Source organism: Streptomyces sp. NPDC024555 (assembly GCF_055559335.1).
Genome location: NZ_JBVHKV010000013.1, coordinates 110549 through 225059, shown reverse-complemented (window position 1 = coordinate 225059; position 114511 = coordinate 110549). Strand labels below are relative to the sequence as shown.

Annotated in this window: 94 protein-coding genes and 1 tRNA gene (2 of these 95 cut by a window edge); 42 read left to right on the top strand and 53 right to left on the bottom strand. The window is 73.2% G+C overall.

Features of this window, described 5'->3' with window-relative positions:
* The 5 genes from ACZ4FH_RS23930 to ACZ4FH_RS23910 form a co-directional block, all read left to right on the top strand.
* Positions 1-1253: the 3' portion of a tryptophan halogenase family protein gene (locus ACZ4FH_RS23930; protein ID WP_467307211.1), read on the top strand. 289 nt of this gene lie to the left of the window's left edge; the window shows 1253 of its 1542 coding nt (coding positions 290-1542); its start codon lies beyond the left edge, outside the window; the stop codon is at positions 1251-1253.
* A 244-nt stretch (positions 1254-1497) separates the two neighbouring features.
* Positions 1498-1992: a flavin reductase family protein gene (locus ACZ4FH_RS23925; protein WP_467307210.1), complete on the top strand. Its 495-nt coding sequence runs from the start codon at positions 1498-1500 to the stop codon at positions 1990-1992.
* A complete protein-coding gene (locus tag ACZ4FH_RS23920; protein WP_467307209.1) occupies positions 1989-3479 on the top strand; it encodes a cation:proton antiporter in 1491 nt (496 codons plus the stop codon). The genes ACZ4FH_RS23925 and ACZ4FH_RS23920 overlap by 4 nt, the downstream gene beginning before the upstream one ends.
* 1 nt (position 3480) lies before the next feature.
* On the top strand, positions 3481-3774 hold the full coding sequence (locus ACZ4FH_RS23915) for a chorismate mutase family protein (RefSeq protein ID WP_467307208.1): 294 nt from the start codon (positions 3481-3483) through the stop codon (positions 3772-3774).
* 73 nt (positions 3775-3847) lie between these two features.
* Positions 3848-4459, top strand: a complete 612-nt coding sequence (locus ACZ4FH_RS23910) for a sensor domain-containing protein (protein WP_467307207.1) — start codon at positions 3848-3850, stop codon at positions 4457-4459.
* An 85-nt stretch (positions 4460-4544) separates the two neighbouring features.
* On the opposite strand, the gene ACZ4FH_RS23905 is transcribed toward ACZ4FH_RS23910, so the two are convergent.
* From ACZ4FH_RS23905 to ACZ4FH_RS23840, 14 genes are all read right to left on the bottom strand, one after another.
* Positions 4545-5210, bottom strand: coding sequence for a helix-turn-helix transcriptional regulator (locus ACZ4FH_RS23905; protein WP_467307205.1), 666 nt, complete (start codon positions 5208-5210; stop codon positions 4545-4547).
* A 36-nt stretch (positions 5211-5246) separates the two neighbouring features.
* On the bottom strand, positions 5247-6575 hold the full coding sequence (locus ACZ4FH_RS23900) for a class II 3-deoxy-7-phosphoheptulonate synthase (protein ID WP_467307203.1): 1329 nt from the start codon (positions 6573-6575) through the stop codon (positions 5247-5249).
* Between the two features lie 36 nt (positions 6576-6611).
* A complete protein-coding gene (locus ACZ4FH_RS23895; protein ID WP_383648428.1) occupies positions 6612-7205 on the bottom strand; it encodes an anthranilate synthase component II in 594 nt (197 codons plus the stop codon).
* Positions 7202-8791, bottom strand: coding sequence for an anthranilate synthase component I family protein (locus ACZ4FH_RS23890; RefSeq protein WP_467307202.1), 1590 nt, complete (start codon positions 8789-8791; stop codon positions 7202-7204). Before ACZ4FH_RS23890 ends, ACZ4FH_RS23895 begins: the two co-directional genes overlap by 4 nt.
* 62 nt (positions 8792-8853) lie before the next feature.
* A complete protein-coding gene (locus ACZ4FH_RS23885; protein WP_467307296.1) occupies positions 8854-9789 on the bottom strand; it encodes a TauD/TfdA family dioxygenase in 936 nt (311 codons plus the stop codon).
* Positions 9790-9918: 129 nt separating this feature from the next.
* Complete coding sequence (locus tag ACZ4FH_RS23880) at positions 9919-10461, bottom strand: YbaK/EbsC family protein (RefSeq protein ID WP_467307201.1); 543 nt, start codon at positions 10459-10461, stop codon at positions 9919-9921.
* Positions 10448-10666, bottom strand: a complete 219-nt coding sequence (locus ACZ4FH_RS23875; RefSeq protein WP_467307199.1) for an MbtH family protein — start codon at positions 10664-10666, stop codon at positions 10448-10450. Before ACZ4FH_RS23875 ends, ACZ4FH_RS23880 begins: the two co-directional genes overlap by 14 nt.
* Positions 10667-10737: 71 nt before the next feature.
* Entirely contained in the window at positions 10738-11727 is a 990-nt protein-coding gene (sbnA, locus tag ACZ4FH_RS23870; RefSeq protein WP_467307198.1) for a 2,3-diaminopropionate biosynthesis protein SbnA, read from the bottom strand.
* 41 nt (positions 11728-11768) lie between these two features.
* Positions 11769-12794 carry a 2,3-diaminopropionate biosynthesis protein SbnB gene (gene sbnB / locus ACZ4FH_RS23865; protein ID WP_467307197.1) on the bottom strand — a complete coding sequence of 342 codons (1026 nt, stop codon included), beginning with the start codon at positions 12792-12794 and terminating at the stop codon, positions 11769-11771.
* Between the two features lie 38 nt (positions 12795-12832).
* Positions 12833-13837 carry a TauD/TfdA family dioxygenase gene (locus tag ACZ4FH_RS23860; protein ID WP_467307196.1) on the bottom strand — a complete coding sequence of 335 codons (1005 nt, stop codon included), beginning with the start codon at positions 13835-13837 and terminating at the stop codon, positions 12833-12835.
* A gap of 51 nt (positions 13838-13888) precedes the next feature.
* On the bottom strand, positions 13889-16399 hold the full coding sequence (locus ACZ4FH_RS23855; protein ID WP_467307195.1) for a non-ribosomal peptide synthetase: 2511 nt from the start codon (positions 16397-16399) through the stop codon (positions 13889-13891).
* A 231-nt stretch (positions 16400-16630) separates the two neighbouring features.
* Positions 16631-22282 (bottom strand): amino acid adenylation domain-containing protein, encoded by a 5652-nt coding sequence (locus ACZ4FH_RS23850; protein ID WP_467307193.1) that lies wholly within the window; start codon positions 22280-22282, stop codon positions 16631-16633.
* Positions 22279-30057 (bottom strand): amino acid adenylation domain-containing protein, encoded by a 7779-nt coding sequence (locus tag ACZ4FH_RS23845; protein WP_467307192.1) that lies wholly within the window; start codon positions 30055-30057, stop codon positions 22279-22281. The genes ACZ4FH_RS23850 and ACZ4FH_RS23845 overlap by 4 nt, the downstream gene beginning before the upstream one ends.
* Positions 30054-38117: an amino acid adenylation domain-containing protein gene (locus tag ACZ4FH_RS23840; protein ID WP_467307191.1), complete on the bottom strand. Its 8064-nt coding sequence runs from the start codon at positions 38115-38117 to the stop codon at positions 30054-30056. Before ACZ4FH_RS23840 ends, ACZ4FH_RS23845 begins: the two co-directional genes overlap by 4 nt.
* Before the next feature lie 206 nt (positions 38118-38323).
* On the opposite strand from ACZ4FH_RS23840, the gene ACZ4FH_RS23835 reads away from it, so the two are divergent.
* The 5 genes from ACZ4FH_RS23835 to ACZ4FH_RS23815 are packed head-to-tail and all read left to right on the top strand — an operon-like array spanning position 38324 to position 42672.
* Entirely contained in the window at positions 38324-39325 is a 1002-nt protein-coding gene (locus tag ACZ4FH_RS23835) for an ATP-binding cassette domain-containing protein (RefSeq protein WP_467307190.1), read from the top strand.
* A complete protein-coding gene (locus ACZ4FH_RS23830; RefSeq protein ID WP_467307188.1) occupies positions 39322-40116 on the top strand; it encodes an ABC transporter permease in 795 nt (264 codons plus the stop codon). The genes ACZ4FH_RS23835 and ACZ4FH_RS23830 overlap by 4 nt, the downstream gene beginning before the upstream one ends.
* Positions 40113-40910 (top strand): thioesterase II family protein, encoded by a 798-nt coding sequence (locus tag ACZ4FH_RS23825; RefSeq protein ID WP_467307187.1) that lies wholly within the window; start codon positions 40113-40115, stop codon positions 40908-40910. The genes ACZ4FH_RS23830 and ACZ4FH_RS23825 overlap by 4 nt, the downstream gene beginning before the upstream one ends.
* A gap of 17 nt (positions 40911-40927) precedes the next feature.
* Positions 40928-41848 (top strand): ABC transporter ATP-binding protein, encoded by a 921-nt coding sequence (locus ACZ4FH_RS23820; RefSeq protein WP_467307295.1) that lies wholly within the window; start codon positions 40928-40930, stop codon positions 41846-41848.
* Positions 41845-42672 (top strand): ABC transporter permease, encoded by an 828-nt coding sequence (locus ACZ4FH_RS23815; protein ID WP_467307186.1) that lies wholly within the window; start codon positions 41845-41847, stop codon positions 42670-42672. Before ACZ4FH_RS23820 ends, ACZ4FH_RS23815 begins: the two co-directional genes overlap by 4 nt.
* Positions 42673-42756: 84 nt before the next feature.
* On the opposite strand, the gene ACZ4FH_RS23810 is transcribed toward ACZ4FH_RS23815, so the two are convergent.
* The 8 genes from ACZ4FH_RS23810 to ACZ4FH_RS23775 form a co-directional block, all read right to left on the bottom strand.
* Entirely contained in the window at positions 42757-42978 is a 222-nt protein-coding gene (locus ACZ4FH_RS23810) for a hypothetical protein (RefSeq protein WP_467307184.1), read from the bottom strand.
* Between the two features lie 212 nt (positions 42979-43190).
* A complete protein-coding gene (gene trpD / locus ACZ4FH_RS23805) occupies positions 43191-44207 on the bottom strand; it encodes an anthranilate phosphoribosyltransferase (protein ID WP_467307293.1) in 1017 nt (338 codons plus the stop codon).
* A 109-nt stretch (positions 44208-44316) separates the two neighbouring features.
* The gene (locus ACZ4FH_RS23800; RefSeq protein ID WP_467307182.1) at positions 44317-44496 is read right to left on the bottom strand and encodes a hypothetical protein; all 180 of its coding nucleotides are present in this window, start codon (positions 44494-44496) and stop codon (positions 44317-44319) included.
* 150 nt (positions 44497-44646) lie between these two features.
* On the bottom strand, positions 44647-47595 hold the full coding sequence (locus tag ACZ4FH_RS23795) for an AfsR/SARP family transcriptional regulator (RefSeq protein ID WP_467307181.1): 2949 nt from the start codon (positions 47593-47595) through the stop codon (positions 44647-44649).
* A gap of 140 nt (positions 47596-47735) precedes the next feature.
* Complete coding sequence (locus ACZ4FH_RS23790; RefSeq protein WP_467307180.1) at positions 47736-48512, bottom strand: hypothetical protein; 777 nt, start codon at positions 48510-48512, stop codon at positions 47736-47738.
* Positions 48513-48569: 57 nt separating this feature from the next.
* Positions 48570-49592, bottom strand: a complete 1023-nt coding sequence (locus tag ACZ4FH_RS23785; RefSeq protein ID WP_467307179.1) for a trypsin-like serine peptidase — start codon at positions 49590-49592, stop codon at positions 48570-48572.
* Positions 49593-49730: 138 nt separating this feature from the next.
* A complete protein-coding gene (locus ACZ4FH_RS23780) occupies positions 49731-49994 on the bottom strand; it encodes a DUF3263 domain-containing protein (RefSeq protein ID WP_467307177.1) in 264 nt (87 codons plus the stop codon).
* Positions 49995-50048: 54 nt separating this feature from the next.
* Complete coding sequence (locus ACZ4FH_RS23775) at positions 50049-51314, bottom strand: ABC transporter substrate-binding protein (RefSeq protein ID WP_467307291.1); 1266 nt, start codon at positions 51312-51314, stop codon at positions 50049-50051.
* A gap of 232 nt (positions 51315-51546) precedes the next feature.
* Here ACZ4FH_RS23775 and ACZ4FH_RS23770 point away from each other — a divergent pair, with 232 nt between their 5' ends.
* The 6 genes from ACZ4FH_RS23770 to ACZ4FH_RS23745 all read left to right on the top strand — a co-directional run bounded on the left by ACZ4FH_RS23770 (position 51547) and on the right by ACZ4FH_RS23745 (position 57317).
* Positions 51547-52455, top strand: a complete 909-nt coding sequence (locus ACZ4FH_RS23770) for an SIS domain-containing protein (protein WP_385109389.1) — start codon at positions 51547-51549, stop codon at positions 52453-52455.
* A 119-nt stretch (positions 52456-52574) separates the two neighbouring features.
* A complete protein-coding gene (locus ACZ4FH_RS23765; RefSeq protein ID WP_383648376.1) occupies positions 52575-53507 on the top strand; it encodes an ROK family protein in 933 nt (310 codons plus the stop codon).
* Positions 53507-54661 (top strand): N-acetylglucosamine-6-phosphate deacetylase, encoded by a 1155-nt coding sequence (gene nagA, locus ACZ4FH_RS23760; protein ID WP_467307175.1) that lies wholly within the window; start codon positions 53507-53509, stop codon positions 54659-54661. The genes ACZ4FH_RS23765 and nagA overlap by 1 nt, the downstream gene beginning before the upstream one ends.
* 176 nt (positions 54662-54837) lie before the next feature.
* Positions 54838-55851, top strand: a complete 1014-nt coding sequence (locus ACZ4FH_RS23755; RefSeq protein ID WP_467307174.1) for a 1-phosphofructokinase family hexose kinase — start codon at positions 54838-54840, stop codon at positions 55849-55851.
* Between the two features lie 48 nt (positions 55852-55899).
* Positions 55900-56751 carry a class II fructose-bisphosphate aldolase gene (locus tag ACZ4FH_RS23750; RefSeq protein ID WP_467307173.1) on the top strand — a complete coding sequence of 284 codons (852 nt, stop codon included), beginning with the start codon at positions 55900-55902 and terminating at the stop codon, positions 56749-56751.
* A 224-nt stretch (positions 56752-56975) separates the two neighbouring features.
* On the top strand, positions 56976-57317 hold the full coding sequence (locus ACZ4FH_RS23745; protein ID WP_467307290.1) for a peptidase inhibitor family I36 protein: 342 nt from the start codon (positions 56976-56978) through the stop codon (positions 57315-57317).
* A gap of 63 nt (positions 57318-57380) precedes the next feature.
* On the opposite strand, the gene ACZ4FH_RS23740 is transcribed toward ACZ4FH_RS23745, so the two are convergent.
* Together ACZ4FH_RS23740 and cdgB are read right to left on the bottom strand one after the other, a co-directional pair.
* On the bottom strand, positions 57381-58349 hold the full coding sequence (locus ACZ4FH_RS23740; protein WP_467307171.1) for a CBM35 domain-containing protein: 969 nt from the start codon (positions 58347-58349) through the stop codon (positions 57381-57383).
* A 143-nt stretch (positions 58350-58492) separates the two neighbouring features.
* A complete protein-coding gene (gene cdgB, locus ACZ4FH_RS23735) occupies positions 58493-60142 on the bottom strand; it encodes a diguanylate cyclase CdgB (protein ID WP_383648366.1) in 1650 nt (549 codons plus the stop codon).
* A 367-nt stretch (positions 60143-60509) separates the two neighbouring features.
* Here cdgB and ACZ4FH_RS23730 point away from each other — a divergent pair, with 367 nt between their 5' ends.
* Complete coding sequence (locus tag ACZ4FH_RS23730; protein ID WP_467307170.1) at positions 60510-61016, top strand: flavin reductase family protein; 507 nt, start codon at positions 60510-60512, stop codon at positions 61014-61016.
* A gap of 25 nt (positions 61017-61041) precedes the next feature.
* Here the strand turns inward: ACZ4FH_RS23730 and arfB are convergent, their stop codons facing one another.
* Entirely contained in the window at positions 61042-61467 is a 426-nt protein-coding gene (gene arfB, locus ACZ4FH_RS23725; RefSeq protein ID WP_467307168.1) for an alternative ribosome rescue aminoacyl-tRNA hydrolase ArfB, read from the bottom strand.
* A 212-nt stretch (positions 61468-61679) separates the two neighbouring features.
* Between arfB and ACZ4FH_RS23720 the strand changes: the two genes are divergently transcribed.
* The 7 genes from ACZ4FH_RS23720 to ACZ4FH_RS23690 all read left to right on the top strand — a co-directional run bounded on the left by ACZ4FH_RS23720 (position 61680) and on the right by ACZ4FH_RS23690 (position 68123).
* Positions 61680-62255, top strand: a complete 576-nt coding sequence (locus tag ACZ4FH_RS23720; RefSeq protein ID WP_383648360.1) for a TerD family protein — start codon at positions 61680-61682, stop codon at positions 62253-62255.
* Positions 62256-62357: 102 nt separating this feature from the next.
* Positions 62358-63095, top strand: a complete 738-nt coding sequence (locus ACZ4FH_RS23715; protein WP_467307166.1) for a GntR family transcriptional regulator — start codon at positions 62358-62360, stop codon at positions 63093-63095.
* Positions 63096-63236: 141 nt separating this feature from the next.
* Positions 63237-63368: an albusnodin family lasso peptide gene (locus ACZ4FH_RS23710; protein ID WP_467307163.1), complete on the top strand. Its 132-nt coding sequence runs from the start codon at positions 63237-63239 to the stop codon at positions 63366-63368.
* A 67-nt stretch (positions 63369-63435) separates the two neighbouring features.
* Entirely contained in the window at positions 63436-65235 is a 1800-nt protein-coding gene (locus tag ACZ4FH_RS23705) for an albusnodin/ikarugamycin family macrolactam cyclase (protein WP_467307162.1), read from the top strand.
* Complete coding sequence (locus ACZ4FH_RS23700; RefSeq protein ID WP_467307161.1) at positions 65235-65792, top strand: lasso peptide biosynthesis B2 protein; 558 nt, start codon at positions 65235-65237, stop codon at positions 65790-65792. The genes ACZ4FH_RS23705 and ACZ4FH_RS23700 overlap by 1 nt, the downstream gene beginning before the upstream one ends.
* On the top strand, positions 65785-66381 hold the full coding sequence (locus ACZ4FH_RS23695) for a GNAT family N-acetyltransferase (protein WP_467307159.1): 597 nt from the start codon (positions 65785-65787) through the stop codon (positions 66379-66381). The genes ACZ4FH_RS23700 and ACZ4FH_RS23695 overlap by 8 nt, the downstream gene beginning before the upstream one ends.
* Positions 66382-66542: 161 nt before the next feature.
* Positions 66543-68123, top strand: coding sequence for a M4 family metallopeptidase (locus ACZ4FH_RS23690; RefSeq protein ID WP_467307158.1), 1581 nt, complete (start codon positions 66543-66545; stop codon positions 68121-68123).
* Between the two features lie 28 nt (positions 68124-68151).
* Here ACZ4FH_RS23690 and ACZ4FH_RS23685 read toward each other — a convergent pair whose 3' ends face one another.
* The 4 genes from ACZ4FH_RS23685 to ACZ4FH_RS23670 form a co-directional block, all read right to left on the bottom strand.
* On the bottom strand, positions 68152-69585 hold the full coding sequence (locus ACZ4FH_RS23685) for a M1 family metallopeptidase (RefSeq protein WP_467307156.1): 1434 nt from the start codon (positions 69583-69585) through the stop codon (positions 68152-68154).
* Between the two features lie 147 nt (positions 69586-69732).
* Positions 69733-70884: a YncE family protein gene (locus tag ACZ4FH_RS23680; RefSeq protein ID WP_467307155.1), complete on the bottom strand. Its 1152-nt coding sequence runs from the start codon at positions 70882-70884 to the stop codon at positions 69733-69735.
* Entirely contained in the window at positions 70881-71510 is a 630-nt protein-coding gene (locus ACZ4FH_RS23675; RefSeq protein ID WP_467307153.1) for an ankyrin repeat domain-containing protein, read from the bottom strand. The genes ACZ4FH_RS23680 and ACZ4FH_RS23675 overlap by 4 nt, the downstream gene beginning before the upstream one ends.
* Before the next feature lie 89 nt (positions 71511-71599).
* Positions 71600-72157, bottom strand: coding sequence for a GlcG/HbpS family heme-binding protein (locus ACZ4FH_RS23670; RefSeq protein WP_467307151.1), 558 nt, complete (start codon positions 72155-72157; stop codon positions 71600-71602).
* Positions 72158-72517: 360 nt separating this feature from the next.
* Here ACZ4FH_RS23670 and ACZ4FH_RS23665 point away from each other — a divergent pair, with 360 nt between their 5' ends.
* From ACZ4FH_RS23665 to ACZ4FH_RS23655, 3 genes are all read left to right on the top strand, one after another.
* On the top strand, positions 72518-74074 hold the full coding sequence (locus tag ACZ4FH_RS23665) for a sensor histidine kinase (RefSeq protein WP_467307149.1): 1557 nt from the start codon (positions 72518-72520) through the stop codon (positions 74072-74074).
* On the top strand, positions 74071-74709 hold the full coding sequence (locus tag ACZ4FH_RS23660) for a response regulator (protein WP_383648346.1): 639 nt from the start codon (positions 74071-74073) through the stop codon (positions 74707-74709). Before ACZ4FH_RS23665 ends, ACZ4FH_RS23660 begins: the two co-directional genes overlap by 4 nt.
* Positions 74710-74836: 127 nt before the next feature.
* The gene (locus ACZ4FH_RS23655) at positions 74837-75334 is read left to right on the top strand and encodes a hypothetical protein (RefSeq protein ID WP_383648344.1); all 498 of its coding nucleotides are present in this window, start codon (positions 74837-74839) and stop codon (positions 75332-75334) included.
* A gap of 122 nt (positions 75335-75456) precedes the next feature.
* On the opposite strand, the gene ACZ4FH_RS23650 is transcribed toward ACZ4FH_RS23655, so the two are convergent.
* From ACZ4FH_RS23650 to ACZ4FH_RS23640, 3 genes are all read right to left on the bottom strand, one after another.
* A complete protein-coding gene (locus ACZ4FH_RS23650; protein ID WP_467307147.1) occupies positions 75457-76158 on the bottom strand; it encodes a pentapeptide repeat-containing protein in 702 nt (233 codons plus the stop codon).
* A gap of 128 nt (positions 76159-76286) precedes the next feature.
* Positions 76287-76760 carry a GNAT family N-acetyltransferase gene (locus ACZ4FH_RS23645; RefSeq protein WP_467307145.1) on the bottom strand — a complete coding sequence of 158 codons (474 nt, stop codon included), beginning with the start codon at positions 76758-76760 and terminating at the stop codon, positions 76287-76289.
* Positions 76761-76836: 76 nt separating this feature from the next.
* Positions 76837-77778 carry an aminoglycoside phosphotransferase family protein gene (locus ACZ4FH_RS23640; RefSeq protein WP_467307289.1) on the bottom strand — a complete coding sequence of 314 codons (942 nt, stop codon included), beginning with the start codon at positions 77776-77778 and terminating at the stop codon, positions 76837-76839.
* Between the two features lie 24 nt (positions 77779-77802).
* On the opposite strand from ACZ4FH_RS23640, the gene ACZ4FH_RS23635 reads away from it, so the two are divergent.
* Together ACZ4FH_RS23635 and ACZ4FH_RS23630 are read left to right on the top strand one after the other, a co-directional pair.
* Positions 77803-78477, top strand: coding sequence for a rhomboid-like protein (locus ACZ4FH_RS23635; protein WP_467307287.1), 675 nt, complete (start codon positions 77803-77805; stop codon positions 78475-78477).
* 95 nt (positions 78478-78572) lie between these two features.
* On the top strand, positions 78573-79973 hold the full coding sequence (locus ACZ4FH_RS23630) for an NAD(P)/FAD-dependent oxidoreductase (RefSeq protein ID WP_467307143.1): 1401 nt from the start codon (positions 78573-78575) through the stop codon (positions 79971-79973).
* 52 nt (positions 79974-80025) lie between these two features.
* Here the strand turns inward: ACZ4FH_RS23630 and ACZ4FH_RS23625 are convergent.
* A tRNA-Thr gene (locus ACZ4FH_RS23625) sits at positions 80026-80100 on the bottom strand.
* A 160-nt stretch (positions 80101-80260) separates the two neighbouring features.
* On the opposite strand from ACZ4FH_RS23625, the gene ACZ4FH_RS23620 reads away from it, so the two are divergent.
* The 4 genes from ACZ4FH_RS23620 to ACZ4FH_RS23605 all read left to right on the top strand — a co-directional run bounded on the left by ACZ4FH_RS23620 (position 80261) and on the right by ACZ4FH_RS23605 (position 84583).
* Positions 80261-81670 (top strand): RNA-guided endonuclease InsQ/TnpB family protein, encoded by a 1410-nt coding sequence (locus ACZ4FH_RS23620; protein ID WP_467307142.1) that lies wholly within the window; start codon positions 80261-80263, stop codon positions 81668-81670.
* 383 nt (positions 81671-82053) lie between these two features.
* Positions 82054-83190, top strand: a complete 1137-nt coding sequence (locus tag ACZ4FH_RS23615) for an ABC transporter ATP-binding protein (protein WP_467307140.1) — start codon at positions 82054-82056, stop codon at positions 83188-83190.
* Positions 83191-83423: 233 nt separating this feature from the next.
* Positions 83424-83837 (top strand): hypothetical protein, encoded by a 414-nt coding sequence (locus ACZ4FH_RS23610; protein WP_385109338.1) that lies wholly within the window; start codon positions 83424-83426, stop codon positions 83835-83837.
* Positions 83838-83872: 35 nt separating this feature from the next.
* Positions 83873-84583, top strand: coding sequence for a nucleotidyltransferase family protein (locus tag ACZ4FH_RS23605; RefSeq protein WP_383648324.1), 711 nt, complete (start codon positions 83873-83875; stop codon positions 84581-84583).
* Positions 84584-84669: 86 nt separating this feature from the next.
* Here ACZ4FH_RS23605 and ACZ4FH_RS23600 read toward each other — a convergent pair whose 3' ends face one another.
* From ACZ4FH_RS23600 to ACZ4FH_RS23550, 11 genes are all read right to left on the bottom strand, one after another.
* The gene (locus ACZ4FH_RS23600) at positions 84670-86343 is read right to left on the bottom strand and encodes a DoxX family membrane protein (RefSeq protein ID WP_467307139.1); all 1674 of its coding nucleotides are present in this window, start codon (positions 86341-86343) and stop codon (positions 84670-84672) included.
* 182 nt (positions 86344-86525) lie between these two features.
* Positions 86526-87482: a 23S rRNA (guanosine(2251)-2'-O)-methyltransferase RlmB gene (gene rlmB, locus ACZ4FH_RS23595; protein WP_467307137.1), complete on the bottom strand. Its 957-nt coding sequence runs from the start codon at positions 87480-87482 to the stop codon at positions 86526-86528.
* 80 nt (positions 87483-87562) lie between these two features.
* A complete protein-coding gene (cysS, locus tag ACZ4FH_RS23590; protein ID WP_467307136.1) occupies positions 87563-88966 on the bottom strand; it encodes a cysteine--tRNA ligase in 1404 nt (467 codons plus the stop codon).
* A gap of 80 nt (positions 88967-89046) precedes the next feature.
* Positions 89047-89451, bottom strand: a complete 405-nt coding sequence (locus tag ACZ4FH_RS23585) for a PPOX class F420-dependent oxidoreductase (RefSeq protein ID WP_467307134.1) — start codon at positions 89449-89451, stop codon at positions 89047-89049.
* Positions 89448-90713, bottom strand: coding sequence for an MFS transporter (locus tag ACZ4FH_RS23580; RefSeq protein ID WP_467307133.1), 1266 nt, complete (start codon positions 90711-90713; stop codon positions 89448-89450). Before ACZ4FH_RS23580 ends, ACZ4FH_RS23585 begins: the two co-directional genes overlap by 4 nt.
* Positions 90710-92431 (bottom strand): ABC transporter permease subunit, encoded by a 1722-nt coding sequence (locus ACZ4FH_RS23575; RefSeq protein ID WP_467307132.1) that lies wholly within the window; start codon positions 92429-92431, stop codon positions 90710-90712. The genes ACZ4FH_RS23580 and ACZ4FH_RS23575 overlap by 4 nt, the downstream gene beginning before the upstream one ends.
* Before the next feature lie 4 nt (positions 92432-92435).
* Positions 92436-93947 (bottom strand): ABC transporter substrate-binding protein, encoded by a 1512-nt coding sequence (locus ACZ4FH_RS23570; RefSeq protein WP_467307131.1) that lies wholly within the window; start codon positions 93945-93947, stop codon positions 92436-92438.
* Between the two features lie 27 nt (positions 93948-93974).
* Positions 93975-94565, bottom strand: a complete 591-nt coding sequence (locus tag ACZ4FH_RS23565) for a GNAT family N-acetyltransferase (RefSeq protein WP_467307130.1) — start codon at positions 94563-94565, stop codon at positions 93975-93977.
* A gap of 126 nt (positions 94566-94691) precedes the next feature.
* Positions 94692-95201, bottom strand: coding sequence for a 2-C-methyl-D-erythritol 2,4-cyclodiphosphate synthase (gene ispF / locus ACZ4FH_RS23560; protein ID WP_467307129.1), 510 nt, complete (start codon positions 95199-95201; stop codon positions 94692-94694).
* Positions 95191-95937 (bottom strand): 2-C-methyl-D-erythritol 4-phosphate cytidylyltransferase, encoded by a 747-nt coding sequence (ispD, locus tag ACZ4FH_RS23555; RefSeq protein ID WP_467307128.1) that lies wholly within the window; start codon positions 95935-95937, stop codon positions 95191-95193. Before ispD ends, ispF begins: the two co-directional genes overlap by 11 nt.
* Positions 95938-96293: 356 nt before the next feature.
* Positions 96294-96776: a CarD family transcriptional regulator gene (locus tag ACZ4FH_RS23550; RefSeq protein ID WP_006380568.1), complete on the bottom strand. Its 483-nt coding sequence runs from the start codon at positions 96774-96776 to the stop codon at positions 96294-96296.
* Positions 96777-97415: 639 nt separating this feature from the next.
* Between ACZ4FH_RS23550 and ACZ4FH_RS23545 the strand changes: the two genes are divergently transcribed.
* Positions 97416-98051, top strand: a complete 636-nt coding sequence (locus ACZ4FH_RS23545) for a DUF461 domain-containing protein (protein ID WP_467307126.1) — start codon at positions 97416-97418, stop codon at positions 98049-98051.
* A gap of 90 nt (positions 98052-98141) precedes the next feature.
* Here ACZ4FH_RS23545 and phoP read toward each other — a convergent pair whose 3' ends face one another.
* Complete coding sequence (gene phoP / locus ACZ4FH_RS23540) at positions 98142-98813, bottom strand: two-component system response regulator PhoP (RefSeq protein WP_467307286.1); 672 nt, start codon at positions 98811-98813, stop codon at positions 98142-98144.
* Positions 98814-98818: 5 nt separating this feature from the next.
* Positions 98819-100093 carry a two-component system sensor histidine kinase PhoR gene (gene phoR, locus ACZ4FH_RS23535; protein WP_383648286.1) on the bottom strand — a complete coding sequence of 425 codons (1275 nt, stop codon included), beginning with the start codon at positions 100091-100093 and terminating at the stop codon, positions 98819-98821.
* Between the two features lie 210 nt (positions 100094-100303).
* Between phoR and phoU the strand changes: the two genes are divergently transcribed.
* A complete protein-coding gene (phoU, locus tag ACZ4FH_RS23530) occupies positions 100304-100981 on the top strand; it encodes a phosphate signaling complex protein PhoU (protein WP_383648284.1) in 678 nt (225 codons plus the stop codon).
* A gap of 192 nt (positions 100982-101173) precedes the next feature.
* A complete protein-coding gene (locus ACZ4FH_RS23525) occupies positions 101174-101323 on the top strand; it encodes a hypothetical protein (RefSeq protein ID WP_383648281.1) in 150 nt (49 codons plus the stop codon).
* A gap of 83 nt (positions 101324-101406) precedes the next feature.
* Here the strand turns inward: ACZ4FH_RS23525 and ACZ4FH_RS23520 are convergent, their stop codons facing one another.
* Positions 101407-102699: an MDR family MFS transporter gene (locus ACZ4FH_RS23520; RefSeq protein WP_467307122.1), complete on the bottom strand. Its 1293-nt coding sequence runs from the start codon at positions 102697-102699 to the stop codon at positions 101407-101409.
* A 225-nt stretch (positions 102700-102924) separates the two neighbouring features.
* On the opposite strand from ACZ4FH_RS23520, the gene ACZ4FH_RS23515 reads away from it, so the two are divergent.
* The 3 genes from ACZ4FH_RS23515 to ACZ4FH_RS23505 all read left to right on the top strand — a co-directional run bounded on the left by ACZ4FH_RS23515 (position 102925) and on the right by ACZ4FH_RS23505 (position 104300).
* Positions 102925-103683, top strand: coding sequence for a phosphoglyceromutase (locus ACZ4FH_RS23515; protein ID WP_383648276.1), 759 nt, complete (start codon positions 102925-102927; stop codon positions 103681-103683).
* A gap of 129 nt (positions 103684-103812) precedes the next feature.
* Positions 103813-104061 (top strand): hypothetical protein, encoded by a 249-nt coding sequence (locus ACZ4FH_RS23510; protein ID WP_383648274.1) that lies wholly within the window; start codon positions 103813-103815, stop codon positions 104059-104061.
* Positions 104058-104300 carry a hypothetical protein gene (locus ACZ4FH_RS23505; protein ID WP_359140358.1) on the top strand — a complete coding sequence of 81 codons (243 nt, stop codon included), beginning with the start codon at positions 104058-104060 and terminating at the stop codon, positions 104298-104300. Before ACZ4FH_RS23510 ends, ACZ4FH_RS23505 begins: the two co-directional genes overlap by 4 nt.
* Positions 104301-104333: 33 nt before the next feature.
* On the opposite strand, the gene ACZ4FH_RS23500 is transcribed toward ACZ4FH_RS23505, so the two are convergent.
* The 4 genes from ACZ4FH_RS23500 to mshA form a co-directional block, all read right to left on the bottom strand.
* Positions 104334-105128 carry a hypothetical protein gene (locus ACZ4FH_RS23500; RefSeq protein ID WP_467307119.1) on the bottom strand — a complete coding sequence of 265 codons (795 nt, stop codon included), beginning with the start codon at positions 105126-105128 and terminating at the stop codon, positions 104334-104336.
* Between the two features lie 197 nt (positions 105129-105325).
* Positions 105326-107041 carry a glycosyl hydrolase family 28-related protein gene (locus ACZ4FH_RS23495; RefSeq protein WP_467307118.1) on the bottom strand — a complete coding sequence of 572 codons (1716 nt, stop codon included), beginning with the start codon at positions 107039-107041 and terminating at the stop codon, positions 105326-105328.
* Positions 107042-107178: 137 nt separating this feature from the next.
* Positions 107179-107715 carry a type III secretion system chaperone family protein gene (locus tag ACZ4FH_RS23490; RefSeq protein WP_467307117.1) on the bottom strand — a complete coding sequence of 179 codons (537 nt, stop codon included), beginning with the start codon at positions 107713-107715 and terminating at the stop codon, positions 107179-107181.
* Between the two features lie 118 nt (positions 107716-107833).
* Positions 107834-109198, bottom strand: coding sequence for a D-inositol-3-phosphate glycosyltransferase (mshA, locus tag ACZ4FH_RS23485; RefSeq protein ID WP_467307116.1), 1365 nt, complete (start codon positions 109196-109198; stop codon positions 107834-107836).
* 266 nt (positions 109199-109464) lie between these two features.
* Between mshA and ACZ4FH_RS23480 the strand changes: the two genes are divergently transcribed.
* The 3 genes from ACZ4FH_RS23480 to ACZ4FH_RS23470 all read left to right on the top strand — a co-directional run bounded on the left by ACZ4FH_RS23480 (position 109465) and on the right by ACZ4FH_RS23470 (position 113398).
* Positions 109465-110241: a class I SAM-dependent methyltransferase gene (locus tag ACZ4FH_RS23480; protein ID WP_385109316.1), complete on the top strand. Its 777-nt coding sequence runs from the start codon at positions 109465-109467 to the stop codon at positions 110239-110241.
* 250 nt (positions 110242-110491) lie between these two features.
* Positions 110492-111571, top strand: coding sequence for a C40 family peptidase (locus tag ACZ4FH_RS23475; RefSeq protein WP_467307113.1), 1080 nt, complete (start codon positions 110492-110494; stop codon positions 111569-111571).
* Between the two features lie 438 nt (positions 111572-112009).
* A complete protein-coding gene (locus tag ACZ4FH_RS23470) occupies positions 112010-113398 on the top strand; it encodes a PP2C family protein-serine/threonine phosphatase (RefSeq protein WP_467307112.1) in 1389 nt (462 codons plus the stop codon).
* A gap of 154 nt (positions 113399-113552) precedes the next feature.
* Here the strand turns inward: ACZ4FH_RS23470 and ACZ4FH_RS23465 are convergent, their stop codons facing one another.
* Together ACZ4FH_RS23465 and ACZ4FH_RS23460 are read right to left on the bottom strand one after the other, a co-directional pair.
* Positions 113553-113903, bottom strand: coding sequence for a DUF2516 family protein (locus ACZ4FH_RS23465; RefSeq protein WP_467307111.1), 351 nt, complete (start codon positions 113901-113903; stop codon positions 113553-113555).
* 133 nt (positions 113904-114036) lie between these two features.
* Positions 114037-114511 carry the 3' portion of a hypothetical protein gene (locus tag ACZ4FH_RS23460; protein WP_467307109.1) on the bottom strand. The gene runs 200 nt beyond the window's last position, so only the last 475 of its 675 coding nucleotides appear in the window; its start codon lies off the right edge, out of view — the gene reads right to left on this strand; its stop codon occupies positions 114037-114039.

The window sequence follows — 114511 nt, the reverse complement described above, 5'->3', positions numbered from 1 at the left end:
TCCGTTCCTCCGACGGATTCTCGCTCGCCGACTGGTGGCTGAAGGAGGGCGACCGCACCCAGCCGTTCGACCGGGGCGTCTACCTCACCCCGCACCTGTGCGAGGCGCAGCGCTCCCCGCGGATGCTGGGCGGTTCGCTGTTCGCCGGCGGTCTCGACGACTCGCTGGGCCGCTCGACGCTCCAGGAGCAGCGGACCCAGTTCCCGTACGCGTACCACTTCGACGCCTCGCTGCTGGCGAAGTTCCTGACGACGTACGGCACCGAGCGGGGCGTGCGGCACGTCACGGACGACGTGCTGGACGTCGTCCGCGACGAGCGCGGCTGGATCAGCCATGTCACCACGCGCGAGCACGGCGACGTGGCCGGCGACCTGTTCATCGACTGCACCGGCTTCCGCGGGCTGCTGATCAACCAGGCGCTGGAGGAGAAGTTCGTCTCCTTCGAGGACGTGCTGCCCAACAACCGGGCCGTCGCCCTGCGCATCCCCAAGCCGGACCAGGCCACCGAGGGCATGAACCCGTACACCACCGCGACCGCGATGGACGCGGGCTGGATATGGACGATCCCGCTGTTCGGCCGGCACGGCAACGGCTATGTGTACTCCGACCAGTTCTGCTCCCCCGAGGAGGCCGAGCGCACGCTGCGGCAGTTCGCCGCCCCGGGCCAGGACGACCTGGAGGCCAACCACATCCGGATGCGCATCGGCCGCAACGAGCGCTCCTGGGTCAACAACTGCGTGGCCATCGGCCTGGCGAGCGCGTTCGTCGAGCCGCTGGAGTCGACCGGCATCTTCTTCATCCAGCACGGCATCGAGCAGCTGGTGAAGAACTTCCCGGACGCGAACTGGGACCCGCAGCTGCGCAACGACTACAACAACCGGGTCGCCGAGGTCCTCGACGGCGTCAAGGAGCTGCTGGTCCTGCACTACGTGGCCGCGGCCCGCGAGGACACCCCGTACTGGAAGGAGGCCAAGACCCGCCCCCTGCCGGACGGTCTCGCCGAGCGCCTGGCCCTCGCCTCCTCGCACCTGCTGGACGACCGGAGCATCTACCAGCCCTACCACGGCTTCGAGGAGTACTCCTGGATCACCATGCTGATGGGTCTCGGCCACGAGCCCGCCGGTCCCCGGCCGGCCCTCGCGCACATCGACCCGACGGCCGCGCGCGCCGAGCTGGCCGCGGTGCAGAACGACGCGAAGCGCCTGGTCGAGGCGCTTCCCAGCTGCTACGAGTACCTCGCCTCGCTCCACTGAGCGCGAGCTGCCCCTCCCCGCCGCCGGTGCCCGCGCCCACCCCCCTCCGTGCGGGCACCGACGGCCCCGTACACCGGCCCCATTCCGTTTACGCGCCTGGAGGCGAGTGACCATGCCAGCCCAGTCCGCCCCGCGGACCGCGGACCCGCGTCCGGGTCTGCGTTCCGTGAAACCGTGGGAGCGTCCGACGCCCCCCGCCTTTCCCGAACGGCCCCCGGTGGCCGTGGACGCGTTCCGTTCCCTGATGAGCGCCTTCCCCTCCGGGGTCGCCGTGATCACCACCTACGGTCCGGACGGACTGCCGCGCGGGCTCACCTGCTCGTCGCTGGCGAGCGTGACGTCCGAGCCGCCGACCCTGTCGGTCTGCCTCACCAGCAGCGGCGAGACGCTGCGGGCGCTGCGCACGCACGGCTCCTTCGCGGTGAACCTGCTGCACGACGGCGGCCAGGACGCCGCCGAGGTGTTCGCCCGGCCCGTCCCCGACCGCTTCGAGCGGGTCGCGTGGTGCCCCACGCCCGGCGCGGGGCTGCCCCGGCTGGTCGACGACGCGTTCACCACGGCCGATTGCCGCGTGTCCGACTTGATCGAGGTCGGCGATCATACGATGGTTCTGGGCGAAGTGACCGGAGTCGTCCAGGAGTCGGGGACTCCGCTGCTGTACGGGGCGCGCCGCTTCGCGCAGTGGCCAGGCGGCGCCGTCCCCGGGACCCGCCCCGCTCCGGAAGGGGTGGCGTCATGACCGTCTCGACGGTCCCCCCGGTGCGTCCGGGCACCCCGCGCTCCCGGCGCCCCGCCGTGGGCATCGTCGCCGGTCTGGTCGTGCTGGTGAGCGCGGTCGTCGTCTGGGGGCCCGGTCTGGTGCGCGGCGGGGAGGGGCACGGTGGGGTCGACCCGACTGCCCGCTTCCTGCTGGCCGTTGCCGTGATCGTGCTGGTCAGCCACTTATTGGGCACGGTGCTGCGCCGGTTCGGGCAGCCCGCCGTGATCGGGGAGATCGTCGGGGGTCTGGTGCTGGGGCCGTCCGCGCTCGGCTGGGCCTGGCCGTCGGCCCAGGCGTGGCTGCTGCCCGCCGAGGTGAAGTCGACCATGGCGATGGCGGCGCAGCTCGGACTGGTCACCTTCATGTTCCTGCTCGGCTGCGAGCTGCGCATGGAGCGGGTCAGCTCGGGCCGGACCGCGCTGGCCGCGACGGTCCTGGGCGGGATGGGGCTGCCGTTCCTGGCCGGTCTCGGGATCGCGGTGGCCGCGCCGGACGTGCTGCGCGGGGCCTCCGCCCATCACACCGGCTACGCGGTCTTCTTCGGTCTGGCGCTGTCGGTGACCGCGCTGCCGGTGCTGGCCCGGGTCCTGGTCGACCTGCGGATGGACCGCTCGGAGCTGGGGACGTTCGCCCTGGCCGGCGCGGCCGTCGGGGACGGCGTGGCCTGGCTGGCGCTCACCGTCGTCCTCGCGATGACCAGCGCCACCGGCAGTGTCGCCGCCACGGTCGGGCTGACGCTCGCGCTGGTCACCGTCACGGTCCTGGTCGTCCGGCCGCTGCTGGCCGCCGCCGTGCACGTCGCCGAGAAGCAGCCGGGCGGCGCCAAGGTCATGCTGCCCATGATGCTGCTGGCGGGGGCCGTCTCCTATGCGGCGATCACCCAGGTCATCGGGTTGCACCCGGTGATCGGCGCCTTCCTGTTCGGCACGGTGGTGCCGCGCGGCTCCCGGTCGGCGGAGCGGATGAACGAGCAGTTGCAGGGCTTCACCCTGGCGGTGCTGCTGCCGCTGTTCTTCGCCGGGATCGGGCTCAACGTCTCGATCCGCGGGCTGGGCCTGGCCCCCTGGCACTGGACCGTCCTGGTGGCCGTCGTGGCCGCCGCGACCGTGACCAAGTTCGTCGGCGCCGGGGGCGCCGCACGGGCGGCGGGCATGCCCCGCAACGAGGCGATGCGGCTCGGTGCGCTGATGAACTGCCGCGGCGTGACCGAGATCGTCGTCGCCGGAATCGGCTACGAGGCGGGGCTGATCGGGGCGAACGGGCTGACCGTCCTGGTCCTGATGGCGCTGGTGACCACGGCGCTGACCGGTCCGTTGCTCCGGGCCTTCGGGGTCCGTCCCCCGTCCCAGTCCGACGCGTCCCCGTACCCCGCCGACGAGGGCCCCTCCCCCGACGGCCCGCCGGCCGCCGCGTCCGTCCCCATCACCGCACCCGCCGAGCGGCGGGCCCGCACCCAGGAGGTCTGAGATGTCCCCCGTCGACTCGTCCCGGCTCGTGGAGCACCAGGCGCACCTCGCCTCGCTCGACCGCTCGATCATCTCCCTGATCGAGGAGCGCGCCAGCGCCGACGTCCAACTCCGCACCCTGCGACGCCTCGCCGGGCTGCATGAGTTCCAACTCACCCGGGAAAACGAGGTTCTGCATCAGTATCACGACGCTCTCGGACGCCAGGGCACCTCGATCGCGCTCCAATTGCTGTCGATCGCGCGCAATGAGGTCCGGCGGCCGGTGGGTGTCGAGGAGACTGCCACCGCAGCCTGATCCCTGTGCCCGGTGGGGGAACGCCCCCGCCGGGCACATTTCCGCGTCCGCACCCAGGAAAGGAACCCCCCTCATGCCGCACACCGTCCGTCCCCACGCCCCGCTCGCCGCCGCGGACGAGCCCACCGGCCTGCGCGGGCTGTTCGTCCTGCCGTTCCGCCGGCAGACCTGGAGATATGTGCTGTACGCGCTGCTGCTGCCGCTCACGCTGGCCCTGGTCCTGGGCTTGCAGTACCCGATGAAGACCGCCCAGGAGAAGGGGCATCCGGAGATCGGCACGGTGATCCTGCTGGCGGTCCTGGTCGTGGTCGCCGTGTTCGGCCCCCGCTTCGAGCGGGTGCGGGCGCGGTTCTGGCTGGGCGAGGAGATCGGCCGCCGCACGGGCGGGCGGCGCTTCGGCCGCAACGCGGCGTTCTTCCTGCTCAACATGGTGACGGGCGCGCTGGGGTTCCTCGCGGTGGCCGGCTGGCTCCTGATCTCCGTGCGCAATCTGACGTACCCGTTCTGGGGCTGGCGTTCCTACCCGGACCCGGCGTGGGGCGGTCCGCACCCGCTCGGTGTGGTCTCGCTGCACTTCCTGGCCGGTGTCGTGGCGCTCTTCGTCGGTCCGTGGATCATCGTGCGGCTGGCCCGGCTCCAGGTCCGGCTGGTGCGCGGCTTCATCGGGGAGGAGCGGCCCTCCTGACCGTACGGGGCGCACCGCACGGGTCCGGAACGTCGTCGACGGCCGGGCGGGACCGGATTCCGGTCGCGCCCGGCCGTCGCCGGTCTCAGGCGGCCGCCGCGAACTCCCCGGGGGCCGGTACGGCACGGGCCTCCAGATAGCGCAGCACGGCCAGGACCCTGCGGTTGTCGCCGCTGCCGCCGGGGATGCCGAGCTTCCCGAAGACGGCGGCGACCCGCTTCTCCACGGTGCCCTCGGAGATGCAGAGCCGGGCCGCGATCGCGGTGTTGGTGCGCCCCCGCGCCATGAGGGCCAGCACCTCGGCCTCCCGCACGCTGAGCGAGGCGAGGTCCCCGGCCGCCGCGCCGCCCCCGGCGGCCGGATCGAGGGCCCTGCCGCCCGCCGCGATCCGGGCCAGGACGGCGACGACCCGGTCCGCGTCCGTCATCCCGGCCTCCAGCTGGTGGCCGAGCCCCGGACCGCCGGCCTCCAGAAGGGCGGCGGCCGTCCGGGGGTCGGGGGTCCGGGACCAGAGCAGCACCCCGGTGCCGGGGCGGCGGCGGCGCACCGCCAGCGCGTCCCGGACCGCGTCGCCGCCTCGCGCCGGGGCCGCCGCCGCGGAGACGAGCAGCACATCGGGGCGGTGGGCGGCGGCGAGCGCGGCCAGCGCCCCGGTGTCGCGGCCCGCGGCCACGTGGTGGCCGAGACCGCCGAGCAGCTGGGCCAGTCCGGTCCGCAGGACCGGGGAGGGTTCGGCCAGCAGGAGACGCATGGGGTTCACATCCTTCACCGGGCACCGGGGCGCGGGTCAGCGCGAGCGGTAGCTCTCGGCAATGAGAAACGCGAGGTCGAGGGATTGGCTGCGGTTCAGCCGGGGGTCGCAGGTGGACTCGTAGCGTGCGGCGAGATCGTCGAAGCGCAGCCCGTCGGCGCCGCCCACGCATTCGGTGACGTCGTCGCCGGTGAACTCCAGGTGGACGCCGCCGGGGTGGGTGCCGAGCCCGTGGTGGACCTCGAAGAAGCCGGTGATCTCCTCGACGACGTCGTCGAAGTGCCGGGTCTTGTGGCCGGTGGGCGCCTCGAAGGTGTTGCCGTGCATGGGGTCGCACACCCAGGCCACGGGCGCGCCCTCGGCGGTGACCTTCTCCACCAGGGTGGGCAGCCGGTCGCGGACGTTCCGGGCGCCCATGCGCACGACGAAAGTGAGCCGGCCCGGTTCGCGCCCCGGGTCGAGCCGGTCGATCAGGGCCAGGGCCTCGTCGGCCGTGGCGGTCGGGCCGAGCTTCACGGCGACGGGGTTGTCGATCCGGGAGAAGTAGTCGACGTGGGCGCCGTCGATGTCCCGGGTGCGCTCGCCGATCCACAGCAGATGGCCGCTGGTCGCGTAGGTGCGGCCGGTCTCCGGGTCGGTACGGGTGAGGGCGTCCTCGTAGTCGAGGAGCAGCCCCTCGTGGCTGACGAAGAACTCCACAGCCCGTGCGATGCCGGCGTCGGCGCCGCAGACCTTCATGAAGGTGAGCGCCCGGTCGATCTGGTCAGCGAGTTCGCCGTAGCGCTCCCCGGCCGGGGAGCCGGAGACGAAGTCCTGGTTCCAGGACTGGGCCTGGTGCAGATCGGCGTAGCCGCCGGTGGTGAAGGCGCGGACCAGGTTGAGGGTGGCCGCGGCGGCGCGGTGCATCCGCTGGAGACGGTGCGGGTCGGGGGTCCGCTCCCCGGGGGTGAAGCCGAAGCCGTTGACGGCGTCGCCCCGGTAGGCGGGCAGGGTCGTGGCGCCGCGGGTCTCGGTGGGGCGGGAGCGGGGTTTGGCGTACTGGCCGGCCATTCTGCCGACCTTGACGACGGGGACGGAGGCCGCGTAGGTGAGGACCAGCGACATCTGGAGCAGGGTGCGCACCTTCCCCCGTACGGCGTCGGCCGTGGCCTCGGCGAAGGTCTCGGCGCAGTCGCCGCCCTGGAGCAGGAAGGCTTCTCCCCGGGCCACGGCGGCGAGCCGCCGCTTGAGGAGTTCGCATTCGTCGGCGACGACGAGCGGGACGGCCGCGCCGAGTTCGGCGCACACCGCTTCGAGGGCGGCCGGATCGGGCCAGTCGGGCTGTTGTGCGGCGGGCAGTGCGCGCCACAGGTCCTGGTACACCACGGGACTACTCCTCGGTGGGATGAAGGGCGGAAGGGGTCAGGAGACCGGCGCCGGCACGGACCGGCGGACCTGTTCCAGGAAGTTCGCCATCAGCCGCATGCCGCCGACGGTGGTGATGCTCTCGGGGTGGAACTGCACGCCCTCGACGGGAAGTTCGCGGTGGCGCAGCCCCATCAGGGAGCCGTCGTCCTCGGCGTGGGCGGTGGCCGTCAGCGCGGGCGGCAGCGGGTCCTCGACGACGAGCGAGTGGTAGCGGGTGGCGGTCATCGGCGCGTCGAGCCCGGCGAACAGGCCGGTGCCGTCGTGCCGGACCGGGCTCGTCTTGCCGTGCTTGAGCAGACCGGCGACCCCGACCCGGCCGCCGTGGGCCAGGCCGATCGCCTGGTGCCCCAGGCAGATCCCGAGCAGCGGCACCCGGCCGGAGAAGGTGTGCACCAGCTCCACATGGCCGGAGTCCGCCGGATGCCCGGGGCCGGGCCCGAGCACCACGGCGTCCGGGAGGCGGGCGGCGAGCCGCTCGGGCGACTCGGAGCGGGCCCGGACGACGTCGGTCTCGGCGCCGAGACCGCGCAGGTACTGGTCGATGATGTGGGTGAAGCTGTCGTACGCGTCCACCAGCAGGATCCTCACCGGGCACCGCCCTGCCCGGACGCGGCCGGGGCCGGTTCCTCCGCCGCCGGGGGCGGGGCCAGTTCCTCGCCGGTGAGCGCCCAGTACGCGGCGCCCATCTTGTGCAGGGTCTCGCGCCACTCGGCCTCCGGGGAGGAGTCGGCGACCACACCCGCGCAGCTCTGCGTGGAGTAGACCGCCCCGTCGCGCACGATGGTGCGGATGCAGAGCGCGAACTGCCCCCAGCCGCGCACGTCGACGAGGCCGACGGCCCCCGCGTACATCCCGCGCGGCTCGCTCTCCAGGTCCTCGATGATCTCCATGGCGCGGATCTTCGGCGCCCCGGTCACCGTCCCGGCGGGGAAGGTGGCCCGCAGGGCCGCCCAGACGTCGGCGCCCGGGGCGAGCCGCCCCTCCACGGTGGAGACGAGGTGGAAGACGTGGGAGAACTTCTCGACCTCCATCAGCCGCCCCGCGGTCAGCGTCCGCGGCTCGCAGACCCGCCCGATGTCGTTGCGGCACAGATCGACGAGCATCACGTGCTCGGCCCGCTCCTTCTCGCTGGCCAGCAGCGCGGCGACGCGCCGCCCGTCGGCCCCGGGCTCGCCGCTGCGCCGGGTGGTGCCCGCGATGGGCCGCATCACGAGGCGGTCGCCCTCGATGCGGAAGAGCAGTTCGGGGCTGGCGCCGATGAGCGTGGTGCCGGCGTGCGGGACCAGGTACATGTACGGCGAGGGATTGCGGTCCCGCAGCCGCCGGTAGGCGTCGACCGGGGTCAGCGGGGTGGTGACGTCGATCCGGTGCCCGATCTGGATCTGGTAGATGTCGCCGACCCCGATGTGCTCCAGGCAGCGGGCGGCCCGCGCCAGGAAGGTCTCCCGGTCGGTGCTGTCGCGCACCTCCAGCGGGGCCGGTGCGGCCGGGACGGGCTCCTCGGCGGCCGTCGCGGCGGTACGGGCCGCCGCCACGACGTCGAACGGGGTGGGCGGGGGGAACTCCTCCGCCCCGGCCGAGAAGTGCAGCGCCCGGCCGGTGCGCGTGTCGTAGCGGACGGTGTTGCGGTAGAGCGCGAGCACGCAGTCCGGTCCGGGGGTGCCGTCGCGCTCCGGCAGCTCCTCCAGATGCCAGGCGGTGCCGTAGCCGAGGGTGGCCAGGAAACCGAAGACGTAGTCGTCGGCGGGCTGCGCGGTGTGCAGCGTGAACAGGTTCTGGGCGGCGCCGAGCAGCTCCAGGGCCTGGCCGGGCCGCTCGACGCGGCGCGACCCGGCGGTGTCCGGGCCCATGCCGAGCCCGTCGGCCAGCGCGAGCAGCGCCTCGGCGACGCCCCCGGTCCCGGTGACGGTGACATGCCCCGGGTGGACGCGGATCTCGGCGAGCCGGTCGTAACCGATCACCGCCGAGGTGCAGTCCTCCTGCGGGCCCTGCGGGGACTCCAGCAGGAAGACGTCCTCGCCGTAGGTCTCGCGCAGAACGGTGAACAGGTCGAGCGGGCGGTGGTCCGGGAGGAGCGTCTCCTCGATGCGGACATGGATGACGGGCGGTCCCGCGGACGGTGACCGGTACCCCGGGGCGGCGGGCGCGACCGGGGTCTCCAGCAGTGTGGTCAAGGCTTCTCTCTTTCCGTGCTCTCGGGCGGGCGGGTGGATCGGGCGGGCCCGGGACCGGCCGCTCAGCCGATGACGTAGCCGTCGGCGTGCCGCAGACCCCGGGAGCGGCGCAGGTCGGTGAGGACGAAACTGCGCTGGAGCCAGCGGTCGTTGCCGTCGTAGCGGGGGCGGAACGCGGTCCGGCCGTGGACGGCGACCCGGTTGTCGACGATCGCCAGGTCGCCCGGTTCCAGCAGGGCGGTCCGCGCGGTCAGGTCGAACAGCTCCTGGAGCTCCAGCAGGGCGCGCCCGGCGCGCGGGGTCAGCGGCTCGGTGGCCGCGAAGTCGACGCGGACGTCCGGGTCGTCGGGCGCCCCGAACAGCACGGCGTGCGCCTCGGTGGAGCCGGCGCCCGCGCCGAAGGACGGCGGGGCGGCGGTGCGGAACTCCTGGCTGAACAGCGCCTCACGGCCGTCCGCCGAGAGCAGCGGCAGCACCTGGCGGGTGCAGCCGGTGCGCAGTCCGGCGACGCGCTCGTGGTCGGCGCGCAGGCACAGCAGCATGACGAAGTCGGGGCGGTGCGGGTGGAAGGCGTTCTCGGTGTGGAAGGTGAGCAGCACCGAACCGGCGTTGCCCTGGAAGTCCTCCTGCCCCGGCACCGGGACGACGTCCTGGACGAGCGCACCGCCCTTCTCGGGCCGGAACGCCGCCGGGTCGCCGAGCCCCGCGGCGACCATCAGCAGCAGCGCGGCGGGCAGCCCCGCGGTGCGCTGCACGGAGCCGGCGGCGGCCGGGGTGGGCGGCAGCTGCGCGGCACCCACCGGGAGGCCGCGCACCAGGAAGGTGCCGGTCGGGCCCGAGTCGCGGCGGAACTCCCGCAGGGCGCGCCGGAGTTCGGCCGGCAGGTCGGACCAGGCGTCCCGGGCCGCGGCGACCCAGTCCCGGTCGTCGACGCGGTCGCCCGCGGACCGTTGGAGGGTCCGGGCCACGTCGGCGACGGCCGGGGCCCGGTGGGTCATGTCGGCCACGGGGATCGTGGCGGCGGTGGAGTGGATGGTCGCTGTCATCGGTGGATCGCCTTCCTGGTGGTGCGGGTCCGTGCTTCGGTGGGGCGGCGGGTTCGCGGTGCGTGGCGCGGCACGGCGGGCTCACGCGGCCCGTGCGACGGCCGGGGCGGTGCGGTGGTCCGTGCTGCCGGTCCGGTCCGCGATCCCGGCCACCCGGGGCCCGGCGAGGGCCCGGTAGGCGTGCGCGGGGAGCGCGACCGACTGGTCGAGCCGGGCGGCGTTGAACCAGATCTCGTCCTCGTCGAGCAGCGCGGGGTCCACGACCACGTCCAGGTCCGGGTGGAACGAGAAGGGCACGATGGAGCCGCTGACGCAGCCCGTGAGCCGTTCCGCGGTGGCCCGGTCGGCGAAGCCCGCCCGGACCCCGCCCGCCACCGCGCACACCGCGCCGAGGTCGACGCGGTGGTCGCCGCGCACCACGGCGAGCACGTACCGCCGCTGCTTGCCCGGCAGGGCCACCCGGATCACCAGGGACTTCGCCGCCTGCCGCAGGGAGTGCCCGCGCAGCAGGCTGGCCAGGTCGGTCGCCCCCTGCGGCGGGTGGTCGAGCATCCGGTACGGGTGGGGCGCGGACGCCAGCAGCTCCATGAGCCGCGCCCGCGCCCGGGGGCTAGACGTGGGCACGGGACATCGCCTCGGCCACCGAGCGCGGACGCATGTCGGTCCAGTGCTCCTCGATGTGGGCGAGGCTCTCCGCGTGGCCGCCCTCCTCGCGGGCGACCCGCCAGCCGGCGGGCACCTCGGCGAAGGCGGGCCACAGGGAGTACTGGTCCTCGTCGTTGATCAGCACGAGGTAGCGCCCCTCGGTGTCCTCGAACGGGTTGGTCATGACGCACTCGCTTTCCGCCGTACGGACGTCTTCCGTACGGCTGTCGATACGCAGGGGTCGTGAAAGAGGGGTCAGGCGACGGCCTGTTCGGCGACGTCCTGGGTCTCCAGGGCCTCGTTGCCGTAGATGTCCTGCACCCAGTTGCTCTGGTAGACGGTGTCCAGATAGCGCTCGCCCAGGTCGGGCGAGAGGGTCACCGCGGTCGTGCCGAGGCGTTCGGCGTCGTGCTCCTCCAGCCAGGCGGAGGCTCCCGCGACGACGGTCCCGGTGGAGCCGCCGAAGAGGAAGCCGCGCGCGGCCAGCCGGTGGCACATCCGGACGGTGTCGGCCTCCGGGACCAGCACCACCTCGTCGATGTACGTCTCGTCGAGGATCGGCGGACGCACCCCCGCGCCGAGTCCCGGAATCATCCGGGTCCCCGGCGGGGCGCCGAAGGTGACCGAGCCCACGCTGTCCACGGCGACGACGCGCACCCCGGGCCTGCGCTCCTTGAACCAGCGGGCGCACCCCATCAGGGTGCCGGTGGTGCCGGCCCCGACGAAGAGCACGTCCAGGCCGGGGAAGGCGCGGGCGATGGGCGGCGCGGTCCAGCGGTAGTGGGCCCGCCAGTTGTCCGGGTTCATGTACTGGTTGAGCCAGACGTGGCGCGGGTCGGCGGCGCACAGGGCGCGCACCCGGTCCAGCCGCGCCCCGAGGAATCCCTCCTCCGGGTCGGGTTCGGTGATGATGTGGACATCGGCCCCCAGGGCCTCCATCAGCCGCCGCGAGGAGAGGTTGCAGCGGGAGTCGGTGACACAGAGGAAGCGGTAGCCCTTGCTCGCCGCGATCATGCTGAGCGCGACGCCGAGGTTTCCGGACGAGGACTCCACGAGGATCGAGCCGGGTGTGAGGACCCCGCTGCGTTCGGCCGCTTCGACCATGGCCAGAGCGGGTTTGAGTTTGATGGAACCGGAGAAATTGAATCCCTCGCACTTGAGGAAGAGCGAAGTGCCGAGAACCGACCTCAGATCGATGTAGAGGTCGTCCTCGTTGAATTCCTGCGGAGCCGAGATGATCGGCACGCTGCCTCCCGCGTTCGGGCGTGGACGTGAAGGCGGAAAGGTCAGCCGTAGCGGCTCATGTCATGGAAGAAGCCGTCGACGACCGCCAGTTCCCCCGAGGCGCGCACGGTGTCGTAGACGTGTCTGCCGACCGCGAGGTCGAGGACCCCGAGACCGAACGGCGAGAAGATCACCGGCCGGTCCGTGGCCGGCTCGACCGCTCCGGTGAGCACGTCGTGGAGGGTGCCGTGCACGAAATCCCTGTTCCCGGTCCGCTGTTCGGCCAGGTGCAGGGAGGTTTGGGCCTTCAGACAGTGCTCGACGTCGTCCACGATGTTGGTGGCGCCGAGCACGACGTCGGGCGACAGGTCACGGAGCGAGATGTGCAGCACGAGGGGGTTGTGCGCGAACCAGGCGCTCTCGGTGACGTGCGGTTGTCCGGCGACGGTCGCGAAGACGACGACGTCGCAGGAGCGGATCAGCTTCTCGGCGCTGTCGTGCACGGTGACGGCGCCGTTCGTCCCGGAGCGCTCCAGGTACTGGGCGAAGCCCTCGGCGTGTTCGCGCGAGAGGTCGAAGATGCCCGTCTCGTCGAACTCCCAGCCGGTGCCCGCCAGATAGCCGTGCAGATAGCGCGCGATGAGCCCGACGCCGAAGAAGCCGATGGTGCGGGGGCGTTCGCGCCCCCGGGTGAGGGCGTCGGCGGCGAGCGCGGCGGAGGCCGCGGTCCGGGTGGCGCTGATGATGGAGCTTTCGAGGCAGGCCAGCGGGTAGCCGGTCTCCGGGTCGTTCAGGACGAGCACGGCGGAGGCCCGCGGCAGGCCGGCCGCCACGTTCTCCGGGAAGCTCGATATCCACTTCAGTCCGTCGACGGGGGCGTCCCCGCCGATCGAGGCGGGCAGCGCGATGATCCGCGACGACGGCCGGTCGGGGAAGCGCAGGAAGTACGAGGGCGGGTTGACGGTGCCGCCCTCGCCGTGGGTGCGGTAGGCGGCCTCCACGATGTCGACGACGTCCTGGTGCCGGTCGCCGAGGACGCGGTGGACCTGGGCTCCCGGGATCACGGCGAAGGTGGGACTGGGTGTCATGCGGGGCTCTCCCGTGGGTGCGGACGGTGGTACGGAGGTCAATGGGGGTCCATGACGTGTCCGGGGAGCCAGGCCGGGTTGCCGAGGATCACGACGATCTCCCGTTCGCCCCGGTACTCCTCGCGGCTGTGCGCCATGCGGATGTTGTCGACGAGCAGCACGTCGCCCGCCTGCCAGGGCTCGCGCCGGGTGGCGTCCCGGTAGGCGTCGTTGACCGTGGCGATCTCCTCGGCCGGGATCGGGGTGCCGTCGCCGTACGCGGTGGTGAAGGGCAGCGAGTCGGGCCCGTACACCTCGGTCAGGTACTCGCGGATCATCGGGTCGAGGGTCAGCTCGTTCAGGAAGGCGATCTGGTTGAACCAGAGCGGCGTCCCGCTGACCGGGTGCTCGCGGACCGCGGAGCGGCGCTGGCGGGTGCGGAGCGCGCCGTCGTCCAGCCAGGTGTGCTCGATGCCGGCGGAGGCGCAGTAGGCGGCGACCCGGTCCGGGTCGTCGGTGCCGAAGGCCTCGGTCCAGGCGACGCCCACCTCGCGGTAGGTGCGGGTCAGCTGCCAGCCCTCGCGGGCGAAGCGGTCGACGAGCCCGGCGGGCAGGGCGCGCAGCACCTCGTGGGCGTCGGCGACCGCGGTCGCGCCGCCCTCCGCCGGGGCGGTGAGGCAGCCGAAGAGCGCGAGGGCCGGCACCTCGGCGGCGTAACTCAGCTCGTGGTGCATGCACATCGGCTCGTCGGGCGGCCATTCGGAGGAGCCCTGGACGCCGGGGCGGTAGCGGCGGCGGGCGGCGAAGCGCTCGCGCTCCTCCATCGGGTCGACGCCCAGCGCGCGGGCGACGGCCTCGACGGCCTCGGGCGAGTCCACGGCCAGGCCGCGCAGCAGCACGGCGCCGTGCTCCGCGACGGCCCGCAGGACGGTGGTGCGGTGCTCGGCGGCCCAGCCGGCCGCGTCGTCGGGGGCCGGGACGCGCACCACGGCGACCTGGCCGGGCGGCGGCGCCGGTACGGGACCGTGGCCGGTCTCCGCGGTGGCTTCGAGTACGGACGTCATCTCTGCGGGTCTCCCTCGGTGACGGGTTGCGCGGTGTCGTACGGCTGCGGCTCAGCCGGCGGCCGCGGCGGGAACGGGGGCGGGGGCGGCGGTGGCCGCGCGGTCGGCCCGGCGCCGGTCCAGCAGGGCCGCCAGATCGCGCAGGACCGGGGTGCCGGCCAGTTCCCTGACCGTGACCAGCCGTTCCAGGGCGATCGCGAGGCGCACGGCGGTCAGCGAGGTGCCGCCGATCTCGAAGAAGTGGTCGGTGCGGCCGATGCGTTCGACGGGCACCTTGAGCACCTCCGCCCAGAGCGCGGCGAGTCCGGCCTCGCTCCGGGTGCCCGGGGCGCGGTTCCCGGCGTCCGCCGGGGTGTCCGGGCCGGTGAGGGCCCCCTCCGCCTCGCGGGCCAGGGTCGTGCGGTCGGTCTTGCCGTTGGCGGTCAGGGGCAGCGCCGGGCGGTGCTCCAGCCGGGCGGGGACCATGTAGGAGGGCAGGATGTCGGTGAGCCGGGCCCGGACGGCGTCCGGGCCGGGGGCGTCCGCGCCGGTGTAGTACCCGACGAGGGTGCGGGCCTCGCCCCGGCCGGCCGCGACGACCGCGCCGTCGCGCACCCCGGCGACCTCCAGCAGCCGGTTCTCGATCTCGCCGATCTCGATCCGGAAGCCCCGGATCTTCAGCTGGGCGTCGCGCCGGCCGTGGAACTCCAGCCGCCCGTCCGGCATCCAGCGCCCGAAGTCGCCCGAACGGTAGAGCCGTTCGCCGGGCCGGTGTGGATCGGGCAGGAACGCGGCCCGGCTGCGCACCTCGTCGTTCACGTACCCGCGCCCGACGCACACCCCGGAGAACACGATCTCGCCGGGCGAGCCCAGCGGCACCGGCCGGAGCCGCTCGTCGACGACGTACACCCGGACGTTGCGCACGGGCCGGCCGAGCGGCACGGAGGGCCCCTCCGGGGCGCGCCGCATGACCTCGTGGTTGGTGTCGTCGCAGGTCTCGGTCAGCCCGTACGCGTTGCACAGGACGACCCCCGGGAAGGAGGCGAACCAGCGTTCGGCCAGCTCCTTCTTCAGCGCCTCGCCGGTCGCGGAGACCGCGCGCAGCGCGGGCAGGGCGGTGCGGCCGTCCTCGTCCAGATAGGTGAGGAGGACTTCCAGATAGGACGGGACGAGCTGGGCGACCTCGACCCGGCCGGCCCGCAGCGTCTCGACGCACCGGCCCACGTCCAGGATCGCCTCCTGGGGGACGAGGTGCGTGGTGCCGCCGGTCACCAGCGCGGCGACCAGCTGCCACAGCGAGATGTCGAAGCACTGCGGCGCGGTCTGGGCGACGATGGTGCCCTCGGTGATGCCCAAGTCCTCGATCTTGGCGAGCAGATGGTTGACGAATCCGGCGTGTTCGCAGACCGCGCCCTTGGGTTCGCCGGTGGAGCCGGAGGTGAAGTAGAGGTACGCGGCGGCGTCGGCGCGGACCGGGAGGCCCGGGTCGGTGTCGGGCGCCTCGTCGGGCAGCGCGTCGAGGTGGGTGACCACGGGCGCGGTCCCGGCCTCGGCGACGGCCCGGTCCAGGGCGGGGCACGCCCCCCGGGTGGTGAGCACGGTGTGGCAGGCGCTGCGGGTGAGCACCGCGGCGATCCGGGCGGCGGGGAAGTGCGGCTCCACGGGGAGGTAGACGCCGCCCGCCTTGAAGACGCCGATGACGGCGGCCAGCCAGTCCAGATCGCGTTCGGTGACGACGGCGACGACGTCCTCGTCCCACAGCCCCTCGTACCGCAGCGACCAGGCGATCCGGTTGGCCCGCGCGTTCAGCTCCGCGTACGTCAGCGCACGGCCTTCCAGCACGGCGGCGACGGCGTCGGGGCTGGTCCGCACCCGCTCCTCGAAGAGTTCGTGGAACCGGCGGTCGGGCAGCTCCCGTTCGGGCCCGGCCAGTTCCTCGGTCTGGTGGCGGACCTCGGCGGCGGAGAGCAGGGACCGTGCGCCGTGCGGGGCGTCCGGGTCCTGGGCGGCGCGCTCCAGCGCGGTCAGGTAGTAGCCGGCGATCCGGGCGGCGGCGGACGCGTCGAGGGCGTCGGCGCGGTGGCGTACGACGAGGTCGCCGCCGTCCGTCCGGACGTCGAGGACCGTGCCGGCGGGCACCGGTGCGGTGGCGTCGCCCCCGGGGAGGGTCACCAGGGCGTCGAAGAGCGGTCCGTCGCCGGGGGTGGCGGGGACGGCGTCCGCGTACCGGGCGAGGGCGGCGGCGCCGTCCCGCGCGGTGGCGAGGAGCTCGCCCCAGGTGCCGTCCCCGGTGTGGAGCCGGACCGGGAGGGCGTCGTGGCCGGGCTGCCGGCAGCCGGTGACGGTCTCGCTGTCACCGGTCAGGGCGGCGACCACCTTGGCGTGCGCCGCGAGGAGCGCGGGGCCCGTGACCGGGATGCCGTCGAGCGGCGCCCGGTGCTCGGCGGGTTCCGCCGCGCCGTCGTCCGGGCGTGCGCCGGCGGCGTTCCAGCGGGGCAGCGGGGTGAAGCCCCCCGCGCCCAGCACACCGCGCCAGTACTCCCGGCCGGCCTCGCCGGCATTGTCGTCCGCGCACCGCTTCACCTGCGTGCCTCCGCTCGACGTACCCGTCGGTTCCGTGAGCCGATGGCCGACTTCACGTTGATGACGGGAACACTAGGGAGGGGCCTTATCGGGGGAGTATCGGATCTTTCTCACCGCCCGTGACGGCCGGAGGGCGCCGCTCAAGGGCGTGCGGACGCCGCCGGAAAAGCCTGGTGCCGGCCCCCGCGTACGGGGACCGGCACCGGGCGACGGCGCGTGCGCGCCGTTCCGTCAGAGGCGGCCGGACAGGATCCGGCCGATCTCGGCGGCGGGTTCGGGGGCCATCATCGCCTCGTGCGTGGCGGCGACGCCGACCCGTTCGAACTCCCCCGAGAGATAGGGCGCCCAGTCCTGCGGCCTGGCCCAGTCGCGGACGTTCTCCTCGGCCGCGACGAGCAGCACGTCCCCCTTGTACGGCACGGGCTCCGTCGGGGAGGCGAGGCGCACGTTGTTGACGAGGACGTTCAGCACGTCGGCGCGCTGCTTCTCGTCGAGGTGGCGCACCTCGCCCTCGCTGCGGCCCATGTAGCCGACGATCCCGGCCCGGACGGCCGCCTCGTCGGCGGGCAGGGTGTCGTCCTCGCCGTGCATGCGGGCGTACGCCTCGTACATGGCGGTGAGGATCTCCCAGGCGTCCATCGCCACCCGCCGCTCCTCCTCCACCGGATAGGCGTCGAGGAGGACGAGCAGCCCCACCTCCTCGCCGCGCTGCTGGAGTTCGGCGGCGAGCGCCTGGGCGAGCGTGCCGCCGAGCGACCAGCCGAGCAGGTGGTACGGGCCGTGCGGGCGGACCGCCTTGATCTGCGCCACGTAGTCGTCGAGCATCTCCTCCATCGACGCGGCCGTGGGCGTCACCCCGTCCACGCCCCGGGACTGGAGCCCGTAGACGGGGACGCTCGGGTCCAGGGTGCGCAGCAGCCCCGAGTAGCACCAGCCGAGCCCGCCGACCGGGTGGACGCAGATCAGCGGGGTGCCCTCCCCCGTGGTGCGCAGCGGGAGCAGCACGTCGAAGCCGCCGCCCGTGCCGTCGCCGCCGTCCGCGCCGTCCGCGCCGTCGATGCGGCGCAGCAGGGCGGCCGGGGTGGGCGCCTCGAAGACGGCCCGCATGGGGATGCCGGCCCCGAGCACCTGGGCGACGAGCCCGGCCAGCCGGGAGGCGAGCAGCGAATGACCGCCCCGTTCGAAGAAGTTGTCGTCGATGCCGATCGTGTCGACGCCCAGGACCTCGGCGAAGAGCCGGCACATCAGCTCCTCCCGCCCGCTGCGCGGCGCCCGGTGCGCCCCGTGCCGCTCGGGCGGGGCGGGCAGGGCGCGGACGTCGAGCTTGCCGTTGGGGGTCAGCGGCAGCGCGTCGAGCGCGACGACCGCCGACGGCACCATGTGCTCGGGGAGTTCACCGGCCAGCGCCGACCGGAGCGCGCCGGTGTCGGTGGCGGTGTCGTGGAGGACGGTGTAGGCGACGAGACGGCGGTCGCCGGGGCGGTCCTCCCGTACGGTGACGGCCGCCGCCGCCACCTGGGGCAGCCGGGCCAGGGCGGCCTGGATCTCGCCGAGTTCGACGCGGAAGCCGCGGAGCTTGACCTGTCCGTCGCCGCGGCCGAGGAAGTCGATGCGGCCGTCGCGGCGGCGGGCGGCCAGATCGCCCGTCCGGTACATCCGCTCGCCGGGCGCCCCGTACGGGTCGGCGACGAAGCGGCCCGCGGTGAGCCCCGCCCGGTTCCGGTAGCCCCGGGCCACGCCGTCGCCCGCGATGTACATCTCGCCGGGCACCCCGGGCGGGACGGGGCGCAGCCGGGCGTCCAGCACATAGACGCGGACGCCGGGCAGCGGACGCCCGATCGGCTGGCGGCCGGGCTCGGCCGGGTCCATGACGCCCTGGGTCACCTCGACGGTCGCCTCGGTCGGCCCGTAGGCGTTGACCATGCGCCGGCCGGGGGCCCAGCGCTCCACGAGCCGGGGGGTGCCGGCCTCGCCGCCGGACATCAGGGTGGCGAGGTCGGGCAGCTCGGTCTCGGGGAGCCCGGCGAGGACGGCGGGCGGCAGATGGGCGTGGGTGATCCGTTCGGCGCGCAGCAGCTCGGCCAGCTCCGCGCCGACGGGCACCTGCTCCGGGATGACGAGGCAGCCGCCGGTGAGCAGCGCCATGGTCAGTTCGGCGACGGACACGTCGAAGCTCGGCGAGACGAACTGGAGGACCCGGCTGCCCGGCCCCGCCCCGTGCAGGGCGCGGTGGTTGGCGGCCAGCGGGGCGAGGCCCCGGTGGGTGACGACGACGCCCTTGGGCGTCCCGGTGGAGCCGGAGGTGTAGATCACGTACGCGGGGTGGTCCGGGAGCAGTCCGGTGACCGGCGGCGCGGTGTCCTCCGGGGCCGCGCCGGGCCCCGGGCCGTCGAGCAGGAGGAGCGGTCCGGCGTCCCCGGGCAGCCGCCCGGCGTACGCGGTGGTGGTGACGACGCACCGGGGCGCGGTGTCCTCCAGCATCAGGGCGACGCGCTGGGCGGGGTAGTCCGGGTCGACCGGGAGGTAGGCGGCGCCCGCCTTGGACACGGCCAGGACGGCGACGACGAGGTCGGCCGAGCGGGGCAGGGCGAGCGCCACGACCGTCTCGGGTCCGGCGCCCAGGGCACGCAGCCGGTGCGCGAGGCGGGTGGAGCGGGCGTCCAGTTCCGCGTAGTCGAGGACGAGGTCCCCGTACTGCACGGCCGGGGCGTGCGGGGTGGCGGCGGCCTGCGCGGCGAACAGGGCGGGCAGGGTGGACGGGGCGGCGGGCGCCGGGCGGCCCCGGCCCGCGTCGAGCGCGGCGGTGCGCTCGGCGGCGGAGAGCAGATCGACGCGGCTGAGCGGCAGCGCCGGATCGGCGGCCACGGCGGTGAGCAGCCGCACGAACCGGTCGGCGAGGGCCTGGGCGCTCTCCGGGTCGAAGAGCGCGGTGGCGTACTCGACGATGCCGGTCAGCCCCGCGGGCTCCCCGGCGGCGTCGTGCGTCTCGGCGACGGAGAAGGACAGATCGCAGCGGGCGACGCCGACCCCGAACCCCTCGAAGCCGACGTTCAGCCCCGGCAGGTCCATCTCCGGCTCCGCGGTGTTCTGGAACGCCAGCATCACCTGGAACAGCGGATGGGCGGAGGACCGGGCCGGGTTGAGGGCTTCGACGAGCCGCTCGAACGGCAGGTCCTGGTGGCCGTAGGCGGCGAGGTCGGCCTCGCGCACCCGGTCCAGCAGGGCGGCGAACGCGGGGTCGCCGGAGGTGTCGGTGCGCAGCACCAGCGTGTTGACGAAGAAGCCGGCCAGATCGTCGAGCGCCGGGTCCGTGCGGCCGGCGACGGCGGTGCCGATCGGGATGTCGTCCCCGGCGCCGACGGCGCTGAGGAGCGCGGCGAGCCCGGCCTGCACCGTCATGAACAGGGTGCTCTGGCGGGCCCGTGCCAGGGCGGCGAGCCCCCGGTGCGCCTCGGCGTCCAGCCGGAAGGCGACGGAGGAGCCCAGGTGGTCGGCGACGGCGGGCCGGGGCCGGTCCGTGGGCAGTTCGAGCTGTCCGGGGGCACCGGCCAGCGCGGTGCGCCAGAAGTCGAGCTGCCGGGCGAGCGGGCTGCCGGGGTCGTCGGCGTCACCGAGCACGGCGCGCTGCCAGAGCGCGAAGTCGGCGTACTGGACGGGCAGCGGGGCCCAGTCGGGAGCCGCACCCCCGCACCGGGCGGTGTACGCCTGCGCGAGGTCGCGCAGCAGCGGGGCGACGGAGCTGCCGTCCCCGGCGATGTGGTGGACCAGGAGCAGCAGGAGGTGCTCCCGTTCCGAGATCCGCAGCACCGTGCAGCGCAGGGGCGCCTCGGTGGTGAGGTCGAAGGCGTGGCGCGCGGCCTCCAGCAGCGCCTGGGCGGCCCCTTCGGCGGTGGTGTCGCGCAGCTCGACGGCGGGCGGCTCCGCCGGCAGCACCCGCTGGTACGGGGTGCCGTCGGCCTCCGGGAACACCGTGCGCAGCGTCTCGTGCCGGGCGGTCAGGTCCCCGAGCGCGGCGGTCAGCGCGGGCAGGTCGAGCACCCCGGTGAGCCGCAGCGGAATGGGGATGTTGTACGTCGGGCCGGGGCCCTCCAGCCGGTGCATGAACCAGAGCCGCTGCTGCGCGAAGGAGAGCGGCACGCGCGCGGGCCGCTCGGCGCGCTCCAGGGAGGGTCCGGTCCGCTCGCCGTCCTGGAGGCGCCGGGCGAGCGCCGCCGGGGTGGGGAACTCGAAGAGTTCGCGGACGGGCACCGAGACGCCGAAGGCGGCACGGACCCGGCCGAGCAGCTTCACCGCGGACAGGGAGTGCCCGTCGCACTCGAAGAAGTTGTCGTCGGCGGTGATGCCGGTCTTCCCGAGCACCTCGCCGAAGAGCCCGCACAGGATCTCCTCCTGCGGGGTGCGTCCGGTGCGCCGGGGGCGCGGGGTCTCCGCCTCCGGCGCGGCGGCGGGCAGGGCCGGGGCGGCGGGCAGGGCGGCCCGCTCGGCCGCGTCGAGCACCGGCAGCTCCGCGACCGGGGCGCCCGGCCGGTCCGTCATCGCGCCGAGCAGCCGCAGGGCGTGCGCGACGAGGATGCCGGCCGCCTCGGCCCCGTACACATCGGTCCGGTACTCCAGGCGCAGCAGCAGCCGGTCGCCCTCGATGCCGGAGATCATGCGCAGCGGGTAGTGGGCGGCGTCCTTGCCGGACACCTCGCGGACCCGCACCCCGGCGTAGGAGGGCGGCTCGGTGTCGCCGCCGGGGTAGTTCTCGACGGTGAGGGCGGTGTCGAAGAGGTCGCCCCGCCCGACGAGCCGCTGGAGTTCGCCCAGGCGCAGGTGCTGGTGGTCCAGGAGGAGCCCCTGCTCGTCCTGGAGCCGGGCCAGCTGTGCGGCGAGGGGCGCGGAGCGGTCGAGCCGGACCCGGACCGGCACGGTGTTGATGAAGAGGCCGACCATGGTCTCGATGCCGGGTATCTCCGGCGGGCGCCCGGACACGACCGAGCCGAACACCACGTCGTCGGAGCCGGTCAGCCCGCCCAGCACCAGGGCCCACATGCCCTGGAGGAGCGTGTTGACGGTCAGCCCGTGGGCGCGGGCCGCGGCGACGACGGCCGCGGTCCGCTCGGCGTCGAGCCGGGCCGTGGCGTACGCGGGGAGCAGCGGCGCCCGCTCCGCGTCGGGCGCGGCGACGAACGTCGGGCCGCGCAGCCCCTTCAGGGCCCCGGTCCACGCCTCCCTGGCGGCGTCCCGGTGCGCGGAGCCGGCCGCCTCGCGCCCGGCGAGCCAGGCGAGATAGGCGCGGTACGGGGTGACGGCCGGCAGCCGGGTCGGGGCGCCGTTCTCCGCGTACAGCGTCAGCAGCTCCTGCTGCACGATCGGCGCGGACCAGCCGTCGAGCAGGATGTGGTGGTTCGTCATCACCAGGTGGTGCAGTTCGGCCCCGGCCCTGACCAGGGTGAAGCGGAGGGCCGGTGCGGTGGTGAGGTCGAAGCGGCGGACCCGGTCCTCGTCGAGGAGGGCGTCCAGGGCGGTGTCCCGCTCGGCGGGGGTGAGGGCGGAGAGGTCCTTCTCGGCCCAGGGCAGGACGACCTCGCGGTGGATGACCTGGATGGCCTGCCCGTTGGCCCGCTGCCGGAACGCGGCCCGCAGGTTGGCGTGGCGCCGCAGCAGGGCGCCGGCGGCGGTGCGCAGCCGGGCCGGGTCGAGGGGCCCTTCGAGGGTCAGGCACAACTGGGTGTTGTAGACGTCGGTCCCGTCGGCGTGCGCGTCCCCCTCCGCGTCGGCGAGGGCGTGGAAGAGGAGCCCTTCCTGGAGCGGCGAGAGCGGCAGGACGTCTTCGAGCCCCGAGCCCTTCCCGGGGGCCTTCGTCGCGGTCCGTGCCGGGGACATCGTGGCGTGCGTCATGCGAGTTCCCTCAATTCTGCTTCCAGGTCGTCGATTTCGTCCTGGCTCAGGGAGACCAGGGAGAGGTCGGACGGGGTGTAGCCCCCGGCGTCCGGTGCCTCGGCATGCTCGGCGAGCGCCCGCAGCATGCGGAACCACGCCGTCGCCAGCGCGCGGACGTCCTGTTCGGCGAACAGGGCGTCGGGCCAGGTCCAGGTGGCGGTGAGTTCGGGTCCGGCCGGCAGGTCCTCGGTCAGCGCGTTGATCTCCAGCGCGTGTCCGACGGGCATGTCCGGGTCCCTGGGCTGCGGACCGTCCGCACCGGGGACGACGGCCCAGTCGGCGGTGTCCGCCGGCTCCCCGGAGGCCGCCGCGTCGAACCGGCCGAGGTAGTTGAACCCGATCTGCGGGGCGGGGCGGGCCAGTTCGCCGCCGTCCGGGGTGAGGTGGCGCAGCAGCCCGTAGCCGATGCCGTGGTCGGGCAGGGCGCGCAGCTGCTCCTTGATCTGCTTGAGCGCCCGGCCGACGGCCGCTCCCGGGTCGGCGAGTTCCGCGTCGGTGACCGCGCCCGGGTCGATCCGCACGGGGTAGAGGGAGGTGAACCAGCCGACGGTGCGGGAGAGGTCGGCGCCCGGCACGATCTCCTCGCGGCCGTGCCCCTCCAGGTCCAGCAGCAGTGAGGTCCCCAGCTCGGTGCCCTGCCGTCTGCGGTGTTCCAGGACGGCCAGGGAGAGCCCGGTGAGCAGGACGTCGTTGATCCCGGCGTGGTACGAGGCGGGGACCGTCGTCAGCAGGGCCCGGGTGACCTCGGAGGGCAGCCGCAGCGTGAGCGACCGGGTGGTGCCCGCGACATCGCGGCCCGGCTCCAGCGGCCCGGAGCCGATCACCGGATCGGGTCCGCCCACCGCGGCCTCCCACAGCGCGCGCTCGGAGCGGCGCGCCTCGGCGGCGTCGCCGAGCAGTCCGGCCCAGCGGCGGAAGGACAGCGGTACGGGGTCGAGTTCCCGCCCGGCCCAGGCGGCGGCGAGGTCCGGGAGCAGGATGCGCCAGGACACCCCGTCCACCACCAGGTGGTGGGCGACGATCAGGAGGCGGCCGGGCAGCACGGGCCCCCGGTCGAACCAGACGAACCGGATCACCGCCCCCGTCGCCGGGTCCAGCTCCCGCCGCGCCGCCTCGGCCTCGCGCGCGGTGACCACGTCGAGCGCCGGGCCGGTGAGACCGGCGGTGTCCACGCGGCGCGGGGCCACCGGGGGCGGGGTGCCGTCCGCCGGGGCGGCGGGCGGGACGGTGAGCCGCCAGCCGCCGTCCGGGTCCGGGACGGCCCGCATCCGGAGCGCGTCGTGCCGGGCGACCAGCGCCCCGAGCGACGCGGCGAGCCGGGCGGGGTCGGCGCCCGCGGGCACCTGGACGGTCATGGACTGGTTGAACCCCTGCCAGGCTCCGCCGAGTTCACGCAGCCAGTGCATGATCGGGGTGGCCTCGACGGCCCCGGTGGCGATGTCCGGGACCCGCTCCCGCTCTCCCGTCCCGGGCTCCTCGGCCAGGGTGGCGAGCACCGCCGGGCACTGGTGCGTGAACACGTCCCGGGCGGTGAACGCGAACCCGGCCCGGCGGGCCCGGCTGACCAGCTGGATCGACAGGATGCTGTCCCCGCCGCTCTCGAAGAAGCCGGCGGTCGGCGCGACCCGGTCCAGGCCCAGCACCTCCGCGAAGAGACCGCACAGGATCTCCTCCCGCTCGGTCAGCGGACCGCGGTCGCCCTCCGTCCCGGCGGCCGGGATCTCGGGCCGGGGCAGGGCCTTCACGTCGAGCTTGCCGTTCGGGGTGAGCGGCAGCCCGTCCAGGGGCACGAACGCGGACGGGACCATGTACTCCGGCAGCCGCTCGGCCACGTGCGCCCGGAGCCGTACGGGGTCGGCGCCGCCGACGACGTACGCGGTGAGACGGCGGTCGCCCGGCCGGTCCTCGCGCACGATCACGGCAGCCTGCTCGACCTCCGCGTGCGCACCGACAACGGCCTCGACCTCGGCCAGCTCGATCCGGAAACCGCGCACCTTGACCTGCGTGTCCGCGCGGCCGACGAACTCCAACTGCCCGTCCGCACGCCACCGGACCACGTCCCCGGTCCGGTACATCCGCTCGCCGGCCGCACCGAACGGGTTGGCCACGAAGCGCCCGGCGGTCAGGTCCGGGCGGCCCAGATACCCACGGGCCAGCCCTGCACCGGCCACGTACAGCTCACCCGCGACACCCGGCGCCACCGGCTGGAGCCGGGCGTCGAGCACATAGACGCGGCTGTTGACGACCGGCCATCCGATCGGTGCGATGACGGGCCCGGAGAGGGGTCCGCTCATCGTGGCGCAGACGGTCGTCTCGGTCGGGCCGTACGCGTTGATCATCCGGCGGCCGACCGACCACCGCTCCACCATCGCCGGCGGGCACGCCTCGCCCGCCACGACCAGCGTCATCCCGTCCGGGAGGCCCTTCTCCGGCATGACGGAGAGGGCGGCGGGCGGCAGCGTCGCATGGGTCACCCCGTGCCGGGCCAGCACACCGGCCAGGCCCTCACCGGGCAGCAGCTCCTCCGAGGTGCCCATGACGAGCCGGGCGCCGGAGACGAGTGCCATGCACAGTTCCCAGGCGGCGGCGTCGAAGCTGGGCGAGGCGAACTGGAGGATGCGGCTCTCGCGGGTGATGTCGAAGGACTGGATCTGCGAACGGACAAGGCTCGCGATCCCCGTGTGCGTGACGACCACGCCCTTCGGACGGCCCGTGGAACCGGAGGTGTAGATCACCCAGGCCGGGGCCTCCGGAACGAGCGGGGCCGTGCGCTCCCCGTCGCTCAGCGCGGTGTCCGCGTACCCGGCCAGGACATCGGCCAGGTCGTCGGTCACCACCTTCTCGGGGCCGGGGAGCCCGTCGGCGGACGCCCGGTCGGTGAGGACGAGGAGGGGTTGGGCGTCGTCGAGCATGTACGCGATGCGGTCGGCCGGGTAGGTCAGGTCGACCGGCAGATAGGCGCCGCCCGCCTTGACGACGGCCAGCACGGCGACCAGCCAGTCGACCGAGCGCGGCAGCGCGACGGCCACCCGCTGCTCGGGGCCGACCCCGCGTCCGACGAGATACCGGGCGAGGCGGTTCGCCCGCGCGTCCAGTTCGGCGTACGACAGCGAGACGTCCCCGCAGACCACCGCGACGGCGTCCGGAGCCTCGGCCGTGCGCTGTTCGAACAGCGCCGGCAGCGTCTCGACGGGCACGTCCTGCGCGCTGTCGTTCCACTCCTCCAGCAGCCGCACCCGCTCCGACTCGCCCAGCACCTCCAGCGAACCGATCGGACGTTCCACGTCCGCCACCGCCGCGTCCAGCAGCCGCACCAGCCGCTCCGACAGCAGCTCCGCGCTCGCCCGGTCGAAGGAGTCGGTCGCGTAGACCAGGCTGCCCGCCAGGCCGTCGGGGGCACCGGACGGGTCGCGGCGCTCGCTCAGGCTGAACGCCAGGTCGAACTTGGCGGCCGGGGTGTCCAGACCGTCGACCACCGCGCGCAGGCCGGGCAGTTGGACGTCGGCCTCGGACACATCGGTGCGGAAGGTCAGCATGACCTGGAAGAGCGGGTGGTACGCGAGGGAGCGCGCCGGGTTGACGGCCTCGACGACGCGCTCGAACGGCACGTCCTGGTGCGCGAAAGCGGCAAGATCCGTCTCCCGCACCCGCTCCACCAGCTCACGGAACCCCGGATCACCCGAAGTGTCCGTCCGCAGCACCAGCGTGTTCACGAAGAACCCGACGAGATCATCCAACGCCTCGTCCGAACGCCCCGCCACCGCCGTACCGATCGGCACATCCGACCCCGCACCCAACCGCGTCAACAACGCAGCAACCGCAGCCTGCACCACCATGAACACCGTCGACCGCGTCGAACGAGCCAACTCCACCAAGGCCCGATGCGTCCCCGCACCCACCCGGACATCCACATCACCCCCCACATGCGACGCCACCACCGGACGCGGCCGGTCCAACGGCAACTCCACCAACTCCGGAAGCCCCTTCAACTCCCGCTCCCAGAAAGCCGACTGGCGCGAGACCAGGCTCTCCGGGTCGGACTCCTCGCCGAGCACGTCCCGCTGCCAGAGCGCGAAGTCGGCGAACTGCACCTCCAGCGGCGCCCACCCGGGCGCCTCGCCCCGCGTCCGCGCCGCGTAGGCCGCCGACAGATCGCGGACCAGCGGGCCGGTCGACCAGCCGTCCGCGACGATGTGGTGCATGAGGACGAGCAGGACGTGGCGTTCCGGGCCGGACCGGAACAGCGTGACGCGGACCGGGACCTCCTGCTCCAGCGCGAAGGCGTAGGCGGCGGCCCCGGCCAGGGCGGCATCCGCTTCCGCCCCGTCCACGTCCACGACCGTGAGGGCCGGCACGTCGCCGTCCACGGGCAGCACCTGCTGCCGGGGCACCCCGTCCACGGCGGGGAACACCGTCCGCAGCACCTCGTGCCGGGCCACCACGTCCGCCCACGCCGTCGTCAGCGCCGGCACGTCCAGCGGACCGTCGAGGCCGAGCGTCAGGGGGATGTTGTAGGTGGCGGCGGCTCCCTCGACCTGGCCGAGCACCCACAGCCGCCGCTGGGCGTGGGAGAGCGGAAGGACCCCGGGCCGCTCCCCGCGCACCGGCGAGGTGCGCGCGGAGCCCGCGTCGTCGATCCGGCCGGCCAGGGCGGCGGGCGAGGGCGCCTCGAAGAGCGTCCGGATCGCCAGCTCGACGCCGAACGCCGTGCGGATTCCGCTGATGAGGCGGGTCGCGAGCAGTGAATGCCCGCCGATCTCGAAGAAGTTGGCGGTCGGCGCGACCCGGTCCAGGCCCAGCACGTCCGCGAAGAGGCCGCACAGGATCTCCTCGCGCTGGCTGCGCGGACCACGGCCCCCGTCGGCGCCGCCCATGGAGACCTCGGGTTCCGGCAGGGCCTTCACGTCGAGCTTGCCGTTCGGGGTGAGCGGCAGCCCGTCCAGAGGCACGAACGCGGACGGGACCATGTACTCCGGCAGCCGTTCCGCCACGTATGCCCGGAGTCGTACGGGGTCGGCGCCGCCGACGACGTACGCGGTGAGACGGCGGTCGCCCGGCCGGTCCTCGCGCACGATCACAGCGGCCTGCTCGACCTCCGCGCACGCACCGACGACGGCCTCGACCTCGGCCAGCTCAATGCGGAAGCCACGCACCTTGACCTGGTTGTCCGCGCGGCCGACGAACTCCAACTGCCCGTCCGCACGCCACCGCACGACATCCCCGGTCCGGTACATCCGCTCCCCCGGCCCGCCGAACGGGTCGGCGACGAACCGCCCCGCCGTCAGACCGGGCCGGCCCAGATACCCCCGGGCCAGGCCCGCGCCCGAGACGTACAGCTCACCGGCCACTCCCGGCGCCACCGGCCGGAGCCGGGCATCGAGGACGTACACCCGGCTGTTGACGATCGGCCGCCCGATCGGTGCGATGACGGGCCCGGAGAGGGGTCCGCTCATCGTGGCGCAGACGGTCGTCTCGGTCGGGCCGTACGCATTGATCATCCGGCGGCCGACCGACCACCGCTCCACCATCGCCGGCGGGCACGCCTCCCCCGCCACGACCAGCGTCATCCCGTCCGGGAGGCCGTTCTCCGGCATCACGGACAGAGCGGCGGGCGGCAGCGTCGCATGGGTCACCCCGTGCCGGGCCAGCACACCCGCCAGGCCCTCACCGGGCAGCAGCTCCTCCGAGGTGCCCATGACGAGCCGGGCCCCCGACACCAGCGCCATGCAGACTTCCCACGCGGCGGCGTCGAAGCTCGGGGAAGCGAACTGAAGCACCCGGCTCTCCCGGGTGATGTCGAAGGACTGGATCTGCGAACGGACAAGGCTCGCGATCCCCGCATGGGTGACGACGACGCCCTTCGGACGGCCGGTGGAACCGGACGTGTAGATCACCCAGGCCGGAGCCTCCGGAACGAGCGGGGCCGTGCGCTCGGCGTCGCCCAGCGCGGTGTCCGCGTACTCGGCGAGAACGTCCACCAGGGCGTCCGTCGCCACCTTCTCCGGACCGGGCAGCCCGTCCGCGTAGGGGGTCTCCGTCAGGACCAGGAGGGGCTGGGCGTCGTCGAGCATGTACGCGATACGGTCGGCCGGGTAGGTCAGGTCGACCGGCAGATACGCACCGCCCGCCTTGACGACGGCCAGAACCGCGACCAGCCACTCCACCGAGCGCGGCAGCGCGACGGCCACCCGCTGCTCGGGGCCGACCCCGCGTCCGACGAGATACCGGGCCAGGCGGTTCGCCCGCGCGTCCAGTTCGGCGTAGGAGAGGGAGACGTCCCCGCAGACCACCGCGACGGCGTCCGGAGCCTCGGCCGTCCGCTGTTCGAACAGCGCCGGCAACGTCTCCACGGCGATGTCCTGCGCGCTGTCGTTCCACTCCTCCAGCAGCCGCACCCGCTCCGACTCGCCCAGCACCTCCAGCGAACCGATCGGACGCTCCACATCCGCCACCGCCGCGTCCAGCAACCGCACCAGCCGCTCCGCCAGCAGCTCCGCGCTCGCCCGGTCGATGAGCTCCGTGGCGTACGTCAGGCCGCCGGTGATCCCGGCGGGGGTGCCGTCCTCGGCGGTCTGCTCGTGGAGGCTGAGGGTGAGGTCGAACTTGGCGGTGCCCGCGCTGAGGTCTTCGAGCCGGCCGGTCAGGCCGGGCAGGGAGAGTGCGGCGCTCGCGTTGTTCTGGAGGACCAGCATGATCTGGAAGAGCGGGTGGTACGCGAGGGAGCGCGCCGGGTTGACGGCCTCGACGACGCGCTCGAAGGGCACGTCCTGGTGCGCGAAAGCGGCCAGGTCCGTCTCCCGCACCCGCTCCACCAGCTCACGGAACCCCGGATCACCCGAAGTGTCCGTCCGCAGCACCAGCGTGTTCACGAAGAACCCGACGAGATCATCCAACGCCTCGTCCGAACGCCCCGCCACCGCCGTACCGATCGGCACATCCGACCCCGCACCCAACCGCGTCAACAACGCAGCAACCGCAGCCTGCACCACCATGAACACCGTCGACCGCGTCGAACGAGCCAACTCCACCAAGGCCCGATGCGTCCCCGCACCCACCCGGACATCCACATCACCCCCCACATGCGACGCCACCACCGGACGCGGCCGGTCCAACGGCAACTCCAGCAGTTCCGGAACTCCCTTCAACTCCCGCTCCCAGAAGGCCGACTGGCGGGACATGAGACTGTCCGGGTCGGACTCCTCACCCAGGACCTCCTGCTGCCAGAGCGCGAAGTCGGCGAACTGCACCTCCAGCGGCGCCCATCCGGGCGCCTCGCCCCGGGTCCGGGCCGCGTAGGCCTCGGAGAGGTCGCGGAGCAGCGGGCCGGTCGACCAGCCGTCCGCGACGATGTGGTGCATGAGGACCAGGAGCACATGCCGCTCGGGGTTCACACGGAACAGGGTCGGGCGGACGGGGATCTCCCGCTCCAGCTCGAAGCCGTATCCGGCGGCCTCGGCGAGGGCCGCGCGGACGGACTCCTCGTCGGACTCGACCGGGCCGGGCAGGCCGGCACCGGCCGGCAGCACCCGCTGCCGGGGCACCCCGTCCACCTCGGGGAACACGGTCCGCAGCACCTCGTGCCGGGCCACCACGTCCGCCCACGCCGCCCCGAGCGCCGCCACGTCCAGCGGACCGTCGAGGTGCAGGGCGAGGGGCACGTTGTACGTGGGGCTCGGGCCCTCCAGACGGTGGAGGAACCACAGCCGCTGCTGGGTGTACGAGAGCGGAATCATGACGTCTCCTCAGTCCTCTTCATGGGCCGCAGCCTGGGCCGTGCCTTCTCGGCGCCGGCCAGCATCCCCGCGAGGGCTTCGGCCGTCGGGTTCTCGAACAGGGCGCGGATCGCGAGTTCGGCGTCGAACACCGTGCGGATCCGGCTGATGAGCCGGGTCGCGAGCAGCGAGTGCCCGCCCAGCTCGAAGAAGTTCTCGTCGGCTCCCACGCCCTCCAGGCCCAGGAGTTCGGCGAACAGGCCGCACAGGATCTCCTCCTGTGCCGTCCGGGGGGCTCGGCCCGTGCGCTCCGTGCTCTGCCGCGGGGCCGGGAGCGCCTTGCGGTCGACCTTGCCGTTCGGGGTGAGCGGCAGGGCGTCCAGCGTCACGAACGCGGACGGGACCATGTACTCGGGCAGCCGGGTTCCGGCGGCGGTCCGCACGGCCGTGGCGTCGAAGCCGGGGCCGGGGACCACATAGGCGACGATCCGGTGGTCGCCGGGCCGGTCCTCGCGGACCACGACGGTGCTCCGGAGCACGGTGGCGTGGCTGTTGACCTCGGCCTCGATCTCGCTGAGTTCGATGCGCAGCCCGCGCACCTTCACCTGGTCGTCGGCGCGGCCGACGAACTCCAGCTGCCCGTCCGCCGTCCACTTCACGACGTCTCCGGTGCGGTACATCCGCTCGCCCGGCGCGCCGTACGGGTTGGCGACGAAGCGGCCCGCCGTCAGGTCCGGGCGGCCGAGGTAGCCGCGGGCGAGCCCGGCTCCGGCGAGGTACAGCTCGCCGGGGACCCCGGTGGCGACCGGGTGCAGCCGGGCGTCGAGGACGTAGGCCGCGGTGTTGTCCATGGGGCCGCCGATGGGCGGGGTCCCGTCGTAGGCGTACGGGCGGCGCACCCGGTGGCGGGTGGCGTACGTGGTGGACTCGGTGGGTCCGTAGACGTGGACGACCCTGGTGTCCGGGCAGTTCTCGGACACCCGGCGGAAGGCGGCCGGTGAGCCGGCCTCGCCGCCCGTCCACACCTCGCGCAGGGCGCCGAGCGGATGGCCCTCCGCCTCGGCGAGGACGTTGAACAGGGCGGTGGTGAAGAAGGCCGCCGTGAGGGTTCCGCCGGTGAGCAGCCCGGTCAGGGTGTCGAGGTCGGTGGCGCCGGGCGGGGCGATGACGATCTCGCCGCCGCTGAGCAGCGGCACCCACATCTCGTACGTGGTGGCGTCGAAGGCGAGCGGGGAGTGCAGCAGGACCCGGGCGTGGCCGCCTCCGGCGAAGGAGCGGTCGGCGGCGAGGGCCGCCACGTCGGCGTGGGTGACGGCGACGCCCTTGGGGACGCCGGAGGACCCGGAGGTGAACATGGCGTAGGCGAGCCGGCCGGGGTGGACGGGGAGGTCCGGGTCGTGGTCCGGGACGCTGTCGTCCGCGTCGGCGAGGTCGTCGACGTGGAGGACCGTCGTGCCGTCGGGCAGGGCCGGTGCGGCCGGGTGGCCCCGGTCGAGGACGACGTGCGTGGCGTCCGCCTGGCCGAGGATCGTGCGGATGCGGTCGGCGGGGTAACGGGTGTCCAGCGGGACGTACATCGCCCCCGCCTTGAGGACGCCGAGGATCGTGGCGACCGCGTCGAAGGACCGGTCCTGGAAGAGGACGATCCGGGTCTCCGGTCCGGCACCGGCCGCGATGAGCCGGTGCGCGATGCGGTTGGCCCGCCGGTCGAGCTGGGCGTACGTGAGGGTGTCGGCGCCGAGCCGGACGGCGGTGGCGTCGGGGGTGCGGGCGGCCCGGTCCCGGAACAGCGCGGGCAGCGAACCCTGCGGCAGCGGGGTCGCCGTGGTGTTCCAGCGGTGCAGCACCCGGTCGCGTTCGGCGGCCGGAAGGATCTCCAGATCGCCGATCGGCAGCTCCGGGTCGGCGACGGCGGCTTCGAGGACGCGCACCAGGGCGTCCGCGACGAACCGGGCGGTGTCCCGGTCGAAGAGGTCGACCGCGTAGCCGAGGGTGCCGGCGAGGCCGTCGTCGTGCTCCTCGACGCTGAAGGTGAGGTCGAACTTGGCGGCTCCGGCGCTCAGGTCCTCGGCGCGGGCCGTCAGTCCGGGCAGGGCGGGCGCGGACGCGGGGTCCTGGAGGACCAGCATCACCTGGAACAGCGGGTGGTAGGCGAGGGAGCGGGCCGGGTTGACCGCCTCCACCAGCCGCTCGAAGGGCACGTCCTGGTGGGCGAAGGCGGCCAGGTCCGTCGCGCGGACCCGTTCCAGGAGCGTCCGGAAGCCCGGATCCCCCGAGGTGTCCGTCCGCAGCACCAGCGTGTTCACGAAGAATCCGACGACGTCGTCGAGCGCCTCGTCGGAGCGGCCCGCGACGGCGGTCCCGATCGGCAGGTCCGTGCCCGCGCCCAGCCGGGTCAGCACGGCGGCGACCGCCGCCTGCACCGCCATGAAGACGGTGGTGCCGGTGGAGCGGGTGAGGGCGGTCAGGGCGCGGTGGGCGTCGCCGCCCAGCCGGAAGGAGACCTGTTCGCCCCGGTGGTCGGCCACGGCGGGCCGGGCCCGGTCCAGGGGAAGTTCCAGCACGTCGGGCAGGCCCGCCAGTTGCTCCGTCCAGTAGGCGCACTGCCGGGCGAGCGGGCTCGCCGGGTCGTCGCCGTCGCCGAGGGTGCCGCGCTGCCAGAGCGCGTAGTCGGCGTACTGGACGGGCAGGGGACGCCAGTCGGGCGCCCGGCCGCCGGCCCGTGCCGCGTACGCCTGGGACAGGTCGCGCAGCAGGGGCCGGGTGGACCAGCCGTCGGCGGCGATGTGGTGGATCACCAGGAGCAGCACGTGCTTCTCGGGCGCGAGCGCGAACAGGGTGGCCCGGACGGGCAGGTCCTGGTCGAGGGCGAACGCGCAGCGGGACGCGGCGGCGAGGGCGGCGGGCAGTTCCTCCGCTTCGCAGGTGACGGTGGACAGGCGCGGGGCGCCCTCCTCCGGCGGCAGGATCTGCTGGTGGGGCTCGCCGCCGCTCTCCGGGTACCGGGTGCGCAGCGATTCGTGGCGGGCGGTGAGGTCGGCGAGGGCGGCGCCCAGCGCGGTCACGTCGAGCGGGCCGTCGAGGTGCAGGGCGAGCGGGACGTTGTACGTGGAGCCGGCGTCGTCGAGCCGGTTCAGGAACCACAGCCGCTGCTGGGCCGGGGAGAGCGGGACGCGTTCCGGGCGCGGCTGCGGGCCCAGCGGGACGGGCGCGGTGTCGGCGTCCACGAGGCGGGCCGCCATGCCGCCCGGGGTCGGCGCCTCGAAGAGGGTGCGCAGCGACAGCTTGACGCCGAAGACCGTGCGGATGCGGCTGATCAGCCGGGTGGCGAGCAGCGAGTGGCCGCCCAGGGCGAAGAAGTCGGCGTCGGCGCCGACCCGTTCGAGGTCCAGCACCTCGGCGAACAGCCCGCACAGGATCTCCTCGCGGGCGGTGCGCGGGGCGGTGCTCCCGGTGTCCTCGGGCACCGTCTCGGGGACGGGCAGCGCGTCGCGGTCCAGCTTCCGGTTGGCGGTGGTCGGGAAGGCGTCGAGCAGCACCACGGCGGCCGGGACCATGTAGTCCGGCAGATGGGCGGCGGCGAAGGAGCGCAGTGCCGCCGCGTCGGCTCCGGGGCCCTCGGGGACCGCGTAGGCGACGATCCGCTTGTCGCCGGGCCGGTCCTCGCGGACGATCACGGCGGCCTGCCGGACGTCCGGGTGGGTGCCGAGCAGGGACTCGATCTCGCCCGGTTCGATGCGGAAGCCGCGCACCTTGACCTGGTGGTCGACGCGGCCGGCGAACTCCAGGAGCCCGTCGCGGTTCCAGCGGGCCAGGTCGCCCGAGCGGTACATGCGGGCGCCCGGCGGTCCGAAGGGGTCGGCGACGAACCGGCCCGCGGTCAGTCCGGGGCGGGCGTGGTAGCCGCGGGTGACCAGGTCACCGGCGATGTACAGCTCGCCGGAGACCCCGGCCGGCACGGGCTGGAGCCGGCGGTCCAGGACGTACATCCGGGTGTTCCAGACGGGCCTGCCGATGGTCACGACGCCGGAGGGGACCGGGTCGCCGGGGGCGATGCGGAATTCGGTGCAGCCGACCGTGGTCTCGGTGGGGCCGTACTCGTTGATGACGGTGGCGCCGGGGTGCCGGGCCCGCCAGGCGTCCAGCACCTCGCCCATGAGGGATTCGCCGCCGAGGACGAGCTGCCGGGTCGGTGAGTAGGTGGCGTCGGTCTCCATCAGGAGGGGCAGATGGCTGGGCGTGGCCTTGACGAACGCGGGTGCCTCGGTGAGCGCTTCGGGCCGGGCGGTGCCGTCGAGGGCGGCCAGCTGCACGGTGCCGCCCGAGGTGAGCGGGGCGAACAGGCCGGTGACGGTGAGGTCGAAGGAGACCGGGGAGTGGACCAGGGCCCGTTCCGCCACGCTGTCGTACGCCTGCCGGGTCCACGCGAGGTACACGTTCAGCGAGCGGTGCTCGACCATGACGCCCTTGGGGCGGCCGGTGGAGCCCGAGGTGTAGATGACGAACGCGGTGTTGGACGGTCCGGCCCGGCGGATGCGGACGGGCTCCGGCGCGGGTGCGGCGAGCCGGGCCGCGGTCTCCGGGTCGTCGAGCACCACCCGGTGGTACGCCTCGGGCAGCCGCCCGGCGAGGGCGGTGGTGGTGACGACGGCGGCCGGGCCGACCTCGTCGATCATGAACGCGATGCGGTCGGCCGGGTAATCGAGGTCCAGCGGCAGATAGGCGCCGCCCGCCTTGCCGGCCGCGAGGAGCGTCGCCACGAGGTCGACGCCCCGGGGCAGGGCGACCGCGACGAACGTCTCGGGCCCCACGCCGAGTCCGGCCAGCTCCTCGGCGATGCGTCCGGCGCGGGCGTCCAGCTCGCGGTAGGTGAGGGTGCTGCCCTCGTGCTCGACGGCCACGACGTCCGGGGTGCGGGCGGCCTGCGCCTCGAACAGCTCCGGCAGGGTCGCCTCCGCGACCGGGTGCGCGGTGTCGTTCCACTCCACCGTCAGCCGTTCGCGTTCGGCCGGGTCCAGCACGGGGAGCGCGCCGATCGGCAGGTCCGGGCGGTCGGCGGCGGCGGTCAGCAGCCGCACCAGCCGGGCGGCGATGTCCTCGGCGCTCCGGGCGTCGAAGAGCGCCGAGGCGTATTCGAGGGTGCCCGCGAGTCCGGCGGCTCCCCCGTCGGCCGCGGCCTCCTCCTCGAAGAGGAACGAGAGGTCGACCTTCACCGATCCCCGGTCCACGGTGCCCAGTTCGGCGGACAGCCCCGGCAGGGCGAACTCCGTGCGGCGCTCGCCCCCCTGGAAGGTCAGCATGGTCTGGAACAGCGGGTGGTACGCGAGCGAGCGCACCGGGTTGAGGTGCTCCACCAGCCGGTCCAGGGGCAGTTCCTGGTGGGCGAGGTCGCCCAGCGAACCCTCCCGGACCCGGGCCAGCAGGGTGTGGAAGGACGGGTCGCCCGAGGTGTCGGTGCGCAGGCACACGGTGTTGACGAAGCAGCCGATGGCCCCGTCCAGCGCCTCGTCGTCGCGTCCCGCCGCCGCCGTGCCCAGCGGGATGTCGGTGCCCGCGCCGAGCCGGGTGAGAAGGGCGGCGATGCCCGCCTGGACGGTCATGAAGAGCGTGGTGCCGGTACGCCGGGCCAGCGCGTCGAGCCTGCCGCGCACCCCGGCGTCCAGGGCGAACGCCACCCGGCCGCCGCGGGTCCCGGCGACCGCGGGGCGGGGGCGGTCGGTGGGCAGGTCCAGCACGTCGGGCAGTCCCGCCAGGCGCCGCTCCCAGTAGCCGAGGTCCGTCTCGCCCCGGTCGTGGGCGCGCTGCCACAGCGTGTAGTCGGCGTACTGGACGGGCAGCGGCTGCCAGTCGGGGGCACGGCCGGCCAGCCGGGCCGCGTACGCCGTGGACAGGTCCTGGGCGAGCGGGCCGAGCGAACCGCCGTCCACCGCGATGTGGTGGACCACGATCAGCAGGACGTGGCGGTCCTCTCCGGTGGTGAACACGGCGGTGTGGACCGGCGGCCGGGCGGCCAGGTCGAAGCGGTGCCGGGAGGCCGCGGTGAGCCGCGCGGGCAGCTCCTCCTCGGCCACCCCGGTGACGGAGAACGGGACCGGGGCCGTGTCCAGGACGACCTGGCGGGGCTCCCCGCCGGACTCCCGGTACACCGTCCGCAGGATCTCGTGCCGGGCGGCCAGATCGGCGAACGCGGCGCGCAGCGCGTCGGTGTCGAGGCGGCCGGTCAGCCGCAGCGTGTACGCGGTGTTGTACGAGGTGTCCCCGGCGTCCAGCTGCGAGACGAACCAGAGCCGGCGCTGGGCGGCCGAGAGCGGCACCGACTCCGGGCGCTCCACGGGGGCGAGGGCGGGGCGGCCCGTGCCGGCCGCGTCGAGCCGGGCGGTCAGCGCCGCCGCCGTCGGCGCCTCGAAGACGTCACCGACCCGGAGGGTCGCGCCGAAGACCCGGCGGATCCGGTTGGTGAGGCGGTTGGCCTTCAGGGAGTGGCCGCCCAGGGCGAAGAAGTCGGCGTCCGGGCCGACCCGGTCCCGCCCCAGCACCTCCGCGAACAGCCCGCACATCAGCTCCTCGCGGACGGTGCGGGGCGCCCGCTCCGGGTCCCCGGTCACGGGCGGCACGGGCAGCGCCGCCCGGTCGACCTTGTGGTTCGCGGTCAGCGGCAGGGCGTCGAGGACCAGCACCCGGGCCGGGGCGCTGTATCCGGGCAGCCGCGCGGCGGCGAACCGGGCGACGGACTCCGGGTCGAGGACGGTGTCCCGGTCCGCAACCACATAGCCGGTGACCGAACCGTCCCGTACGGCGACGGCGGCACGGGCCACGCCCGGGGCGCCGAGCAGGACGGACTCGATCTCGGCGGGCTCCACCCGGAAGCCCAGGATCTTGACCTGGTCGTCGCGCCGCCCCTCGTGGGCGAAGGTGCCGTCCGGCAGCTCCCGCACCAGATCGCCCGTGCGGTAGACGCCGCCGAAACCGGCCGGGGCGTCGTCGGCGTAGCGGGCGAGGTACGCGGTGCGGACGGTCAGTTCGCCGTCGTCGGCGCGCTCCAGCCGCACCCCGTCGATACCGGGGCCGAGCGGCACGAGCGCCCCGTGGCGGGCGGCCGGGTCCGGGGCGGTGCCGGGCTCGCGGGCGACCAGGACGGAGACGGCCTGCGGGGTCTCCGTGGTGCCGTACAGATTGAGGACCCGGGCGTGCGGGGCGAGGGCCGCCCAGGCGTCGGCGGTGGCCCAGCCCAGCGGCTCGCCGCCGAATCCGGCCACGGCGAGCGCCGGCCAGCCGCCCTCGGGCGCCTCCTCGGCCAGCACGGCGCCCAGGCCGGGGGTCAGATGCGCGACGGTGATGCCGGCGTCGGCCAGCCACCGGGCGGTCCGGTCCGCCTCGCGCACCTCGGCGCCGGGGAAGACCAGGGTGCCGCCGGCCCACAGCGGGGCGAACACATCGCGCAGCAGCGGGTCGTGGCCGAGACCGGACAGCACGGCGAAGCGGTCGTCGGCACCGAGGGAGAAGCGCGCGGTGTACCAGTCGAGGAAGTGCTCGACCGGGGCCCAGTCGCCGAGGACGGCACGCGGCTCGCCCGTGGTGCCCGAGGTGAAGGCCAGATAGGCGGGACCGGCGGCCGGCGGAGCGGGCGGCTCCGGGGCCCCGTCCTGCTCCGGGAGGCCCGGCGGGAAGTCCCCGGCGTACAGCACCGGGGCACCGTCCGCCGTCTCCCCGGGGACCCCGGCCGGATCGCAGGCGATCCACGCGGCGGGGCGGGCCGCGCGGGCGCAGGCGGCCAGCCGCTCCCGGGGGTGGGAGGCGTCCAGCACGGTGAAGGCGGCGCCGCTCTTCGCGATGCCGAGGAGCGCCAGGGCCAGCAGCGGGGTGCGTCGCGCGTGCACCGCGACGGTGTCGCCGGCGGTCACCCCGAGGGCCCGCAGCGCGGCGGAGACCCGGTCCGTCGCCCGGTCGAACTCCCGGTAGCTCCAGGAGACTCCGGGACCGGACACCGCCACCCGGTCCGGCGTGAGCCGGGCGTGTCCGGAAAGCCGTGCCACCGGGCCGGGTCCGGATCGCTCCAGGTCCCGTATCACCACACCTGCCATGGGTCCGACTCCTCAATTCGCGCGTCTGCACGGTCCGCTCGCATTCGACCTGGAGGCACAACCTAGGAACGCGCCATTTCAGCGCGTTATTGAAAGCCTTTCAGCGGCCGCCCGGCGGCCCGCATAAGCCGGTGATATGGCGCCGATAAGGCGCGCGCCTACGTTCGTGTGTCACTGACCGTCCCGCGGAAGACCGAGAGGACCCGATGAGCACGCACCCTGCGATACGGACCGAAGATCTCGTCAAGAACTTCGGGAACACTCCCGCCGTGCGGGGTGTGAGCCTTGAGGTTCCGACCGGCACGGTCCTCGGACTGCTCGGCCCCAACGGCGCCGGCAAGACCACCATCGTCCGCATGCTGTCCACGCTCGTGAAGCCGGACGGCGGCCGCGCCCTCGTGCACGGCTACGACACCGCCACCCAGTCCCGCGAGGTGCGCTCGCTGATCGGCATGACCGGTCAGTACGCCGCCGTGGACGAGGACATCTCCGGGTGGGAGAACCTGTACCTCATCGGCCGGCTGCTCAACATGGGCCGCAAGGAGGCCCGTTCCGCCGCCGACGCCATGCTGGAGCGCTTCCGGCTGACCGACGCCGCGCACCGCCCCGTCGGCGGCTACTCCGGCGGCATGCGGCGCCGGCTCGACCTCTCCGCCTCCCTGATGGGCGAGCCCCGGGTGCTCTTCCTCGACGAGCCGACCACCGGACTCGACCCGCACAGCCGCAACGAGCTGTGGGACGAGGTGCGCACCCTCGCCCGGAAGGGCGCCACGGTGCTCCTCACCACCCAGTACATGGAGGAGGCCGAGGCCCTCGCCGACGCGATCGTGGTCATCGACCACGGCCGGGTCATCGCCTCGGGGACCAGCACCGGACTGCGCGAGCGGATCGGCGGACCGGTGCTGCGGATCACCCCGGAGCGCCCCGCCGACCTCACCGCCGTACGCACCGCCCTGGTCTCGGCCGGGCTGCGCCCCGCCACCGGCGACCGCGACACCGAGCGGGTCTCCCTGCCGCTGAGCGCCGGCGGGCACGAACTGACCTCCGCGATCCGGGTGCTCGGCGAGGCCGGCCTCCCGCTCGCCGGGGTCGACACCCATGTACCCAGCCTGGACGAGGTGTTCCTGACCCTCACCGGGAACGCCGGGGCGGGCACACCGTCCGACCGGTCCGCCACGCACGACGAACTGACGAGGAGTGCGGCATGAGCGTCGCCCTGTCCGCGACCGGGATGTCCGGACCGCAGGAGACCGTGCGCCATTCGCTGGCCATCTGCCGGCGCAATCTGCGCAAGGTGCTGAGCAGTCCGGGGCAGGTCCTCGACGCCACGCTGATGCCGGTGATCTTCGCCCTGATCTTCGTGTACGTCTTCGGCGGCGCGATCTCCGGCAGCAGCGGCGCCTACAAGCAGTACGTGATGCCCGGCATCATGGCGCTGACCACGACCATCGCCTCCCGCACCTCCGGCACCACCCTGAACGTGGACTTCACCACCGGGGTGATGGACCGCTTCCGCTCCCTGCCGATGGCCCGCTCCGCGGTCCTGACGGGCCGGATCCTCGCCGACACGATCCGGATGCTCGTCTCCCTGCTGACGGTCTTCGGCTTCGCGCTCCTCATCGGCTTCCGGGTGCACACCGGACCGCTCCAGGCCCTCGCCGCGATCGGGCTGATCCTGCTGTACGGGGTCGCCCTGTCCTGGCTGCACGCCCTGATCGGACTGACCGCCCGCTCCATCGAGACGGTGCAGAGCGTCGGCATGCTGGCGATGGTCCCGCTCCAGTTCGGCAGCTCCATCTTCGCCGCGCCCGGCACCATGCCGGGGTGGCTGGGCTTCCTCGTCCAGCACAACCCGATGTCCGCGGTGGTGGACTCCGCCCGCAACCTGATGCTGGGCGGTCCGGTCGCCGGCCATGTGATCACCGCGCTGGCCTGGAGCGTCGGCATGATGGCGATCCTCGTCCCGCTCTCCGTCCGGCAGTACCGGAACCGGAAGTGACCGGCCCGTCCGGCGGCACCGCCGCCCGTTCGCCCTGGCTGCGCGCCCCGGCCACCGCCTCCGGCGCCCCGGTCCGCCTGGTGTGCTTCCCGCACGCCGGCGGCGCCGCCAGTTTCTTCCGGAACTGGCCGGGGCTGATCGGCCCGGCCGCCGAGGTGTACGCCGTCCGCTACCCCGGCCGCGAGGACCGGATCGCGGAACCGCTCGCCCGGACCATGGAGGAGCTGACCGAACCGCTCGCCGACGCGCTCGCCCCGCTCCTCGACCGGCCGGTGGTCTTCTTCGGCCACAGCATGGGCGCCTCCGTCGCGTACGAGACGGCGCTGCGGCTGGCGGACCGGGGCGCCGGCACCCCGGCCGCACTGCTGGTCTCCGGCCGCGCCGCGCCCCACCGGCTCGTCCGCAACGGGCTCTCCGAACAGGACGACGACGCCCTCGTCGCCGACGTCCGCCGGCGCGGCGGTCCGCTGGCCGAGGCGCTGGACCACCCCGATCTGCTGGACCTCGTCCTGCCGGCCATCCGCTCCGACTACGCCCTGCTCGACGACTACGCCCCGCGGGCCCGGCCGCGGGCCCTCGACATCCCGGTCACCGCCTACTACGGCGCACACGACCCGCACGTCGCCCCCGACGCCGTACACGCCTGGTCCGAGATCTCCCCGGACCGCTTCACCGCGCGCGGCTTCGACGGCGGCCACTTCTACCTCGTGCCGCACGCCACCGCCCTCACCGAGGACGTGGCCGCCCGGCTCACCGCTGTGACACCCCGCCCCCACAAGGAAAGGACCCGTTGATGACTGCGACGGCCCCCGTGGTCGAAGCCCGCGGACTCACCAAGAAGTACCGTGGCAAGACCGCCGTACGGGATCTCAGCTTCACCATCAGTCCCGGCAAGGTCACCGGCTTCCTCGGCCCCAACGGCGCCGGCAAGTCGACCACCATGCGCCTGCTGCTGGGCCTGGACCGGCCCGACAGCGGCACCGCCACCATCGGCGGCAGGCCCTACGCCGAACTCACCAGCCCGCTGCGCACCGTCGGCGCCCTGCTGGAGGCCAAGGCCGTCCACAAGGGCCGCAGCGCCTACAACCACCTGCGTTTCCTCGCCCTGACCCAGGGCCTGCCGCTGACCCGGGTCGACGAGGTGCTGGAGCGGGTCGGGCTCACCGAGGTCCGCAAGGCCCGCGCCGGCGGCTTCTCGCTCGGCATGGGCCAGCGCCTGGGCATCGCCGCAGCCCTCCTCGGCGACCCGCAGATCCTCCTGCTCGACGAGCCGGTCAACGGCCTCGACCCGGAGGGCGTGCTCTGGATCCGCAATCTGATGAAGTCCCTGGCCGAGGAGGGCCGGACCGTCTTCGTCTCCAGCCACCTGATGAACGAAATGGCCGTCACCGCCGACCACCTCGTCGTCATCGGGCGGGGCACCCTGCTCGCCGACTGCCCCGTCTCCGAGTTCATCGAGGCCAACTCGACCTCCTCGGTGCTGGTCCGCACCCCGGACGCCGTCCGGCTCGCCGACCTCGTCACGGCGGCCGGCGGCGACGTCACCGCCGGACCCGACGAACTCGTGATCACCGGCGTCGACACCGCGCGGATCGCCGGGATCGCCGCCGAGCACCGCATCGTCGTCCTCGAACTCACCCCGCAGCGCGCCTCCCTGGAGGAGGCGTTCATGCGCATGACCAGCGACAGCGTCGAGTACGGAGACACCACGCCTTCCAGGAGCGCCGCATGACCACCGCCCTCGTCACCCCCACGGCCCCGCTCACCGCGCGCGGCGGCGGCTTCACCGGACTGCTGCGCGCCGAATGGATCAAGCTGACCTCGGTCCGCTCCACCCTGTGGACGCTGGCCCTGATGACCGCCACCGCCATCGGCGTCTCGGTCCTCATCTCCGCGATCACCGCCGCGCAGTGGAAGGACTCCTCCCCGGCCGACCGCCAGGGCATCGTGGAGGACCCGGTCGGCACCATCTTCGGGGCCCTCGGCCTCGCCGAACTCGTGATCTGCGTCCTCGGCGTCCTCGTCGTCACCAGCGAGTACTCCACCGGCACGATCCGGGCCAGCGTCCTGGCCGTACCGCGCCGCTCGCCCATGCTGGTCGCCAAGGCGCTGGTCTTCGCGGCCATGGCCCTGGTGGTCGGCGAGATCGCCTCGTTCGCCTCGTTCTTCTCCGGCGCCGCGCTGCTGCGCGACCACGTCACCGTCACGCTGGACGCCCCGGGCGTGCTGCGGGCCGTCGCCGGAACGGGGCTGTTCCTGGCCGCGATGAGCCTGGTCGCGCTCGGTGTGGGCGCGCTCGTCCGCCACACCGCGGGGGCGATCGCCGGCGTCATCGGCTTCGTGCTGGTGCTCTCGCCGCTCGCCTCCACCCTGCCGGGCACGGTGGGCAAGCACCTCTCCGCGTACCTGCCGACCAACGCGGGCCAGCTCATCGTCTTCGCCCGCCCCGACCCGGAGGCGCTGCTCTCGCCCTGGCAGGGCCTGGCCGTCTGCGCCCTGTGGGGCGTGGCGCTGCTCACCGCCGCCGCGGTCCTGCTGAAGCGGCGCGACGTCTGAGCCACCCCCCCGGCACCACGGGAAGGGCCCCGGACTTCGGTCCGGGGCCCTTCCCTTGCGTCCGCGTCCCGCGCGGTGCCCGTGCTATTCGGCCGCGTCCTCCAGGAGCCGCTGGATGGCCACCACCCGCGCGGAGACCTCGGCCAGCTCGGCCCGCAGGCCCTCCTGCTCGGCCGTGGCCCTCCGGGCGGACCGGCTCCGCTCCCCGGCCCGGTCCGACGTGAACCAGAACAGGCCCGCGAGTACCAGGATCGTACTGCTCAGCATGATCGAACTCGCGATGACAGCACTCGCGGCGGAATTCACGGTCTCGCCTCCTTGGGGGCACTCTGCCCAGTCGTCGGAATTTCTTTCCCCCTGTTGTCCCAATGCTAGTGAAAGGAAGCGCCCGCGAACAGGTGGGTTTTCCTTATAATTTCGGACAAGAAAAGGGCGGAGAAATGCATTCGAGCCGCCCCGATTCACCGGTCGGGGCGGCTCGTATTCATGAGCGAAAAGAATAGGGCGGAGAATTCCGGTCAGGCGGCGGGCTCCATGGCGTACCGGGCGGTCGCGCCGGCCCAGCGGTCCAGCACCGCGGCCGCGGCCCCCGAGTCGACGGAGCGGGCGGCCCGCTCCAGCGCGGGCGCCAGCCGCTCCGCCACCGTGCGGCCCCCGGACGGCTCGGCCGCCGCCAGCGCGGCGGCGGCGGAGAGCAGCACCGCGTTCCGCACCGGCCCGGACCCGCCCGCCAGCACCCGGCGGGCGACCCCGGCGTTGAACGCCGCGTCCGCCCCGCGCAGCGCCTCGGCGGAGGCGTACGGGAGGCCGAGGTCGCGCGGGTCGAAGCTCTCCCGGCGTACGGCACCGTCCTCGACGCTCAGCACGGTCGACGTGGTGGTGACGGTCAGTTCGTCGAGCCCGTCGTCGCCCCGGAAGACCAGCGCCGTGGACCCGCGCCGGGCCAGCACGCCCGCGATCAGCGGCAGCAGCCGGGCATCGGCCACGCCCACGGCCAGGGCCGTCGGGGAGGCCGGATTGGTGAGCGGTCCCAGCGCGTTGAAGACCGTGGGGACGCCGAGTTCGCGGCGGGCGCCGGCCGCGTGCCGCATCGCCGGATGGAAGTCCGGGGCGAAGCAGAACGTGATGCCGACCTCGGCGACCAGGGCGGCCACCCGCTCCGGGGCGAGCCGCAGGGTCACACCGAGCCGTTCCAGCACATCGGCGGAGCCGCAGGCGGAACTGGAGGCGCGGTTGCCGTGCTTGACGACGGGCACGCCCGCGCCCGCCACGACGAGCGCGGACATGGTCGAGATGTTGACGGTGTGGGCGCCGTCGCCACCGGTGCCGACGACGTCGACGCACGGTCCCGGCACCTCGATGCGCACGGCGTGGGCGAGCATCCCGTCGACGAGCCCTTCCAGCTCGTGCACGGTCTCGCCCTTGGCGCGCAGGGCGACCAGCAGGCCCGCGATCTGGGCGGGCGACGCCTCGCCCCGCATGACGCGGTCCATCATCCAGGAGGCGTCCGCGCCCGTCAGATCGCGCCCGTTCATGGTGGCGTGGAGCAGCCGTGGCCAGGTGGGCGGGTGGATGCGTGTGAGTGAAGCGGTTCCAGCGGTCACTGGATCTCCCTGTGGGATCAGCGGCGGGCCGGGCCCGCGGTCAGTTCCAGTCCTCGTCCGCGGGCGTCACGATCACCGAGGACGACAGGGAAGCGGCCGTCGGCGCACCGGCGTGGGTACCGGCCGCGGCCGTACCGGCCTGGACGGCGGTCAGCAGGGCCGTCGCGCCGATCAGGGCGGCGGTGGTGCACTTGATGCGGGTACCCCAGGTGCGCTGCATGGTCGTTCCCTCTCCCGTGGACCGGACTCCGCCGACGTGCGGATCTCTTGTCGGGATGAACCGTAGGAAGACCGGGCTTCGAGGCGCTATTGACCGGGTTTCAAGCGCCGCGCCGAACGATATCGGCCGTGCTCAGAGGGGGTGCGGCCGTCAGGAGTCGGTGCGGCCGAGGTCGTCCAGGAGCTGGTGGGCGCGCTCCTGCCAGCGCGGTGCGCCGACCTGGCTGAACAGCGCCTCGGCCGCCGTCAGGCAGTCCCGGGCCTCCGCGGTGCGGCCGCCGCGCCGGGCGGTCTCGCCCAGGGCCAGGCCGATCATGCCCTCCACGAGCGGGCTGTCCACGCGCTGCGCGATGTCGAGCGCGTCCAGCAGGGTGATCTCCGCGAGCTGGAGCGAGCCGGCGCCGAACCGGGTCTGGCCGAGCCCCAGCAGGGCGTAGGCGAGCCCGACCATGTCGGACTTCTCCTTGACGATCATCACCACCCGCAGGAAGGTCTCCTCGGCGGGCTCCCAGCGCTCCAGGGCGAGATGCGCGCAGGCCACCCGGTACGCCGACTGGGCGAGGTTGCGCTCCCCGCCCTCCCCGATGCTCTCGGAGACCCGCACCGCTTCGAGCCCCCGCTCCAGGGCGGTGTCCGGCCGGTCCCGCTCCAGTTCCAGCTGGGCCATCCCACTGAAGGCGTACGCCTCCGAGGAGAGGTCGCCGTGCGCCCGGAAGACGGGCAGCGCCTCCTCCAGGCGCTCCATCGCGGCGCCGACGTCGCCCCGGATCCGGTCGATGACCGCCAGGCTCTTCAGCACCAGGGCCCGGCCCAGCTCCTGACCGACCGTCCCGTACAGCTCCAGCGCGGTCCCGAGGTGCTTCTCCGCGTCGTCCAGCTTGCGCAGCCGCAGATCGGCGGCGCCCAGGCTGTGCGCCATCGCGGCCCGGCCCAGCACGTCACCACAGGCGCGGGCGGCCTCCAGCGCCTGTTCGGCACAGGCCCGCCAGTCGTCGATGTAGTTACGGGTCTCGAAGAGCACCGTCATCGACAGCGTCAGGTCCCAGGCCAGTTCCGCCAGCCCCATCCGGGCGGCCTGGCCGACCGCCGCGACCAGCGGCAGCCGCTCGGCCTCGTACCACTCCAGGGGCTGGGCGAGCAGCGCCTCCCGGAGCCCGGGATCGGTGGGGCGGCGCGGCGCCCGGCCGTGCACGATGCTGAAGTCGCCCCCGTACTCCCGGCGGTGGGCCTCCTCGGCCAGGGTGAGGCAGGTGCGGAAGACCCGCTCGCAGGCGGCCAGCCGGTCGGCCTCGGCCTCCTCCTCCTGGGCGCGTTCGCGGGCGTAGAGGCGCAGCAGGTTCTGGAAGCGGTAGCGGAGCTGGCCGGTGGCGTCGGTGCCGATGACTTCGAGGAACTGCGCGTCGACCAGGTGCTCGATGAGCCGTTCGGCCTCCAGGTCGTCGATGTCCAGCAGGGCGCCCCCGACCCAGGCGGTGAAGTCCGGCGCGTCCAGCAGGCCGATGCGCCGGTAGAGCCGGGCCGCGTCCAGCGGCAGATAGCGGTAGCTGAGCGCGAACCCCGCGCGCACCTGGGACTCGCCCTGGCTCAGCTCGTCGAGCCTGCGCCGCTCGTCGCTGAGCCGGGCCACCAGATGGCGGACGGTCCAGTGCGGTTTGGAGGCGAGCCGGGCCGCCGCGATCCGCAGGGCGAGCGGCAGCCGGTCGCACAGTTCGGCGAGCCGGACGGAATCGCTCCGCACGGCGTCGATCTTGGCGGTGCCCACCACATGGCCCAGCAGCCGGAGGGCCTCCGGCTCCGACAGGGCGCCGAGATGCACCCGGGCCCGCTGCGGCGAGGTCACCAGCCCCTCCAGCTGCTCCCGGCTGGTGACCAGCACACAGCACTTGCCGCTGCCGGGCAGCAGCGGCCGGATCTGCGCCAGGGTGCGGACGTTGTCGAGGACGATCAGCACGCTGCGGCTGGCCAGCACGCTGCGGTAGAGCGAGACCCGCTCCTCCAGGGCGGCCGGGACCTGCTGGCTGGGCACGCCCAGCGACCGCAGCAGCCGGCCCAGCACCTCGGTCGACGAGGTGGCCTCGTGGTCCTCGTCGTAGGCGCGCAGATCGGCGAAGAGCCGGCCGTCGGGAAAGCGTTCGGCGACCCGGTGGGCCCAGCGCATCGCCAGCCCCGTCTTGCCGACCCCGGCGACGCCGGTGATCAGCCCGACCGGCGTGACGTTCTCCTCGCCCGTCCCGTCCATCAGCGAGTCCAGCGCGGCCAGTTCGTCCTCGCGGCCCGCGAACCCGGGCACGTCCGGCGGGAGTTCCGAGGGGATGATGACGACCTCCTCGACGGCGGGCGCCCGCTGCGGCGCCGGCTCCGCCGGTTCGGCGGCCACCACCGCGAGCGCGGGGTCGTCGGCCAGGACCGCGTCGTGCAGTTCCTGGAGGTCGGGGCCGGGTTCCAGGCCGAGTTCGTCGATGAAGTGGCGCCGGGCGTCGCGGAAGGTCTCCAGCGCCTCCGCGCGGCGGCCCGAGCGGTACTGCGCGAGCATCAGATGGTGCCGGGTCCGCTCCCGCAGGGGGTGTTCGCGGACGACGGCGGTCAGTTCGGGCACCAGCTCCTGGTGGCGGCCGAGTTCCAGCTGTACGAGGGTGGAGTCGTCGAAGACGTTGAGCCGCAGCTCCTCCAGCCGGCCCGCCTCGTCCTCGATCAGCCGTCCGGTCACCCCGGTGAGCGCGGGGCCGCGCCACAGGCCGAGCGCCTGTGCGTAGGCGTGCGCGGCCTCGGCCGTCCGCCCCTCGCCCGCGGCCAGTTCGGCCTCCTGGACGAGGCGGCCGAAGTCCACCGCGTCGATGTCGTGGCCGGTGGTGTTCAGCTGGTAGCCCGGGTGGGCGGTGGCGATGATCTCCTCGCCGGCCCCCTGGGAGCGGAAGGTCTTGCGGAGCGCCGCGATGCAGATCGCGATCTGGGTCCGGGCGGTCGCGGGCGGGCGGCCGTTCCAGACGACGTCCACCATGGTGTCGACGGAGACGACGCGGTCGGGGCTGAGAAGGAGGAGCGCGAGGATCGTGCGCTGGCGTGCGCCCCCGACCGGGACCCGGCTCTCGGCGTCCGCCACCGCCAGTGGTCCCAGAATTCTGAAACTCAGCCGTTCCCCCACGATTCCCCCTGCCGTCTGCCCCGCCCCCCGAGGACATCCGTCGATCACGGTACCCAACCACACGTTCGATCGGGGACCGCGAAAGCCCCGGACAGCGTTCACAGGCTACCGGCGGACCGCTCCGGAGCCCCGGCCCCGGACACATGGCGGACCACCGCGGCGCCGTAGCCGTCGGGCACCGCGACCCGTTCCACGGAGCGGTCCCCGGTGACCCCGGGCCCCGCCGCGCAGCCGCCGCGGATCAGCGCGCGGCGCCCCGCGGCGAGCCGCGCCGCCCGGTGCGCCTCCCGGACGGCGGCCGGATCGCCGCCCTCCGGGAGCCGTACGACGCCCACGCCCACCGTCGTCGTGGACAGGGCGTAGACGACGAGCCCGCCGCACCGCTCCCAGGAGAGCCGCACCGGCCCGCCGTCCCCGCCCGCCGCCGTGCCGTCGTGCCACCGCGCGCACAGCGGGCAGGGCCCGTCCAGGACGGTGATCCGGTCCGGCGAACACCCCAGGTGGGCGGCGGCGAGCAGCCGCAGTCCGCCGCGCACGACGGCCAACGCGCGCCGCTCCGGGCCGGGTTCGAGCCCGGCGTACGCCCGGCGCTCGCCCGCCGTGAGCGCGGCGGCCCCGGCGGCCTCCTCGGCCGGCCCCTGCTCCGGCAGGAGCAGCGTCCACACCCGTGCCCCCTCCGGCGCGCGGCGGCACTGCTCCGGGGGCGCGGTGAGGTCCAGCGCGGCGGCGGGGAGCCGGGCGCGGTCCGCGGTCCGTCCCCGCCACGGCGGCCGGGACGGGAGGGGCAGCGGCCGGCTCGCCCGCATCCGCTCGGGGGTCCAGGCGTACGGAGGCGTGGCGGCGGGCCCGTTCCCGGGGTCCGGTTCGTCCCGCATCGCGCTCCCTCCGTACTCCTCCACCGTACGACCGCGGCTCCCCCGGCCTTCGAGGCGTCAGGGCCGGGCCGCGGTCAACTGCTCCATCAGATCGGCGAACGCGGCGGTCCGGTCGTCGAACTGCGGCGAGATCGCCGTGCCGCCGGGGATGCCCTGACTGGTCAGTCCGGCGACGTATCCGCTGCCGGTCGCCGGATCGTAGTCGAGCATCCAGGGACCGCCGCTCGCCCCGCCCGTGATGTTGGGGCAGTCGGTGTGCCACAGGTTCTCGGGCGGCGGCACGGGCAGGATCAGGTCCTCGCAGAGTTCCTGGTGCTCCCCGTCGTAGGGCGTGCCGGAGTAGCCGATGAGGGCGATCGGCTCACCGGTGCGGACGTCGTCCTTGGTGACCAGGGTCTGGCCGCCGACCGCCTCGCCGAGCCGCTGGCCCCGGCTGTTGTCCTCGGTGATGACCATGCCGTAGTCGTGCTCGGGGTCGGACTCGGAACCGCTGGACCACAGGGAGTCCGTGGCGATGTTCCACGCCTCGAACAGCCCGTACGCACCGGGCCCGTTGTCGTAGGCCGGGACGAAGACGATGTTCTTCATCCAGCCGCCGTCCGGGCCCTCGTGCAGACAGTGCGCGGCGGTCAGCACGAGCATCTGCGAGGCGGTGTCGACCGCCGTGCCCGTGCAGTGCGACGGGGTCCCGTCCGGGTGGTTGAAGAGCAGATAGCCGACGGTCTCGGACAGCGCCCCCTCCGCGACGGCCGCCGTGGCGGCGCCGCGCCGCGCGGACCCGGCCGCCGTGTCCGCCTCACCGTCGCCGATCGCCTCGCGCATCCGCTCGGGCGTCCAGTACGCCCGCAGCGCGGACCGTTGCGCGTCGCGGCCGGGGCCCGCGCCGGGCACGTCGATCGGGGCCCGGGTGACCGCCATGATCCCGTCACCGGCGGCCTGCGCGGACGGGGCGGCCGTCAGCGAGGCGAGGACGGCGCCGAGGGCGAGGAGCAGCCCCCCGATCCGCCGTCGGTTCCCGGTCCGGGTCCGGGTCCGTGGCCTTCTCTCCCGGTGCGGTCCGTTGCTGCTCCGTTCGGGCATGCGTGCATCCCTTTCCCTGGAAGCCTGCGCACGCAGAGCGCTGCGTGCGTCAGGCGACGCTAGGGAGGGGCGGCTTCGGACGCTTATCGTCCGGGCTTCGCCGGACGCCGCCGGGGCGCGGGGCCCGGTGCGCGGGGGTCAGCGCCGTCCGCGCCGGGCCTCGCGGACCCGGCGCAGCCGGTTCACCGTCACCGGGTCGGCCGCGAGGGCGCGGCGGTCGTCCAGGAGCGCGTTGAGCAGCTGGTAGTAGCGGGTCGGGGAGATGCCGAGCTGCTCCCGGATCGCCCGTTCCTTGGCCCCCGGGCCGGTCCAGGAGCGCCGCTCGACCGCGAGCACCGCGAGGTCGCGCTCGGAGAGCGGGTCCGCGGGCTCGTCGGGGCCGTTCGGGGGGAGGGCGGTCATATCAGCCAATATATTGCGCGGGACCGACACCGCCACGGCGGCCGGGGAGCGCCCCTACTCCGCCTTCTCGGCGGTGGTCGCCTCCTGCGCGATGTGTTCGAGAACCAGTCCGGGGGTGGCTCCGGGGTCCACCGCCTTGCCGATGTTCTCCTTGATCGACTCGCTGGCCTTCGCCCAGGACGTCTTGCCGAAGGGGTAGAACTCCGCGCTGGACAGCGTGGCCAGGAACTGGTGCAGCGGCTTGTACTGCGGGTCGTCCTCCATCGCGGCCGAGGCGCTGTCGGTGACCGGCAGCATGTCGTACGTGTCGGCGAACTCGATGACGTTCTTGTCGGTGAACAGGAAGTCGAAGAACTTCCCGATCTCGACCCGGTGGTCGTTCTGCTTGAACCCCATGATCCAGTCGGCGACGCCCATCGAGGTCTTGGTGGGCCCGTTCGCGCCGGGCAGCTTCACCATGCCGACGTGCACGCCCTTCTTCTCGGCGTCCTCCATCAGCGTGGGGTGGCCGTTGAGCATGCCGACCTGGCCCTTGCCGAAGGCCTCGAAGGCCTTGGCCCGGTTGAGCTTGCGGGGGGCGACGGGGCCGGTGAGGCCCTTGTCGACCAGGTTCTCCTTCAGCCAGCCGAAGGTGCGGACGTTCTCGGGCGAGTCGATGGTGTACGTGCCGACGTCGTCGGTGTAGCCACCGCCGCCGCTGAGCACCCACTGCAGGGTCTCGGCCTGGGACTCCTCCGGACCGAGCGGCAGGGCGAACGGGTAGCGCACCCCGCGGCCCTTGAGCGCGGCGGCGTCGGCGGCTATGTCGCCCCAGGTCTTCGGGGCGGTCAGCCCGGCCTGGGAGAAGAGGTCCTTGTTGTAGAAGAGCAGCCGGGTGCTGGCGACGAACGGCAGGCCGTACTGGACGCGGTCGACCCGGCCGGCGTCGGCGAGCTTGGGCAGGAAGTTCGCCTGGGTGGGGATGGAGAGCATCTGGTCCGCGGAGTAGAGCTTGCCGGCCTTGGCGTAGTCGGCGTACGCGCCGATCTGGGCGATGTCGGGGGCCTGGCCGGACGCCACCATCTCGGAGACCTTGCGGTCGATGTCCGTCCACGGCAGGACGGTCACCTGGACCTTGATGCCGGGGTGGGAGGCCTCGAAGCTCCGGGCGACGCCGTTCCAGTAGGTGTCGGACTTGTCCGCCTCGCCGGTGCCGTAGTCGGCCGCGACCACCTTCAGCGTGACGTCCTCGTCCGGATCCCCGCCCGAGCAGCTCGTCAGGGTGGCCGCCATCCCCAGTGCGGCGAGCGCCGCTGTCAGTCCCGTATAACGCCGCTGCACAGCCAAGTCCGTCCTCATTGTTTGCGCCACCCGGCAGGATCACGCCACCCGCGGCGCCCACCTCGTCGTGGAGCCCTCCGGATGAGCTGCGATTTTGCACCACCCCGCCCCAGGAGGTCTACACCACTTCGATATCGCTTCCGCAAAGCGGGGGCATTGCACGCGGCGCGCGGCGGCTGCTAAGGAGGTCCCGGCCCTGTCGTCAGATTCCCCCTCCGAGGAGCCGTCCAGCATGTCCCGTACCGCATCGGAAATCGCCACCCAGCCCGCGAGCTGGCGGCGTGCCGCCCAGGCGGGCGCGGCCTTCGAGGGGCTGCCGCGCCCCGGTGAGCGCGTCGCCGTCACCGGCTGCGGCACCTCGTGGTTCATGGCGATCGCCTACGCCGCGCTGCGGGAGGCGGCCGGACAGGGCGAGACGGACGCCTACGCCTCCTCGGAGTTCCCCACCGGACGGACGTACGACCGGGTCGTGGCGATCACCCGCTCGGGCACGACCAGCGAGGTGCTGGCCCTGCTGGCACAGGTGCGCGGGCGGACGGCGACGGTCGCGCTGACGGCGGACCCGGCGACCCCGGTCATGACGGCGGCCGACACGGTGGCCGTACTGGACTGGGCGGACGAGGAATCGGTCGTCCAGACCCGGTTCGCCACCACCGCGCTGGCCTTCCTGCGCGCCGGACTCGAAGCGGCCGGACCGCTGCCGGCCGGGGTGAAGACGGTCGCGGAGGCGGCGGTGGACGCGGAGCTGGCGGTGGCCGAACCGCTGGACGAGGCGGTGGTCTCGGCCGAGCAGTGGACCTTCCTGGGGCGCGGCTGGACGTACGGGCTGGCGCTGGAGGCCGGGCTGAAGATGCGCGAGGCGGCGGGCGCCTGGACCGAGTCGTATCCGGCGATGGAGTACCGCCACGGACCGATCGCGATCACCGGGCCGCACCGCGTCGCCTGGGTGCTGGGCCCGCTGCCGGACGGGCTGGCCGGCGAGGTGGCGGGGGTCGGCGGCACGCTGGTGGCCCACCGGACGGCGGACCCGATGGCCGATCTCGTCCGGATCCAGCGGCTCGCGGTGACGCTCGCCGAGGCGAAGGGGTACGACCCGGACCATCCGCGCAACCTCTCGCGCAGCGTCATCCTGCCGGGGTAGTGCGCGGGCGCTCACGCGGTGTGATCGCGCCGGGTGGGCGCCACTCTTTTGTATGGATGCGCAACAAACAGCGCTAGTGGACTAGACCTTTTGGGGTCCGTCGGGCGAAACTGTTTCCCGTGAAACACGTCATCGCCCTCGATGTGGGCGGCACCGGAATGAAGGCCGCACTGGTCGGGGCCGACGGCGCCCTGCTCCACGAGGCACGGCGGGCGACCGGCAGAGAGCGCGGCGCCGACGCCGTCGTCGAGTCCATCCTCACCTTCGCCGCGGATCTGCGCGCGTACGGAGAGGAGCACTTCGGCGAGAGCGCCGTCGCCGCGGGCATCGTCGTGCCCGGCATCGTGGACGCCGCCCACGGCGTCGCGGTCTACGCCGCCAACCTGGGCTGGCGCGACGTCCCGCTCCGCCGGCTGCTGGGCGAGCGGCTCGGTGACGTGCCCGTCGCCCTCGGCCACGACGTCCGCACCGGCGGACTCGCCGAGGGCCGCATCGGTGCGGGCAAGGGCGCCGACCGCTTCCTCTTCGTCCCGCTGGGCACCGGCATCGCCGGCGCCATCGGGATCGGCGACACCATCGAGGAGGGCGCCCACGGCTACGCGGGCGAGATCGGCCATGTCGTGGTCCGGCCGGACGGCCCGGACTGCGCCTGCGGCCAGCGCGGCTGCCTGGAGACCCTGGCCTCCGCCTCCGCCGTCAGCCGCGCCTGGGCCGCCGCGTCCGGCGACCCCGAGGCCGACGCCGCCGACTGCGCCAAGGCCGTCGAATCCGGCGACCCGAAGGCCGTCGCGGTCTGGCTCGACGCGGTCGACGCGCTCTCCGCCGGGCTGGTCACCGCCCTCACCCTGCTGGACCCCCGGACGATCATCATCGGTGGCGGGCTGGCCGAGGCCGGGGAAACCTTGTTCACACCACTCCGTGCGGCCGTCGAGGAACGCGTCTCGTTCCAGAAGCTGCCCCACATCGTCCCGGCGGCCCTCGGGGACACCGCCGGATGCCTGGGCGCAGGGCTGCTCGCCTGGGATCTTCTCTCCACGGAGGTATCCGCCTGATGGCCGGACGCGCAGACAGCACCGTTCTCGCCGGTGCCCGGGTGGTACTGCCCACCGGCACCGTCGACAACGGCCGGGTGATCGTCGAAGGCACCCGCATCGCCGGCAGCGCCGCGGACGACGCACCCCGCGTCGACCTGTCGGGCCACTGGATCGTCCCCGGCTTCGTGGACATGCACAACCACGGCGGCGGCGGAGCCTCCTTCACCTCCGGCACCGTGGACGAGGTCCTCACCGGTGTCCGCACCCACCGCGAGCACGGCACCACCACCCTGGTCGCCTCCACCGTCACCGGCGAGATGGACTTCCTCGCCGAACGGGCCGGCATCCTCTCCGAGCTCGTCGAACAGGGCGACCTGGCCGGCATCCACTTCGAGGGCCCCTTCATCTCGCCGTGCCGCAAGGGCGCCCACAGCGAGAGCCTGCTGCGCCACCCGGACCCCGCCGAGGTCCGCAAGCTGATGGACGCCGCGCGCGGCACCGCGAAGATGTTCACCCTCGCCACCGAACTGCCCGGCGGCATCGACTCCGTACGGCTGCTCGCCGAGCACGGCGTCATCGCGGCGATCGGCCACACCGACGCCACGTACGAGCAGACCGTCGAGGCCATCGACGCGGGCGCCACCGTCGCCACGCACCTCTACAACGCGATGCCCGGACTCGGCCACCGCGCGCCCGGCCCGATCGCCGCGCTCCTGGAGGACGAGCGGATCACGGTCGAGCTGATCAACGACGGGACGCATCTGCACCCCGCCGCGCTGGAGCTCGCCTACCACCACGCGGGCGCCCACCGCGTCGCGCTCATCACCGACGCGATGGACGCGGCCGGCTTCGGCGACGGCCAGTACCAGCTCGGCCCGCTCGCCGTCGAGGTCAAGGACGGCGTGGCCCGGCTCGTCGAGGGCGGCTCCATCGCCGGCTCCACCCTCACCCTGGACACCGCCTTCCACCGGGCCGTCACCATCGACCGCATCCCGGTCGGCGACGTGGTGCAGTCCATCTCCGCCAACCCCGCCCGGCTCCTCGGCGTCTACGACCGGGTCGGCTCGCTGGAGCCCGGCAAGGACGCCGATCTCGTCGTGCTCGACGAGGACTTCCACCTCGCCGGAGTCATGCGCCGGGGCGAGTGGATCGTCCGGCCGAAGAACGTCTGAGGCCGCGGCACACGCCCGCACCGGACAGCGGGCGTACGTAACGAAGAGACGGCGGTTGGCCTGCGGGACTGGGCCGACCGCCTTCCCTTTGGCATGATCACCCGGAAGACGGGCCCGCCTGGGAAACAGACGGGGGAAAGCGCGTTCCGGCAAGGAATCGGGAGGGGGCGGCCGAGGTGATCCTCACGGTCACGCTGAACACCGCACTCGACCTGACCTACGGCGTACCGGCCCTCGTCCCGCACACCAGCCACCGCGTCACCGCCCCCGTCGAACGCCCCGGCGGCAAGGGCGTCAACGTCGCCCGGGTGCTCACCGCCCTCGGTCACGACACCGTCGTCACCGGCTTCGCCGGCGGCCGCACCGGAGCCGTCCTGCGCGACCACCTCGCCGCGCGTTCCGGAACCCCCGGCCCGCACCCCGCGCCGGACGCGCCCCCCGCACCGCCCCCGGACGCCCGCACCACCGCACCCGCCCCCGGCACCCTCACCGACGCCCTCGTCCCCGTGTCCGGCGAGACCCGCCGCACCCTGGCCGTCGTCGACCGGGCCACCGGCGACACCACCCAGTTCAACGAGCCCGGACCGCACATCACCGCCGAGGAGTGGACCGCCTTCCTCGGCGCCTACCGGGAGCTGCTGGCCGGCGCCGACGCCGTCGCGCTCTGCGGCAGCCTGCCGCCCGGCATCCACGTCGGCGCCTACGCCGAACTGGTCCGGCTCGCCCGCGCCGCCGGCGTCCCCGCCCTGCTGGACACCAGCGGCGAACCGCTCCGCCGGGGCATCGCCGCCCGCCCCGACCTGATCAAGCCCAACGCCGACGAGCTGGCCCAGCTCACCGGCTCCCGCGAACCGCTGCGCGCCACCCGGGACGCCCGTCGCCGGGGCGCGCACACCGTGATCGCCTCGCTCGGCCCCGACGGCCTGCTGGCGGTCACCCCGGACGGCGGCTGGCAGGCGTCCCCGCCCGCCCCCGTCAAGGGCAACCCGACCGGGGCCGGCGACTCCGCGGTGGCCGGGCTGCTGTCCGGCCTCGTCGAGGAGCTGGCCTGGCCGGACCGGCTGCGCAGGGCGGTGGCACTGTCGACGGCGACCGTGCTGGCCCCCGCCGCCGGAGACTTCGACCGCGCGGCCTACGAGGAACTGCTGCCGCGCGTCACCGTCGAGCGGCACGCACCAGGAGCCGCCTGAACGCCGCGCCGGGCCCCCTCCGGGCCCGCAGAGAACACAGAGGTCAGCATGCCGCTCGTCAGCACCGGTGAACTCGTCTCCGCCGCCCAGGCACGGGGCCACGGGATCGCCGCCTTCAACGTCATCACGCTGGAGCACGCGGAGGCCATCGCCACCGGGGCCGAGCGCGCCGGGGCCCCGGCCGTCCTCCAGATCTCCGAGAACGCCGTGAAGTTCCACGGCGGCCGGCTCGCCCCCGTCGCCGCCGCGGCCGCAGCCGTCGCCCGCGCCTCCACCGCCCCGCTCGCCCTCCACCTCGACCACGTCGAATCCGTGGAACTGCTCCACCAGGCCCATGAGACGGGCTTCGGCTCGGTCATGTTCGACGCCTCGAAGCTCGGTTACGAGGAGAACGTACGGGCCACCGCCGCCGCCGTCGCCTGGGGCCGCGACCACGGCATCTGGATCGAGGCCGAGCTGGGCAAGGTCGGCGGCAAGGAGGGCGAGGCCCCCCTCGACGCCCACGCCCCCGGCGTCCGCACCGACCCGGACGAGGCCGCCGCGTACGTCGCGGCCACCGGCGTCGACGCGCTGGCCGTCGCCGTCGGCTCCTCGCACGCCATGACCGAGCGCACCGCCGCCCTCGACCACGAGCTGATCGGCCGACTGCGCGACGCCGTCCCCGTCCCGCTCGTCCTGCACGGCTCCAGCGGCGTCCCCGACGACGAGATCCGCCGCGCCGTCGCCTCCTCCGGCATGGTCAAGGTCAACGTCGGCACCGCCCTGAACACCGCCTTCACCGCCGCGGTCCGCGCCCACCTCGCCGAGCACACCACCGGCGTCGACCCCCGCAAGTACCTCGCCCCCGGCCGCGAGGCCATGGCCGCCACGGTCGCCGGCTTCCTCGCCCTGATGGGCTGACCCCACGACCCGGCGCGCCGCGTGCGCCGAACGGCTTTTCGGCCAAGGTCCGGCAAGGAACCTGTACGGCCGCGGCCAGAATTGCAAGGGGTGCGACACGTCGACGTGAAATGGATCGAGCCAATGCTCTTCCGTGGCTCTACTCAAATGCAACGGTCCCAGAAAGGATCTCCCTTGGATCCCTACCCAGGGGATCCAAGGGAGAGAGGGAGCCTCACGTGAGCATGCTCAGGAAAAGTCTGACGACCGTGGCTTTGGCCGGCGCGCTGCTGGCCGGAGTCCCGGCCATACCGGCCGTGGCGGCCGACCCCAACACCTGCCCAAAGGGAAACCTCTGCGGGTGGTCGGGAACCAACAGGACCGGAACGAGGACCGTCTACGCCAAGGCGCCCGGCTGCTATCCCATAACCACTGCCCGGTCCTTCTCCAACCAGACGTCTTACCGCGTAGTTCTCTGGCACATCAGCACCGGCTGCGGCGAGGGCACCAAGCTGATCACCCTGAATCCGGGCACCTACACGGACAACACCGGGTCAACCGCTACGGGGATCGAGGTCTACGGATAGACGAATGCGGCCTCTCCCGGATTCAAAAACCAGGAGAGGCCGCAATCACCTATCGCAACGGGGCTAACTCTTCGCCGGGGTGACTTCCAGCCAGTCCAGGATCACATCGCACTGATTGCCGTCCTGGCAGGAAACACTGATCTCATTCTCACCCTCAACCAGCTCGACGGGGGCCCAGGTGGTCTGCCAGTTCTTCTCCCAGTCCGGATCCGAGGAATGGATGAAGTTCTTGAGTCCGATCGGCTGCGAGTTTGGCTTACCGTTGACCGTCAACGTCGCATTGGCGTCCTTGCCGGGGATCGAGTAGCGCACCGTCAGGCGGTACGAACCGGCCTCCTTCATGTCGGCGCGCCACGTCACCGACGATCCGACGGCGTTGAAACCGGAGACATAGGCGCCGTCGGGGCCTTCGGCCCCCTTGACGGTCTTGTCCACGGTCGCGTCGCCGCCGAGCTTCAGCGCGGCCGCGTCCTGCTTCGGCAGCTCCGGCGGGGCGGAGGAGCTGGTGCTCGCCTCGGGCGTCGGCGACTCCTCGACCTCACCGGCCGGACCGGCCGTGGAGGAGGACCCGGCCTCGCCCTTCTTGCCCTTGTCGCCGTCGTCCGTCATCAGCGCCGCGCCGATGCCGATGAGCACGACCGCGACCACGGCGACCGCGCCGATCAGCAGGCCCTTGGTGTTCGGACCGCCCTTGCCGCCGGAACCGCCGTGCCCGCCGCCCTGGCGCGGCACCTGCGTCGCGGGGCCGCCGGGATACGTCTCCGGGGCCGCGTACTGCGGATTCGGCTGGCCGTAGGGCTGCTGCGGCTGCCCGTACGCCTGCTGCTGCGGCACCTGGCCGTACTGGCGCTCACCGACGGTCCGGACCTGGTTGTACGAGGTCCGCGGCCGTCCCGGCTGCGCGGCGGGCCCCGGGTAGCCGTAGCCGCCCTGGCCGCCCGGCGGCTGCGCGCCGGCCGCCTGACCGTCCTCGTAGAGGTAGCCGAACGGATCGTCGTCCTCGGGTGTGCTCGCGCCGTTGTTCCCGGCCATCCCTGGGTCACTCCTCACCATGTCGCCAGCCGTCGCCGAATGTCGCCAGCCGTCGCCGACCGGCCGAGCCTACCCCGAACGGCCCACGTCAAGAATTGCCGGAGGGCGGGACCCGCCGGCCGCGGCCGACGTCCCGGAGAACCTCAGCCGGCCCTCCGGTGAACCTTCGACCGGGACCGCTTCTCCACATACATCCGCTGGTCGGCGGAGCGCAGCACCTCTTCGGCCGTCATCCCGCAGGCCGCCCAGCCGATCCCGAAACTCGCCCCGACGCGGACCGCGCGCCCGTCGACCCGAATGGGCGGAATGATGGCATTTCGCAGGCGAACCGCCAGGTCGGCGGCGTCCGCGGACCCCAGCCCGTCCGCGAGCACGACGAATTCGTCACCCCCGAGCCGGGCGACGGTGTCACCGTCGCGGACACAGGTGGTCAGCCGGCGGGCGACCTCGATGAGAACCGCGTCACCCGTGTGGTGCCCGAACCGGTCGTTGATCGACTTGAAGCCGTCCAGATCGCAGAAGAGCACCGCGAGCCCCTTGGCCCCGTCGTCGTGATCCGGGTCGGGCGCGACGGTGTGCACATGGTGGTCGTACGGGGCGACGCCCCGGGCCGGGTCGAAACCGTCGGAGGGGAAGTGGTGCGCACGGGCCTCGTCCACGTCCCCGTACGCCGCGTCCAGCGCCTCCACGTCCGAGGACATCGCCGCGTGCGGGCGCTCGCAGAGCCGGGCGCCGAGCCGGGCGCGCAGCTCAGCGCTGTTGGGCAGCCCGGTCAGGGCGTCGTGCGAGGCCCGGTGCGCCAGGTTCAGCTCGTGGCGCTTGCGCTCCTCAATGTCCTCGACGTGCGTGAGCAGGAAGCGCGGCCCGTCCGCCGTGTCCGCGACCACCGAGTTGCGCAGCGAGACCCAGAGATAGGTGCCGTCCCGGCGGCCCAGCCGCAGCTCGGCCCGGCCGCCCTCGGCGGAGGTGCGCAGCAGGGTGCCGATGTCCTCGGGGTGGACCAGATCGGCGAAGGAGTAGCGCCGCAGCACCGAGGCGGGGCGGCCCAGCAGCCGGCACAGGGCGTCGTTGGTGCGCAGCAGCCGGCCGTGCTGGTCCCCGCCGAGTTCGGCGATGGCCATGCCGCTGGGGGCGTACTCGAAGGCCTGGCGGAAGGATTCCTCGCTGGCCCGCAGCGCCTGCTGCTCGCGCTCCAGGCGGACCAGGGCGCGCTGCATGTTTGCTCGGAGCTTGGCGTTGCTGATCGCAATGGCGGACTGGGAGGCGTACATCTGGAGGGCCTCGCGGCCCCAGGCGCCGGGGCGGCGTCCGTTGCGGGGGCGGTCGACGGATATGACGCCCAGGAGGTCCACACCGCTGCCCGTGGCGTACATCGGGGCGTAGAGCCGGTCCTGCGGGTGCCACTCGTCCTCGAAGCGGGGTTCGGGGCCCTCGGTGTGCCACTGCGGGACGTCGTCGTCCAGGAGCACCCAGCCGTCGGTGTGGGGTATGAACCGCAGTTCGTCCCAGGGCTCGCCCATGGCCAGCCGGCGCTCCCAGGAGGTGCGGGAGCCGACGCGGCCGGTGATCAGGGCCTCGGCGGCGGCGTTGCCCGCGAAGGCGGCGACGACGAGATCGCCGTCGGGGCGGACGAGGTTGACGCAGGCAAGCTCGTAGCCGAGACCGGCGACGATGCCGTCGGCCACGGTCTGCAGTGTGTCGGCCAGGCTCCGTGCCGTGTTGAGATCGGTCACGACCTGGTGCAGTTGCCGCATCGTCGCAAGACGGACGTACGGCTCCGACTCGGCCTCCATCGCTCGCACTCCCCGAGACCTCGACAGCACTCCAGATGTCATATCGACGCACTTGACGTACTTACTGCAGTGTCACGGCCACTGAATCACAGTGAGCTGTGCACCCGGTACACAGGGTCAACAATTATCGCGCTCTGTGACTCAAGTCACAACAGGTGGCAAAAGGGCCTCGTGAGCCGTGCCGGTCCGCACATCCGTTTCATGAACGCAAAACGCAAACCCGGCCCGCGACGCCGGGGACCGGTCCTAGGACCTGCCTGGTCCCTTGGCCCGATGCGGGGGCCCACCGTACGCGGTTAGCGTTCCGGATGTGTTGCAGACGAAGACCCCCGCCCCGCGTACCGAGCCCGTCCCCCATGCTGAGGGGGTGAGCAACGACGAGTTCCGCGGCGCCCTCGCCCGGCTGGCGGCCGGAGTGGTGCTGATCACCGCCCAGGAGCCGCCGCTCGACGAGCACGGCAGGGGCGAGGACGTCGGGATGACCGCGACCGCCTTCATGTCGGTGTCGCTGGACCCGCCGCTGGTCATGGTCAGCCTGCGCAACGGCTCCCGGATGGACGACCTGCTGGCCGAGCAGCCGCTGTGGGCGGTCTCCGTCCTGGCGGAGAGCCAGCGGCACATCGCCGGCCGCTTCGCCATGAAGGGCCGGATCAGCGACCGGCTGCTCTTCGAGGACATCCCGTACGTACGGGGCGAGGTCAGCGGGGCCCCGCTGGTCGGCGGCGCGCTCGCGACGCTGGAGTGCCGCACCGAGCAGCGCGTGACGGCCGGCGACCACACCCTGGTGATCGGCCGCGTGCTGGGCGCGCACCTGCCGACCGGCGACGGCGGCCCGCTGACGTACTTCCGGGGACGCTACCGGCAGCTGGGCTGAGGCCCTTCCGGCTACGGGACCGGCGCTACCAGTCCCGTCCGGACCGGCCGCGCTTGGTCTCGGCGCGCTGCTTCTTCTCCCGCAGCCGGCGCTCGTTGATCCCGCGCGGGATCTTCTTCTTCAGCCGGGGCCGGGGCGGCGGCGCCGTGGCCTCCGCGAGCAGCGCGGCCAGGCGCACGGCGGCCGTCTCGCGGTTGCGCCACTGGGAGCGGTGCTCCGAGGCGCGGACCGACACCACGCCGTCGACCAGCCGGTTCGCCAGCCGCTCCAGCGCGCGCTCCTTCCACACCTCGGGCAGCGCGCCGGTGGACGCGAGATCGAAGCGCAGCTCCACCTGGGAGTCGCTGGTGTTGACGTGCTGACCGCCGGGCCCGGAGGACCGCGAGAAACGCCACATGAGCTCGGCCTCCGGCAGGGAGACCGCTCCGCGGATGACATAGGGACCGGACATGCCCCCATGGTCCCCGGCGGACGGGGGGTTCGTCACCCCGGTTTCCCTCCGGCCTCCCGGCGCGGGCCCCTCACCCGTACGGCGTAACTCTCATCGTTCGGTAAAGAAAGTAAAGCCGGATGGAACCTGGCGGTCCCCTGCCTGCGTTATGACCTGTGACGGTAGCTTCGTGATGGCACGAAGCCCGACTCGACAGATGAAAGGGACTTCCCATGGCAGTAAGCCTGTCCAAGGGCGGCAACGTCTCCCTCACCAAGGAGGCCCCCGGCCTCACCGCCGTCACGGTCGGCCTCGGCTGGGACGTCCGCACCACCACCGGCACGGACTTCGACCTCGACGCCTCGGCGATCGCGGTCAACACCGCGGGCAAGGTCTTCTCCGACGCCCACTTCGTCTTCTTCAACAACAAGTCGACGCCGGACCAGTCCATCGTCCACACCGGTGACAACGTCACGGGCGAGGGCGAGGGCGACGACGAGCAGATCAACGTCAACCTGGCGGCCCTCCCGGCCGACATCGACAAGATCGTCTTCCCGGTCTCGATCTACGACGCCGAGACCCGCAGCCAGAACTTCGGCCAGGTCCGCAACGCGTACATCCGCATCCTCAACCAGGCCGGCGGCGCCGAGATCGCGCGCTACGACCTGAGCGAGGACGCCGCCACCGAGACCGCCATGGTCTTCGGCGAGCTGTACCGCAACGGCGCCGAGTGGAAGTTCCGCGCCGTCGGCCAGGGCTACGCCTCGGGCCTGCGCGGCATCGCCCAGGACTTCGGCGTCAGCATCTGACACTCGTCCCGCGCTCCACGGAAGCCCCCGGCCGAACGTCCTGCGGCCGGGGGCTTCCGCATGTGCCAAGCTGTTATGGCCACCCTAGGGAAGTGAGAAGCAATGGCGGAGAACGCCAGGGACATCGCCGACGTGCTGCGGAAGCGCATTCGTTCCGGCGAACTGTCTCCCGGCGCGCGGCTGCCCGGTGAGCCCGCCCTGGTCAAAACGTACGGGGTGGCCAAGGAGACCGCGCGTCGCGCTCTGATGCTGCTGGTCGGCGAGGGGCTCGCGGTACGCCGCAAGGGAAGCGGCACCTACGTCCGGGAGTTCCAGCCGATTCGCCGGGTCGCGAACCGTCGGCTCGCACAGGAAGGCTGGGGCACGGGGCGGTCGATCTGGAGCTCGGACGTGGGCGAGCGCCCGATGCAGGTCACGGGGGTCCGCGTGTACGAGGCACCCGCGCCGGACGACGTGGCCCGCGCCCTGGATGTGGCCGCGGGAACGCCGGTGATCGTGCGGGACCGGGTGTTCGAGGTCGAGGGCGAGCCGGTGCAGTCCGCCGTCTCCTACCTGCCGGCCGACCTCGTTCGCCATTCGGCCATCGCCCGGGACGACACGGGGCCGGGCGGAACGTACGCGCGCCTGGCCGAACTCGGCGCCGGACCTGTCCGGTTCGTCGAGGAACTCCGCTCCCGCATGCCCAGCCAGGAGGAGTCCGAGCTGCTGCGGCTCGCCGACGGGACGCCCGTGGTCGAGATCTACCGGACGGCGCTCACGGCCGAGGGCAGGCCGGTCGAAGTGAACCGGATGCTACTGGACGCCGGCGCCTACGTCATGGAGTACCACATCACCGGCTGACGCCACCTCGCGCACATCGTCCCCAGGGGCCCGTTCTCGCGGGCCCTTTTTCACACCCCCTTGACCTCCCTAGGGAGAAGTGCTTCAATCTCCCTAGGGAGGCAATGGCTTCACTTACGCATCGACGAAAGGAGCACCACTGTGATCACCGAGCACAGCGCCGCCACCACCGAGGGGGAGACGGTGACCGTCGACCTCGGAGACGTCACCGAGCTGACCGAGGGCCAGGGCGCCGGCCAGAGCGAGGACAAGCGCCGCGCGTACAACGCCTGACAGTGCCCCACCGAGCGCGGTCCCGGCCCCGGGGCCGCGCCCCGCGTCCCCCGATCCGGAGGAAAAGGTGCCCATCGGCGGCTTCAGCAGCACTCGGCCCGGCCTTCCTCGCCCCCTCGGCGCGGAAGGCGTCACCACGACGTCCCTCTGGCGGCTCGGCCGCGTCCCCGTACGCACGGCGCATCGCCCCGGTCGGCGCATCCACGTCATCGGCCTGTGCGGAGCGGATGACCAGGAGGTGCAGGCTCTCGCCGACCGCCCTGTGCCCACCCGTGCGGCCTGGCAGTGGCCGGGCGCGTACGCGGTCCTGGAGGAGCGGGAGCACGGACTGGTCCTCCACACCGACCCGGCCGCGGCTCTGCCTCTGTACGCGGTCCCCTGGCAGGGGACCTGGGCGTGGTCGACGTCCGCCCGGTACCTGGGTGCGCTGGTGGGCTCCCGCGTCGACGTCACCCGTCTGGCATGCGCGATCCTCGCCCCCTCCTTGCCCGTGCTGGTCTCCGGCCGCACATTCTTCGCAGGAGTCGAACAGCTCCCGCCGGGGGCCCGCGTCGAACTCCCGGCCGCCGGGGGCCTCTACGCGTGCAGCACCACATGGCGCCCCGATCCCGTGGACGGGTCGCCGCATCTGCGCCTGCGCGACGCGCTGACCTCCGCCGTCCGCCTTCGCGCCCGCGCCGATCCCGCACTGTCCAGTGACCTCTCCGGCGGCCTCGACTCCACCACGGTCGCCGTCCTCGCCTCACGGGCCGTACCGGACCCGCTCAACGCCGTCACCGTGCACCCCCGCGGCATCCTCGACGGCGCCGACCTCCGTTACGCCAGGCTCGCCGTCGCGGCCTCCCACGGAAGAATCCGCCACCACCTGGTCCCACTCGGCGACGAACACCGCCCGTACACAGGGCTCACCGATGTGCCCGTCACCGACGAACCCGCGCCCTCCACCCTCACGCAGGCGCGTTTCCTGGCTCAACTCCGCTGGATGCACCGGTCATTCGGCACCCGGACCCACCTGACCGGCGACGGCGGGGACAGCGTCCTCTTCCAGCCCCCGGCCCATCTCGCCGATCTGCTGCGCCACCACCGCTGCACCCGCGCCGCCCACGAGGCCCTCGGCTGGGCCCGGCTCCGCCGCACCGCGGTCGCCCCGCTGCTCCGCGCCGCGGTGGCCATGGCGCACACCGGCCGCGAGCAGGCCCGCGTCGCACTCGCCGGCCAACTGACGGGCAGGGGACCACGAAACCGAGGGGACGTCGAGTGGTTCCCCACCCTCCCCGTGCCCGAGTGGGCAGATCCGTCGGCGGTACGCCTCCTCGTCGAGACCGCAGGCCGCTACGGCGCCGCACCCGAATCGCTTCCGGGCCTGGACGCGTCGGTGCGCGTCCTCGTGGACGAGATCCGGGAGGTGGCACGTACCGCCGCCGCAGACGCCGAACTGGCCGACGGATGCGGGATCGAACTTCACAACCCTTTTCTGGACGGATCGGTGGTCGACGCGGTGCTGCGGACCCCGCTCGGCCGGCGCCCGCCGCTCCACGCCTACAAACCGGTGCTGACGCGGGCGTTCACCGATGTCCTCCCCGCCGAACTGGCGGCCCGCACCACGAAGGGCTCGTTCGAAGCCGACCACTACAACGGGATGCGCGCCGCGCTCCCCGAACTGCTGCACACCGGTGGCACGCATCCGGCCGCGCTCGGCCTGATCGACGAGAAGCGCTTCCAGGACCACGTCCGCCGGGCCGCCGCCGGTGTGCCCATTCCGCTCGCACACATCGAGCAGGCCATCGCCGTGAACGCCTGGCTCCGCGCTCTCGCCCACACCCCCGGACCCGCCTGGGTGTCCTCCGTCCCCGGAAGGGCCGCGTGATGGAGAGGTCTGTGGACTTCGGCCATGTCCGGGTCGTCATCGACTACCGCACCGGACGCGTGCGCTGTCTGATCCCTGCCGTTCCCGGTCCGTCGACCGCGCCGAGGGCGAGCTGGGGCAGCGCCGAGCACCCGGCCGGCCTCACCGTCCCGCCCGCCGGTGGGAGCCCCATGGCAGTCGCCGCCCTCGTCGTCGTCCTGGCGGTGAAGGCGGCGGGGAGCAAGGAGACCGCCATGCGGCGCCTCACCGATTCCCTACGCACCGTCACATCCGCAGCCGTGCACCCCGCCACCCTCGAACAAGCCGAGCGTGCCGTGCTCGCGGTACGACGGGCCGCACGGTTCTCCCCCGCCCGGACCGCCTGCCTGGAGGAGTCTGCCGCCGCCGTGCTCCTCCTCGCCGTCCGGCGCAGGTCCGCCGTCTGGTGCCACGGCGTCGCGCCGGACCCGGTACGCCTGCACGCATGGGTCCAGACTGTCGGCGGAACGCCCGTGGCCGAGCCGCTCTCCACGCTTCTCCACGCGCCCGTCCTGACGATCGGAGACACCCGTGCCTGAGCCGGTTCTGTGGCTGACCACCGAGACCTGCGGCCTCGGCCCCTACCGCGCCGACCTGGTCGAGACGTACTGGCGGTGGGAGCAGGACCCCACGCTGATGATCGCCTACGGCCGGCAGGCACCCGAGTCGTTGGAGGCCCGCAGGGAAGGGCTGCAGCACCAGCTCCGGGGCGGCAACATCCGTTTCACCGTCTACGACGTGGGCGGGAGCGAACCCGTCCCCGTGGGAGTCACCACGCTGCTTCCGGACGCGGCCGTCCGTACGGCCGAGTTCGTCGTGATGCTGTGCCGCGAGGCGCGGGGACGGGGGCTGGGAAGCGAAGCGACGCGCCTCACGCTCGACTACGCGTTCCATGTCGCCGCCCTGCGCGCGGTGTGGCTCAAGGTGCTGGCGCCGCACACGGCCGGGATCAAGGCGTACGAGCGGGCCGGGTTCCGGCACGCGGGCCGGCTGCGGGAGGGCGGGTACTGGCTCGGGCGGGTGTGTGACGAGCTGGTGATGGATGCTCTGGCCGGGGACTTCACGGGGCCGTCGGCAGTGCGGGAGCTTCTTGCGGGGCCGGACGGCCCAGGGCCCGAGGCCCCCTGACATCCCGGAAGCCCCCGCCGGATAGCGGACAGAGACCGCCTCCAGTCGGACAAGAAGTGGTCAAAGATTTGTGAGGCAATTGTTGGTACACCGTCAAAACTGGTCATTCGGTGGCACGCTCTCGGCTCGTAACCCCCCACGGAACGAGCAACGGAGCACGTATGTCCCCCCACAGGAACACCCGCCGCGCCGCGGCCCTGGCCGCCGTCGCCGCGATGACCGTCGTCGGACTCCAGACCGGTACGGCCAGCGCAGGGCAGCAGACCCCCGGCGACTCCCCCACCGCCTCCGCCCCCACCGCCCAGACCTTCCACAGCGCCGCGGCCCGCACCGCCGCGATCAAGTCGGCGCAGGGCGACGCCTCCACGACCGCGAAGGCCCTGCGCCTGGGCGGGCAGGAGAAGCTGATCGCCCGTGACGTCGTCAAGGACGCCGACGGCACGGTGCACACCCGCTACGAACGCACCTACGCCGGACTGCCCGTGCTGGGCGGCGACCTGGTCACCCACACCACGGCCGGCGGCACCCTCAAGAGCGTCACGAAGGCGACCGGCGCCCGGATATCGGTGCCCTCCACCACACCCGAGGTCAAGACGGCGGCCGGGGCGCGCACGGTGATCTGGGCGGGCGACGGCACCCCCGTCCTCGCCCTGGAGTCGGTCCGCACCGGCGTCCGGAAGGACGGGACCCCGAGCCGCGTGCGCGTCCTCACCGACGCCACCACCGGCGCCACCCTGCGCAGCACCGAGGAGATCGAGACCTCCGGCGTCGGCAACAGCCAGTACAGCGGCACCGTCGACCTCTCCACCACCGCCTCCGGCTCCGGCTTCGAACTGACCGACGGCGACCGCGGCGGCCACTCGACGTACGACCTGAACCAGGGCGAGAGCGGCACCGGCGACCTCGTCACGGACGACGACGACACCTGGGGCGACGGCACCGGCAACGACCGCCAGACCGCCGCCGTCGACGCCCACTACGGCGCCGCCCAGACCTGGGACTTCTACAAGTCCGCCTTCGGCCGCGACGGCATCGCGGGCGACGGCAAGGCCGCCTACTCCCGGGTCCACTACGGCGACGCGTACGTCAACGCCTTCTGGGACGACAGCTGCTTCTGCATGACCTACGGCGACGGCGCCGACAACAAGAGCGCCCTCACCGCGCTCGACGTCGCCGGCCACGAGATGAGCCACGGTCTGACCTCGTCCACCGCGAACCTGGAGTACAGCGGCGAGTCCGGCGGGCTCAACGAGGCCACCAGCGACATCCTCGGCACCTCCGTGGAGTTCGCCGCCGACAACTCCACCGATGTCGGCGACTACCTCATCGGCGAGGAGATCGACATCAACGGCGACGGCACCCCGCTGCGCTACATGGACGAGCCCTCCAAGGACGGCGGCTCGGCCGACTACTGGGACAGCGGCGTCGGCGACCTCGACGTCCACTACTCCTCCGGCGTCGCCAACCACTTCTTCTACCTGCTGTCCGAGGGCAGCGGCGCGAAGACCATCAACGGCGTGGACTACGACTCGCCGACCGCCGACGGCTCCACCGTCACCGGCATCGGCCGGGACAAGGCCGTCCAGATCTGGTACAAGGCCCTCTCCGTCTACATGACCTCGACCACCGACTACGCGGACGCCCGCACCGCCACCGAGAAGGCGGCCACCGACCTCTACGGCGCCGACAGCGCCGAACTGGCCGCCGTGGACGCCGCCTGGAGCGCCGTCAACGTCGGCTGACGCCCCGCACCCCCCACCCAGGAGCCGGTCAGCCGTCCGCGGCGGGCCGGCTCCTGCCGTACAGCCAGTCCTTCCACAGCTCCGACAGATCCTGCCCGGTCTCCTCCTCGACGTACGCGGTGAAGTCCTCCGTCGAGACGTTCCCGTGCCGGTGGGCCGTCGCCCAGCCCTTGAGCAGCGCGAAGAACTCCTCGTCGTCGTCGACGGCCTCCCTGATCCTGTGGATCACCATCGCGCCCCGCCCGTACACCGGATCCGCCGAGACGTCCGCCGCGCTCGGCGGATCGGCCGGCGGGAAGGCCCAGTTGTCCTCGTCCTCGTACGCCTCGTCGAACGACTCCTGCGCCGGGGTGTCCGCCTTCTCCTCCTCCCACAGCCACTCCGCGTACGTGGCGAGACCCTCGTTGAGCCACATGTCGCGCCAGCTCTTCGGCGTGACCGAATTCCCGAACCACTGGTGCGCCATCTCGTGGACGAGGAGCCCGACACCGGGCGGGCCGGGGAAGAAGGGACGGTTCTGCGTCTCCAGCGCGTACCCCGCGTCGTCCTTCCGCTCGACGATCGCGCCGGTGGCGGAGAAGGGGTACGGGCCGAAGTGCGCGGCCTCCCACGCCACCACCTCGGGGACCCGCGCCACGGTCCGCGCGCTCGCCGCGGCCACCTCCGGATCGACGGCGGTGATCACCGTGGTGCCGCCGGCCATGGTGGAGGTCTTCAGCTCGAAGCGGCCGACGGCCAGCGTCGCCAGATAGCTCGCCATCGGCTCGGCCGTGTGCCAGCGGAACGTGGTGCGGTCCCCGTCCGTCACCGGCGGCCCGGCGAGCACCCCGTTGGAGACCGCCGTCAGCCCCTTGGGGACGGTGACCGTGAGGTCGTACGCGGCCTTGTCGCTCGGGTGGTTGTTGCCGGGGAACCAGGTCATCGAACCGGCCGGTTCACCGAGCGCCACCGACCCGTCGTCCGTCGGCAGCCACCCCTCCTCGGAGTCGTCCGCGTCGGTGAGGGTCTTCGGGGAGCCGGAGTAGCGGACGACCGTGCGGAAGGTCTCGCCCTTGTGGAGCTGGTCCTCGACCTTCGCGTCCGTACGCAGCGTCAGCTCGTTTCCCGCCCGGTTGACGGCCGCGGGGCGGCCCTCCACGGTCGCGGAGTCCACGGTGAGCCCGGCGAGGTCGAGGTTGAAGGAGCTGAGGTCCTGGGTGGCGCGGGCGGTGATCTCGGCGGTGCCGCGCAGGGTCTGCTCGTCGGGGTCGATGTCGAGCGTCAGCGCGTAGTGCGTGACGTCGTAGCCGCCGTTGCCGAGCTTCGGGAACAGCGGATCGCGCACCCCGGACGCGCCCGGTTTCCCCTCCACCCCGCCGGTGCCGCCCGAACAGGCGGGAACGGCGAGGACGAGCAGCAGCGCGACGGCCCCGGCCCGGACCGGGCGCGATACGGCGGCACGTACCGGGTTTCGATGATCCATCCGACGGATCCTATGCCTGGAATGTCACGTTCCGCCGCTCGGGAGACCACGCGGAGGGCCACGTCGGAACACCGCGTCCGAGACCGCTCGGCAGACCTCTCGCAGAACCGCCCGGAGGACCGCTCGGGGAACCGCTCGGGGAAGCGGTCAGAGGACCGCGATGCCCAACGGCCGTTCGCCCGCCGCCAGCCGTACCGGGGCCTTCGTCCCGGCCAGGTCCACGACGGTGATCCCGTTCCAGTAGCCGTCACGCGTGAACCCGCCGGTGACGTACGCGGTACGGCCGTCCCGCGACACGGCGACGTCCTCGTGCGGACCCTCCAGCGGCACGACGCGCTCCGAGCCGTCCGGCGAACGGACCGTCAGCGAGGCCTCCTCGTCGTCGGAGGCGATCGGACCCGTACCGACCACGAGCAGCGTGCCGTCCGGGGCCAGGGCCGCCCCGTGCTGATGGGTGTCGGCCGTCATCGGCTCGATGCCCACCCGGCCGGTGCGCGGATCGAGGACGGCCAGCCGCTCGCCCTCGAACGGCAGCAGCAGCTTCCCGTCCGACGGCCGCACCACCGCGTAGTGCGGCTTCAGCCACGAACCGAGCCCGCCCCCGGTGCCGTACGGGGCGACCTCCATGCGCCGGGTGCGCAGGGTGTCCGTCCGCACGGACGTGACGTCGAACGAGTCGTGGCCGGTGGCGTACACCTCCGCGCCGTCGGGCGAGACGTCCACGTCGAACGGGCGCCGGCCCACGTCCGCCGTGCCGGTGACCTTCCGCGTCGCCGTGTCGACGACCTCCAGCACCCCGTGGGCGTCGGGGACGTTCACGCCCACGTAGACGTGCCGGCCGTCCGGGGCCAGGGCGATGCCCATGCCACCGCCCCGGTACTCCCCGGTGGTGACGGGCCCGGTCCCCGTCCGGTACGGGATCAGCGCCTGCCGGGTGCGGGTCCTCGTGTCGACGACCGCGACGCCCTCGGCCGTGGCCACCCAGGCCCGGCCGTCCTTCCCGACGACCAGACCGTACGGGGCGGTCCCGACCTCGACCCGGTCGAACGCGCCGCGCTCCGGATCGACGAACGTCACCGTGTCGCCGCCGAAGTCGGCCACCAGCAGCGTGCCCCCGGGGGTCTCCCCCCGCGACGGCGTCACCGACGGGGCCGCCGCCGTCGGCTCCACCGCGCTCCGCGCGGCCGGCCGGTCCGGCGTACCGGTGGACTCCGCGGCGCAGCCGGCCAGCACCGCGGTGGCGGCGAGCGCGGCCAGCACGGGCGCCGCACGCAGCGGCCCGGAGCGGCGGCCGCTCACCGGGGATCCCCGCCTTCGGCCGCCCGGCCACCCGTGGCGGCGCGCAGCAGCGCGGCGATCCCGGTGAAGCCCCGGCGCTCCGCATGGGCCAGCGCCGTGACCCCGTCGCCGTCCGGCAGCCCCGGCGTCGCCCCGGCCGTCAGCAGCAGCTCGACGATCTCCTGGTGCGCCCGGCCGCCGTCGCCGAGGATCACGGCCTCCAGCAGGGCGGTCCAGCCCAGCCGGTTGACGTGGTCGACGTCGATGTCGGTGGCCCGGAGCAGTTCCCGTACGTACGCGACGTGACCGCGCTCGCTCGCCGGGATCAGCGCGATCCCGCCGAACCGGTTGCGCAGCCCCAGATCGGGCCCGGCCGGCAGCAGGACGCGCATCATCGCGACGCTGCCGGTGACCCCGGTCGCCAGCCAGGGGCTCTCCTCGCGGGTGTCCTGCGCGTCGGGGTCGGCCCCCGCCGCCACCAGCACCCGGGCGGTCTCCACATGGTCGCCGTGGACGGCCAGGAGCAGCGGGGTGCGCAGCTCCCGGTCGCGGACGTCCACCCTGGCACCGCCCTCGACCGCGGCCCGCACGGCATCGGTGTCGCCGGTGCGCGCGGCGTCGAGCAACTGCTGGTCGAGGGCATTCATCCCGGTCTCCCGTGGGTCGGTGCGGTGAGGTTCTGCCTGGAGTTCCGCGTCACCCGCCCGGAGGGCGGACGGGGAACTCCGGACAGGAACTACTTCGCGAGGGCGGCGACGCCGGCCTGGGCGAACTTCTCGTCGAGGTCGCCGCTCGGGGCGCCGGCCACGCCGATGCCCGCCACCGGGGCACCCTTGACCTGCACCGGGGCGCCGCCCGCGAGGAACAGGGTGCCAGGGATGTCCTTCAGCGTCGGGGCCTGGGCGAGCCGCTTGGTCAGCTCGGAGGTCGGGGCGTTCCAGGACACGGCGGTGTACGCCTTCTTCACGGCCGACTCGTACGCCTGCGGGCCGGCGCCGTCGCCGCGCAGCGTCAGGATGGTGTTGCCGTTGCGGTCGACGACCGAGACCGCGACGCGCTGGTTCTCCTTCTTCGCCGCGTCCAGGGAGGCCTTGGCGGCCTTGGTGGCGGCGTCCAGCGTCAGGTGCGTGGTCTGCTGGAGGTTCCGGTTCGCGGTGTCCGCCTTGACCGTGGTGGCGGGCGCGGCGGCCGGGGCGGAGGCGTTCGCGGACATGGCGCCGAAGGTGCCGGCTCCGAGCGCGGCGGCGGCGACGGCACCGGTCAGGACACGGGTACGCATGGTCATCTTCTTCATGGGGTGCTCCTCGGGAGTCGCGCTGGGTGGTTCCTGCGTTCTGACATCAATCCTCCGGTCGCCACCGCCCCCCGACCGTCGTCGTACCGGCTCGACGCCGCGCGCGGGACGGCTGACGTCCCCATCGGCCGATCGGTTGATGCGCCCGTCGGCCGCCGGGGTGACGATGGAATGTCCACGCAGGTCAGCACGGGTCCGAACGGTACGAGCGAGCGGTACGGGCGGGCGCTGCGAGCAAGCGGTACGGGCAGGCGCGATGAACGGGCGCTACGAGCAAGCGGTACGAACGAGCGCTACGAGCGGCGGGAAGCAAGGGGTACGAGTGACGCGGCACAACCGGTCCCGGCCGAGGGACACACGGTGACGCGGGGCGGGCCGAGGAAGGACGACGCCGGGCGGGTGGACGGGTCGGGGCGGGTGGACGGCTCGGGACGTACGGGCGGCTCGGGGCCAGCGGACGGTTCGGGACGCGCGGGCGGCTCCGGGCGTGCGGACGGCTCGGGACGTGCGGGCGGCTCCGGGCGCACGGGCCACTCCGCACGCACGGACGGCTCCACGTGCGCGGACGGCTCCGAGCGCACGCGCGACTCGGAACGTACGGACGGCTCGGGACGCACGGGCGACTCCGCAGGCACCCGCGGTTCGGGACACACGGACGGCTCCGGGCGCACGGACGGCTCCGCCCGCCCGCGCGCCACCGGCGCGGCCGACGACCCCGGCACCCGCGCACTCGCCCGGCTCATGCACGCCGCGTTCTTCCTGCTGCTGGGCGCCTCGCTGACCCGCTTCCTGCTCCGCCACCCCGGCGAGACCCGCACCCCGTGGATCATCGGGCTGTCCGTCGCGCTCGCCGCCCTGTACGTGCTGGGGCCCGTCCTCGGCTCCCGCCCGACGCCCCGCCGCCTCGTCTGGCTCGGGGCGCTCGTCGCCGTATGGATGGTCCTGGTCGTCCTCGCGCCGAGCTTCGCGTGGTGCGCGGTGCCGCTCTTCTACACCGGGCTGCGCATCCTGCCGCCGCGCGCCGCCCTCGTCCTGGTCACCGTGCTCACCCTGTTCGTCGTCGCCGCACAACTGCGCCTGGCGAGCGGCTTCGACCCCAATCTGATCCTCGCCCCGCCCGCCGTCGCCGCCGTCGCCACCGCCGTCTTCGTCCATATGCAGCGCCAGGCCGCCACCCAGGCCGAACTCATCGACGACCTCCTGCGCACCCGCCGCGAACTCGCCGCCACCGAACGGCGCGAAGGCACCCTCGCCGAACGCCAGCGGCTCTCCATGGAGATCCACGACACCCTGGCCCAGGGCCTGTCCAGCCAGCAGATGCTGCTCCAGGCCGCCGACCGCACCTGGGACGCCGACCCGGGCACCGCCCGCCGCCACGTCCGCACCGCCACCGGCATCGCCGAACGCAACCTCGCCGAGGCCCGGCGCTTCGTCCACGACCTCGCCCCCGCCGACCTCGCCGAGGGCGGCGGCCTCGAACAGGCCCTGCACGCCCTCGCCGCCCGCGAGACCGCCCAGGCCCAGGGCCGGTACACCGTCCGCTGCCACGTCGAGGGCACCGCCCACGCCCCCCTGCCCGACCGCACCCAGTCCGCACTGCTGCGGATCGCCCAGGGCGCCCTGGCCAACGTCCGCGAACACGCCGGCGCGACCGAGGCCGCCCTGACCCTCACCCACCTCGACGACCGCACCGTCCTCGACATCGCGGACAACGGCCACGGCTTCACCCCTGCCGCGTCGGCCGGAGCCTCCACCGGCGTACGCGGCCACGGACTTCCCGCGATGCGCGCCCGGCTCCAGCAGCTCGGTGGCACCCTGGCCATCGAGTCCGCCCCCGGCGAGGGCACCGTCGTCACCGCCGCCGTCCCGCTCCCCGACGCCCCCACCGGCCCCCTCACCCCCCAGGACCCCGCATGACCGCCGCGCACCCGCCCGTCCGGATCCTGCTCTGCGACGACCACGCCGTCGTACGCGCCGGACTCCTCGCCCTCCTCGGCAGCGAACCCGACATCGAGGTCGCCGGCGAGGCCGGCAGCGGCGAGGAGGCCGTCGCCCTGGCCGCCCGGCTCGCCCCCGACGTCGTCCTCATGGACCTCCAGCTCGGCGACGGCATCGACGGCGTCGAAGCCACCCGGCGCATCGTCGCCGCCTCCGCCGACGCCCACGTCCTCGTCCTCACCACCTACGACACCGACGCCGACATCACCCGCGCCATCGAGGCGGGCGCCACCGGCTACCTCCTCAAGGCCGAACGGCCCGAAGAACTCTTCGCCGCGATCCGCTCCGCCGCCCAGGGCCGCACCACCCTGTCCCCGCCCGTCGCCAGCCGCGTCATGGCCCGGATGCGCAAACCCCTGCCCACCCTCACCGACCGCGAACGCGACATCCTCGGCCAGCTCTCCCAGGGCCTCGGCAACCGCGAGATCGCCCGCGCCCTCTTCATCAGCGAGGCCACCGTCAAAACCCACCTGGGCCGCATCTACGACAAGCTCGGCGTCGACACCCGCGCCGGCGCCGTAGCCGTCGCCAAGGAACAACGCCTCCTCCCCTGAGCACCTCCCCCGCCCCGCACGCCCGCAGACCCGCACGCCCACGGACCCGCACCCCCACCGCCCCGCACGCACGGACGGGCCCACGCTCCCTGCCGGACCCGCTCCGGCGGCATGACACCATCGGACCGTGCTCGACATCGGCTACTCCCTCTCCCGGCGCTTCCCCGACCCCCCGCAGACCGACTACCGCCGGGCGGACGTGCACGCCCTGCGCCACGACCTGTTCTCCGGGGACGTCTACCTCGCGGACACCAAGGAGGACCGCGAGGTATCCACAGCCTGGGGATGGGTCCCGGTCCTCGACTTCGCCTGGGCGCTGTGCGACATCGTCGAACAGCTCGACCGCGACCCGCGCGGCAACCGCTCCCACCGCCGCCAGTTCGCCGAACTCGACTTCACCGAGTCCACCGACCGCATGCTCTTCGAGCGCCGCTTCGGCTGGGTCGACATCGAGGCCGACTGGATGGACGCCGAGGAGCCCCCGCTCACCTTCGGCCACTCCCTGCTGCGCCGCGAGGCCCGGGACTTCCTGCACGACCTCATCGCCGACCTCGCCGACCTGCACGAAGGCCTGGCCGACAACCCCGTCGTCTGGGACCTCCAGGCCCGCTTCCCCCGCATCTGACCCACCCACCGGGCCCCCGCCCCGCCGGGCCCCCGCCCCGCGGGGACCCACCGCACCGGACACCCCGCCCCGGCCCCCGCTGACGCCCCAAGCGTCCTGGGCACCCCGCGCGCGCCCGGGATTCAGTCCTCCACCCGCACCCCGATCTGCGCCGCGAACGCCGGCGCCAGCTCCATCAGCTGGAGCGAACTGATCACCGCCCCCGCCAGCCGGTCCACCCCCCGCGCGATGTCCAGCTCCGCGACCGTCCGCAGATCCACGTCCTCCATCCGCACCGCGCTGAAATCCGCCCGGCGCAGCACACAGTCCCGGAACTCCACCCGCGTCAGCCGCGCGTCCCCGAAGTCCGGCTCGGCCAGCACACAGCCCTCGAAGACCACGTCCTTCAGCCGGGCCTTGCGCAGATTCAGGTAATCGATCTTGCCGCCCCGGAACAGCACCCGCTCCAGCACCGCCCCGTGCAGCTGCGTCCCGCCCAGCCGCGCGTCGACCACCTCCACGTCACGCAGCGACGCCCCCGCGAGATCGGTGCCCACCCCCCGGACCCCCGTCAGCACCGAGTCCATGAACCGGGCACGGCCCAACTCCGTACGGTCCAGGGAACAGCCCTCCAGCGCACAGTCCATGAACCGGGCTCCCCGCCCCGGCTCGTCCGCCAGATCCGCCTCCGCGAACCGCACCCCGTCGTAGTCCCCGTCCGGCTCCAGCCCACCCCCGTCGTACGCCACCAGCGCCGGCAGTCTCACCTCCGGACGCCGCGCCCCCACGACACCGCCCCCGGCCCCCCGGCCGGACCTGCCCGAACCACCGCTGCTGCGCACCATGACCCCATCGTGACGCACCCCACTGACAACGCCCCCGCGACCGGCCCCACGCCCGCCCCGGGCCCACCACCGCGCGAGACCCGGCCGCACCCGTCAGTCCCCCGGGCCCCTCAGGCTTCTCAGGCCCCTCAGGCCCCCAGACCCTCCAGCGCCCCACCCGTCAGCCGGTACACCGTCCACTCGTCCTGCGGACGCGCCCCCAGCGACTCGTAGAAGGCGATCGACGGAGCGTTCCAGTTCAGCACCGACCACTCCAGCCGGCCGTACCCCCGCTCCACACAGATCCGCGCCAGCTCCGTCAGCAGCGCCTTCCCGTGGCCACCACCCCGCCGCTCCGGACGCACGTACAGATCCTCCAGATAGATCCCGTGCACCCCGTTCCACGTCGAGAAATTCAGGAACCACAGCGCGAACCCCACCACCTCGCCGTCCTCGTCCGACACGGCGACATGCGCGAAGGCGGCCGGACGCTCACCGAACAGCGCCTCGCGCAACTGCTCCTCGGTGGCCTTGACCTCGTGCAACGCCTTCTCGTACTCGGCCAGGTCACGGACCATGGCGTGAATGACGGGCACATCGGCAGGGGTAGCGGTACGAATCATGAGGGCAGCGTAAGCCACCCCGCCCCTCCCACCAGCGGCGATACCCACCGCTCCCCAGCAGCGGCGAAACCCGCGGCTACCCCCGCCGCCCACCCTCCAGCAACCGCCGCGCCACCTCCGCATGCGCCGGCACCAGCCGCCGCCCACCCTCCTCCGTCTCCCAGCACGCGTTCTGCAACACCCGCCCCAGCGTCCACGCCCGCGCCCGCTCCCGGTCCAGCCCCAGCGCCCCCGTCAGCACATCGAACCGCCACCCCACGTCCCCGGCATCGAACCGGTCCGTCAGCGCCGGAAACAGATCGAACCCCGGATCCCCCGCCAACGGCTTCGGATCGATCGCCACCCACGGCCCCCCGTCACCACGGCCGCCCTCGGCCGCCAGCACATTCCCGAAATGCAGATCCCAGTGCAGCAACCGGTCCCCCGGCTCCCCCGCCACCTCCCGCACCGCCGCCGCGCAGTCCGCCACCAGCCGCCGCTCCTCCGCATCGGCCAGCGCCCCCACCACCCCCGGCGCCGCCTCCAGCATCCGGACCGCCGCCGCCCCCAGCCCCCGCAACCCCGCCCCCGCCGGAACCCGCACGGCGGTCAGCCCCGCCAGCAGCCCCGCGACCACCCGCACCGCCTCCCGGGCCTCCGCCACCCCCGACAACGGCCGCCCCGCGTCCAGGCGCTCCAGCAACATCGTCCCCGTAGCCGCGTCCCACTCCAGCAGACCCACCGCACACGCCGAACCCCCCGCGGCCCCCCACAACCGCAGAGCCACCGGCTCCCCCACCGTCTCCTCGTCCACCAACTGACACTTCAGCACCGCCCGGCGCCCATCCCGCACCCGCACCACCGGCACCACCAACGCACAGACCCCGCACGCCACCGGCCCGTCCCGGCGCAGCCCCCACCGCTCCAGAAACCCCTCCACCAACGCCGGCAGACCCGCCACGAACACACGGCCGGCCGCACCGTTGTACCGACCCTGAGTGGCGATCAGCTCATCCGGAATGTCAATCACGCGCCAGATCCTAGGAGCGTGCGTCAATCGGCTATGACCCCGAGCCACCCCGCCCCACCCACACGGCCCCGCACCCCGCCCGCCACGTGGCTCCGCGGCACAGGCTCCTGGATCCGCAGCGCGCCCGGCACCTACCTCTGGCTCGCCGCCCTCTTCGTCACCACCGTCATCGTCCACCAGATGTCACCCGACTTCGAAGAGGACTTCCTCCGCCAGCGCTCCACCAACATCCACGAACTCACCCGCAACCCCGTCCGCGTCCTCATCAGCAGCGCCTTCTGGATCGACGGCGGACAATGGCTCCCCTACGCCGCCCTCTACACCCTCTTCCACGCCCCCGCCGAACGCCGCCTCGGCACCCTGCGCTGGCTCACCGTCGCCGCCACCGCCCACGTCCTCGCCACCCTCGTCAGCGAAGGCGTCCTCGCCTGGGCCATCCGCCACGGCCACGCCCCACCCTCCGCCGCCAACACCCTCGACATCGGCGTCAGTTACGCACTCGCCGGAGTCGTCGCCGTCCTCACCTACTACATCGCCCGCCCCTGGCGCCCCCTCTACCTCTTCACCGTCCTCGTCATCTACGGCATCCCCCTCGCCACCAGCCCCACCTTCACCGACCTCGGCCACCTCACCGCCGTCCTCATCGGCCTCGCCTGCTACCCCCTCACCCGCACCCGCCCCGAGACGAAACCCACCCCCGCCCAGTAAGTTCCCGTCGCAGCACCACACTCCACAGCCACACCGGACACCGGCCACCCGGCCGTCCCCACACCCGGACACGGACACGGACAAGCAGGGGCAACATGAGCACCGTCAGCACCGTCAACGGCGGCATATCCTTCTGGTACGCGGACCACGGCATCCCCGACCCCCGCGAACCCCTGCCCGGCGACAGCAACGCCGACGTCTGCATCGTCGGCGGCGGATACACCGGACTCTGGACGGCCTACTACCTCAAAAAAGCCGTCCCCTTCCTCAACATCACCGTCCTCGAAGCCGCGTTCTGCGGATACGGCGCCTCCGGACGCAACGGCGGCTGGCTCTACAACGGCATCGCCGGACGCGACCGCTACGCCCGCCTCCACGGCCACGACGCCGCCGTCCGCCTCCAGCAGGCGATGAACGACACCGTCACCGAGGTCATCGACACCGCCGCCGCCGAGAACATCGACGCCGACATCCACCACGGCGGCGTCCTCGAAGTCGCCTACACCCCCGCCCAGCTCGCCCGCCTCAAGGACTTCCACTCCGTCGAAATCGCCTTCGGCGAAACCGACCGCACCCTCCACGGCGCCCGCGAAACCGCCGAACGCGTCCGCGTCCACGGAGCCGTCGGCTCCACCTGGACCCCCCACGGCGCCCGCATCCACCCCGTCAAACTCGTCACCGGACTCGCCACCGCCGTAGAAGCCCTCGGCGTCACCATCCACGAGAACACCCGCGTCACCGAGATCCGCCCCAAGCACGCCGTCACCCCCTACGGCACCGTCCGCGCCCCCTACGTCCTGCGCTGCACCGAAGGCTTCACCGCCGACCTCAAGGGCCAGAAACGCACCTGGCTCCCCATGAACTCCTCCATGATCGTCACCGAACCGCTCCCCGACTCCACCTGGGACGCCCTCGGCTGGGACAACCGCGAAACCCTCGGCGACATGGCCCACGCCTACATGTACGCCCAGCGCACCGCCGACAACCGCATCGCCCTCGGCGGCCGCGGCCGGCCCTACCGCTACGCCTCCGCCACCGACAACGACGGCCGCACCCACCCCGCCACCGTCGACTCCCTCCGCGACCTCCTCGTCCGCCTCTTCCCCGCCACCGCCGGCACCGCCGTCGACCACGCCTGGTCCGGCGTCCTCGGCGTCCCCCGCGACTGGTGCGCCACCGTCACCCTCGACCGCTCCACCGGCCTCGGCTGGGCCGGCGGCTACGTCGGCTCCGGCGTCGCCACCGCCAACCTCGCCGCCCGCACCCTCCGCGACCTCATCCAGCAGGACTCCGGCCAGGCCGGCGCCACCGACCTCACCACCCTCCCCTGGGTCAACCACCACGTCCGCCGCTGGGAACCCGAACCACTGCGCTGGCTCGGCGTCCACAGCCTCTACGCCGCCTACCGCACCGCCGACCGCCGCGAACTCGCCACCTCCCGCCCGGACACCGACCCGCTCGCAAAGCTCGCGGACAAGCTGTCGGGGCGGGGCTGAGCCGGTTCGGGCATAAAAAATCCCAGGTCAGCAAGTGCTGACCTGGGGTTTGAGCCGCCTGTCGGATTCGAACCGACGACCTATTGATTACAAATCAATTGCTCTAAACCAACTGAGCTAAGGCGGCAACGCGCACACCAAAACAACCGCGCACGCGAGCCTCCACTCTACACAGCGCCCAGCGACCGATCCACGAAGTTCCGCCGCCCCCGTAACCACCCGAGCACCCGTGCGTTAAGAACACTGACGTACCAATCCGGATATCGGACAGTCGGGGGCGGCGCAGCATGGCGGATACGACGGACAGCGTGGGCGGTCCGGTCCGGGTTACCGGTGAGGAGGCCAAGCGCATCAAGCGGGAGGCTCTGGGTATCGCCGACCGGAGGAAACATCACGGTCGTGCGTCGACGGCCATGAAGAGCCGGGTGAAGGCGCCCGGTACGCAGCAGCGTGTGTACCGGTACCGCTTCTATCCGACCCCGTCGCAGGCCGAGCAGCTGGGCAAGACTTTCGGGGCGTGCCGCTGGGTCTACAACGAGGGGCTGGCGCTCCGGGTGGGCGCCTGGGAGCGGCACAGGGTGTCGGTGGGGTTCGCCGAGACGTGCCGGGCGTTGACGGGCTGGCGTCGGGCGGCGGAGACGTCGTGGCTGGGTGAGGTGTCCTCGACGGTGCTTCAGCAGTCGTTGCGGCATCTGGACGGGGCGTTCACGCGGTTCTTCAAGCAGTCGGCGCGGTATCCGCAGCGGAAGAGGAAGGGTCGGTCGCGGGATTCGGCGACGTATGTGCGGACCGGTTTCCGTTGGGTGGAGGACCCGGAGCGGCCGGGCACGGGGTTGCTGACGTTGGCGAAGCAGACGGTGCCGTTGGATGTGCGGTGGTCGCGGCCGCTGCCTGCGGGGGTGGTGCCCGTGAAGCTGTCGGTGACACGGGACCGGGCGGGTCGGTTCTTCGTGGCGGTGCTGGTCGAGGAGCGGATTGATCCGCTGCCCGCAGTCTTCGTGCCGGGTGAGCGGGCGCCGAAGGCCGTGGGGATCGATCTGGGGCTGGCCGCGCTGGTGACGCTCGATGACGGCACGAAGGTGGATCACCCACGGCTGTTGAAGAAGTACGACAGGGAGTTGGCCCGGCTTCAGCGGAGGCTGCATCGCAAGAGGAAGGGGTCGCGGAACCGGGGGAAGGCCCGGGAGCGGATCGCCCGGTTGTACGCGCTGATCGGCGATGTGCGCAGGGACATGCTGGACCAGTTGACGACCCGCCTCGTGCGCGAGAACCAAGTGCTCGTGGTGGAAGACCTGGCCATCGTGAATCTTCTGCGTCCGGCGGTCGGTCAGGGGCGTCGGCGCAAGGCCCGGCTGAATCGGTCGATCATCGACGCCGGGTGGGGCGAGTTGATGCGGCAGTTGCGGTACAAGTGCGCGTGGTACGGGCGGACCCTGGTGGTCGTGGACCGTTTCTTTCCGTCGACGCGCCGGTGTTCCGACTGCCATGCCAAGGGGCCGTCGCTCGATGTGTCGGTGCGGGAGTGGTCGTGCGTGGAGTGCGGTGCGATGCATGACCGGGACGTGAACGCGGCGCGCAATCTCCGGGACGAGGGGATGCGGCTGTACTGGCTGGTGGCCTCCGCACTGCCTCCGGGGCGGATGCCTCCGCCGGTGATCAAGGCATCGGAGCTGGAGGACGTACTGCTGGCCGCATGAGGAAGTGAAGAACTGAGGTACGGACCGACGGGCCGTCGGCCGTAAAGCCTGTGGAGCCCGTGTAAGACCGGTCGGGGGCGCCCTTCAGGGGTGTGTTCGGGCGGCTGGGGTGACGAAGCAGGAAGTGCTCACAGCTGCACGGGCCAAAAGTGTTCTGCTCTGGCGCTGCGATCGCATGGTCAAAAGGCTGGCGTTCTACCCCGACCACGTCGCGGTCTTCCGTGTCCCCCACCCTCCCGACTGCGACATATTCCTCCCCTGAGAACTACTGACAGATCCCAAAACGCCAGGTAGCGTCGCTGATGGTTCACCCGAGTGGGTGAGACCACTCCCTTACAACGGACCGTCCGGCACGTTCCTGCCGGTGAAGGAGAAGCATCAGCATGGCCAGTGTCACGTTCGACAAGGCGTCCCGCGTCTACCCCGGCTCCACGAAGCCGGCGGTCGACCAGCTCGAGATCGACATCGCGGACGGCGAGTTCCTCGTCCTCGTCGGTCCTTCCGGTTGTGGCAAGTCGACCTCCCTGCGCATGCTCGCGGGTCTTGAGGACGTCAACGGCGGTGCGATCCGCATCGGTGACCGCGACGTCACGCACCTGCCGCCGAAGGACCGGGACATCGCGATGGTGTTCCAGAACTACGCGCTGTACCCGCACATGACCGTCGCGGACAACATGGGCTTCGCGCTCAAGATCGCCGGTGTGAACAAGACCGACATCCGGGCGAAGGTCGAAGAGGCCGCCAAGATGCTGGACCTCACCGAGTACCTGGACCGCAAGCCGAAGGCGCTCTCCGGTGGTCAGCGTCAGCGTGTGGCGATGGGCCGCGCCATCGTGCGTGAGCCGCAGGTGTTCCTCATGGACGAGCCGCTGTCGAACCTCGACGCCAAGCTCCGTGTCTCCACCCGTACGCAGATCGCCTCGCTCCAGCGCCGTCTGGGCATCACGACCGTGTACGTCACGCACGACCAGGTCGAGGCCCTCACCATGGGTGACCGCGTCGCGGTCCTCAAGGACGGTCTGCTCCAGCAGGTCGACTCGCCGCGCAACATGTACGACAAGCCGGCGAACCTCTTCGTGGCCGGCTTCATCGGCTCCCCGGCGATGAACCTCGTCGAGGTCCCGATCACCGACGGTGGCGTGAAGTTCGGCAACAGCGTCGTCCCGGTCTCCCGCGAGGCGCTGACCGCCGCCGCGAGCCGTGGCGACAAGACCGTCACGGTCGGCATCCGCCCGGAGCACTTCGACATCGTCGAGCACGGCGGCGCCGCCGCGAAGGGCCTCTCGAAGGACTCCTCGGACGCCCCGGCCGGTCTGGCCGTCTCCGTGAACGTCGTCGAGGAGCTCGGCGCCGACGGTTTCGTCTACGGTGCCGCCGAGGTCAGTGGCGAGCACAAGGACCTGGTCGTCCGCGTCGGCGGCCGTGCCGTCCCGGAGAAGGGCACCAAGCTGCACGTCGTCCCGCGCCCGGACGAGCTGCACGTCTTCGCGACGTCGACCGGTGAGCGCCTCACCGCCTGACACCCGCGCGCACGCTGTACGGTGGCCCCGCACGACGACCGTGCGGGGCCACCGCCGTGTCGGGGGTACCGGAAGGGCGCCCGGGAGGTTTGGACGGGCGGGGCCCGTTTTCCCCGGCACAACGGTCATTTCGTTTCCTCGCGTCAACACGGGATTCGAAAGGCGGGATCGAACCATCGCCCGCGAGGGTGACACGATGTCGCTGTTCCCTCACTGCCCGCTACGCTCGCTGCGTGACCCACTCCGCGCGCCGTATCGGCCGAACTCTCGCTTTCGTCCTGCCTGTCGTCATGGTCCTGTCCGGGACCCTCGCGGTGACCGCCGTGCCGTGGGCAGCGTCCAACTCCGACGCGCAGATCCTCGCCGCGTCCTCGCAGACCGTTTCCAAGACCGCGAAGGCGCCTGCCCCGCAGGACGTCCTGCGGGACCGCCTGCTGGCCGAGCTCCAGCAGAAGGACCCCGGGGTCGCGCTGACCGAGCTCCAGCGCGCCGTCGAGGGCCGTCCGTCGCTGGCCAAGCACTGCATGTCGATCGCGCGGGCGCTGGGGAAGGCGGCGGTGCGGCAGTACGGTCCGACCCGGGCGCACCGTTTCTCGCGTCCCGTGTGCGACACCTCGTTCGCTTCGGGTGTCGCGCAGTTCAGCTGACCGGTGCATGCCCGGCACCGCATATCGTGCCTGGCATGCATACGTTTCCGACGCAGGCCGTGATCCTGGCGGGTGGCCAGGGGTCACGGCTGCGCCCGTATACCGATGACCGCCCCAAGCCGATGGTCGAGATCCCGGGTACCGGGACGCCGATCATCGGCCATCAGCTTTCCTGGCTGGCCTCCGAGGGCGTGACCGATGCCGTGGTGTCGTGCGGGCATCTCGCCGAGGTGCTCCAGGAGTGGCTGGCCGAGGCCGTGCTGCCGCTGCGGGTGACGACGGTCGTGGAGACCGAGCCGCTGGGGCGTGGTGGCGGTCTGAAGTACGCGGCGGCCCGGCTGCCGGATCCGGGGCAGCCGTGGTACGCGACGAACGGTGACATCTGGACCCGTTTCTCGTTGCGTGAGATGGCCGCGTTCCATGCGGAGCGCGATGCGACGGCGACGCTGGCGCTGGCCCGGCCGCGTATTCCGTGGGGTGCCGTCGAGACGGATGCCTTCGGGCACATCACGGACTTCATCGAGGCGCCGCCCTCGCCGTATCTGATCAATGCCGGGGTGTACGTGTTCTCGCCGGCGTTCACGGGGCTGCTGCCCGACCGGGGCGACCATGAGCGGACGACGTTTCCCCGGCTGGCGCGTGAGCGGAGTCTGGCCGGGTTCCCGTTGCCGCACGGGGCGTACTGGCGGGCCATCGACACCGCGAAGGACCTGACGGAGGCGGCGAAGGAGCTGAACGGGCAGTAGGCCGCGCCGCACGGCGAAGGAGAAGGGGGCGGGCGCCGGATGGGATCCGGCGCCCGCCCCCTTTGTGTCGTGCGGTGCGGTGCTCGTCAGCCGAGGAGGCCGCCGATGGGGTTGCGGCCACCGCTGCTGCCGCCGCCGTCGGAGGAGCCGCCCGAGGAGCCGCTGCCCGGGTCGGAGCCGCCGCTGCCGGCGCCTCCGCCGCTGCCGGTGGGCCCGGAGGAGCTGGGGCCGGAGCTGGTGGACGGGGGCTGCTGGGGGGTGGACTGCTGCGGGGTGGTCTGGCCGGTGCCCTGGGTCTGGCTGGGCTGTCCGGCGCCCGTTCCCGTACTGGCCCCGGCGGTCTGGCCGGTCTGGCGGCTGCCGCCGGTCGCGGGGGTGGAGGCGTCCGCGGTCGGGGTCTGCGGGGCGGTGCTGCGGGAGGGGGTGGGGCGCTGGCCGGCGGGGGTGTGGGAGGCCTTGCCGCGGTGGGACTTCTCGGGGAGGGGGGAGCCGGGGAGCTGGTTGGTGGGGACGCCGTTGGGGCCGGGGACGGTGACGACCTCGGTGGAGCGGACGGCGCCGCCGAGCATGGAGCCGATGAGGAGGGTGAGGCCGACGACGACGGAGGCGACGACGGCGCCGCGGCGCAGGACGCGGCGGCGCAGGTCCCAGATCTCGGAGCGGGGTCCGAGCTTGCGCCAGGCTTCTCCGGCGAGGCGTCCGTCGATGGAGTAGACGGGGGCGCCGGCGATGATCAGCGGGCTCCAGGCGGCGAGGTAGATGATGTCGGGCGCGTCGTAGGCGGCGACGGTGCGCCAGCTGACGGTGACGAGGAGCGCGGCGGACAGCAGGGCTCCGATGGTGGCGGCGACGCGCTGCCAGAGGCCGAGGACGGTGAGGACGCCGACGACGACCTGGAGGAAGGCGATGCTGAGTCCGGCGCCGACGGGGTGGGCGAGGGCGAATTCGCGCAGTGGTTCGGCGAGGGCCCAGGGGTGGAGCGAGTTGAGCCACTTGACCATGGAGCCGCGTTCGCCGCCGTCGAAGTAGACGGGGTCGCAGAGTTTGCCCATGCCGGCGTAGATGGAGATGAAGCCGAGGAAGACGCGCATCGGCAGCAGGACGACGCCGAGGTTCATGCGGCGGCCGGGGTAGTAGGCGTGCCGGACGTCGTCGGCGCGGCGGTCGCGGGTGTCCTCGTGGTCGTCGGTGAGGTCGGTGGCCGGGTCGTCGTAGGGGTCGTCGTACGCGTCGTGGGGGGTGCGCGGGTCGTACGGTCCGGGTTCGACCGGGTCGTAGGCGCCGACGGCCTGGCGCATGGGCGGCAGCAGGGGGCCGCCGGTGCGGGGCGGGGGTGCGGTGACGACGGGGTTGGGCTGGGTCTCCTCCAGGAGCGTGTCGCGGGGGGAGAGGTGGCCGGGGCCGTTGTCGTACGCGTACGGGGCGTAGGGCTCGTACGGGTCGTAGCCGGTGGTGGGGTGGCCGGCGGTGGAGTTGCGTACGGCTTGGAGGAGTCCGGTGGCGCCGGGGTCGCCGGGGGCGGATTTGCCGCTCCAGACGACGGGGGCGCGTCGGCCGCGGGCTGTTCCGGCGCCGCTCATGGCGGGGATCCTGGGCGCGACGGCGGGGCCCACGCCGCGCAGCCGGGTGCGCTGGCCGGGGGCGAGCTGCACCCGGAAGCTGGCGTGGTTGACGATGACCTGCGCGGGGTCGCAGTCCACCTTGGCCATGCTCAGGGCGGGTTGTTCGTCGAACCGAGGCGTTCTGGTGTCCACACTCATCTAACCGAGTGATGTGTGTTTAGGACACTGCCTTGACGGGCCCGAAGTGTCCGAGACCCGTCAACAGGGGGTGGCGGGGTGTGCCGGGGCGCGCGGGTGCCGGAGTGCGCCCCTGTCGGGGGCGTGCGGGGGCGTCGGCCGGTGGGGGTGGTGCTCCGGTCGGCCGACGCCCGTGCGGGTGGTCAGGCGCGGCGGCGGGCGACCTCGTAGAGGACGATGCCGGCGGCGACGCCGGCGTTCAGGGATTCGGCGCCGCCGGGCATGCTGATGCGGACCCGGTAGTCGCAGGTCTCGCCGACGAGGCGGCCGAGGCCCTTGCCCTCGCTGCCGATGACGATGCAGACGGGGCCGTCGAGGGCTTCGAGGTCCTCGACGGTGTGCTCGCCGTCGGCGGCGAGTCCGACGACGGCGATGCCTTCCTTCTTGTACGCCTCCAGGGCGCGGGTGAGGTTGGTGACGCGGGAGACGGGGGTGCGGGCGGCGGTGCCGGCGGAGGACTTCCAGGCTCCGGCGGTCATGCCGGCGGCGCGGCGTTCGGGGACGACGACGCCGTGGCCGCCGAAGGCGGAGACGGAGCGGACGATGGCGCCGAGGTTGCGCGGGTCGGTGACGCCGTCGAGGGCGACGACGAGGGGTTCCTCGCCCTTGTCGTAGGCGCCTTCGAGGAGGTCCTGCGGGTCGGCGTACTCGTAGGGCGGGACCTGGAGGACGAGGCCCTGGTGGTTGAGGCCGCCGGTCATGCGGTCGAGCTCGGGGCGCGGGGCTTCCATCAGGTTGATGTTGCCGCGCTCGCCGGCGAGCTGGAGGGCTTCGCGGACGCGCTCGTCGTTGTCGATGTACTGCTGGACGTACAGGGTGGTGGCGGGCACGCCGTCGCGCAGGGCCTCGTAGACCGGGTTGCGGCCGACGACCATTTCGGAGGTGCCCTTGACGCCGCCGCGGCGGGGGGCGGGGCGGCGGTTGGCGGCCTGCTTGGCCTTGGCGGTCGCGATGCGGTTCTTCTTGTGCTTCTTGCGGGCTTCGGCGGGCGGGGTGGGGCCCTTGCCTTCGAGGCCACGGCGTCGCTGGCCACCGCTGCCGACCGTCGCGCCCTTCTTGTTGGACGTGCGGCGGTTCCTGCGCTGGCTGTTCCCGGCCATGACCTACCTGTTTCTTGCTTCGTCGTGCGTACGTGTAAGTGAAAGTGTGCCGCCCGGCGGGCCGGGCGGCACTCGGGGCGCTACGGGCGCGGGCCCAGGGTCCACCGCGGTCCGGAGGGGCTGTCCTCGATGACGAGTCCGGACTGGTTGAGCTCGTCGCGGATGGCGTCGGCGGCGGGCCAGTCCTTGCGGTCGCGGGCTGCCTGGCGCTGGTCGAGGACGAGGCGTACGAGGGTGTCGACGACGCCGTGGAGGTCGTCGCCGCGGTCGTTCTCGCCGGCCCAGTGCTCGTCGAGCGGGTCGAGGCCGAGGACGCCGAGCATGGCGCGGACCTCGGCGAGGCGGGCGACGGCGGCTTCCTTGTCGTCGGCGGCGAGGGCGGAGTTGCCCTGGCGGACGGTGGTGTGGACGATCGCGAGGGCCTGGGGGACGCCCAGGTCGTCGTCCATGGCCTCGGCGAAGGCGGGCGGCACCTCGGCGGCGGGGGCGACGGTCTCGCCGGCCTTCTCGGTGACGCGCTGGCAGAAGCCCTCGATGCGGGCGAACGCGGACTCGGCCTCGCGCAGGGCCTCCTCGCTGTACTCGATCATGGACCGGTAGTGCGGGGTGCCGAGGTAGTAGCGCAGCACGATGGGGCGCCAGGCCTTGACCATCTCGCTGACGAGGACGGAGTTGCCGAGGGACTTCGACATCTTCTCGCCGGACATGGTGACCCAGCCGTTGTGCACCCAGTACCCCGCGAAGTCGTCGCCGTAGGCCTTGGCCTGGGCGATCTCGTTCTCGTGGTGGGGGAAGATCAGGTCGATGCCGCCGCCGTGGATGTCGAAGGCGGTGCCGAGGTACTTGTGCGCCATGGCGGAGCATTCGAGGTGCCAGCCGGGGCGGCCGCGGCCCCAGGGGGTCTCCCAGCTGGGCTCGCCGGGCTTGGTCGCCTTCCACATGGCGAAGTCGCGCGGGTCGCGCTTGCCGGTCTCGTTGTCGCCGGAGGGCTGGCGCAGGTCGTCGAGGTCCTGGTTGGAGAGCTCCAGGTAGCCGGGGAACGAGCGCACGTCGAAGTAGACGTTGCCGTCGGCGGCGTAGGCGTGGCCCCGCTCGATGAGGCCGCGCATCATCTCGATCATCTCGGGGACGTGCCCGGTGGCGCGGGGCTCGTAGGTGGGCGGCAGGCAGCCGAGGGCGGCGTAGCCGTCGTTGAAGGCGCGCTCGTTCTCGTAGCCGATGGCCCACCAGGGTCGTCCCTGTTCGGCGGACTTCGTGATGATCTTGTCGTCGATGTCGGTGACGTTCCGGACGAACGTCACGTCGTAGCCGCGGTGGGCGAACCAGCGGCGCATGATGTCGAAGTTCAGTCCGGACCTGATGTGCCCGATGTGCGGGGCGGCCTGGACAGTGGCACCGCAGAGGTAGATCGAGACACAGCCCGCTGTGAGCGGGACGAAGTCACGGATCTGCCGGGCGCTGGTGTCGTACAGGCGAATAGTCACGCCTCAAGGGTAGTGGGCGCGCACCAGTGCCCCGCGACCCCTTGGGGGAATGCGGGGCCTGTTGGTGCGCGGTGCGCGGTTCAGACGCGTCCGACGACCTTGCGGGGGGTGATCCGGACGACGACACGGGGTGCGTCGTCGTCGGCCGAGGGGTTGAACTCGGCGTAGGGCTTGCCGGTGTACTTCAGGGAGAGTTCGTCGATGAGGGCCTGGCCGCCGTCGGTGGTGAGGGTGGCGGTGCCGCGGATCTCGGCGTACGTGTACGGGGCGTCGAAGGGCTGGACGACGACGGAGACGCGGGGGTCGCGGGCGAGGTTGCGTTCCTTGCGGCGGCCGGTGGTGGTGGAGATGAGGACGTGTTCGCCGTCGCGCTTGACCCAGACGGGGGAGACCTGGGGGCTGCCGTCGGGCTGGATGGTCGCCACGGTGACGAAGACCGGGGAGTCGAGCAGGGCCTTGAGCTCTTCGGAGAGTGCGGCGGTCATGGTGTGCGTCCTTCCGGTCGGGTCGTCGTTCCTTCTACGTCTATCCCACCGGGGCGCTCCCGTCCTCGCGTGGCGGCCGGGCCCGTGGGGAGAACGGCGGCGAGTGCGGCTCCGGTGAGCGGTACGGCGGCGAGGGCGGCCCAGCGCAGGGCCGCGGGCCCGTCGAGCAGGGCGCCGGTGGCGGCGCTGCCGCCGAGCACGGCGAGGCCGGAGACCGAGGAGAGCGCCCCGGTGGCCAGGCCCAGCTGCCGGTCGTCGACCAGATCGGGTACGAGGCCGCGCGCGGCGGGCACCAGGAGCATCTGGCCCAGGGTGAGGAGGACGACGAGGGCGGCCGACGGCAGCAGTCCGCGGGGGCCCGCCGGGGTCAGGGGCACGGCGGCGAATCCGGCGGCGACGGTGACGAGTCCGGCGACGAGGGCGGTGCGCGGCGCCAGCCTGTGGGCGGACCAGCGGGTCAGGGGCAGCTGGGCGCAGACGACGAGGAGCGAGGAGAGCGCGAACAGCCAGCCGACGGCGGTCTCCGTTCCGGTGGCGTGCCGCACCTCCTGGGGCAGGGAGAGGTAGAGCTGGTTGTACGCGACGAGGTAGCTGCTGTACGCGAGGCAGAGCAGCAGGAACGGGCGGTGGGTGAGGAGTTGTCGCATCGGGCGGCGGGGTGCGGCTGTCCGGGTGAGCGGGGTGCGGTGCGGCATGAGCCGGGCGTGTCCGGCGAGGACGGCGGTGAAGACGAGGACGCCGGCGAGACAGACGCCCCGGAATCCGGTGTCGAGGAGGAGCAGCAGCGAGCCCAGGAGGGGGCCGAGGAAGGCTCCGGCCTGTCCGGCGGCGGCGAATCCGGCGAGGATCCGGGCCCGGGGGACGCCGGTGCGCTGTTCGTGGCGGACGGCCTCGCGTGCGGTCTCGGACTCCACGGCGGGCGAGAAGAGCGCGGCGGCGAGTCCGGTGAGGAGGACGGCTCCGATGACGGCCGGGGTGGATCCGGCGAGGGCGAGCCAGCCGAAGCCGGCGATGCGCAGGGCGCAGCCGGTGAGGACGACGGGCCGGGGGCCGTAGTGGTCGGTGAGTGCGCCGCCGATGACGAAGAGGCCCTGCTGGCTGAAGGTGCGCAGGCCGAGGACGAGGCCGACGAGCCAGCCGGCCATGCCGAGTCCGGTCCCGAGATGGGTGGCGAGGTAGGGCAGGACGGCGTAGAAGCCGGTGTTGAAGGCGAACTGGGTGGCGGTGAGGAGGCGGAGGTAGGGGGTCGGGGCGGTGGTCACGTGGCGGTCGTCCGGGTGCGGCGGGTGCGGACCGCCGCCGTGGTGAGGACGGCCAGGGCGCCGAGGGCGGCGAGGGCGGCGGCGGGGGCGAGGACGGACCAGGGGGCGCGTTCGGCGTAGGGGAGGTTCTCGGCGAGCATGCGCCCCCATTCGGGTGCGGGGGGCTCGGTGCCGAGGCCGAGGAAGCCGAGGGAGGCGAGGGCCAGGGCGACGGCGGGGACGCGCAGGACGGCGTGGCGGGCGACGGGGGGCAGGACGCCGGGCAGGAGGTGGCGGCGCAGCAGGTGGAGACGTCCGGCGCCGAGGGCGCGGGCGGCGGCGAGGTGGGGGGCGGCGCGTTCCTGGGCGCAGAGGGCGGCGGTGTGGGCGGCCAGGGGGGCCCAGGCGACGGCGGTGACGGCGGCGGCCGCGCTCCAGGGGCCGGGGCCCGCGAGGCCGGCGACGAGGAGGCCGGTGAGGATCGCGGGCAGGGCGTTGGCGGTCTCGGTGAGCGCGCCGGCCCCGGCGGCGCCGAGGGCGAGGCCGAGCAGCAGGGTGGCGGCGGACACGGCGACGGCGGTCAGGACGGTGCGGGCGGTGCCGTGCCCGAGGCGGGCGAGGAGGTCGCGTCCGAGGGAGTCCGTGCCGAAGGGGTGGGCGGCGGAGGGGCCGGCGAGGCGGGCGGCGGCGTCGATGTGGAGCGGGTCGCGGAGCAGTCCGGCGAGGGTCACGGCGGTGAAGAGGGCGGCGAGGAGGAGGGCGCCCGCGACGAGGGACCGGCGGCCGCGGGGGGCGGGCGGGACGAGGGCGGGCAGGGCGCCGTCGTGGAGGGCGGGGCCGAGCAGGGTGCGGGCCGTGAGGCGGGTGGCGAGTCCGGCGGCCGTGCCGAGGAGGAGCAGGAGCAGGACGCAGGACTGGAGGACGGGGAGGTCCTGGGCGAGGGCGGCGGCGAGTGCGGTGCCGCCGAGGCCGGGTATCGCGTAGAGGGTTTCGACGGCGACGGCTCCGCCGGTGAGGCCGACGACGGTCAGGCCGAGCTGGGGCAGCAGGCCGGGCAGGGTGCGGCGCAGTGCGTGGCGGGCGGTGCGGTGTCCGGGGAGTCCGGCCGCGGTGGCGGCACGGGCCCAGGGTTCGGCGAACGCGGCGGGCAGCGCGTCGTCCAGGAGCCGGCCGAGCAGGGCGCCTGCGGGGATGCCCATGGCGAGGGCGGGCAGTACGGCCTGTTCGGGGGTGCCCCAGCCGAGTGCGGGGAACCAGTCCAGCCGTACGGCGAGGACGGCGGCGAGGACCGTGGCGAGCAGGAATTCGGGGAGGGCGGCGAGGACGGCGGCGCCGGTGCCCGCCCCGGTGGCGGTCCGGTTCCGCGCCCCGCGTCGCAGGGTGCGGGCGGTGAGGGCGGCGGCCACCGCGAGGGCGACGGCGAGGGAGGCGCCCATGAGGGTCAGGGAGACGCCGAGGGCGGACAGGACGTCGGGGGCGACGGGCTGCCCGGAGACCCAGGAGGTGCCGAGGTCGCCGTGGAGGAGCCCGCCGAGCCATCGGCCGAGGAGGCGGAGGGGGCCGCCGTCGAGTCCGGTCTCGGCGCGGATGGCGTCGAGGGTCTCGGCGGTGGGCGGCCGGTCGGGGTAGCGGGCGTGCAGGATCGTGCGGGCGGGGTCGGTCCGGGTCAGCCGGGGCAGCAGTCCGATGACGGCGAGGACCGCGAGGAGGGCGGCGGTCCGGCCGGTGAGGTGTTTCACCCGGTCATCCGACGCGGGTGTGCGCGGTGACGAGGGTGCGTTCCAGGGGGTCGAGGGCGACGCCGTGGACGCGGCTGTCGTCGTAGCCCTGGATGAAGCGTTCGTGGAGCAGCGGGACGAGTGCGTCGGTGCCGAGGACGGCGGCCTCGGCGGTGGCCGCGGCGGTGCGGCGGGCGTCGGTGCCGGTGGCGGCGGAGGCCTTGTCCACGGCGGCGTCGACGCGCGGGTCGCAGAGCTGGGAGATGTTGAAGCTGCCGTCGCAGGTGAAGTCGGAGGCGAGGTAGGAGGCCGGGTCGGCGGTGTCCAGGAGGGTGTTGCGGGCCTGGATGAAGGCGTCGTACGTCCCGGCGAGGGCGTCGGCCTCCAGTTGGGCGTAGTCGCGGACGACCTGCTTGACGGTGAAGCCGCGTGCGGTGAGCTGCTGTTGGACGACGGTGGCGGCCTCGGGGAGTTCGGGCCGGTTGGTGTACGTGGCGAGGACGATCGGCTTCGTCCGCGCCACCTGGGCCCGGCCGGCGGCCCCGGTCCGGCCGGTGGGGGCGGTGCGGGCTTCGGCGGCCCAGCTCACTCCGGGGCCGAGGAGTCCCCGCGCGGTGTCGGCGCGGCCTTCGTAGACGGCCTTGACGAGGGCCTTGGAGTCGATGGCCTCGCGGGCGGCGGCGCGCATCGCGGGGTCGGCGAAGACGCCGCGCCGGGTGTTGAGGGAGAGGCCGTTGGTGCGGGCGGAGGGGAAGCCGTGGACGAGGCGGTCGCCGAGGAGGGACGCCTGGGAGACCGGTACGTACTCGGCGATGTCGACGGATCCGGTGCGCAGGGCGTTGGCGCGGGCGGTGCCGTCGGCGACGAAGGTGACGTCGACGCCGGGGGCCTCGGCCTTGTCGCCCCAGTAGGTGTCGTTGCGTTCCAGGGTGGCGCTGACGGCGCCCTTGACGCGGGCCAGGACGAAGGGGCCGGTGGCGTGTCCGGCCGGGTCGACGGTGCGGCCGGTGTACGCGGCGGCGGACAGGATCGTGAGGGAGGGGTTGGCGAGGCGCTGGGGCAGCAGGGGGTCGGCCTCGTCGGTGGTGATCCGTACGGTGTCGGCGCCCTCGGCGGTGGCGGTGATGCCGGTGTCGGACAGGACGCGGGGCTTGGGAGAGGCCTTCTCGGCGGCGGTCAGCGACCGGACGACGGCGGCGGGGTCGACCTTCGTGCCGTCGTGGAAGGCGGCCTTCCGCAGGGTGAACGTCCATGTCTTCGCGTCGTCGCGCGTCCAGGAGGAGGCGAGGGCGGGTTGGGCCGTGCCGTCGCGGCCGAGGGTGGTCAGGCCCTCGACGACCGCGAGGCGGCTGAGGGTGACGGCGTCGTCGCCGTAGGGGGACATCGCCTGGGCGGGCGGGAAGGCCATGACGACCCGGAGCCGTTGCCCGCCGTCCGCGCCCTCGGAGGCGCCGCCGGAGCAGGCGGTGGCGAGGGGGACGAGCAGGACGGTCGCGGAGAGGATCAGCGGCAGCGTGGAGCGTCGGGGCGCGGGCATGGCAACGACCTTATATGAAAACGATTGTCATTTAACCGGGAGGGGTGCACCGGCCCCGGGCAGCGGCAGCTCGAAGTGGACGATGCCCTGACCGCCACCCGGCAGCGTGCGCTCGTCGCACACCTCGCGCGCCATGGACCGCCAGAACGGCTCGGCGCCGGGCACGGCCGGGTCGGTGTGCAGGTAGACGGCCTCGTAGCCGCCGGTCCGCGCCACGAAGCCGAGCAGTTCGCGCACCGTCCGGCGGGCGAGTCCGCGCCTGCGGTGCTCCGGTGCGACATAGATCCGGCAGAGCTGGGCGGTGGTGCCGGACGGGAAACGGTCCGCGACCCACTGCGGATTGGGCGGCGCCTGCGGCCCCCGGTCGCGCACGGCGCCCGTCGCCACGATCTCGCCCGCCCGCTCGGCCACCAGCAGCGTGCACCGCGCCGGGCGCAGATAGGCGGCCTCGGGGTCGATGATGTCGGCGTGCCAGCGGGGCACGTACCCCGACTGCAGATCGCGGTAGACGGTGTCGAGCATCACGGCACGCGCCCCGTCGATGTCGGCCGGTCCGGCGGTACGCAGGACGTATCCGTCCGCGTCGGCCCGTACCGGCGCCGCCGTCGTCGTACTCATCCCGGAGTTCCACCGCCCCTTGCGCACCACATCATTGCCGTATCAGCGTACGTGCAAGTGATGTGCAACAAGGACGGGGGCCGGGCGCACCGGCCCACCACGGGCCGGTGCGCCTCCGGCGCGGGGTCAGCCGGTGCGGTAGACCAGGGCCGTCGCGATCCCCGCGATGCCCTCGCCGCGGCCGGTGAAGCCGAGTCCGTCGGAGGTGGCGGCGGAGAGCGAGACGGGGGCGCCGACGGCAGCGGAGAGCATCTTCTGCGCCTCCTCGCGCCGCTTGCCGATCTTGGGGCGTACGCCGACGACCTGGACGGCGACATTGCCGATCTCGAAGCCCCCGGCGCGGACGATCCGGGCGGCCTCGGTGAGCAGGGTGACGCCGGCGGCGCCGGACCACTCCGGGCGCCCGGTGCCGAAGTGCTGCCCCAGGTCGCCGAGACCGGCGGCGGAGAACAGCGCGTTGCAGGCGGCGTGCGCGACGACGTCGGCGTCGGAGTGCCCGGCCAGGCCGGGGCCCTCGCCGTCCCAGCGCAGCCCGGCGCACCAGAGCTCGCGGCCCTCCTCGAAGGCGTGGATATCGGTGCCGATGCCGACCAGCGGGATCACCGGCGCGGGGGCGGCGGACGGGTCAGAAGCCATCGTGGGCCCTCCTGCGTGCGAGTACGGCCTCGGCGAGGACGAGGTCGAGGGGGCGGGTCACCTTGAACGCCTCCTCGTGGCCGGGGACGACCACGACCGGCGCGCCGAGCTGTTCGACCATGCCGGCGTCGTCGGTGGCGCCCTCGCCGCTGAGCGCGACCCGGGCGTGGGCGCGGGCCAGGGTGTCGCGGTCGAAGCCCTGCGGGGTCTGCACGGCCCGGAGGCGGGCCCGGACCGGGGTGGCGAGCACGGGCTCCGGTGCGCCGGGGGCGCCGGGCTCGACCTCCTTGACGGTGTCGGCGAGCGGCAGGGCCGGGACGACGGCGGGAGCGCCGTCGCGCACGGCCTCGACGACCGCGTCGACGGTGTCGACGGGGACGAGGGGCCGGGCGGCGTCGTGGACGAGGACGGTGCCGATGTCCTCGGGCAGGGCGTCCAGGCCGAGCCGTACGGATTCCTGGCGGGTGGCGCCGCCGGGGACCACGAGGAATTCGGTGCGTTCGGGCAGCGCGTGCTCGTCGAGCAGTGCGCGGACCTCGGGGGCGCCGTCCGGCGGGGCGACGACCACGACGACGGAGACATGGCGGGAGGCGGCCATCGCGCGTACGGCGTGGACCAGCATGGGTGTCCCGCCGAGCGCGCGGAGCGCCTTGGGGGCGCCGGGGCCGAGCCGTACGCCGCGGCCGGCCGCGGGGATCACGGCGGCGGTGCGGGAGGGACGCGGTTGTTCAGACATCGGTAGCACTCCGAGGCTTCGGCATGTTTGTCCTCACGGCCGACGTGGGTATGGCCACAAGCGAGCCGGGCACTGCGCCATGACTCGACCGGGACCCTTTCCGTGACCCCGGGCGAGACGGGCACCGCACCGGCCGCTCGGGATCGGACGGATCGTCGGCTTCGGGGTCGTCGACTTCACAAGATCGCGAGCAAAGTACCGGGGGATCGTCGACGAGGCCAACGCGTCGGCACGTCCGGAGTCGTCGCCTCCGGATCCTTCCGCTTCCGGACATGCCGCAGCGCCCGACGACAGGCCGTACAGACGGCTGGTCAGCGGGCACCGCGGCACATTATTTACGACCGGCGCGATCCGGTTCAGGACGCGAGGACCTCGTCGAGCAGAGCCTCGGCCTTGTCCTCGTTCGTGTTCTCCGCGAGGGCGAGCTCACTCACCAGGATCTGCCGAGCCTTGGCGAGCATGCGCTTCTCACCTGCGGAGAGTCCGCGCTCGCGCTCACGACGCCAGAGGTCGCGAACCACTTCCGCGACCTTGATGACATCGCCGGACGCGAGCTTCTCGAGATTTGCCTTGTAGCGTCGGGACCAGTTCGTCGGCTCCTCCGCGTACGGCGCGCGGAGCACCTCGAAGACCCGGTCCAGCCCTTCCTGCCCGACCACGTCGCGCACGCCTACGAACTCGGCATTGTCCGCCGGCACACGCACCGTCAAGTCGCCCTGGGCGACCTTGAGCACCAAGTAGGTCTTGTCCACGCCTTTGATCTGGCGAGTTTCGATAGCCTCGATCAGCGCGGCCCCGTGATGGGGATAGACCACGGTGTCGCCAACCTTGAACGTCATGTGACAGGTACCCCTTCCGTGGCTATCAAGAGTAACACGAGAACAGCTTCTCCTGAATGGCGTTTTCGCAGGTCAGGGCATATCTCGGGGCTTGACAACTGAGACACGGACGTGCTGCGGAAGGGGCGCGCGGAGCGGTATTCGCAGGTCGGAGCGGCTGTGCGGGCGCAGAGAAACGCGCACGTTACACGCCCCGGAAGCCGCTCGGAAGTGACCGAACGTCCCGTTTTGCCGGGTTCCTGGAGCGGGAGATTCCGCAGGCCGTTCGGAGATCGATCACTCGTACGGGGTAAGTGCCGGTGGCCAATGAAATTGATCAACGCCCGGCCGCGGACACCCGCCGGATTTGCCCGGCCGCGCTTATCCGCAATGAATGCGTCACACCGCGTTGAACAGCGGCGCAACCCCGGGCCCCGCGCCGGGCGGAATTGATCACGCGCGTTTTGTGAACGGCGTGCGAATGATCTCGGGCGCGGCGACGGCCGTAAGGGGGCCGGTGATCTCGGAACGCACAGGGGCGGGTCGGGTGCGGAGCGCTCACGGCGGCTCGGTAACCTGGCCGCTGACACACCCTTAGGGCGGCTTTACACCGCTCGCCCTCCGTCCGTACGTCCGCTCGTTCAAGGAGTTGCCGCCGCCGTGAGCCGCAGCCTTCGACACGGCGTCCTCGCCGCCACCGCCCTCGCGTTCTCGATCGCCGGCCTCTCCGCCTGTGGAGCGGGCAACGACGCGCAAACCCTGAAGGTCCGGCCGGACAACGCCGCCACCTCGTCCGGCGACATCAAGATCCAGAACGCCAACGTCATCACGCAGCCCGTGCGCGGCGCCAACGGCCCCGCCGTGGTCTCCGCGACGCTCTTCAACAGCGGCACGCAGGACGAGACGCTGAACGCCATCGCCCTCAAGGGCAGCAGCGGCACGGTGCAGCTGCACGCCGCCAAGGGCTCGGGCCCGGTCGTCGTCCCGGCCGGCGGCCGGCTGGTCATCGGCGGCAAGGGCAACGCCTCCGCCGTGATCGAGAACGGCAACGAGGCCACGCAGAACGGCAACGTGCAGTCGCTCGTCTTCTCGCTCAGCAAGACCGGCGACATCCCGCTGGGCGTCACCGTCGTCCCGGCGGAGAACTACTTCACCGGCTTCGGCCCCAGCTCGCTGCCGAAGCTCCCGGAGAAGACCCCCGAGGCCTCCGCGTCCGCCGACGCCTCCCCGTCGGGCAGCCCCAGCGGCTCGGCCACCCCGGGCGCCGGCGAGGCCACCACGCAGCAGCCCGGCTGACCGAACCCCGCACGCACGACACGGCCGAGGCGCCTCCCCCACCGGGAGGCGCCTCGGCCGTGTCGTATCCGCTCCGGGTGTCCCGCCGGTCTACGGCTCGAACTTGTACCCCAGCCCGCGCACGGTGACGAGGAACCTCGGGGCGCCCGGGTCCGGCTCGATCTTGGCGCGCAGCCGCTTCACATGGACGTCGAGCGTCTTGGTGTCGCCCACGTAGTCGGCGCCCCAGACGCGGTCGATCAGCTGCATCCGGGTCAGCACCCGGCCCGCGTTGCGCAGCAGCATCTCCAGCAGGTCGAACTCCTTCAGCGGCAGGTCGACCTTGCCGCCGCCGACCGTCACCACGTGCCGGTCCACATCCATCCGGACCGGGCCCGCCTCCAGGGCGGCCGGGGTGACCTCCTCCGGCTCCCCGCGGCGGCGCAGCACCGCGCGGATGCGGGCGACCAGCTCGCGCGAGGAGAAGGGCTTGGTCACGTAGTCGTCGGCTCCTATCTCCAGGCCGACGACCTTGTCGATCTCGCTGTCCTTGGCGGTGACCATGATCACCGGAACGTTGGAGCGGCTGCGCAGCTGCCGGCAGACCTCCGTGCCGGGCAGGCCGGGGAGCATCAGGTCGAGGAGCACGAGGTCGGCGCCGTTGCGCTCGAACTCGTCCAGGCCGTCGGGCCCGGTGGCCGCGATCGCGACCTCGAAGCCTTCCTTGCGGAGCATGTAGGACAGGACGTCGCTGAAGGATTCCTCATCCTCGACGACAAGCACTCGGGTCACGGAAGAGCCTCCGGGGCAGGGAATGAATCAAAAGTGTCGGGTGCGGCGTCCGGGTGGGACGCCTCGTCGCCGTTGACGATCAGCGGGCCGCCGGATGTGCGGTCCCGGTCCCGTACGGAGCCCGCCTCGGGCAGCCGCAGGGTGAAGGTGGAGCCCTGTCCCTCCGAGCTCCACACGGTGACCTCCCCGCCGTGCGAGGCGGCCACGTGCTTGACGATGGCGAGGCCGAGGCCGGTGCCACCGGTGGCGCGGGAGCGGGCGGGGTCGACGCGGTAGAACCGTTCGAAGACCCGCTCGCGGTCCTTCTCCGAGATGCCGATGCCCTGGTCGGTCACGGCGATCTCGATCTCGTCCCCGCCCGGTACGACCACGCGGCGGGCGGCGATGCCGACGCGGGTGCGGGCGGGGCTGTAGTTGACGGCGTTCTCGACGAGATTGCCGAGGGCCGCGGCGAGCTGGCCGCGGTTGCCCCATATCCGGAGCTCGGCGGTGCCGCCGGCGGCCATGGTGATCTGCTTGGAGCCGGCCTGCTGCCGGCAGCGGTCGATGGCCTCGGCGACCAGCTCGTCGACCCGGACCGGCTCGGCGTCCTCCAGCGGGTCGTCGTTCTGCACCCGGGAGAGGTCGATCAGCTCCTGGACGAGGTTGGTGAGCCGGGTGGCCTCGATCTGCATGCGGCGGGCGAAGTGCTCCACCGCCTCCTGGTCGTCGGAGGCGTCGAGCACGGCCTCCGAGAGCAGGGACAGGGCGCCGGTCGGTGTCTTGAGCTCATGGCTGACGTTGGCGACGAAGTCGCGGCGGACGGCCTCGATGCGGCGGGCCTCGGTGAGGTCCTCGACGAGCAGCAGGACCAGCCGGGAGCCCAGCGGGGCGACCCGGGCGGAGACCGCGAGGGCCTCGCCCCGGCCGGTGCCGCGCCGCGGCAGGTCCAGCTCGACCTGGCGTATCTCCCCGTCCCTGCGGGTGTCCCTGGCCATGTTGAGCATCGGCTCGACGGCCAGGCGCCCGCCCCTGACCAGTCCCAGCGCGTACGCGGCGGAGCTGGCCTTGACGACGCTGTCGCTCTCGTCGAGCACGACGGCGGAGGAGGAGAGCACGGACAGGACCGTGTCGACCCCGGGGGGCAGGGGGGCGTTGCTGTCGGGCCGCAGGGACGTACGCGTGGGCCTCTTCTGGTCGCGCTCGCTCCAGCGGAACGCCAGCATGGCGATCACGCCGGTGCACACCCCGGCGATCGCTGCAGCTGCGGCGACCGCCGCGTTCACGTCCATGGCTCCAGGTTATGCGGCACCGCGGACACTCTCCCAGCCGTCCGAGTGCCTGTCCGAACACTCGTCGCCCAGAGTTCACCGAGGGGCAAGGGACGGTTCACTTCACCGGCCGGAAGCCGACGCGTACGGCCGTCACGGTGGCACCGTGGGGTTCAGAGCTGGCCCCGGCTGTGCCGTACGACAGCTTCCGAGGACTGGAGAGGGACATCCATGCGTGACGCGTACCACGAGGAACTCGACTCGATCGGCGAGGGTCTGGTCGAGATGGCCCGGCTCGTCGGGTCGGCGATCGGCCGGGCGACGACGGCCATGCTCGACGCCGATCTGAAGCTCGCGGAGTCGGTGATCGCCGCCGACCAGAAGGTCGACGACCTCCAGCACGACCTGGAGGCCAGGGCGATCGCGCTGCTGGCCCGGCAGCAGCCGGTGGCGACGGATCTGCGGATCGTCGTCACCTCGCTGCGGATGAGCGCCGACCTGGAGCGCTCGGGCGATCTGGCCCAGCACGTCGCCAAGCTGGCCCGGCTGCGCTTCCCGCAGTCCGCGGTCCCGCACGACCTGCACGCCACCCTGCTGGAGATGGGGCAGCTCGCGCAGCGGCTGATGGCGAAGGCCGCCGAGGTGATCATCACCAAGGACGTCGACCTGGCCCTCCAGCTGGAGCAGGACGACGACGAGATGGACCTGCTGCACCGGACGCTCTTCCAGCACCTGATGGACGACCGCTGGAAGCACGGCATCGAGACGGCCGTCGACGTGACGCTGCTCGGCCGCTACTACGAGCGGTTCGCGGACCACGCGGTGTCGGTGGCCAAGCGCGTCGTCTACCTGGTGACGGGCGAGCACGCGGACGAGATCCAGCAGGCCGCGCCGGTGGAGGGCGCGTAGGGCGTACGTGAGCGGGCGTGGACGGCGCACGCGAGGCGTGTGGATCCGCACATGTGTTCCTGCGCATGTGCGCCGTTGATGCGCCCGTCCGGGTGGGCATGCAATGGGGTGGGGACGCACGAGCTGTCGTGCGGCCCCGGTCGTGGGCCCCGCTCGGGCGTACGGCCCTTTCGTACGCCTTGAGGAGGAACCATGGCCGATTCCCCCACGACCGGAACCCCGCAGGAGGCCCCCGCGGAGGTGGTGCACCTCACCGTGCTCGGCGCCTGCGGCTGCGGCTCGGGCTGCGGCTGCGGCTGCCAGTCCGGCGCGCCGTGCCAGTGCGGCGGCTGCTCCGGCTGACGCACGGCCGGCCGCGTGGACGGCCGGGGCGTCCCGCGCGACCTGCGCGCGGGACGCCCCCCCGCCTTCAGGGGCGACGGTCCTCAGGCGGCGCGCTCCACCGCGGGCTTCTGGTCCGGGAGCGGAGCGGTGACCACCGTCTCCGGCTCCCCGGGGCCCTCCCCCGGCAGCCCCCGCATCAGCAGCCAGTAGCCGAGCGCAGCGGCCGTGCCCAGCAGGGCGCAGGTCCCCCACAGCCACGGGGCGCCGAAGCGGTCGATGACCACACCGGACATCAGCGGGGCGACGAGCGCGGCGGCCGACCAGGACAGGGTGTACATCCCCTGGTAGCGGCCCCGTCCCTGGGCCGGGGAGAGCTGGACGACCAGGCCGTTCTGCACGGGCGCGTTCACGATCTCCGCGACGGTCCAGACGCAGATGGTCAGCGCGTAGACCCCGACGGAGCCCGCGAAGGCCGTCAGCCCGAATCCGTACCCGGCGAGCAGCGACGAGACGACGAGCAGCCGGCGGGGGTCGCGGCTCTGGATGAACCGGGTGACGGGGATCTGGAGCACCACGATCAGCACGCCGTTGACGGCGACGGCCGTCCCGAAGTCCGAGCTGCTGAAGCCGTCCGCCCCCATGGCCACCGGCAGCCCCACGTACCCCTGCTGGAAGATCAGCGCGATGACGAACGACAGCCCGACGACGGCCATGAACCGCCCGTCGCGCAGCACGTCGCCCAGCCGTACGCCGTCGTCGGCCGGCGCACCGGAGGCGTCCGACGCCGGCGCCGTCCGCTCGGGCCGGGACTCGGGCACCTTCAGGAAGACGACGACGGCGCAGATCAGCGTCATGGCCGCCTCGCCGACGAAGCCCGCGAGATAGCTGTACTCGGCGACGAACCCGGCCCCGGCGGAGGAGACGGCGAAGCCGAGGTTGATCGCCCAGTAGTTGAGCGAGAAGGCCCGCACCCGGTCCTTCGCGGGCACGATGTCGGCGATCATCGCCTGCACCGCCGGGCGGGAGGCGTTGCTCGCCATGCCGACGAGGAAGGCGACGGCGGCGATGGCCGCCGGGTGGGTCATGAAGCCGAGCACGGCCACGGCGACCGCGGTCGCCGTCTGCGCGGCGAGCATCGTGGGCCGCCGGCCCAGCCGGTCGGTCATCACCCCCGCCCCGAGCGAGGAGACGACGCCGCCGAGCCCGTGCAGGGCGACGACGAGACCCGCGTACGAGGCGGAGTAGCCCCGGTCCAGGGTCAGATAGAGGGCCATGAAGGTGGCGACGAACGCCCCGAGGCGGTTGACCAACGTGCTGGTCCACAGCCACCAGAACTCCCGTGGGAGGCCGGAGACGGTTTCACGGGCCGCCCGGCCGAGACCGGTGACAGACATACGGGTTCCCCCCAGGGACGTGCGGAGCGCGGGAGCGGCGGCGGCACGTAAGAGGCCCACCGACCACCCGAACATTACGAAGCCCCGATCGGCGCGGGCCACTCAATTGACGCCGCCCGTCAATCCGCGCCGCACACGGCCCCCGCCCCTCCCCCGCCCTTCCCCCGGTGTCCGCCCTGTGACCGGTCGCGCGCGGCTCGTACGGGTTCGATTACGCTCGGAACCATGGCCGACGCACCGTACAAGCTGATCCTCCTCCGCCACGGCGAGAGCGAGTGGAACGCGAAGAACCTGTTCACCGGATGGGTGGACGTCAACCTCACCGAGAAGGGCGAGAAGGAGGCGGTCCGCGGCGGTGAGCTGCTGAAGGACGCCGGCCTGCTCCCCGACGTGCTGCACACCTCCCTCCAGAAGCGCGCCATCCGCACCGCCCAGCTCGCGCTGGAGTCCGCGGACCGCCACTGGATCCCCGTCCACCGCTCCTGGCGGCTGAACGAGCGCCACTACGGCGCCCTCCAGGGCAAGGACAAGGCCCAGACCCTCGCCGAGTTCGGCGAGGAGCAGTTCATGCTCTGGCGCCGCTCGTACGACACCCCGCCGCCCGCCCTGGAGGACGGCACCGAGTTCTCCCAGAGCGACGACCCGCGCTACGCGACGATCCCGCCGGAGCTGCGCCCGCGCACGGAGTGCCTCAAGGACGTCGTCACGCGCATGCTGCCGTACTGGTACGACGGCATCGTCCCCGACCTCCTCGACGGCAAGACCGTCCTCGTCGCCGCCCACGGCAACAGCCTCCGGGCCCTGGTCAAGCACCTCGACGGCATCTCCGACGCCGACATCGCGGGCCTGAACATCCCCACGGGCATCCCGCTCGCCTACGAGCTGGACGAGAACTTCCGCCCCCTGAAGCCCGGCGGCACCTACCTCGACCCGGACGCGGCGAAGGCGGCCATCGAGGCCGTGAAGAACCAGGGCAAGAAGTAGCCCCGCCCCAGGGCACCCCGCACCCCGGCCCCCGTCGCGAGCAACTCGTGGCGGGGGTCGCGGTGTTGCGGGGGTGGGGCGGATACCGTGGGGTAAGGAGAGAGCGGGGAAGAAGCGGGGAGAGCAGTCATGGGTGAACCCCTCAAGACCTTTGTCGGTGGTGCCGAGGTCGAGGTGCCGAACAGCATTCCGGCCATCCGTGACGCCCTGCCGGAGGCGAGACGCGAGGAGTTCGACCGCGCCATCAACGAGGCGGGGGTGCACGAGATCCAGGCCGTGATGCGGCACTGGATGCTGGAGGCGGTGCCGGATCCGGAGGCCGAGCGGATCCTGGACCGGCTGGCGCAGGACGAGGCCGAGAGGCGGAGCGTCGCTTGAGTCTCCGGATCTCCTACGCACCGCCCGCCGACGACACCCTGGCCAAGATGCGGGACGGCGACACCTTCCGGGACGAGATGGTGCGCACGCTGGGGCGCGACCCGTACGGGCACGGCTCGTCCGCCGTGAAGGGGGAGCACGATCGCCGGGAGGCGACGGTCGCCGGGGCGATCGTGCTCTACTACGTCTCCGGTTCGGTCCTGACCGTCACCGTGGTGCGGCTGGTGCCGCTGCCGTGACGGAGGGGCCGGGCCCCTTCGCCCGACGCCGGATCAGGCCAGCTTCGCCGCCTGGGCGTCGATGACGGCGGTCGGCAGGTCGAAGTCGCCGCCCGCGCCGGACGCGCCCAGGTTGAGAGAGGTCAGCGAGGCGATCGTGCCGCCCTGACGCAGTTCGACGAGCTTCATCGCGCTGGTCTCGCCCTCGGCCTCGACCGTGACCGTCCAGCCGGCGGCCTCCTCGGCGCCCTTGACCGGCACCTCGGCGATCTTGAGGACCTTCTGCTTCGAGCCGGCGGCGGTGAACGAGAAGCCGGAGGCGCAGGTGGTGGCGGCGGTGCGCAGTTCGGCGAGGGTGTCGGCGGCGCCCGTGCCGTCGTACGAGGCGAGCGTGGCCAGCGTCGTCGTGATGTCGAACGCGGCCTTGAAGGCCTCCGCCGGGTCCTCGCTCTCCTTGCCCGCGGGCTTCTTGGGCTCGCTGATGACCTTGCGCTGCGTGGACGCGGCCGGTGTACCGGCCTTGGCGCCCATCAGGGCGTCGGCGAGCACGTCGCACTCCGCCTTGTCGGTGGTGACCTTGTCGCCGGTGATGGCGTCGGCCGGGCCGGCCTTGGTGATCTTGTGGCCCTTGACGTCGCCCTGGGCCAGCGAGGCCTTCTCCAGTTCGGCCGCGGTGAGCGCCTTGGCGGCGGGCTTCTCGGCGGGCGCGGCGGAGGCGGAGGAGCCCGCCTTGCCCGCGTCCTTCTCCTTGTCCTTGTCGCCGCCGTCCGAGCCGCAGGCCGCGGTGAGGAGGGCCAGCGACAGCACGGAGGCGGCAACGGCGGTACGGCGTATGGCAGTGGGTCGCATGGCCCGTCCTTCTGGTCTCGGGATGTTCCGCCCAGCACGAAGGCGGCCGGCGCCGGGAAACGGCGCGGCCTCGCGCTTCGTGGGGGTGGGCCAACTCTATGAGCAGGCTGTGGTTTGGCAATCCTTTGACCTGGGCATTACGCATGATCGTGACGACGTCGTGATCACTTCGCCGCACCGCCGCCGCGCGGCACCCCTCAGCGGTCCAGGGCGCGTTGCGCGTCGTACAGGTTGGCGGGCCGCACCGCTTCCGGCGTTCCGTACGCCTCCAGGCGGCTGTGCAGGTCGCCGGCGAAGTCGGGAACGTCGATCTGGTCGAACTCGCTCACCTCGCTGACGCCGACGGTCGCGCTGTACGGGGCGAGCCCGTCGATGCGCATCAGCCCCGCCCGGCCGTTGGTGACGCGGATGTTCCAGTGGGTGAAGCGGGCGCCGAAGAGCGGTCCCGCACTGGCGTCTCCGCCGTGCCGCCCGTTGTTGTTCACGGTGATGTCGGTCCGCACGTCGGCGAACGGCATCCCCCGGTGCGAGTCGAAGGTGCCCATCTCCATGACACCCCGCGACCAGACGTTGTAGCTGGACAGCCCCTCGACGTTGATGCCGTGCAACTGGGTCCCGGCGGGCGCGGGCACGGTGCGCTGCTCGATGGTGAAGTCCTCGATCAGGTTGTCGTGGCTGCCCTCCCGGCAGTAGTACGGGTGGTGCGAGCCGCGCCCCGCGACCCGGGTACGGCGCAGGGTGCAGGCGGAGGCGCCGATGAGGCCGAAGCCGTTGTCGACGTGGCGGACGGTGACGTCGTCGGCCCAGCAGTCGTACGCGCACTGGAACGCGACGCCGTTGTACCCCTTGTCCAGCAGATGCGGCGACTGCGGGGTCTCGACGGCCTCCAGCGTGAGCCCTTCGACGCCGGAGCCGGTGAGCGGGGTGACGAGCGTGGTCAGGCGCGGGTCCCACTCGGGGCGCACATCGAGCGGGAGGGGCCGCTCCAGGGTGACGCGCCGGCCGTGCACCGCCGTGACGCGGACCGGCCATTCGTAGGGGACGTACGAGGTGAGCTTGGTCTTGTCGTCCCAGACGTACGCCTCGGGGCCGGGGCCGCCGCCCGCCATGTGCTCCAGGAGGGTGTGCGCGGGGTCGTCGGCTAGGCGGAGCAGGACGAGGGCGCCGGGCCGCAGCCTCCGGGCGTCGTCGACCGTGACCGTACGGTCGCCGAGCCGGGCCGGGGCGACGGTGGCCAGGGTCTCCCACGCGTCGCGCGCGTTCCCGGTCCAGCCCTCGAACGGCCAGGCCTTCGCCCTGATCGCGTCGGTGAGCGAGGTCCAACGGGCTTCGGGGCAGAGCCAGATGAGCCCGCCGGCCCAGGACCAGCTGGACTTGTCGCCGCCGTAGCGGCTGCCGTACGGGCCGATCAGCTCGGTGAGGTTCTTCGTCGCGTACAGCGTGGTGCGGCCGCTGCCCGCGCCGCGCACGACGACATCGCTGTGGCCGATGCGGATCAGGTCGTCGATGCGGTACGTGCCCTCGGGGATCAGGACCGTGCCGCCGCCGCGCCGCCCGGCGTCCGCGATCGCCCGGTTGATCGCGGGGGCGGCGTCGGCGGATCCGTCGGGCCGCGCCCCGTAGTGCCGGACGTCGACGGTGAAGCCGTGGCCGGTACGGGGCCGGGGCAGCGCGGAGCCGGCGCGGTAGCCGGCCCGGCCGATGAACGGGATCTGCGGGTGGGTGTAGGGGGCGGCCGTGAACTCCCGCCAGAGCGGGGTCGGCCGGAGACCGGCTCCGGGGCGCGCGGGTGCGGCCTGGGCCGGTGCCGCCGCGAGTGTTCCGGTGGCCGTCGCGGCGGCGACGGCCACCGCGCTGCCGAGCAGTCCGCGCCTGCTGATGCCGTTGCCGCCGGGTGTTCCGTCGATCGCCATGAGCCCGATCCGCCTTCCCTGACTGCTAGTTCATGGATATGAACATGGTTCATATCCGCGTCGGCGGTGAGCATGCCACGACCCCGGCGCACGACGGAAGAGCCGTGCACCGGGGAAAGAGAAGGGAGTGCTCCGCGTCAGGCAGTCGGACGCTGGATCAGATGCGTGAACGCGTCAAGGTTCCGCGTGGACTCGCCGCGCGACACCCGCCAGGCGTACTCCTTGCGGATCGCGCTCGCGAAACCGATCTCCAGCAGGGAGTTGAAGGCCCCGTCCGCCGCCTCCAGCACCGACCCGAGCAGCCGGTCCAGCTCCTCGGGCGTGACGACGGAGAGCGGCAGCTTGCCGGCGAGGTAGATGTCCCCGAGCGCGTCGATCGCGTAACCCACGCCGAACAGGCGGAGGTTGTGCTCCAGCAGCCAGCGGTGGACGGCCGCCTCGTTCTCGTCGGGGTGGCGGATGACGAAGGCGTTGAGGGAGAGCGAGTGCCGGCCCACGAGCAGCGAGCAGGTGGTGGCCAGTTTGCGGGTACCGGGCAGCTGGACGACGTAACTGCCGGGCCCGGGGCTCTCCCAGTCGAGTCCGGCGTCCGCGAGCGTCGTCTCGATGACCCGGGCGATCTGCGTCGCGTGGGCGACCTGCGGTGTTGCCGCTTCCTCGGGTGCGTCAGCCATGGATCGAGCGTACGTCAGCCGGCTCGCGCCCGTCCGCCGGGAGCGGGGTGCGCGGGGCGGGGCGCGAGGAAGGGTCCGCGGGGCGGGGCGCACGGGAAGGGGTGCGCGGGAAGGGGGCTCAGCCGTGGTGGGTGCGGACCCGGCGGCGGTGGTCGTGGATCGCCGCCGTGTAGACGTCCGCCGTCGCCCCGGCGGCCGTGTCCCAGCCGAAGCGCTGGGCGTGCGCGGCGGCCTCGGCGCCCATCCGGTCGACGAGCTCCGGCGTGGCGGCGAAGCGCTGGAGCGCGCGGGCGTACGCCTCGGGGTCGTGCCCCGGGATCAGGAAGCCGCTGGCCCCGTCCCGCACCGCGACCGGCAGCCCGCCCACGGCCGCGGCGACGACGGGGGTGCCGGCCGCCTGGGCCTCGATGGCGACCAGGCCGAAGGACTCGCTGTACGAGGGCATGACCAGCACGGACGCGGCCCGGAACCAGTCGGCGAGCTGGTCCTGCCCGACCGGCGGATGGAACCGCACGACATCGGCGATGCCCAGGCGGGCGGCCAGCTTCTGCAGCCCCTCGGGCTTGGCGAGACCGCTGCCGCTGGGCCCGCCGACGACCGGCACGACCATCCGGGACCGCAGCGAGGGGTCCCGGTCCAGCAGCACCGCGACGGCCCGCAGCAGCACGTCCGGGGCCTTCAGCGGCTGGATGCGGCCCGCGAAGAGCGGGATCAGCGCGTCCTGCGGCAGCCCCAGCCTGGCCCGTGCGGCGGCGCGGCCGTCGGCCGGGCGGAAGCGGTCCAGGTTGACGCCGGGGTGGACGACGGCGACGGAACCGGGCGCGGCGTCGTAGAAGCGGACCAGCTCGTCCGCCTCCTCGGCCGTGTTGGCGATCAGCCGGTCGGCGGCGCTGACGATCTGGGTCTCGCCGATGACCCGGGCGGCCGGTTCGGGGGTGTCGCCCTCGGCGAGCGAGGCGTTCTTGACCTTGGCCATGGTGTGCATGGCGTGGACGAGCGGGACGCCCCAGCGCTGCGCGGCGAGCCAGCCGACGTGGCCGGAGAGCCAGTAGTGCGAGTGCACCAGGTCGTAGTAGCCGGGGCGCTGGCCGGCCCAGGCCTGCATCACGCCGTGCGTGAAGGCGCAGAGCTGGGCGGGCAGCTCCTCCTTGGCCAGTCCCTCGTACGGCCCCGCGTCCACGTGTCGCACCAGGACGCCGGGGGCCAGCTCGACGGCCGGCGGCAGGGCGCCGGTGGTGGAGCGGGTGAAGATCTCGACCTCGATGTTGATCGCGGCCAGCCGCCGGGCCAGCTCCACGATGTAGACGTTCATGCCGCCCGCGTCGCCCGTCCCCGGCTGGTGGAGCGGGGAGGTGTGCACGGAGAGCATCGCGATCCGGCGCGGTCTGCGGTGGCCGCCCGTGAACGTACCGGTGAGACCGGCGGGGAACCTGAGACGCGGTGCGACCCGGCCGCTGCCGAGTCGGGAGACGTACTGGCTCACGTCGTCCGGTCCTCCTCGCTCGCCCGGGGCACCGGCACGGGCACCGGCTCCGGCTCCGCCGGCGTACGTATCTGCTTGCGTCGCACGGCATGCCTCAGGGGCACAGCCGCCCTTCGAAGGTGTCGAACAGCGGAGCACGTCCTTTCATTTCCACTTTGCCAAATCATTACCCCAGACTTTCGGCGCGTCGCCCCGGGGCCCGCATCACCCCCTGTAGGACCGGCCGGCGCGCCGCCCCGTCCGCCGGGATCGTTACGCTCTGTGCCATGCGCCCGATCGGCACCGCGACGCGCGGGACCACCAACCCGAACCGGCTGCGCCGCATGGACCGCTGGATCGCCGCCGTGCACGGCCCCGCCCTGCGCCGCGCCGAGGACCCCGTGGCGGTCGACCTCGGCTACGGGGCGGCGCCCTGGACCGCCGTCGAGCTGCTGGCCCGGTTGCGGACGGCCGAACCGCGCACCCGGGTGGTCGGCATCGAGATCTCCCCGGAACGGGTCGAGGCGGCCCGCCCGTACGAGCGCGAGGGGCTGGCCTTCCTCCACGGCGGCTTCGAGATCCCGCTGCCGCGGCGGCCCGTCCTGATCCGGGCGGCGAACGTGCTCCGCCAGTACGACGAGGGCGAGGTGGCCGCCGTCTGGCGTCGGCTGTGCGAGCGCCTGGCGCCGGAGGGGCTGCTGGTGGAGGGGACCTGCGACGAGATCGGCCGCCGCCACGTCTGGGTGGCGCTGGGCCCGGAGGGGCCCCGTACGGTCACGTTCGCGACCCGGCTCGGTTCGCTCGGCCGCCCGTCCGACCTCGCGGAACGGCTGCCCAAGGCGCTGATCCACCGCAATGTGCCGGGCGAGCCCGTCCACGCCTTCCTGCGCGACTTCGACCGGGCCTGGGCGGCGGCCGCCCCGTACGCCTCGCTCGGCGCCCGGCAGCGCTGGATCGCGGCCGTCCGCGCGCTGGCCGCCGACTGGCCGCTGAGGGACGGCGAACGGCGCTGGCGCCAGGGCGAGGTGACCGTGGCCTGGGAGGCCCTGCGGCCCGGCGGCTGACGCCGGCCCCGACACCCTGCCGCACCCCAATACCGGGGGAACGACGGGAGAACGGACGGGAGAACAACGGAAACTCCCCCGGCGGCGGGAACGGCCGCGCCCCTTCACTCGTCCCTGTGAACTGGGGGCCGGACGGGCGCTGGATGTGTCTGCCTCTGTTGCTTTTCGGTAGGGCATGGCACGATCTCGTCGGGGACCACAAGTTACTGACGGTAAATCAGATTCTGTTTTCCGCTCGGAGGGGGAGCTCGTGTACCGACGCCACTGTGCCGCTGCCGCGATCACGCTGGTCTGCGCGCTGGCCGTACTGGCTGCGCCGGTCCAGGCGTTCGCCGCTCCCGCGCCTCCGGGAACGCCCTTCCCGGCACAGCCCGGTCCGCCCGCTCCGCCCGCGAAGAAGAGCCTCGAAGAGGTGCGCCAGGAGATCGACGGCCTCTACCGGGCGGCCGGGGCGGCGACGGACGCGTACAACCTCGCCGAGGAACGGGCCAAGAAGCAGTCGGGCGAGATCGTCAAGCTGGCCCAGGCGATCGTCGCCGGCCAGGCGAAGATCGCCGAGCTGAAGCAGCGGGCCGGCGCCCAGGCCCGCGAGGAGTACCGCAACGCGGGCCTGCCGCCGGGCGCCCGGCTGATGCTCAGCGGCGACCCCCGGCTCTTCCTCGACGGCCTCAGCCGGGCCCAGCAGGGCCAGAAGGCCGCCAAGGGGCTGCTCGGCGAACTGAACAGGACCCAGGAGGACCTGGAGACCTACACCCAGGACGCCAGCATCAACTGGACCAAGCTGGAAGCCAACCGCGTCAAGCAGGCCAAGGCCAAGAAGAAGATCAACGAGCAGATCGCGGCGGCCAAGAAGCTGGAGGACCAGCTGGAGAAGAAGGAGCGCGCCCGCCTCCTCCAGCTGGAGCAGGAACAGGAGTACCAGGCCCAGACCGCCTGGCTCGGCTCCGGCATCCTCAAGGAGATCAGCCAGGAGGCCAGCCCGGCCGGCAAGAAGGCGGTGGCCTTCGCGACCGCGCAGATCGGCAAGCCGTACGTATGGGGCGCCGAGGGCCCCAAGTCGTACGACTGCTCCGGACTGACCTCGCAGGCCTGGGCGGCGGCCGGCCGGCCCATCCCCCGCACCTCGCAGGAGCAGTGGCGGCTGCTGCCGCACATCGCCATCCGGGACATGCGCCCCGGCGACCTGATCATCTACCACCGCGACGCCACGCACGTCGGCATGTACATCGGCGACGGCGCGATCGTGCACGCCCCGCGTCCCGGCCGCAATGTCACGGTCGCGGGGGCGGGCTCGATGGAGATCCTGGGAGTCGTCCGCCCGGACAAGTGAGAGGGGCGTTTCCCGCGGCCTTCCGGAACGGGGTTTCCCGCGCCCTTCCGGGACGGGGTTTCCCGCGCCCTTCCGGGACGGGGGCTTACCCGCACCCTCCCGGGACGGGGGCTTACCCGCACCCTCCCGGGACGCGCGTTTCCCGCGCCCTTCCGGGGCCGCCGAAGGGGAGGCCCGTTCCCGGCCTCTTCCCACGTGAGCGGCGCCACTGCGGTTCAACCGGTCGGCGTGACCTTTGTCATGCCCTCATGGACACGCCGGGGCGGGCCCATCGCGCCGGATCCGTGACCTGACGCGGCTTATGGCTCCGCATATGCCAACGGCCGAGTGCCGTACGCCATTCCGTTCCCGCATCCGGTACCGCTATCGTCCCCGTCTGGCGGGTCGTCGATCGTCGTCCCGCCGCGCCCTCGGGGGGAGGGAAGGAAACCTTTACCGATGCCCGTACCCGTACCGCAGCAACGTTCCGCGTCCGCTGCGGAGCCCGGCAATGGCACCGACCTCACCCTCCTGGTGATCGAGGACGACCCGTCGGGCACCATCACCGTCCCGGAACTCTCGGCGGCGGCCGGCGCCCGCGTCCGCATCCGGGCCGCCCGCAATCTGACCGAGGCGGGCCGGCTCCTCACCGACGACGTGGACTGCATCCTGCTGGACCTGGCCCTGCCGGCCGGCAGCGAGACCCGCGCGGCCGCCGCGACCGCCGCGCCCGCCGGGGCCGACGGGGCCGACGAAGGGGCGGACCGGCTCGCGACCCTCAAGCACGTCCTGCGGATCGCGCCCCGGCACGCCGTCCTCGCGCTCACGGCCGAGGACGACGCCGAACTGGCCGCCGAGGCGGTCCGGGTCGGCGCGCAGGACTACCTCTTCCGCGGCGAACTCGACGGCCGGCTGCTCAGCCGCGCCATCCGCTACGCCGTGGAACGCAAACGCGCCGACGCGGCCCACCACCAGCTCACCGAGTCCCGGCTGCGCGCCCAGGAGAACGCCCGCCTGGAACGCGGGCTGCTGCCCACCCCGCTGCTGGACGGCTCGGACCTGCGCTTCGCGGCCCGCTACCGCCCCGGCCGCTCCCGGGCCCTGCTGGGCGGCGACTTCTACGACACGGTCCGCACCCCCGACGGCACGGTGCACGCGATGATCGGCGACGTGTGCGGCCACGGCCCCGACGAGGCGGCACTCGGCGTAGAACTAAGGATCGCCTGGCGGGCCCTCATCCTGGCGGGGCTGTGCGGCGACGAACTGCTCTCCACCCTCCAGCAGGTCCTGGAGCACGAACGGGAGAGCGAGGAGATCTTCGCGACGCTCTGCACGGTGGACATCGCCCCGGACGGACGGCGCGCGGGCCTGTGCCTGGCGGGCCACCCCGCCCCGCTGATCGCCCGCCGGGGCCGGGCGGCGCGGCTGCTCCCGTACGAGGACGGCGGCCCGGCGCTCGGACTGCTGCCGAGGGCGCGGTGGCCGCGCCGGCAGGTGGAGCTGGGCGGCTCGTGGAGCCTGATGATGTACACCGACGGGCTGATCGAGGGCCGGGTCGGCAGCGGAACGCAGCGGCTGGGCCAGGACGGCATGGTCGCGATGATCAACCGCCAGCTGGCCGAGGGCCTGACCGGCGAGGACCTGCTGGAGGCGGCCGTCACCCACGTCCGGGAGCTGAACGGCGGCGAGCTGACCGACGACGTCGCCGTCCTGCTGCTCGACCGGGGCGGCGAGACCGCCCGCCACCGGCCGCAGGGCTCGGGGCCGGGATCGGGACCGGGCCGGAGCATTCCGCGCCCGCGGCCCGGGGAGGCGTCGGCGGCGGCCGTTCAGCGACCGCCGCTGTAGGAGTTGGAGGGGTTGGAGGAGCTGGGGGAGCTGTAGGGCCCGACACCGGCCGTCAGTGGTCGGCGGTCGATATCGGCGGTCGGTGATCGGTAGTCGACACCGGCCGTCGGTGGTCGGCGGCCGCTGGTCGACACCGGTGGTCGGCCGTCGGTGGTCAGCGGCCGCCGTTGTAGGGCCCGTACGGTCCGTCGCTGCTGGAACCGCCGCGCCGGCCGCCGCGGCCGCCGCCCGAGACGGCCCTGAGCGCGGGCCGTACGTCGACGAAGAAGACGATGGTCGCGACGAGCCCGGCGATTTCGAGCACCATCTGGAGGCCGCCCAGGGGCACCAGGTTCACCACGACCGCGATGCCGAGGATGATCAGCCAGAAGGACTTCTTCTGCTTGTCCGCGGCGCGGTAGGCGTCCTCGCGGGCGATCGCGGCCATGATGAGCGCGACGGCGGCGAGAACCAGCATGGCCAGGGAGAGCAGCCCGAGGAATGTGGTGAAGCCTTCGAGCAACATGATGTGCACCGCCTAGTCAGTGGATGAGCGATCGCGGCCACGGTACCGGGACAACGGCCGGGCACCCCTGAAAAGTGCCCGCCCGCCGCCCCGGCACACCTGCCCGGGGCACGGCACGGCTGCTCGCCGACGGCTACTTGGCGGGCGGGGTGGTCTTCTTCGCGGCGGGCTTGCGCGCCGGAGCCTTCTTGGCGGCCGCGGGCTTGTCCTCCGCCTTGGCCGTCTTCGCCGCGGGGGCCCGCTTGGCGGGGGCGGGCTTGGCGGCGGGGGCGGTCTTCACGGCAGCGGCAGCGGGGGCGGGCTTGGCCGGCCGGGCCTCGGCGGCCGCCGGCGACCCGGCACTCGGACGGGCCTCCTTGCGCGGCTCGACGACCGCGATCTCGACGACCTCCTCGGCGGGCTCGCCGCGCCAGGTGCGGACGGTCTGCTCGCCGTGCTCGGCGACCTTCTCGTACGTCTCCCGGGCCCGGACGGCGTACTCGGCGGCCACGCCGACCCCGCGCAGGGCCAGATCCTGGGCGCTCTCGCCGAGCTTCTTCAGATCGGTGTCGAAGGCGCCGATCAGGTCCGTGACCCGGGCCTGGAGGGTGGCCTGCGCCTCCTTGGCC

Excerpts from the sequence above, each read along its gene's own strand:
- ACZ4FH_RS23925 (WP_467307210.1), top strand. The coding sequence starts at position 1,498 with ATGAGCGCCTTCCCCTCCGGGGTCGCCGTGATCACCACCTACGGTCCG.
- ACZ4FH_RS23920 (WP_467307209.1), top strand. The coding sequence starts at position 1,989 with ATGACCGTCTCGACGGTCCCCCCGGTGCGTCCGGGCACCCCGCGCTCC.
- ACZ4FH_RS23915 (WP_467307208.1), top strand. The coding sequence starts at position 3,481 with ATGTCCCCCGTCGACTCGTCCCGGCTCGTGGAGCACCAGGCGCACCTC.
- ACZ4FH_RS23910 (WP_467307207.1), top strand. The coding sequence starts at position 3,848 with ATGCCGCACACCGTCCGTCCCCACGCCCCGCTCGCCGCCGCGGACGAG.
- ACZ4FH_RS23905 (WP_467307205.1), bottom strand. The coding sequence starts at position 5,210 with ATGCGTCTCCTGCTGGCCGAACCCTCCCCGGTCCTGCGGACCGGACTG.
- ACZ4FH_RS23885 (WP_467307296.1), bottom strand. The coding sequence starts at position 9,789 with ATGACCCACCGGGCCCCGGCCGTCGCCGACGTGGCCCGGACCCTCCAA.
- ACZ4FH_RS23875 (WP_467307199.1), bottom strand. The coding sequence starts at position 10,666 with ATGACCAACCCGTTCGAGGACACCGAGGGGCGCTACCTCGTGCTGATC.
- sbnB (WP_467307197.1), bottom strand. The coding sequence starts at position 12,794 with ATGACACCCAGTCCCACCTTCGCCGTGATCCCGGGAGCCCAGGTCCAC.
- ACZ4FH_RS23860 (WP_467307196.1), bottom strand. The coding sequence starts at position 13,837 with ATGACGTCCGTACTCGAAGCCACCGCGGAGACCGGCCACGGTCCCGTA.
- ACZ4FH_RS23850 (WP_467307193.1), bottom strand. The coding sequence starts at position 22,282 with ATGACGCACGCCACGATGTCCCCGGCACGGACCGCGACGAAGGCCCCC.
- ACZ4FH_RS23845 (WP_467307192.1), bottom strand. The coding sequence starts at position 30,057 with ATGATTCCGCTCTCGTACACCCAGCAGCGGCTGTGGTTCCTCCACCGT.
- ACZ4FH_RS23840 (WP_467307191.1), bottom strand. The coding sequence starts at position 38,117 with ATGGCAGGTGTGGTGATACGGGACCTGGAGCGATCCGGACCCGGCCCG.
- ACZ4FH_RS23835 (WP_467307190.1), top strand. The coding sequence starts at position 38,324 with ATGAGCACGCACCCTGCGATACGGACCGAAGATCTCGTCAAGAACTTC.
- ACZ4FH_RS23830 (WP_467307188.1), top strand. The coding sequence starts at position 39,322 with ATGAGCGTCGCCCTGTCCGCGACCGGGATGTCCGGACCGCAGGAGACC.
- ACZ4FH_RS23815 (WP_467307186.1), top strand. The coding sequence starts at position 41,845 with ATGACCACCGCCCTCGTCACCCCCACGGCCCCGCTCACCGCGCGCGGC.
- trpD (WP_467307293.1), bottom strand. The coding sequence starts at position 44,207 with ATGAACGGGCGCGATCTGACGGGCGCGGACGCCTCCTGGATGATGGAC.
- ACZ4FH_RS23800 (WP_467307182.1), bottom strand. The coding sequence starts at position 44,496 with ATGCAGCGCACCTGGGGTACCCGCATCAAGTGCACCACCGCCGCCCTG.
- ACZ4FH_RS23790 (WP_467307180.1), bottom strand. The coding sequence starts at position 48,512 with ATGCGGGACGAACCGGACCCCGGGAACGGGCCCGCCGCCACGCCTCCG.
- ACZ4FH_RS23785 (WP_467307179.1), bottom strand. The coding sequence starts at position 49,592 with ATGCCCGAACGGAGCAGCAACGGACCGCACCGGGAGAGAAGGCCACGG.
- ACZ4FH_RS23780 (WP_467307177.1), bottom strand. The coding sequence starts at position 49,994 with ATGACCGCCCTCCCCCCGAACGGCCCCGACGAGCCCGCGGACCCGCTC.
- ACZ4FH_RS23770 (WP_385109389.1), top strand. The coding sequence starts at position 51,547 with ATGTCCCGTACCGCATCGGAAATCGCCACCCAGCCCGCGAGCTGGCGG.
- nagA (WP_467307175.1), top strand. The coding sequence starts at position 53,507 with ATGGCCGGACGCGCAGACAGCACCGTTCTCGCCGGTGCCCGGGTGGTA.
- ACZ4FH_RS23750 (WP_467307173.1), top strand. The coding sequence starts at position 55,900 with ATGCCGCTCGTCAGCACCGGTGAACTCGTCTCCGCCGCCCAGGCACGG.
- ACZ4FH_RS23745 (WP_467307290.1), top strand. The coding sequence starts at position 56,976 with ATGCTCAGGAAAAGTCTGACGACCGTGGCTTTGGCCGGCGCGCTGCTG.
- ACZ4FH_RS23740 (WP_467307171.1), bottom strand. The coding sequence starts at position 58,349 with ATGGCCGGGAACAACGGCGCGAGCACACCCGAGGACGACGATCCGTTC.
- cdgB (WP_383648366.1), bottom strand. The coding sequence starts at position 60,142 with ATGGAGGCCGAGTCGGAGCCGTACGTCCGTCTTGCGACGATGCGGCAA.
- arfB (WP_467307168.1), bottom strand. The coding sequence starts at position 61,467 with ATGTCCGGTCCCTATGTCATCCGCGGAGCGGTCTCCCTGCCGGAGGCC.
- ACZ4FH_RS23720 (WP_383648360.1), top strand. The coding sequence starts at position 61,680 with ATGGCAGTAAGCCTGTCCAAGGGCGGCAACGTCTCCCTCACCAAGGAG.
- ACZ4FH_RS23715 (WP_467307166.1), top strand. The coding sequence starts at position 62,358 with ATGGCGGAGAACGCCAGGGACATCGCCGACGTGCTGCGGAAGCGCATT.
- ACZ4FH_RS23700 (WP_467307161.1), top strand. The coding sequence starts at position 65,235 with ATGGAGAGGTCTGTGGACTTCGGCCATGTCCGGGTCGTCATCGACTAC.
- ACZ4FH_RS23690 (WP_467307158.1), top strand. The coding sequence starts at position 66,543 with ATGTCCCCCCACAGGAACACCCGCCGCGCCGCGGCCCTGGCCGCCGTC.
- ACZ4FH_RS23685 (WP_467307156.1), bottom strand. The coding sequence starts at position 69,585 with ATGGATCATCGAAACCCGGTACGTGCCGCCGTATCGCGCCCGGTCCGG.
- ACZ4FH_RS23675 (WP_467307153.1), bottom strand. The coding sequence starts at position 71,510 with ATGAATGCCCTCGACCAGCAGTTGCTCGACGCCGCGCGCACCGGCGAC.
- ACZ4FH_RS23670 (WP_467307151.1), bottom strand. The coding sequence starts at position 72,157 with ATGAAGAAGATGACCATGCGTACCCGTGTCCTGACCGGTGCCGTCGCC.
- ACZ4FH_RS23660 (WP_383648346.1), top strand. The coding sequence starts at position 74,071 with ATGACCGCCGCGCACCCGCCCGTCCGGATCCTGCTCTGCGACGACCAC.
- ACZ4FH_RS23650 (WP_467307147.1), bottom strand. The coding sequence starts at position 76,158 with ATGGTGCGCAGCAGCGGTGGTTCGGGCAGGTCCGGCCGGGGGGCCGGG.
- ACZ4FH_RS23645 (WP_467307145.1), bottom strand. The coding sequence starts at position 76,760 with ATGATTCGTACCGCTACCCCTGCCGATGTGCCCGTCATTCACGCCATG.
- ACZ4FH_RS23635 (WP_467307287.1), top strand. The coding sequence starts at position 77,803 with ATGACCCCGAGCCACCCCGCCCCACCCACACGGCCCCGCACCCCGCCC.
- ACZ4FH_RS23630 (WP_467307143.1), top strand. The coding sequence starts at position 78,573 with ATGAGCACCGTCAGCACCGTCAACGGCGGCATATCCTTCTGGTACGCG.
- ACZ4FH_RS23620 (WP_467307142.1), top strand. The coding sequence starts at position 80,261 with ATGGCGGATACGACGGACAGCGTGGGCGGTCCGGTCCGGGTTACCGGT.
- ACZ4FH_RS23615 (WP_467307140.1), top strand. The coding sequence starts at position 82,054 with ATGGCCAGTGTCACGTTCGACAAGGCGTCCCGCGTCTACCCCGGCTCC.
- ACZ4FH_RS23605 (WP_383648324.1), top strand. The coding sequence starts at position 83,873 with ATGCATACGTTTCCGACGCAGGCCGTGATCCTGGCGGGTGGCCAGGGG.
- ACZ4FH_RS23600 (WP_467307139.1), bottom strand. The coding sequence starts at position 86,343 with ATGAGTGTGGACACCAGAACGCCTCGGTTCGACGAACAACCCGCCCTG.
- rlmB (WP_467307137.1), bottom strand. The coding sequence starts at position 87,482 with ATGGCCGGGAACAGCCAGCGCAGGAACCGCCGCACGTCCAACAAGAAG.
- ACZ4FH_RS23585 (WP_467307134.1), bottom strand. The coding sequence starts at position 89,451 with ATGACCGCCGCACTCTCCGAAGAGCTCAAGGCCCTGCTCGACTCCCCG.
- ACZ4FH_RS23570 (WP_467307131.1), bottom strand. The coding sequence starts at position 93,947 with ATGCCCGCGCCCCGACGCTCCACGCTGCCGCTGATCCTCTCCGCGACC.
- ACZ4FH_RS23565 (WP_467307130.1), bottom strand. The coding sequence starts at position 94,565 with ATGAGTACGACGACGGCGGCGCCGGTACGGGCCGACGCGGACGGATAC.
- ispF (WP_467307129.1), bottom strand. The coding sequence starts at position 95,201 with ATGGCTTCTGACCCGTCCGCCGCCCCCGCGCCGGTGATCCCGCTGGTC.
- ispD (WP_467307128.1), bottom strand. The coding sequence starts at position 95,937 with ATGTCTGAACAACCGCGTCCCTCCCGCACCGCCGCCGTGATCCCCGCG.
- ACZ4FH_RS23550 (WP_006380568.1), bottom strand. The coding sequence starts at position 96,776 with ATGACGTTCAAGGTTGGCGACACCGTGGTCTATCCCCATCACGGGGCC.
- phoR (WP_383648286.1), bottom strand. The coding sequence starts at position 100,093 with ATGGACGTGAACGCGGCGGTCGCCGCAGCTGCAGCGATCGCCGGGGTG.
- phoU (WP_383648284.1), top strand. The coding sequence starts at position 100,304 with ATGCGTGACGCGTACCACGAGGAACTCGACTCGATCGGCGAGGGTCTG.
- ACZ4FH_RS23525 (WP_383648281.1), top strand. The coding sequence starts at position 101,174 with ATGGCCGATTCCCCCACGACCGGAACCCCGCAGGAGGCCCCCGCGGAG.
- ACZ4FH_RS23520 (WP_467307122.1), bottom strand. The coding sequence starts at position 102,699 with ATGTCTGTCACCGGTCTCGGCCGGGCGGCCCGTGAAACCGTCTCCGGC.
- ACZ4FH_RS23515 (WP_383648276.1), top strand. The coding sequence starts at position 102,925 with ATGGCCGACGCACCGTACAAGCTGATCCTCCTCCGCCACGGCGAGAGC.
- ACZ4FH_RS23510 (WP_383648274.1), top strand. The coding sequence starts at position 103,813 with ATGGGTGAACCCCTCAAGACCTTTGTCGGTGGTGCCGAGGTCGAGGTG.
- ACZ4FH_RS23500 (WP_467307119.1), bottom strand. The coding sequence starts at position 105,128 with ATGCGACCCACTGCCATACGCCGTACCGCCGTTGCCGCCTCCGTGCTG.
- ACZ4FH_RS23495 (WP_467307118.1), bottom strand. The coding sequence starts at position 107,041 with ATGGCGATCGACGGAACACCCGGCGGCAACGGCATCAGCAGGCGCGGA.
- ACZ4FH_RS23490 (WP_467307117.1), bottom strand. The coding sequence starts at position 107,715 with ATGGCTGACGCACCCGAGGAAGCGGCAACACCGCAGGTCGCCCACGCG.
- ACZ4FH_RS23480 (WP_385109316.1), top strand. The coding sequence starts at position 109,465 with ATGCGCCCGATCGGCACCGCGACGCGCGGGACCACCAACCCGAACCGG.
- ACZ4FH_RS23470 (WP_467307112.1), top strand. The coding sequence starts at position 112,010 with ATGCCCGTACCCGTACCGCAGCAACGTTCCGCGTCCGCTGCGGAGCCC.
- ACZ4FH_RS23465 (WP_467307111.1), bottom strand. The coding sequence starts at position 113,903 with ATGTTGCTCGAAGGCTTCACCACATTCCTCGGGCTGCTCTCCCTGGCC.